This window comes from Vibrio sp. D431a, assembly GCF_030248655.1.
Lineage (GTDB): Bacteria > Pseudomonadota > Gammaproteobacteria > Enterobacterales > Vibrionaceae > Vibrio > Vibrio alginolyticus.
Map to the genome: position 1 here is coordinate 1 of NZ_JAHGAP010000001.1, position 109,373 is coordinate 109,373.

Below are 109,373 nucleotides of genomic sequence, written 5' to 3' on the forward strand. Positions count from 1 at the left end.
TGCGGTTTAAATTAAGTGGTGGTTGTTATGACTGAGCTCGTTCTTTTGCCGACTGAATCTCTTCGTACAAGTCACTTGATAAAACCTTAATCGCGGTAAGCATAGCTGCACGGAAAGGTTCCACATGGTCAGAATAAAAACTAGTACCGAAGTTAGCCATGCAACCATCTTTAGTCTGGTTAATCCATTTTGCTCGATAGTCTTTGTGCTCAATGCGCTCCCAAGCCAAAGGTTCGAAGAAAATGCCAATTTCAAGCATAAGTGACCAAGCTAAGTTAACGTCCCCGCAAAAGTCTGGAATATCGCCACTCTCGCATTCGTATCCAGTAAGTTCTGAGACTTTTTTGTTGATCTCGTCGTTTGTTAAGTGGTCGTACTCGCGGTTATACAAAGCGCCGTTCCTTATATTTTTGGGGTATTTCGTCGAAGCACTTAAAGCTTCATCAAGTTAATTGCTGAATAGGTAACTTGGAGTTCTTCTCCATCATGAACAACAGTGATCAGTTCACCGTTGTTTGGAGTGGTATTTGGTTTAACACTTACAACGGTCGCCAGTTCGTTTTCGATTTGGACTCGATCGCCGGATTGGAAGTAACCATTCGCCGAACGCATCGCCTCGCGTGATCGCAGTAAAGTATCGATCAAGCTTGATATATCTTTGTCATCATCAAATTTAAAGCCCAAAACACTTGTTTGGTCATCTTCTGACGGGCTTGATTCATTAGTGACTACTAGATGGCAACCTTCACAGCCGCTTACTTCAGAGAGCTTGTCAGAATCAACCTTCACAGCTTTAAAATCTCGGGTTGAGAGAGTTTTTGAGAGAGCATTGCCCCCTTCGGATACTACATAATGGAAAATTTTCATGCTGAGCCTTTGTCTTTGATGTCCAAATAGCGTTATGACGCCGCTACCAGAGTGATTATTTCGCTTCGTCTAATGTTTAGTTTATTGGCTTAAGAGTCTGACTCGTCTTCGTCGGGATACTCGTCTTGGTCTACATCATAACACTCGTCGCCACACTCTGGACATTTACCGTTATCTAGGTTGTCGCCGCGCCAGAAACCACAGCCGTTTGAGCATTCAACAGGGTTAAGGGTTTCGATATCTTGTTTTGTGGTAATGTCCGACTCGTGTAGTCGAGGGTCATCGTCACCATTGTAAAAATCGTACATTTTTGGTTCCTATTTAGTTTTCGAACAAAAATTCTTCAAAAGAGATGGGCTTCTTTGGGTCAAAAATACAATCGTCAAAGATACGCTTTACCATTGCTAGGCTCCAAATGTTGAAGCGGAAAGGTTTTTCACAGCCTTCCTTTGATTCAATGTAAAAATGAGTATTGCCAAAGATATTATAAACCTCAACATTAGCATTTCTAAGTAAATCGAAGGAAAATTCATGAATCTGATTTTCAGCCTCATGCATCAATGAGTTGTATTTTCCAAAGTTTTTATTGAATGAGTCTAGTGCGTACTGAGCAGACATCTTTGATTCATTTTTTTCAATACCATTCTCGAACTCCACGCTACAGATGGGTTTGTCCTGAACAACCAAAAAGCCTGAATTTGTTTGCTTTTTTGTGCACTTAAACACTGGATACGGGATTGAAAAGCCTAGATGAGTATTTAGTGTGATACTTCCAATATGATTGCTCATGATAATTAACCTTAGATATTCTTTCTATACGGCTAATTATACAGAAACCACTTGGCATTGCAACGCCAAGTGGTTAACTAAATTCAAATTTTTTATTTAGAGTTTTTTTTCAACAAAATAGTTCTCTTAAGTTTGTATCTAGCAACTCCAAAACAGGCTTGAAATCTTCTAACAAGTCTTCTGGCGATTCAATAAGCTGTCGGTATTGTTCGTCCCAATCAAGGTCGTCTGAGCTTGCAATGGCAGTCTCATTCATTCCGATTAAGGTTAGCTTGGAATATCTTTCTAGCGTTACATTCAGTTTGTTAATTCCGTAGGCGTCCAGTGTAGTGAACTCATCAAGCAACACACAAGAATGAACAATAGTTTTGCTCTCTGAGCTAACAATAACTAATGGCTTTGCGTTGTACTTGCAGACCAAAACAGCGGTGAGATCATGACAATCACCATGCCCAAAACGCATTATGGCAGATTCAGCATCAAAGTTACCAGTTTCGAATAAGGACGGAATGAGCGGCTCCAAATCTTTAATTTTAGGGATAGCATTCACTCTGAAAAACCTAAACTACTTGCGCCAAAGTGTCTTAGTTGTTGGTTTGCTTTTTTTAAGCACGTTTCCCAACTCAAACGTTTGTCTTTCTTTCGGAATTCTTGGGCTAGCTTCTTAATTTGTTTATTTTTGTCAGACTCAATCATGATAGGCTCCGGTATTCGCTCTAAAAGGCGGCGCAATAGTAATTACGCCAACCTATATTTTTAACAGGTTAAAAGTTGGTGTTGTAGAACTGTGTTTTAAGCTCTTGGGCTTTTTTCATCGCTTCTCGGTACACAGGCTCAAACTCTTCTAGCACAGAGTTGTAAGCTTTTGTATTTACACGCTTAGAGCCTGACTTTGCTTTTACGATAATTTCTAAAATGATGCTCTGACAGTACTTTGAAGGAATGATCCCTTCATCCATGTTGTAGTACATGTTGCGACAAAAGTCCCCGTCCAACCCTTTTAGGATTTCGGCAAATTCAGCGAGAATTGCTTTAACGTTTTTGTGCATCAAGGCTCTCGCTTGAGTTCGTTTCTTCTGTTTGAGTTCGTAGTCGGTTAAGCCGCCGTTTTCTTCGCGTTGCTTTTCAAGTTTAGCTTCTCTGGCAGATGCTCGGGCTTCGCTGCGAAGTCGTGATTTTTCACGGTTTTCTTCGCGTTTTTTTTCATTAGCGAGTGCTTTTGATGCTTCAATTAACTCGGTATTGTCCAGTTTTAGAATGCAGTCTGAACCTACTGAAAACTCCTCACCTTTGTCATCCTTAATGATGAAGTGGTGGACGATACTTGTTCCGCAATGGTCGCAAAAACAGTTACAAGCCTTTGGCCGCTCTCTTACTAGCGCATTCCATAAGTTTGGGTTCGCTTCGTTTACGGCTTGCGAAGGCATTGACCACATACCAACTAAACGGTAGTTGCCGCCCGTTCCCATTTTGAACTGCTTATGTCTTAAGATAAGTCTCTTTTCGATTACATCTTCTGTGTGATCAAATTGGATTTTTGCTTTACCGATAGCCTTAAGAAATGCTTTATGAGCTTTTCGAATATCACCAGAAGGTGATGATAGCGGAGTGATATCACCGTTTTTACAGTACTTAACTGTCTTGAAGATGCGGGACTCTGATTCCTCTAGTTGAAAGTAGGCACCACGAGAATTGTTTGAAGTCTTAGCAAGAATGCGAAGTTCAGTCTTGTTGCTTGTCATGATAATTTTTCCTTAACCTGTGCTGCTAAGGAAACCACTCCTTAGCAAGTGGTTGTATATTACCACAATGACTTGGCATTGCAATACCAAGTCGAAAAAAAATCAAACTAACACCAATAATGGCACCCATTATTGTCGATAAGAAACTCTGCTAATTTAGTGCGATCAAACTTCCCTCTGATAGCCATTTTGATAGGTGAGGTGGTCTCATAAGTGCTGAACCTTTTATGCTCAATCAAGGAATAATGGAGCGAGTCAGAAGCGCAGCCAGCTAAAAACCCTTGTTGATGTTCAGTTCTCGTCGAACGCTCCCCGATGTACACGACATCACGCGCTTCGCCCCATTCAAAAACAGCTTTAATTGCACTTTCTGTTACCGTTGGAAAAGACATAAGCAGAACGTCATGACTCGCCCCGTATTTGTGCACAGCTTCAATGGCATCAATGTTCTCAACCTCACAGTAAAGGTTGACGTCGTGCCCATCCATAGAGCTAAGGATACTTGTTGCTTTCACATCTACACCACGCAGCGATAGTTCATTTGCAAGAAAGCCATTCCCAGCGAATATCTCTAGGACTTTCTTACCTTGAAGCTCGGTGGCGAGCTCATCAATAAAAGCTGGAGTAGCATTTAGAAATAAGCCATGTACATGTTTTTTAGTAATCATTGAGAAGCCTTTTTGATGTCGAACCTCTGAAGAGGAGGGGGCTTTTGCGGTTATTGGTAAGTCTGTTTGCAACAGAGCCAGACAAAGCGTCTGGCTCTAAATTAATTACTCGGTTTCAAACATACTGCCGTCCATCAGAACCCAAATAACAGCGTTTGTTAACTGTGCTTCAAATTTTTCTTTATTACCCATCAGGTAATCATGCACAGACTTGCTAGGTTCGAGTTCTTCTAAGGCTCCGTCGATGATAGAAACAAGGACTTCCGCAGACCAGTTGATGATGTACTCATACGTGAGCTGTGCTAACTTTTCCGTAGAGCCGCCTGCTTGTTCTAAAAACTCTGCTTTCAAGTTGCCGTGTGGCAAGGAAGCTAACTTATTAGCATCAATACGTGAATGTAGACGGATGACATCGTGCTCCAAAAAGCCTTCACTCTGAACCAAGTCCCAATCAAGCACTTCTTCATATGCGCTATAAACGAGGTTAGTAGCCGTAAAGAAAACATGCTTGCTAAGGATGCGCATAAAGTCGACATCGATGCTCTGGTTGTTTGGTTGGTTATCTAAGGCATCTTTGTAAGGACGCACATCATCAAACTGATCCACTTTTGCCATAGCATGACGTAGTTCGTTCAGCTTAGTTTTACGAAGGTGGCTTGTCACAGCGATTGTGTAAGCATCGTAGTCTTTTGAAGAAGTAAAACGGTAGTTCATAGCCTTTTCCTTTAACATGTGCCGATTTTCTAGTTGTTCCGATTACCTAGTTCGGCTCAATAAAGTAAAAAGCGAAGTAGGGTGTTCTTGATTTAGCCCTTTTTGCCACAAGTGCAAATTGCACTTTCGGAACGGTGAGAGGGGCACCCTCACGACAGCCTTACATGATGTCTATCAATGCAGTCGATAGGGCGCATAATACCATGTTTGAGTTTGGTGTCAACAAGAGTGTGACATAATGGCAAGAACGCAGTCTGTTCGGTTATGATTTGTACTGCGAACGAATCTTTGGATCAGTGCTGTAGGCTCCAATTATATGGGCAGAGTTCGATGATTCATTCATTTTTTGGTCTGGGTGCAACCCAAGAAGGTAAGCTGCCTTGTCTAAGGTGGTATTGCCGTCCTTGGTTAACATCTCGTTGTTTTCAATGATGATCTTTCGCAACATACTGTCTAGGTGGAATAATTCTTCAGATTTGTTTTTATACCGCGCTAATTTGCCTGCTTGGCGCTCAATAAGACTCTCGGATACATCACAGTCAAAGAAGGCGATGACGTTCTCGCGGTTCCAAGCTCCTGACCGATCACCGTGACAACCATCTTCTGACCACTCAACCATGGTTTCATGCTCCAGCGATTCGGGATGTAGTTTATCCATAAGAATTTCAGCAGCTTCCAAGCGACCTTCACGTCTCCATTTTTGCGCATCAGTTTCATTTTTCATTGTTTAAGCCCTTAGTGGTGCTGGTGGTTATTGTGAATTGAGCTTTTATCAATACTGACTAATCAGTTAAAAAGCTCGATACTTACAAAATAAAGTGGCATTATAGCTAAAACAACTTCAACCCCAAAGTAATAAAAAGGTTCAACATGACCAAGCAACAAAGTGGTTACACAAAATTCCTTAGAGAGGTAGATAGAGTCCTTGCAGCTGAGTGTTACTTGGTGCCATATAGGACTGAACGGGCAAGCAGTAATCACCTCAAGATTTTTATAGATGGTGTAGATAAGCCGCTATTTGCGAGCTCGACGCCTTCTGATAAAAGAGCCCTTAAAAACTTTGAGTCTGAGCTAAGGGGTGTTTTAAGGCAACGTCGTATCGATCAGGATGAGAAAGCCAGAAGTGAAGGGGCTTCAGAGGAAGAGATTTCTAAAGTTCAGACGTCATCTTCTACATTAAAAACCAAGAAGATGAAGAATCTTATTGATGACTGTGTATCAGGGATTAAAAAGAGAATTAACACTTTACAGGACTCAGAGTGGTCTCTGGTTAAAGAGAATGGAAGTGTTGATGTTATTGGTGATTTCCGCTCTAAAGAAGCTTTGAAAAGTTATGAGCACTTTAAGTCAAAACACCCTATATCACAGGTAATGGATAAAGATGACATCCATTCGTTGATCACATTCTTAGTTACTCATCTCAACTTCCATCTACCATCAAGAGCGGAGTATTCAAATAAATTAAATCCAAAACTAGAGGTTGATGTGGAACCAAAAACACCAGTAACTAAAATTCAAATAAGTGAAGAAAATGATGGTGGAATTTCTCCGAGCAATGAGGTAATTCAAGATAAAGAAGAATCCCCAGAAGTCGTGATTAGCCCACTAACTTCTATCATGATGCTGAAAAAAGGCGCTCGCGTAGAGATGTTGCGAGATTTAGATCTGAAGCAATCTAGCTTGTTGATTGAAGACATCAACCTTGCGATGAAACGAAACAAAGAAGATGATCTTGAGCGAATCAAGAACATAATGGAACGTGGTGGGATCTCTGTTGAAGACCTTGAAGCTATCATGTCTTAGAATCAATGAAGGCGCTCAGTTGAGCGCCTTCATTCACTTACAGCTTCTGATATTCACCAGTCCAAGGTGGGATTTCAGAAACTTTTCGTTCCTTGTAGTTACCTTTCTTGCCAAGAAAATTAACAACACAATCTTTTCGAGCTGAATAAAGGTCTTTATCACCATTTAGCTCAAGCTCGTGCAAGGAGGCTCCGTTAGCGCCGTTAGGGTGGAAGTGCCCGTCAAAGCCAAAAGCGTCTGAGAATGGCTTAGATGGCTTCACAAGGTAGCCTTTGATAGATGCCTGACACGTCTTTAGAATTCCATCTTCAATAACTGCAATGCTGACCAACCATTGCGCATCTACAATTTCTTCGAATCGATCAAGCTCCGCAAGACGCCCTTTGATATCGACAACTTCTTTACCGTCGATGATTAAAATCGTGTCTTCCACCAGCAAGTTTTCGCCAGCTGCCATAGCTTTGTAAGTTATTACTTCTTCTGGTGTGCCAAGAACCTCAGGTAAATCTTTTCCGGATTGGGCTTGGACATTCAGCCCGAAACGATTGAACTCCTGAAGTTTGTTAGTGTTGGATGTGACCAGTTTCATTGATAAATCTCCGAGTCGTACTCAAGACGTTTTGATAGTGCACTTAAGATGTGGAATGTTGTCACGTCCTCAACAGTAATGCCAGCATTTGCATTCAAAATTTCTGAGTTGCCGAGTGTGATTTCAGACGATGTTAAACATAGCGTCTCCATAGCAGTAACATAACTATCGAAGCCTTTGACCATTGGTTCGTTGTCTAAAGCACACTCTCCAATCGCACAGAAGTTGATGATTTCATGCGTGTTGTTTTCATGAACCTCAACCATACATGATACCTTGCTAATTGTTCCATCTGTGTAGACGGTTACTAAATGCTTTGTCGACATACTTTAAGCCTATTGGTTATTACCTTTAGTGCTCGCACAAATAACACAAAGAGATTCATGCGAGCATTGATACGGGTTGGCACCTAAAAAGAAAAGTGCCATTTGGATTATTGTTCGAATTCAAAAGCGTCGATTGCAATTGATTGGGTGAAGTAGTCAGAAAGATCCGAAGTGACCACGTACGCCTTTGTGGTGTTTAGAAGCAATCGGCTGTTGCTTTTTGAGTTGTTCAAGATGTTTGTGCTTAGATCGATTGAAAACCAGCCAGTATCTTTACGGTTCAATGTTTTGAGAGGCTGTGGCAAGTGCATAAGGCGGTTGTGATCTAGAACCTCTTGGGTGATGCTATTAGGATTAGTAATTAGGTTTTTAAGCAATGTAGTTTCTACATTAAGTTCTTTAACCGTAAGTCCAGACGGCGTTCCTGAAATAAATACCTCTTTCGCGATTGCTTTGTTTACGGCTGTTTCATCAAGATCGCATAGATGCTTGTTTGTTGTTGTTTCGACGACGATATTGTTTTGCTTTGCAAACTTGTACTCACAAAACCCTGCTGAGCCTGTTTCAGTGATCTCTGAAGCAACAGGGAGTAGCTTTTCAATTAGCATTAAGTAAAAGCCGCGAACTTTCAGTCCTTTCTTAAGAGTTGAGCCTTGGGCTTTACACCATTCTTCGATTACTGGTGTGTTTTGAGCAAGAATAAACTGACCAAGAGATGCTGAGATGAAGTCATTGTTATTGAAATTTTTCATTGAAACTTAACCTGTGTTATGGAGGAAAACCACTTCCCTACCGACTTGGCTATAATACCACAACCACTTGGTGTTGCAACAACAACCGCAAACGAAATTGAAATTTTTCTCTCTTACTTATTGTGATGCCGAAAGTTCTTTAGCCATGAACTCAATGTCTTCTTTTGCAACGTCAATGTTTAATTTGTCGTAGTGTCCGGAAAGTACATTGAGAATAACCGTTCTTTCTGGTCGACTCATTTCTCTATCTTTTAGCAGAGCATCGCGGATTGCAAATGCTTCCTCTAGTGTGATCGTCTTATTCATTTTGACCTTTTAGTCGTGCTATTTTTTGTTCAAGGAAGGAAACTCTGTTTCGTGAATCAATAATTTTTGCTTCAGTGTCCTGAAGGTACTCCTCGCGAGTCATACCAAAAAATTCAGCGGTCGAATCAAATGCCTTTGTAATGCCTGCATGGAACTTGTTGATTTGTGATTCCATAAATCTAATGTTATCTAAGGTGGTCTTGAGCTCATCCAGATAGGATTCGTAATTTCCAGTGTAAGATGGCTTGTTTTCAGTGATCCTTGCCTTATCGCAAGCAAGTAGGGTTGCGTGAGTTACTTTGGTTGAAGTTTTAGATGAAAGAACTGCTCCGTTGCCGGAGTGTCTATTGTGACTTGATGTTTTTACAAAGCGGATCTCTTCACCTTGTAAAATCGAGCAACCACAATGGATGCACTTTGATTTGAATTTAGCGACTGGATTGTTCTTCATGATAATAAGCCTGTGTTATGGGGGAACCACTTTCCCAGATACATGACTATATTACCATAACCACTTGGCATTGCAACAACAACACATTAAACACCCCCTTCTATTTTGTTAGATAGGTTGACCTATATTCTCATAAACCCAAAATCTCGCTGGGTGTCATTCACTGTCACCAAGTTATCTATTGCTAACTTTGGTTCTCCAAATACAATGGAGCTAGTTAGTGCAACGTTTAGTGCGCTTCTATCTGCGTCTGAGTAGGATGGCGCTATTGAAATGTACTTGATATTACCTTCATTCCATCCATTAGTTTTCGACAAATATTCGTTCACGCTCTTTATAATTTGAGCCTCATTACAGAGCTGAAACCTTCGGTCAGGACGAAGTGATACCTTTGCAGAAGCAACGCCAATAAACTCTGTGTTGTTACATCGATGGATGTAATGCTTATACTCGTTGTTAATTGAATCTATATCTGAAACGGTTAAGCGGGATACATCAATTGCATCATGGCGTCTATTTGCATCCCGTTTAACAATCACAAAATCTGGGTTTGACATTGATAGCGAAATCCCCTCGGTCTGAAGGCGTTCTCTATAATGAAGCAATCCATCATGGATGTGCTTGCTGTATAGGGAAAACAAATCAAACCTAGCAGCATTTGGGATCTTAAGAAGTACAAAATCAAGGTTGTGTTCAACAGAGTAATTCCACGCACCTATAGCTAAAACAAGTTCATACCATTCTCCATTACAATTAGATAAGCTAGACTGAGGTATTTTGTGAACTGAGTTAATCTCGGCACATAGTGCCTTTAGGTATGATGAAACATCCTGAGAGCTTAGTAAGTTGGTGTTTTTGACTAGTGAACAAAACGTTTCATTTTTAAGCAAGCTAACCTTTCCGTTATGCTTTTTTGTATAGATTTTTATCGGCAAAAGAAATATTTAACCAAAAGGTAGTTATTTCTTTTTGAAAATTCAAATGATATCCCTTCTAAAGTGCTAGCGAATCCTTACGAGCAGAAGATCTGTTAGCAAATAAAAAAAGGATGAGCGAACTCATCCTTTTATCAACACCAAAATGGCGCAATGGTTTGGCGCAGTGCCGCCTCTTTATTCGGTCTTGTTTCAGAGTGTGTTGTGGAATTTGAAATCTAGATTTTTGAATTCGGTCTTAATATGTTCAACCACACTAAAACCGTAATGACCGCGCTTGTCTGTTTCTTCAGCAAGAGCTAGAGCGGCACTTTTTGCTTTTTCAAAATCTAGCAGGCTGTATGAATTTTTACTCTTATAGCCAAATCGAAGCGAAAGAAGTCCATAGCCAGAATTATCAATGTGAATCTCTTGATCCCTTTCATCCCAGTACAGTTCGTTATCAACAACAAGAAATCGTTCAGCTTCCATATCTAAAGATTCTTGAACTTCATCTCGCGAACTTAAGATAATCTCGCGGAACTTCTGTTCTGGGATCTGATCATGGCGCACAAGTTTTTTGAAGTTGGCTTGTGCCATACGGTGGGCGGCCAAAATATGCCCATGGAAAGGAGAATTAAAGGAACTCTCTAGTGCGTTTTCTCGCTGTGAATTTCGAATAAAATCACAAAGTTCGTAAATGGCGTCATTCTTGCCGGAGGGGTAGTTCTTGATTGCCTGTGTATAAAATTTGCCGTTATAGGTGAAGATTTTTTTACGATAAGTTTCATTGTTGAACTGTAGTTTTTCATTCCATTCCGCCAACAGAATAAAGTCTTCAGGTCTAGCTTCTTTGATAGACACTTTAAAAGAGTCCGCAATGAAATATTCGCGTGAGTTACGACAACGATATGGGATTGCTAGAATGGGGTATACATTATTGATGTGTAGACTAATCATAATAACCTCTGCACCAGAAAATTACTGGTCTTAACCTGTGAAGTAAAAGAGATACCACATCTCTTAAGATGTGGTTATAATACCACAAACACTTGGCATTGCAACATCAAAAAGAGAAAAGAGAATAAAAAAAACGCCCCTAAGACTAGGAGCGTTGAAGTCGCGATAATTCGCAGTGCAAGACGTGGTGCGGTTGGGACGCAATTCCACAAATGCCCGAAGGCAATTACTCAGGTTGTAGCAAGAAGCGAATGCGAACAATTGAAGCACACGCTGAAAATTCGTGGGAGGGCGGTAGGTAGCCGCTCCTTTCGAAGCCCACACGCCAAAGGGGCGTCACGAGAGTTGGTATCTCTTTGGTGCAAGCAATTAAGCATACACATAAATTTCGTGGGAGGGCGGTTGGTAGCCGCTCCTATGTTATCCCACACGTCCGAAGACGTTTACACACAGGTTTGAACCTCTGTAACGCAAGCCAACAAGGCATACGATATCAATTCGTGGGAGGGCAGTGGGTAGCTGCTCCTATGTTACCCCACACGTCCGAAGACGTTTTACAGGCTTAGGTTGTTCAGTTTCCTTGCTTGGCAAGGCATAAAAGATTCTTTAATGAGCCTGTAATTACTTAAACTTTCTTAATTTTTGATAGACAGTGAAACTCAAAGGCTCTTTGTTCTATCTGGGGTATCCCCCGTCTCGATGGTTGCCATATTAACGGCGCAAAATTTAAAAGCAAGCGTTTTTTAAAACTTTTGATAAACTAAAGTTTGTTTGTTTAAAAATTACGCCAATTAACAATCTATCGTTCTAAATTTAGTCAAAAGCTGCGAGACCGCAGCTCTTAAGCGATTTGATGAATTAAACTACAAGGATTTTTTTTAGTCGTTGTGGGTTAACAACCACCTCTGACTCTTTCCTTAAGTTAGAGAACATGTATACCTCATCAACTGAGTTCAGTATCGTCTTTAGAATAAACGGAGAAAGCCCGTCTCTCTGATTCGTCATTCGTTCTGCAAACTTCACAGCTTCGTTGTGGTCTGTAGTCCACGCAAGGTTGTGTCCATATTTTAGAGCTTGCTTTTCGCTTTCAGCAGCAACACCACGGTAAACAGTTAAAGGGAACTCAAGCTCAGCAACTGAGCTCAATAACTCATTTTCTTCTCTTAGGTAATCAAAGCATTTGAGCCAACTATCTAAATTAACATGAGGCAATTCGCTATCAATCCAAACGGTGTGTAGATGTTTAGCAGCTTCAGCCTTATCTGCCGCCCATAAAACGTGTTGTAGGTATCCTTCAAAACGGTATGGACGCTCATGGAGCTCTATGATTGAAGCATAATCACTTTCAGCAATAGCAATTTCTAGAAATTCAGCTCGTTTTTCATAAGATTTGTTGATGTGTGGAACGAAAGGGGCACACAGAAACACTTCTATGATCAGCGGGTGATGAAGCATTAAGCCTAGTGGGCCATCTTCACTTACATATGGAATTAAATCCGAGTGAAGGTCTTTGATTTGTTCGACCGCTTTGTCTGAAAGTGTAGATGCCTTGTTTTTCATTTTGATAATTCATTTAACTTGGATGCGCTTATTAAATCAAAAAAGACTTGGCATTGCAATACCAAGTCCTCTTTTATTTTTTAAGAGATGTACCCCTTAATAACCAACTAACTAAGGGGTTAGACCACGTTGATTTGTCGGTTTACCAATGTACTTTGTAATACTCTTTAATGCATTTTTTGTAAGGTTCAGGTTGTTTAGCTTGTCTTGAGGAAGGTTGTTTTGTGTAAGCTCCTCCGCCACAACTTTGCTCAAGGCTTGGTAGTATGATTTACGATCATCATCAGTAGACTTCCCGTATCCGCTTAGCTTCTTAATACTCTCTTTTACCTTTATTGCCACGCTACTTCTAATCAGAACATCGCGATTACTCATTCCCAGCTTTGCAGTCTTGTCCCTAACGGTGTTTGTAAACTTCTCCTTTATTCCATTGGGTTGCTTTGTTAATACCCCAGACTCTCTTAGGGTCAAGAAAAGCTGAGGGTACTCATTCTCAAACCGTGCGCCCTCTCTCTTGTGCTTATCAACGAGCATATCAGCGATATTAAGACTATTAACAACGCCATCTCCGAGGTTTTTGTTCAGAGACGGCGTTGTTGTTACCTCATAAGACAATAATAATTCCCCAACCTTTCGGCTGATCTGTTTTACGTACTCGTTATAAGTATCGACCTTGGCGCGATGAATTTTGTTTGGTATGGATGTTTTGATCTTATTCTCAGGCAAGTTAGCGACGAAACTAAGAATGTTGTCGAAGTTCTTTAGCTCAACCCCCTCAAACATATTGTCTGATATGTATTTAGTCCATTCATCCTTGCTCGCTAGCTTTCGCATCTTTCCAATGTGATCTGTTAACGTATCTTGGTAGATAATTTCAGGTGCAAGCTCATTAATATTTCGCTCCCTCTGTAAAAGCTTTCCAATGTTCGGTGTCTTCTTAAGGACGGTGACAACCCCAACGTATGTAATAGCTAAAGCGACGACTATTGCCGCGCCCGAGTCGATCATTTGGTTGTGATTCTCATTTGTATTTCCCATGCCGTCGTATGTCGGTACTTCATGATAAACACCGAACTTAACCGCATCCTTAGACCCCTTCAAAATAGGCTCGTCAACCCCTTTAGCCTTTGACTCCTCGCCTTTAAATTGATGATGAGCTCCAAATTTAACCGCATCTTTGTTTGACTTAACAGTAGGCTCATCATTACTTGCAGGAGTTCTATCGTCATTAAAGTCAGAAATCTTGTTCTGCTCTGGCTTTTTGCTCATTACGAACTCTTTCGGCGCATACTCCTTAATGATTGAGTCAGTCATAGACACACACATCAAATCGACCGCTTCCATTTTTGCGAACATCTCATTCTGGGTAAGAGGGGTCTCTTTGTGTGGGTTGTCGGTCGATGTTTTAATCAACCGCTCTCTGAATGTTGGTTCGTGCCTATCCGGACTTGTGACCTTTTCTTTGGCACTGGGTACTTCGACCGCTCCGTCGTCATCTATGGAAATGGCAAACTTCTTTTGGTCACTGCTTGTTAATTTATCGATCCCTTTCTTTGCCACTTCAGAAATCTCTTTGTCGACATCACCACCACTTAAGAATGGTCTAGCTAGTGCACTAAGTGCCATTGGCACCCCGAGAGACATCGCAGCATTTAGAACAAAGGGCATACCATCTGCCGTATCTAGGTGTTCTTTAAATTTGCTGTCATTGTTTCCGTATTTCTTTGTTGAACGATGTAGCTGGAAAATATCGTAAAGAGCTTCTGTAAGCTCCTCTTTTGTAATCTTTCTACTCACTGTTGGTGGGATTAATAGAGTTTTACCAATTCAATGGCTTTCTGGATTCGGTTTAAAACCTCTTTTTGTCCTTCGTTGTCGCAAGCGTTGTCCTTTGCAACCATCGATAAACTTCTAAGGTAACACCTTTTCTCAAGCCATTTGTTTGGTGATATGGCTCCTTCTAGCTGAAGCTTATCTACTTCATCCTCAGCATCAACTATTAAACTTAAAGTATGTTCGCGCATTTTATTTATATTTTATGATATGTGTCGACTTGAACAAAATTTACTAGTTGGTGTATTATTGTGGTATGGAAACTATAGAGTTAATTGAAATTTTGGGAGGCAACAAATGATCTACATTGTATCAATCTTATTGTTGATCTGCCTGCATCAAGCTTTGGTGTGGTTAGCAAGCAAACTTTCCGCTTCTTCTGTTAAAATGGGAAGAGAAAGCGCGAAACGTTCTTGGAAACTACTTTCAGTTACTGTGATGCCGATTTTGTACATTCCCTCGTCATTCTTTTTGATCGAGATGTCTATGCCTAGCAACTACAGTTGGGCTTCGTTGGTCGGTTCTTTGCTTGGGTTTGCTTTCTTAGTAATGCATACCAAAGTAGATATTACAGAATACTCTTTCGAAAACGAAAACTTAGCGGCAATGTTGGAAAAGTACAAACATCGAAACGCTTAGTTAATCAAATGAATTCTCTCAGGGTCAGACGAAAGTCTGACCTTTTTTTTTGCAGCTGCACGTGAAGTTACAGCAGAAGTGGAGTGCTGTAGATCCAGCGAGAAGCCGCTATAGCTGGTGGACGAAGAAATAAAGGCTGTGCAAAGAAGCGTTTAGGTGGGTTTCGCAAACAAAAGCGATGAGGTTTATGGTTTTGTCGAAGAGTGAAACAAAAAAAGGGAAGCGCTAGCTTCCCTTTTTAGATTGCTGGGCTCTAGTCCCAGTATGCCTTGAAGGTAATTTCGAATTTGCTTTTCTCAACCTTTACTGAATAAGGATTACTGCTTTTCAGTCTTACAGTAATAGCGGCTTCGTGCTTTCTCAGCCATTCATCTTGCTTATTCTCGCTAACATTGAACTGAACGTTTAGATGACCACCCGATAGGATATAGGTAGTAATTTCCTCACCAGTGTTGATGTTATTGGTGCCATAGTCAGCACGGATCTTCATCTTTTCAATGTCACGGATGCTAGAAGCAATTTTTGAAGGTTCGAAGTAGTTCCATCGTTCTTCGCTAGCTGCCAAGTAACCAAGGATTTGATTAGGGGACATAGGGATAACAGGTGCCATTCTCCCACTACCACGGCTACGGTTGGTGAATGATTTAACGAATTCGAAATAACCTTTTCCTTCAGCCATCTCAGTGGCTTTTAGGTCTTGCATTTGTTTAGAAATAACTTGCTCGTGCTCGTCCCAGATTTTAAGTAGGGAATCGCGAGGTGATGCTTTGACCTCATCATAAGAAATAGTCTTCACGTTGTGACGAACGTCCAGCTTTACTGCTAGAGTCCATGCACAATCGACAAACACTTTATCATCGAAATTTGCCAAGATTTCTTCTAGAGTAATTGAAGGGTTTACTGACCCGTTTACAATTGGCTTTTTAAGAAATTCTGCTTTCATTTTAGAACCTTACCTGTTTTGATGAACATTGCCGAGAAACCACCCCCAGCCGATAAGTAGTATATTACCATAACCACTTGGTATTGCAACACCAAACACACATATCTATTTTGTTTTTATTGACAACAAGTCTCGCCGCAGTAATACTCCCAACTAGGCACGGGCACCTGAGCGCAGCCAAGCAATGCTTGTCAAACGCCCTTAAACCAAGATGAAGACACTTTTTGTGACTTTCTTGTTTGCTGCACAACTTGAAAATAGAATCACAGAGAGTAACCATGTCTCGCTATATTTTCACGCCAAAAGGCATCTCAAATCTAAAAAAATCAGTTCACCAAACAGTAAATCTAATAGATAATTTTTATTGGGTTTCTCGTTTCGCAAGCATCTCTGCGTACGAAGGGAATCCACCGTCAAACACCACTGTAGATCTAATCTTTCAAGACCAACAGAATATCCGTTTCAAGCCAAAGCCAACACTATTGCTGAATCTTGTTTCTAAGGTTTTTGGCTACCGTGATTTCACGGAGATGAATACCGTGTCTAAGTCACAAGCTCCTTCAGATTATTTGTGTGTGGGGGATTCAGATTATGCACCACATTTGGCTGGCATCTTCTGTGAGCTAATGAGTGAATTCTTTAGACTGAATGAACAAACGAGCTGCACAGCTAAAATCATCTGTAAGCTGGTGGTTAATGCTTGGGAGTTGAATAAAGACCTCTACGGGAATGGCGGGTTTCATTTAGGACTTACAGCAGAGAAGGGCTCTAAGAGTTATTTTAAGGACTTAGAAATTCTTTACAGAGATGGGGAGTGGTTGTTCTCAACTTCACTTCTTGGTGCGGTCGAGAGAATAAAAGATGACACGCTTGATGGTTCACTTCTCCCTGTTCTCGCATTCTATGAACATAACTTTCCCGAGACGAAGTCAGATTTAAATGAACTTCATATGCTTCATTTGATGATAGGAGAAGACCTAGATAATATACGCGCTAATGCTGCATCTGTGGTTGCATACTCAAGGCTTACAACTGATGGTACAGGTGTTTATCTGTTGCCACATCATCATTCAATCAGAGAGTTACTGGTGAGCTCACGAAAGCATCTAATTTCGCCCTTGCTAAAAGGTGTAAATAGTAAGCATTCTTCAATTTTGCTCGCGTATCTTTCACAACTACAACCATTGCACCGTTCAAAGCACGAAATGGCTGCATGGTTTTTAAATCCTCATACAGTCACTGAACGAGTACAGATGTTTAAGATGGAGCAGGTGTCCAAAATTAAGTTTTCTGATGGTTCATTTAGTTACGCTAGGGGATAACTGAGCTGGTAAGCAAAAACCTTGCTCGAAAGTACGGGCAAGGTCTTTTGGTGCGGTAGTTTAGACAGCGAGATTAAGAGTGAGTTGTGCGTCGCTTATGTGGTTGGCATTTCTACTTTTTTAATTTTTTCGTGCTTTCTTCAGTGACTGCTTAAAACTATTGAATTGATATTTGATGGTGTAAGTATCTCCAAGACAACCGATATGAATTACACCTTCAAGCTGTTCTAATAGTTTTGCAAAGGCTCTTTCCATGACCTTCATGCGAACTCGCGTTCGAGTCGAGTCTTCGGTAATCACCAAATCAATTCCTTTCTGAAGCTGCTGTCGACAGTAGTCGGAAAGATTCATCTTTTTTTTACCGTTAATGGCTACAACACCTTGGCACTGGTCTACAATCGCTCTTGCTTCGAGGAGTTGCTTATCCTCGTTGATAAGAGCGTCATTTCTTGCATTAAGTTTGATTTCAGCTTCTTTGAGTGCTGAAAGAGCTTTTTGGTATTCAGCAAATTCAGATGTCTGTGATAAGAGTTTTTGAACGCGATCAAGTCCCTCTTTCATATCCTTGTTTGCTTCTGGTAAAAGTCCGATTAACTTCAGTGGTTCGCTAAGGAATGAATCAACAAAACCCTTAAATGTATTACGTTCCATCTCAATTAAAGAGTCGCGTTGTGACAATGCTTCTTTTATTCTGTCATCGTCAAATTTCTTCTCAATGAAACATTCAACCATGGCGTTAATAAAATCAGTCCCATTGGCGTTGTTAGATTTGGTTAGAGTTTTAATGAGGTCTCTGTATTCTTTTACTTTGTATGGAGTTGAGTATTTAGGTGCAGTTGAGTCTGTGCTAAAAGAGATCTGGATTAAAGCCTCATCAACACCAAGATACTCAAAGGAAAGACCAAGGGTAGAGGTTTCGTTGTTTTTGCTAATTGCATTGAAAGGTTTCCAAAGCATAAGGCAATCAGTTTTGATTGCTTTGTGGGCATTTTGAAACTCAGTCGCTTTCTGCTCTTGCTTTCCGTCACTGACAAATAGTTTGTGGGTAGAGTAGAGTCGAGAAGAAATAAGCCCAGTGTAGTGTTTGAGCTTTTTCATTGGAGTGTCAGGCTTCATGGAATCTCCTTTAGGAAATCAAGGTAGTTATTACGTGTTCGACTTCTTTGCCGTCGGAATTTTCATAGATGTAGCCAGATTGAATGAACAAACCAAGCTCATTAATTTCTAAAGATAATTGAGTTGCATCACTGATGGCGGCTTCATGCTCTTCCGATTCAAATTCGCCTTCAAAGTTGTCAATTGCATTTTCCAATGCAATCCGGTGGACGATCTCACCTAAAGTTTTAGACAGAATTGCTCCTTTGCCGCAATTTATTGTAGTTTCAATTTTGGTTTTTAGACCCAAAGGAATATTTGCTTCTAGCGCTTTTAAGTTCAATCTTACATCTCCAAATGATGATTATTTGTTTAGCGCGTACTTCTAACGAACAAGCGCTTGATCATGAGACATATAATACCACAACAACTTGGCATTGCAATACCAAGTTCCATTAATTAAAGATAAAAAAAGCCGCTTTGTAAGCGACCTTTTAAGTAGTTAGTGGATTCGTTTATGTTGCACTAGTGGTGTTTTTGAAGAAATTTCTGATAATTTTCTTTGAATTGTTTTTCAAGGAGTTCAGAATTTACTCGTTGGCAGTCGCTGATCATGCGCTTAATTGCGCAGCTTAAAAAGCGAGATGTTGCTTCAATGGTTCGTCTTTGTCCGTATTCAATAAAAATTGGCTCTCTTGAGACTGGCTTCTCTAGCAAGGATTGCTTGACAGCAGGGAGTTGTACTCGCAAGTATTTATCCATTGTAGAGTGATAACCTCTAATGATCTCTTTGTCATGGTAGTAGTCTGAATTAAACACACCTTTACCGGAATCTTGGTCTAGCTTACCGTTTAAGATAAGTTTGAGAATCTTTTCATCATCCCCGCTAAAAAATTCAGAAAGAAAACCATAAAAGCTTGGAGTTCTTGATAGGTTATGTAGCACTGCATTGCGCATCATTTCACCTTCAGCAAAGAAGGACATTCTTGGTTTTGGTAGCATCATATACCTGCTGTGTTTTACTCAATAATTCGAAAGTTGTTTTCTGGGTCGTCTATCGGGATAATGGTGGTTTTAAGCTGTACTCTAACGGCAAATTTCTTTTTACAATGCTCACAAGCAATTCCTTTGCTTTCCTGAGCAATCTCTACCACATCACCAAGCACTTTTAATGGAGCGTTGGTAACATCATATTCTGCACCTTCGCAGCGTCCTGCTTTACTCTTGATAACGTTGTTCTTTGTGCAGTGAGGGCATACTGCATTGAATATGTCAGATGAACACATTTGATTATTTCTCCAGATTACATTCTGCAAAGCAGTTTCAAGTTCATATATTAGAGTTGTATTTCTCTCATTAGCTGAGGCATGGTGCCTTGCAAAGTGCGTTTTGAGGTTTGGCGAACTGGTAACACTGACCCCAAGCCTACCAACGAGGAGCCACGGCAGAAGATTTTTCTGCTTTGAGTTGTGTGCTTTGTTCCCGTTTATAAAACCGTTCTCACGCTTCTTTGAGCGCACATATTTGCCTACCATGTTACACCAGCGGTTAAGTTCTTCGTGCTTGGGATATTTGGCAGTGTATTCTCGGCAAATTGATATTAATCCTTCAATATCCTTTACGACTGCCTCCTTGTCTGGGGAGTTCTCAATCGCATTTGTTAGTTTTTGAGTTAACGTCCACACACTCAATCTCTGTGTTAACGAAGACATTTTTCTTCCCTTTGTGTTTGGGCGGTATTTATTAGGCGGATTCGTTTGAATATCTTTTGATCTGCTCTTCGAGGTATGAGGTTAACTCTAATGGTCTCTGCTCGAAAACAGGGTTGTCATTTGATAACTTCATAAGCTCCTTAATTGCTGCCACTCCGTAGCCATAAACATCACCATAACTGTAGAATGCTGGAACAACAAAGCGGGGAGAAATCTTTTCACCAGTGCGAATGTAATCCCTTAGCGCTTCAATAAGCGTCCGGAGCGTTCCACCTTCTGTAAAGCCTTTCCATCTTCCTTCACGGTATACGTACACTCTCCGATCTGAGCACTTATCTAGGAACCAAATTTTTCCATGCGTATCGACCTCAAATTGCGAAGCGCCTCCATTGTGTAAGAAAAATTTCGCACCAACCGATGAAAAATTTATTAACAAGGCGTTTGCGTGTTCAACGCGTTCTTTCTTTTTGTCTTTCTTAGATTTAATCATATTTATTTCCAAAACTAAGCGCCGTTGAATATGCTTCGTGTTCGTTCGCGCTCTGTGTTAACGTCGATTTCACCCGACAAGGTTAATGCACCTTGAGCATATCCAAGTAAAAAGTTAGCTGAAACCTCGCTATGCTGTTCGTTGAGAATATTCCTTAGCATCACATAGATGTCAGGGTCGTCAGAGGTTGACTCTAAAATCTCAAATGAGCCTTTTTCTTGTTTAGCGCGGACAAGGTAATCAAGTGCGACTTCTCTGCATGGGGCATGGGGCTTTAACTCGCCCCCTTTAATCCGCATTAGGAAGTTATGAATGGTTCCTTGGTTAAAGGTTTTGTTTACGACAGCATGTACGTAGCCTAACCATCTTGCAGCCTTTGTTTCACTGAGGTTGTTATCAAAAATGATTGTGCGAAGCATCCAGAAAAGATGTTCAGTTGATGTTGGGTGTTCAGGATTTTCTTTTGGTGCTACAGATAGAACACTAGCTTTACGCGCTATTTCTATTGCAAGTTCTTTGTATTGCGCCATGAGATTACTTCATCTCAACGAGGTCGAAGTGAAGGTAGGTAGACTCGCACTCTTGTTGACGGATAACAATCGTCTCGTCATTTACGTTTGGTTGTTCCTTTTGGAACTGAAAGAATTCAGAAACAGCTTTCAAAGATTCTTCGCAGCGTCCCGATTTTTTAAAGTGGTTTGTTACATCCTCTTCGAGTTGCTTTAAGTTTTTCTCGCCAACCACTTTTACACAAATGAAATTGTAGATGTGTTGGATGAAAAAGTTTATAGGTAAAGCAGTTTCAGCCTCAACTAAGAACTCCAAGTTATATTTTGATTGCGACATAATGTAATCCTTTATTAGTTTTAGTCATTATGCCACAATAACTTGGCATTGCAACAAATACTAGGCGGCTTGATCTAGGTTATCTTCCTTAACCAAGCCCATCGGCATTATCGCAAGCAACTGATTTTTACTGATATGCTTGCCATCAGCTTTGTAATAAAGGCGGTTTTTGATGTATTCACAGCTGAGCTCCATATTACCACTATCGGTAACAAGCTCGTATGTGTTGTCCAGTAAATCTTGTTTAGGAGCCTTTGCTGCGGCAGTTATTTTTGAAACTATAGTTGCCACTTCTTCCGAAGTGATAAGTCGCATGTTGTGTTGCATTTATTGATATCCTTATTAGTTGTGTGGCATTATAGCTAAAACCAATTTAGATACCAGAAAAATCTAGACCAAGTAGCCTTCACCTGCCCAATAAGAAAAAATTACTGCACTTCCGTCATGATCGAGCTCGACCCACTCTGGTGAGAAGTAAACCTTTAGCTTACGCTCAAAGTAATTCTCAAGGCGCTGTAGTTCTTCATAATCAACAACACCTTTAGACTTGCAGTCTAAAGATCGTGTCAACATAAATCCTGCCAACATAATCCTGATTGAGATTACTTTTATCTGCTCTACGGAGCTGCCAAAAAACACTTCTTTGTTTTCGCTAATCTCTTGCTTAAGCAGACTTATTGATTGGTTAAAATCCGAGTCTCCTAACGAGACAATTAGATAACACTTCGCTTTGTCCACGGATACCTTCTTGTTAACTGCGTGCCCAAAGGCATTAAATCACAAAAGGAGCCGCCAAGACTCCTTTTATTATGTATTATGCTCAATTACCTTGGCTTTCGTCGTATGGGATGTATGACCACTTTGTGTAAAGCGGATGTAAGATCTCACCCTCGCGTTGACCTTCGCGGATAGCCATCTGAATTCGGATAGACTCTCTAGAAGAAATTGCTTTGTCGCGATGCTTGTTCTCAATAACTTCTGTCTCTTCGTTATAAAACGGGACGACAATGCGTTGCTCAAAGACCTCTAAGATTACTGGCACTCCTTCTGAGTGTAGTACTAGCTGCCCATTAACCATGCGAGCTGAAGCACTTGGTTTATGTTGGCTGCAACGCAGCGTAAGGTGGTGAGCAAAGGTATTGTCTGTGTTATTGATCTTTAAACCTTTATGTGAGAGGTGTTTAAGCAGGTCATAGAAGACAGTGTTATTGATGAGCTCTACTGCACTATTTATCTGCCACGGGCTGCCGAAGTGACCGTAAGTGTCGTCTTCTAGACCAGTTTGTGCCTTTGCACATTCTGTTAATTCTGCCTTCCAAGTAGCAATATCATGATATGCAAGGAAGTAGCCTAGCGTCTCATTGTTCGCTACTGGATTGCCACGCGTCATTTGTGCATAAAGATCACATCCACCAGCATCAGTTAAGGTGCAAAGTGCTGTTTGTTGAGACACTTCAGAGGTGGAGCCAATATGCGTCTTGATTCCAAACTCTTTCTCATCTGAGCTGCTGTAAACATTTAGAGAGATAAAGACTGTAGCTAGGTCTCCGTAATAAGTTCTCACGTCCAGTTTTAGGATAGGAAGTAAAGATGTCTTACTGAAGTAGTCTAGTTCTTCTTTGTTAGCGGAATTCATGTAGATCTCTTTGAAGCTATCTACAGGAAGTTTGTCTGCTAGTAGGTTAGGAACGACGTTAGGGTTGTTAGAGCCTAGTAATCTGGATGATAGATTGTCTAGCTTACCTGCATTGTATGAGCGGTTTGTAACTTGAGCGAATACTCCGTTGAAGTGAGATTTCAGGTCTTTGTATTCACTAGCGTTAAAGTGAGTTGTGAATAGGCGGAAAAGTTTATTGCTTGCAGACATAGTCATACCTTAAGAATCAATATTAGCTTAGCGCTGTTATACCCTTGTTATTTGCAGCATAAGCCGGATTTAAGATAGAGCTTATGTGTTTTTTACAAATGACTTTTTAATAAATAAGTGCTTGCCAAAATGGGTATGTGGCGAGGTCTTCACCTCTTGTAGGGGAGTATACGAAAGTACCTCTTTCTACACAGTCGAGCATACCATGTTTGTCTATATTGTCAAACGCGATAATTGATTAAGGCACTATTTTGTATAGAAAAACACCACTCGTTAGAGTGGTGCTGGCGGATGTTAATTCTTATTACTTTGCTCTCTGTGTCTCTTGAGTATGTTGCTTATCAAGTATTGAAAATTAACGCCCTCTATCTTACCGAGTCTAGTAAAGGCGGCATCGTCAAACCCATCTACAGCGGTCTCTACGTCACCATTTACTAATGCATTGAGCCGAGCCTTGGCTTCGTCAATGGTAGTTTTTACTTCACCGTGCTTGGCTGGGATGATGTAGTTAAAGTTTACTGCCTCAAGTTCATCGAGTGCCCGTCTAATGCTAGCTTTTGTCATTAACTCACAATCCTCAAGCTCATCTACGTCAAACAAGCGGTAAGGGTAGTGTTTTTGCTGATGGGTGTTAGGGAACGACATTTGGAAATCTGGATTGAATGCCTTAGTGAATACTTTTCCAAAATTTTCAGGGTTGCAAAGGATGTCTTGGTAAACCTCTCTTCCTTGACTGATTAGGTAGCTTATAAAGTCACAGTAAGTGTCATAGCTACTGCAAGGTTGTTTGATACCTGAATCATACAGCTTATTGAATAGTTGGCCGCCACGCGCTCTAATTGCGTTTATCTTTGATAGATCGTGATTGTATTTACGGTGAAGGAATTTTTTAACTTCAAAAGGGTTGCTGTTGTCGCCCCATTTGATTTCGTCAACAAGCTCCCAAAACTCCTCTTCACTACACTCGCAGAGTGTGGTTGTGTTGGTTTGGCTTGATGGTGACGGAATGAACTCGAAGTTTTGTTGGAAATCGATGTAATTAAATAGCTTGTCATCACTTTCTACATAGATTTTAGAAATCCCATTGAGGTAAACCGCTTTCGATTCCTTAGATGTAAGACTGTTGACAGCCGTGAATTCCGAGTCAATCAGTTCGGGTAGTAGCAACTCAAAGAGGGTGATTTCACCTGTAGTTCCCTTACCTTTGTTGAAGCCCTCGGGGTAAATATGATTCAGTGAGACACCATCGGGAAGCTCTGCGGTAATGAGCGATGTCCAAGTTCTTCTTAGTGTGACTTGGTGATGTTGTACTTCGTCGGTTGCGAAAGTACTTACTAATGGAGCTCTAAGCGAGTCAATTGCTAGTTTAAGCTCTTTGAAAGCGTACGGATGTGATGACTTAGATTTCGTTAGTGTTTTCATAACTTTCCTAATAATGCCAGTTTTACTGGTCTTAATGGCAGAAGTCTGGTTCTGTTGATTGAAGTTGAGTCCAATCTTCAACGAGGTTTAAAAAGCCGAAGGCAATAAGCTCTTCAGCTCGATGCTTTGCTTCAACCTCTGAGTGAAAAGATTCGTGATAAACCCAAAGCATACTGGAACCTTGTTCATTCAGTTTCAGGCAAACAGAATAACTTTCAGTAATGTCGTTAGCCCTTGTAGAGTCGTCCTTTGAAACAAACACTTTGTCGAACAAAGATAGCTGTTTGTGGTACATGCTAGGGGAATGTTCGCAGGGTGAAGGTGGCTTAGAGGAGAGGAACCAATAACAACTGAACCAATCGATAAAAGGTTGAAATAACCGTTTCATATAAACCTCCAAGAAAGCAAAAGAGCCGCCACTATGGACGGCTCCAGATAATCAAATGATTAAAATTGGAAAACCATCTGTGCAGATGCACCGAAGTTGTTGTCTTTTCCGTACTGACCTGCCAAATCAAGACCGAACACACCGAACGGCTTTAAGCCAATGCCAGCGGTGATTAAGTCATCTTGGTGATCTGTTAGAGAGTGAATGTAGCCAACTCTAAGTTGTGCCCAGTCCCAAGCGTTTAACTCACCACCAGCGCGTACAGATTGGGTGGAGTATTTGTACTCTTTGAAGTATTTGCGCTCATTGAGGTCTACATCCAAAGCTAGGCTGTACAAGCGGGAGTTGTATGCCAAACCTGCCTTGTATTCAGGCTCAACTTGGTATGTTGCTTTAGTGCCAAGGCTCTCGTTTGTCTCAATGTCTTGCGCGATAAGGTTCTTACCGTAGAAGCCAAAGCGAACGTTTTTGGTTAAGTTGTACGAGACACCTGCATCAATGTTGAACCCTGAAGTCTTTTCGAATTCGTTCTCGAAATCGAAGTCATCTTTATCGAAGCCTTCAACAGTGTTTTTGTAGTTGATTGTATAAAGTTGTTGGAACTTAGGTGAAATACCTACTTTTACTGGCAAGCTCTTGCTGATTTTAAACTCTTTAGCAAAGGTAAAGCCAACATCTAGTGTTGCACCAGAGACGCCGTGAGCAGTAGACATAATCTTGTCGCTTGGGTGGTCAATATCAAAGTCTGACTCGTCTACTTGTGCGATAGCAAGAGTTACTGCCTCAGCTTTTGTGAAAAAGTTTGTACTTACAAACTTGTTAGGAATTGCAATCGAGGCACCCGCTGAAATATCTACGTCGATCGTAGCATTATCAAGGTCTTTAAGTGCCTTTTGCCACTTCTCTTTGTTTGCTGGATCAGTAGGGTCTTGTTCAAATGCTTCAAATGCATCTTGGAAGGTCGTGATTTTATCGTAAATTGAATCACCATCGCGACCACGCACTCCAACAGAAGGAAGTAATAGACCAAAGTCATCTTTTGCGGTGTGTGCTGCGGCTAGCGCAGGGTTATGAAAGCTTGCCGTCATGTAATCAGCTGATGCTGCACCAACACCACCCATACCCGCAGAGCGAGCATCTGATAGTGAGGCATTTGCAGAAAGAGGCAGAAGGATGGCTGCTGTAATTAGAGTTTTTTTCATCATAAAGTCTTAATTTGTGATTCAAGAATATAATGCGAAAGCTGATATTCAAAATTACAATGAATATCACGCACCAAAAATGTGGCACTAAGACTAACACAGCATATTGGCGAAGCAATACCATTATTTTGTTTACTAGTTTCTTTTCCCGCCAACCGTGTGGCACAATAGCAAAAAAAATTACCAGAGTTACCTATGTACCATCTTCGAAAGAGAGCTACTGATATCCCTGAACGCCCAAGATTATCAGAAACACATTTTAGTTCGGGACTGAAAGGGGCTGAGCTTCCTACCGTCTTTTTACGGAACCCATCAGACTCATTAAATCTTATTGAGGATGTTTGTTATATGTACAATTCGCATAATGTAAGCGAAGAGGACATGGCGGACGAACTGTCGAAGACTAAAAGGTGGCGGGATAAGCTTATGGGTAAAAGTTTCTTTGTTGCGCTTTACAACAAGAGGAAAAAGGGAAGATACATCGCGAATGAGTCATTTGAACATGCAATTAAAGTAATCTTCTCTGCCGCAAAAGATTACCATGAAAAAGAAGTGATTGAGTGGACTCACTCTTATGATTTAAGACCGTGCCTTAGAAAGTCCCATAACGTTACACTTGATGATGGACGTAAATGCGTAATAGTTGACTTGGATTTCATTCATTTTCGATACCAGCTAAAAGAAGTGAACTCAAAGTCCCCTGAATTTTATATCGACTCAGAATCTCTAGAAAAGACTGTTCTTCGAAACATCGATAGAGAGGTTGGTGCGTTAAATACACCTTCAGAATACTCGTACGGGCTGTGGAGGGATTTGCGTAGGGCAAAATGACGCTGTAGTGGTGTTGGTAGAGAGTTTACGGCTCAATCAACAGATATTGAAGGTAATGAGCCCAAAAGGCATACTGGAGAGCATAGCTCACCTTTTGCGCATTGATTTTTAGAATAAAGGAATCCTTATGGCAGATAATTACAACAAAAAAATGAAAGAAGAAATGTTCGCTTTAAAACAACATGTTAATGACGGTGCACGTCCTGTGGTGGTAATCAACAAGGAAGTTTTTGAGGAATGCTATCTAGAGCCAAACATGCGAGCTCGATTGGTATCTCTCAACTTGTCTCCGTTGTGTGAGCCACTTACGGGTGCTGAAGATGAAGAGATCGTGTTTCGATTCACATTGGATTTTGCGGAGTTTCATGAGAGCAATAAAGTCTTTGCGGAGCCTTCTTGGCTTGATAAAAACGGACAGCCAACATTAACTGCTGAGGAAGCGGGATACAGACCTGAGAATGATCGGCTTGTATATGACCACCGCATTACATCTGGTTCTATGTTCTTTGACTTAGAGGATGAGGGAGCTTCTGAGTTGTTCAGCAAATACCAGTTGGAAATGGAAAGCGCACATGTTCAAGTAAATTACACTACTTGGCTGGAACAAAAACTCCTGTCTATGCAGTCAGCAAAACAACTAGAGATTAATTAAGATGCCGCATAACTATCGCTTAATTAAGCATAACCAAGATGAAGAAGATTCGTACGTAACAATTAGCACTGTTTACTACGACGAAGAAATGAACATTGTCAGTTGGGCAGAAACTCCTATAGCCTTGGTCGCCGACGATGTACAAGAGATGGTTGAATGCATTGAATTGTATAAAGCTGCCTTCTTAAAGCCTGTTCTGGTAGAGACTTTGCGTCCGGATGGGACAAGCACATTGATTGAGGCTCAAGAGCAATCGTTGCTTAATAGCTGATCGCGTTGCTCAGAAAGTCCAATGCGCCTTACACTATAAGTCACATATGAAAAAATGAGGGCGTAGCGCTTAGCTACGACCCTCTTGTCGTTGGAGGTTATTCCTCGCCAGAATTCTGGTTTTCTTGCAAGACTGTGTGCACGAGCGTGTGCTCAACAGCTAACTCTAAGTTTGAAGCAAACTCTGTCATGCCAGCATTAGCTAAGATAGCTACCGCCTTCTTAACCTCAGCTTCATCAGTTAAATGGCTCATCACCTCAGGGAAGCCATACAGGGATGTATCATGGTGAAATGTGTTCATCTCTGAAAGACTTTCTACCGAGTGCGCATTCATTGCCTTTTCTTCAGCGTTTTTGAAGTGTTCGTCCAAGCTTTCCGAAGGAAATGATTCATTTTCAGTAGCCAAATGAGTAACCAGCGACACAGAGTCAAGATTTAAGATTGCCTCGCTGTCATCAGGAGTTAGAAGTCCTTCTTTTTTAAGATGACCAACTCCATCAACCTCGATCGCTTGACATAAATGGTCGCGTTCTTGTTCGTTTAGTGGTTCATCACATGTAAAGCCTAGTTTGACCACAATTTTGTAATTTGACATGGTTGTTTTCTCCTAACCTGTTTTTAGAGTACTCCCAAGAGGAACCATCCCTTGGATTGAATTAGTATTTTGATGCAATAGAAGCGTTGATTTGCTCTAGGTTTTTAATGATGTAAGAAGCAGCTGATGATGGGGTTGATTCAATTCCACCAGTCAACACCTCAAATGCTTCCGCAAGAGCTTTCTTGACGTTGATGTCACTATTTTCAGACACTAGAGACCAATCAGCAGAAAGGTTTTCTTTGTTCAGCATCTCCACTTGATACAGGCGTGCCAGCGTGTTGAAGCGTTCAGCATTAATTCCTTGCAGCGTTTCAGCAACTTCAGGGGCATAGATGCTTTTGTATGAAGTAATTTCATCGTCAAGTGCAAGTAAGATTGTAAGCGTGTCTTCGTTAACGCCAAGATCTGGTACAGAACCTTCGATTGAAAGTACATTCTCAACAAGCTTGAAGTGAAGGTAGTTTTCAACGTAAGTAATAGCGCGTAGATGACATTGCTTGAAGCGCTTAAGCGTGTTCGACGCAGTTGAGATATCGGTAGTGCCAAGTTGTCTCGCGGCTTCAGTCATCATAATACCGTTTAGAACTGAGTTACGAACAATCTCGCTCGCTTTGCCTGTACGTTGGTTGCGAAGTTTTAGCAAAACATCCCACTGTTCAGCATTGATCCCAGCTAGGTTGTCTTCTACAGAACCGTTTACCATTTTCACGTAGCTGATTGCTCGTTCATGGATAGTAAGCAGGCTCGTTAACGTTTTAGATGCAGTAGATACATCTTTCACACCGATTTTCTTTGCAGCTTCAACCATCATGATGTTGTTTAGCAGGTGATCTTTGATGATTTCTAGAGATGTGCCTGTTTTTTGGTTGCGAAGTACAATCAGTTCATCAAGAAGTTCTGGAGTGATGCCGTCTAGTGCGTTTTTGTTAAGTGCCATTTTACTTTCCTCTACAGAGGAGGGGTAAACCCCCTCCATATATCTAATTTATTGTTGTTTATCGAGCTTTCTTAAGCTCAGCTGTGCGTTCCAATACTTTGTTTTGGAACTCTTCGTTGTTTCGTTCAATGTTTAGGACTTCGTTGCCGCCTTGCAGCAGCTGAAGTGCAAGTTCGCGAGGTACTGGCAGCATAACTACGTCGCCATCACCTTGTAGAAGTTCTTCCGTAATCTCAGTGTTCGCGTCAAGGCTAAGAGACTCACGGAAAGCCTTTGTTACTTGAGATACTGAGTTAGTGATTAACTTGGTCAGTTTCGCAGTTGGCTTTTGTTTACCTGTGTTACGAGGTTTACGTGTTTTCTTAGAGGCAGGTGCAGATTCAGACTTAATCTCACCTTCTTCAGCAGTAACAGCCATGGCAGCGGTTACTTTTTCCATAGAGTCGTACTCGTCCATCATTTGGCGAGCGTGAGTCGCAGAAATTTTGCCATCACGGATAAACTTCTTAGCATCTTCTGGCAGTTCGTAAAGACGTGCATAACGACTTACTTCACCTTCTGATACTTTCGCCTTAGATGCTACCTCAGCATTTGTTGCGCCTGCTTTCATTGCAAGGAAGTAAAACTTCGCTTTATCCAAAACAGAAAGAGCTAGACCGCTGTTGCCGTCAAATTGTGAGAACAACAGTTCTTTTGGTGAACCAACAACAACCACGTAAGGAATACGGAAGTTTGCCTGTGGATCTTGTTGGCGGTCGCGGAACTGCTTAATACGAGCACCCATGGTACGGTTGTGACCGTGGTGGACTTTAAGACGCAACTCGCCGTCAACAATAACTTTGAAAACTTCGATTGGCGGGATAGTGTTGTTTGGGTTGTCGTATGCATCCGCTAGGTTCATAGCGTGTTCCATATCGATACCAAACTCATGTCCGTTATCGCGAATGTTGTAACCTTCTTCGAAGATGAATAGGTCAACTTGTGCAAGACGAATGTCGTCACGCTTAACAGCTTTGTCGTTACCAGTAAGACCATCGTTAAGAGTGTTTTCGAACTTTCGCTCACCCATTGTTGTTACTTCGAAACCTTCCTTGCCAACGAATGGAAGACCAACAGACTGTACGATGTTTTCAATAGTTAAAGACATAATTAACTCCAATATTTACCTGTGTTTGTTAAGTTAAGGAACCACCCTCAACCGATGTGTGTATACTAACACAACCAGTTGGCATTGCAACACCAAATATGATTTTTTTCAAAAAAAATTGGCTTTGCTTTGCCATGTTTACTTTTTAACCCGATAAATACAAACTTTGCTTAACTATTAACCAAGAAAGCAAAAAGCCGCCACAATGGACGACTTTTTTTCTAACAGGCTTGATTAACCTACATTCTCATAGCTGGTGCAGCCTTAGCCTTAGCCTTAGCTTCTAGTTTAGGCTTGTTAAGATACTCAGCAGAAGGCTTTACAGATACCAATTTGAGCTCATTAATGGGCTTTAGTGCTACATTAACTGAACGGGTGCCGTTACCTAGTTCGCGGAATGGCCCGTCATCTATCACATCTCGTGCCACGATACCTATACTCTTATGGGCGATGAGCTTGGCTTCATTGTCATAAGTGATTGGAGAGAATTGTACACGACCATAGCTAGGGGAGTGCCTAAGAGCTTTGAAGTCATCTGGTAGCTCGACCTCAGCGATAAACCCGTCCTCGCCTGCGTAGCTAAGTGCTTGTTCAATACTGTTAGTGATGTAAACAGCTGACCCCTCTAACCCAACAGTGTGGTCTTCAAGGGCATTACTAGAGCCTCTATACCATTTCTGTGTGCGGAGTAGCTTAATATCGAAATCACCAAGAATACGATCTGTCTTGTGGTCTTCAATAGAGAAAATGCTGTCTGCGTGCGCATCTAAATCCACACCCATGCGCTCAAACTTCTTCTTATGAACTTCTTGTTTATCAGCTGGTAGTTTATTTATGACCTTGGCTAAGTCACAAATTCTAAAGTTGTCCCAATCCGTAGATCTTACGCCATCGACTTCATGATTTTCTAAGTATGTTGTTAGTGCCTTCTCTTCTTCTCCGTTCATCAGAACGTCCCAAAAAGCTTCCTGAAGCAGCTCGTAGGAATCTAGTGATGTAAAATCCATTGTCGTTTTACTTACAGCTTAGTAAAAAACGTAGATGGCTCACAATAGTAATAATAAAATCAATAGCATTTTTTTCACAAGCCTTTAGTTCTCGTGTGTCGGGCTTTACGCTTTTATTTATGTCAGACCAAAGGGTATAAAAAATCCCCAATCAGAACTAAACTAGATTGAGGATTTCAGGAGTGGTACTTTTTAAGCTTTACTCTGCTTTCGACCAAATGGATAAGTGATGATGAATAGGAGACCTGTGGAAGCAATAACGCCTTTAAATACGTATGAGGCTGGGTAGTCATGAATCATGCACCATTCTGAAATGAAATGTGATTGAGCTACAGACCCAACGATCAACATAATAAGGGTTAGTGGTGGCATGTAAGCACTAACCCTCTTTAACGATTGATTGAAGAGGTAAATATAGGTACACACCAAAGGAATTAGCGGAATTAGCCTCTCCATGTCATAACCAAGCATATCAAAGAGCGTTCCGATAACTAACGACATACCTGTAACTAGAGAGATAAAAGAGATTAACTTAATAAGAAACAAAAAAAAGGTTTATAAAAATTAGGGGTCTTTGCATTAACATCCACCAGCATCAGGCAATAATGCTTACATAAACATGTGTCTTAGCTGGTTTAATGAGTGGTTAGATAAGTTAACCAACTGATTTGTAGCGATAGTACCACAATAGAGTTTGCAGTCAATCAGTACCGAGTTCATTTAATGTGCGGTCAGACGAATTATGCCACTAATTCGATACAATACAGTTGATATGTGTAAGGTTGCTGTTATAGTTGAGAACAGCTTTTGGGTGTCAACCTAAGCTCCCTCGAAAGTTATGGTCTGAAAATACTGCATGAAGGGCGGAGTAGCCACGAACCCCTTATTCAGACCGCTCCTATGATTAGATTAATCATGATTCTGTTTAGTATAGATTTTTTATAATTGAGTTATTTCAATGATGGAGGCTTCGGTCTCCATTTTTTTTGTTTGTGATATTTTGTTATTAAATGTGTTAATAAATAACAAAGATGCATTTCAAATTCCTGTTTAAGTCGTAAGGTTTTTGTGGCATCATAGTTTCATCAATCGTTAAGCGCATATCTGTTGAGCGATTGTCTTTGCATATTACTAGCTTCGTTATAACGTCAGGCGAAGCATTGTAGCTATTTAGCTCGGTGGGTTCGCCCACCTTCTTTTCTCATCTCTCCCATACATTTCATTATGTGCCGCATCACATATTTGACTACTTCCAAAATTGTGGCATTATTACCAAAATAAAACCAACTCGTGTATCAAGATGCTATCTAGCTTGGTATAGGCGCTATTGTATCTAGATTACATGACGTACTAATGACTGTTTTGGAGTACTACCGATCATGTTTGGACTAGGTTCCGATATTCTAAAGAAACACTACCTCAAGAAAGTAACCTCTAATGGCTTAAGCCTTAAAGATGTTCCGATGGAACACAGGACAATCTCTTTATGTTCTGAAGCAGTGTATCAGAACAGCGAGGCAATGAAGTACGTACCTCACGAAATAAAGTCTGAAGTGGAAAGGAAGGCTGACTCTCTTGCAATAGTGATTGAAACAGCAAAAGCACTTGATACAGCTGAGCGTCGTAAATGCACAAAGATTGATAGTGCTGCTGGCTCAGAAAGACAGCGAGAGTTTGAGCAAAATGAGCTTAAAAAATCTTGCGAAAGAAATTTGGTGCTGGCGGATGTTAATGACAATGGAAGGGTACGAGTCAGACGCCGTTTTCGAACGCCTACTAGAAGCAGCTCTAGCATCGACTTGTTAGAGACAAAAGCGGTTCCACAAAATGTCTGTAAGATTGATTACATACGTAAGCTTTTAGATGAAAACGTCTCTGGTAGAGATAAGTTTCTTCAAGTCCAGATCAACTTAAAGAGTAAGGTTGATGAAGACAAGGACGATTTAGAGCTGAATATTATAGGTGAAGGTTTTTACGGGGCTAAAACACCAAGCCGTAGAATCGTTGTTGCGTTAGAGTGTGCACTCAGAAGTGCGGGGGTTGGGTTCTCAATCATCGATAACGGGTGGGACTCTCAGTCTCAGTTAAGGCAAGTTGAAGTCTCACTCGCCTAGAAGAGCAAACGCCGCCTAAACTGGCGGCGTTGTTATTTTGAGCTCTTAATACTCATGCAACTCATTGTTTAGATCACAGAGTTTACTGAAGAGCATTGCCATTTCATTCGAAAGATTGTCAGTGTCTTTCAAAATCTCTTCGGCACGAGAGGTCATCTCTTTCTCGCTTGTGTTCTCGCCAGATAGTTTATCGTGGATTACTTGAAGGGCAACTAGCTTGTCCTTATCGAATTTCATCTTAGGTGCATCATACACAGATGGTTTAAATTCGAGCTTGTATGCGCGATATTCACTATCAATAACAAGTAGCGCCTTAGTGTCTGGCGTTTTAACTTCACTTCTCTGTAGGTACTCAGGGAAACGAGTTAACTGGTGTGCGATGTATGCTTCTGCATAAGAGATAGCACGCTCATGACACAGCACAACACGATCGAGTGCCTGTGAGCAGTCTCTGCTTATATCTGCAAAACTGACCCCGTCCACAAGTCTTTGACGAAGCTCGTCAGAGGCAGGGCCTTTTCTTTGGTTGCGAAGCACAATCAATTTATCCCATTGGTCTAAGCTTACTGGGGCGCTCTCGCCTCCCTCTTTGAAGTGGAAGTCTTCAGTTTTGAAATGAAAGTACTCGGTCGCGTAATCCAAGGCGCGATTGTGTATTAAGATAAGACTTTTCAGTGTTTTAGATGCTGTCGTAGTGTCCTTAACGCCAAGGCGTCGAGCTGCTTCAACCACCGTGATATCTTGTGTTAGGTGATCCACTATGATTTGCAGTGACTTGCCTTTCTTCTGGTTCCTAAGCTCTATCAACTGATCTAGAAGCTTTGGAGTCAGGCTGGACAGCTGGTTTCTCTTTACTATCGTTTCGTTCATGCTCATTCAATTCGTGGGTTTCAGGAAGGTTAGTATTAGCTTATTATTATACGAAAGTGACTAATAATACAGCTTTTACTTGTTGGACAGTCTACAAAATCAGCAGTAAGGCGCATCCTTGGGCTAACATTTCTGTAGTCCACAAAAGGATAACGCCACTCAGTGTGAGTGACGTTTTGCAATGGAGCACTTTTTACAAGAAGCGGCGGTGTTTACTGAAATGGTGTTGTAAACAATTCAAGATTGATTGTTCCGATGATTATTGCATTAGATGCGCCATCGGTGAAGACTTCATAGCCTAATCTATCGGTGGGTGAGTAAATCGGCGTTTGCTTAGCTAATTCAATAAGCGATAGCGGGTCTAATTTACTTAAACTGGTCTTCATCCAGAAGTCCGATTCTCTTTCAGAGATGAAACGTACACGGACAATACGGGCGTCCTGTCTTTGCGCATCCTTCACATCTCTTGGGCTGATGTGATAGTTGTATAGAGAATCTTTGTCGTAAACATCATGACGGGATTTCTTAAGAGCTTTATCTACGTAGAGAACGATAAGGTTCTTTGTAATCTCTAAGCCACCAACGACCCAATTACGCCAAGTTTCTTTGTTATCCTCACAAATGCCATCATTTCCGATAACATTTATTGATGCATTAAAAGCATCGCAAGCCAATTTCGTGACACACTCTTCGGTGAAGTAATCTTCAATGTCATGCATGTTACGATCAACACTTAAAGATAAAAGCAGCGATTGGTTTTCTGAGTTACTACAAAACAGGGCATTAACTTCTTTTGCTAGAACATTTTGGAATTCAATATCAAAGTTAATCATTTTTTTCTGTTCCTTTCTCTAGCTCAATTAATTGTTCAATTTGATCAACGGTAAGTTTGAGACTGTTAACTTCATACAATGAATAAACACCGCACTTTGTTTCTGAACGAGCTTCGCAAGTTGGGCTCGGAGCGCCGATAAAACAGTCGCTGTTCTTCCCACCACCACAAGTTGCGGGGCTCAACTTATAGATCCCGTCGTTGTGAATCCGTTTATACATGATGTGTTCTACGGGAATTACTTCACCTGTTAAAAGGTGTTTGACCACGCTATTTTCAACAATTGCAAACTTGTCATCTTTAAGTACTTTCGCGAGATTGATCGCTAATTCTTTACTCGGCATTCTCATTGTTCAAACCTGTGTTATAACCAATAAGTTTACATGGTATTGCAACGCCACACAGCAGTCAATAGTTTTTAAAAACAATAAAGCTTTGTTTCAACAAAGATGGGTGTGTTCTCACCGATGTAAGCTCCTATTAAATTTGTGTGGAAGTACTCAAGAGCTTCATCTGAGTCCATTTGCTCTGTCAGTATATCGATGCATTTATTGGAGTCATATACAACTTGGTCATTACCTAAGTACTGACTTATACCAAGGATCGCTTCATCAAAGCCATCTGCAAACTTCAACTTTAGATCATTTTCGTATGCAAATTCTTCAATATCTTCTCTCAACATTTACTTTAATGATAAGAATATAAATAAACTATGCACAACAAGAAATGTTGATTTAACTTTGAATGATTTTCTTTGTGTAGCGCTAAGTATTAAAATTAAAGAAAAGCATGAAATCACCAAAAATGTCAGATGACATCCGCGACTTATCGTTTAAAGATTTTCTTTCTCTAGTAAACAAGCATGATGAGCACCATAGTAGTGATGCATATAAAAGAAATGCAACTCTTGAGCATTTGAATAGGGACTCGCGCATCGTAAGTGAGGGTGAATCAAAAAGCGTCATACAGAATCTAAAAAGAAATGATGTAGAGTTTCAGGTCTATGAGCACGTTTTTGATAAGACATATAACAATTATTGCAAGAGACTTCCTGACGACTCTGACTATCTAAGGGATGAGAAGGGAGGGCTCGTTTACTACACTCACGAAGAAAAAATAGCTCTACTCGGAGAAAATCGGTACGCGTACGAACACAGTGTTGTTCGAAAAGATACTGGTGAGATAGTTGCGGAAACCAGTGATGATTGGAACTGCCTACTTTATTTGGTTGCAAAGGAATACCAAGGCTTTGGTTTGGCAAATGTACTGCTGGAAAAACAGCAAGAGAGGCATCCATACAGGCATACAGGCGGCTTCACTCCTAATGGTGAAAATGGGTACAGACGATTTTACACCTCCCAGATACGCAAGGCGATGAGGGATGGCTATTATTCACGTAGTGTTCGTGAAGGTAGAATGAGCAAAGATAGATGTTTGGATATACTTAAGTCTGCTGATGTATACAACTGGATTAAGTACGACGAGACCATTCAGTCTAGTCCTGAATATAAGAAAAATGTTCTTGAGGTTTACGGGTTGACTAATTCAGACCTTGAAAAAGACCATAATTACCTAAATACAATGAAGATCAGAAGTACCTCTCCTGAGTCGTTCGCAGTTACTAAGTGCAACTACTGCAAACCAGAGAACTTGGTTTTATACGTTGATGGCGGTACTGCTATTCTGTATGACAAGAATATTTACGAGCAGGTGATTGATGACCGAGGTATAGCTATTAACAACGAGTTCTTTTTCGAGCAAGCAATCAAGGGCTACGTCCACAACGGCGGTGTTATGACCTCAGACACACCTGAAAGGATTTATGGTCTCTACGCAATAAATGAAGCGGTCGAGAAATACATGCACGTCGTGGCGTTAAACCTTTCGCTAAATGAAGAATTGATTGTAGATAGAGATCAGCTACACCTAATTAAAGAGTTACCTTTAGCGGATAAACTTGAGTTCGGTGACTACATTGGCAAAACAACCGTTAAGCTCAAAGAGCCAACTTTTGATTTAAAACCATTGGCGGCTTACGAGTCACTCGTAAGAAAAAATAGAGACAATAAGTATGGGGACAAGTTTTGTGTAATTCATGAAAGAGCATATGGGATTGCCGAGAGCCACAAAAATGAGATCAGGTTTTACGAAGCGCCTGAATTAAGTTTTGAAGAGAAGTTGCAGCAGCATAGATCGAGACCCGCGATCTCTTCACCCCCACTTAACAATGCAGTTCAAACAAGAAAGGCAAAGACTCGATTAACGTTGTAATTTTCATAACTGCTAGTAACACTAAGCATCCACAGGGCTCTCTTAACACCATAAGCGGTCTCCTGTGGATTAACTTTTTCTCACACAGACCCACTTGTTTAATTCATTTCTATTATTTATGTTTTAATTAGTGGTGCTGAAACGGCCATTTATCTCTAACCTAAAGTCCTAAAAGCCACTCAACAATGAGGTTGCTCTGTGCTGATTCAATCTAGTATTTTGGTCGCAAAACAAACAATCACAGGTACATTTAGTTTAGTTGAGACCGATTCTTACCTTATCCAAATCCCTATTATGTAAAGCTAGAGCATTTAAGTAGTCTTTTTGTGCATAAAACAATCAATATAATGAAGAAGTCAACTTCATGTTGAGTGAATGTCTTAATGTGTTGCTGCACAATTTATAGCCATACACCCAAGCTTAAAAGTGCAATACCTTTCTGTTATGATGAAAATCTTTCAGTCTTGGTGTGATTGCAACATGTGGTTTTTAATCAAAGCTTTGGCATCTTTCTTTTTAGGTCTGACGATCTTTTTGTCGCTAAGCACAGATCTGAAACCAGAAATGCTCAACTATCAAATTTTGATAGAAGCGGTTCCGTTCGGTCTAATAACTTTGGTCTTATATCTGTGCCTTACAGATAATGCGGGGTTTAATTTTGAGGCGTCGTTGTCTGATGCAAAGTCAAAGAAAAGAAATTAGTCAGAAAAAGTCAGGGAACAGCTGTTTCTGTGTGAACTGGAAAGGTTGGTAATCTAGTGTGTTTGTCTTTTAATTTTTTAATAGACGAAAAACTAAAAAAGACCGAATTAACATTCAGTCTTTATTTTTATTTTGCATCCAAGCTTTTAACAACAAATGGCATTGAGTAGTTTGCTGAAGAGCGTTGGTGAGGTCTATGGTTGCATTTTTTAATCGCTTTTTTGAAATCAACTTTGATTGGACATTGCTTGGAGTTAAGCCTTGCGACAAAAACATCATATTTCGACTCATCGAACCAATGAGAAGTAAGAATTTCATTTCGGATGAAGTCTTGTAAACCTAAACCACCAATTAAGTCTTTTTCATGATGGTATCTAGTATCCCTGATGTCATGATAAACTGTAACTCGGTTGGTTAAGAATTTCTTTTCAGCACAGCAATAACCAAAGGTTGATCCAGTATCTAGCTTTTTCAGGAGAATTACCCAACATTTTGTTTTTAATTTTTTCAAGGCTGATTCTCCTAAAATTAAAAGGTGGCGGCTGTAGAAGGAATTGAACCTTCAAAGGTAACTCACATCATTCGTTAAGGGTTTAGAGTTAAGAACTTAACGCCATGATGATCTACTTACACTTCGAAAACTATCTCTTGCTCTACCAAGATCCTGAAAACAATGTGAAAGTAAGTGGTTCTCTACTTTGCTTAATGGATCAAACTAAGCATCTCAGAGCGACAACTATCTCGACCTTCCTACAACAAGGCAGCCATATTTATTTCTAGTCTTCAATTTAGACTAGTTTTGAATTCGGTGGTTGGGGGAAGGAATCGAACCTCCCCATAGAGATACTCTCAGCATTCGTTGAGGGTTTGGAGTTTGAACTCAGCGCCATGCCGATCCACAAAAACTTAATTGAAAATTCACTGCTCCACCAGCTAAAAGAACAATTGTTTTTATGAGTGGTTCATCTTTAAAAGATGCGGCAACTATCCCGTCTCATGTCTACCACAAGCCAACCAAAATGTAGCATTATTTGGATAACCCAAACTTTTCTGCATGCTAACATGTTTAAGTACAGTGTCAACATGGATTATGAAAAAAATATAATATTGACCAACTGCTAACTCTGAAGATATGATGATCTCGCTTGGTTAGTCATGCGCTTGTCGGGCAATAAAAGCTCCATGCAGGCTTGCCACCCTCCACACGAAAGTGAATGGTTAAAATGCAGAACTACAATTAACGACCATATTGCTTAGCCGTTTTGCTATCAAACATAATTGGAGGGGGTTTGATGGCGACTCAATGGACACAGCATGGAAAACGTTAAACTACCAATAGACACATATCAGGCATTTCGCGTCCTAAGAAATGTTTATAAAAGCCACTTGAAGCAAGTTTATAAATTGGAACCATCTTTGCGCGAATTGGATGAACTTTTCTCTAAATTTGCTGGCTTCACATCATTTAACCACTTGTCATCCAGTTTACGAGAAGGTTCAGATATAGGGATTTCAGGTGAAAAGCTATTGCTTCAGAAAGTCATGTCGCTTGTTCTTGATGTTCCGCCAAAGCGGAATGTTGAGTTGTTTAAAATTGCTTATAGTGCTCACTTTGCAGCTGATCTATCCACTCCTCTCAAGCCAAGTAAACTCAATAAGAGATTTGCTTTGCTCTTTGATTGTGACTCTCAAGAAGAAATTATGCACCTCGCGTGCAATCAGGCTTTAGGTTTAGATCTTTATATAGTCTCTCTCAGGTGTAATCTCTCTATTCTGCGTGATAATTATGACCACATTGGTTTTTCATTGGTCTATGCTATCTTGGACAGGATGACTTACCAGATACCACCAGAAACCTTGTTAACCAAGGCATTTATGCGTGAGTTCGTAAGTGAGATTACTATTAACTCATTCTCTTCTGATCAACTTCTATCCAGACTAAAAAGCATGTCGACTGTCTCTGATTTCACGACCTCAATAAAAGAGTGGATTGAGAATGTAGGTGTTGGGATTAAGCTTTCGGATGAGAAGGTAGTGTTTGTGACACCTGAATGTTCCTTTGTTCATACTCGCGTTACTCGTATGCGATGGGCTGTATCACTTAAGCTTAAGTTGGAGTTCGATAATGAGGTATTGGAATCTCGCATAAACAGACAAGCCGAACTGGTTAACTCTGGTGCTCAAACATCGGTGTGTCGTAGCACATCGGAAGGAGAATTTCTGTTCTCCGCGTATGTTTACTAGAGCTATTTCCAGTTTAAGATTTGCTCAAAAAAAAGCCCTTATCTAGCTTAATGATAGGGCTTGTTTCATGAGTAAGATTCTGATTAATAAAGCGTTTATTAGAGGGATTCCCCCTGTTACATCAACCACTTCAAACATATAACATCCTTATCAATAATACAGATTAACAATGAGCGTTTATACTTAGTATGCTCTCATTAGAAAAGGATGATCTAGTGGTTAAATGGCACGAATCAATTAAACTGAAAATAGCCTTGCCGATCTTTTGCGTCTCAATTTTGATAGCTTTAGTCTTCTTCCTTTTCTCCGCATCTATATCAATATCCAACGCTTTTCACGTCGAGTCACTTAACTCTGAAAAAGCTCTTGCTCGAATCAATACAACCATAGAGCGAGAGTTGCGCCACCTTGGGAATTACACTAATGATTGGGCTTACTGGGATGATACTTATGATTATTTAGGTAATGGGTCGGAGAGTTTTGAAGAGTCAAACCTAAGCGCTGAAACACTGAAGTTCGCCAAACTAGATTTTATGATCTTCATGAATATTAGTGGTGAGGTCGTTTGGGCAATGCACTCAGTGCCCAGCAGCGAAGGGGCGTTTATTGAAGGTCTGCCCACTAGTGAAGATCGATGGGATGGGGCGTTTATCAAGGCACTTAGTGAATCGGGTGATGGCTTGGATGGGTTTACATTAACAAGCTTCGGGCTAGCTTATTTTTCTGCACGGTCTGTTTACACAAGTCAAAGAGAAGGACTGGCAAATGGTTGGGTGATTACAGGTAGATATTACAACTCCAAGAGGGAAGAGTTACTTAGAGAGCAGACTCAACAACACATCGTTTTTGCTCCTCAGAATTTGAGTGTAACTTTGGGAGAGCTTGATAACTCGGAGCATGAGGGGAGGTCAGGGATCTTTGCATTGCATGTAGTAGAGGGTATCACGATTTACGATTACTCTGGCAAGAAACTGGGAACGCTCAAAGTGTCTATTTTTAGGCATGAATATCTGGATGCTGTTTACTTGCTGTCTTTTGCATTTTGTGGGTTGCTAATAATTGCCTTTGCGTGTTCTTTTGTTGCTTATAGAAGAGTATTGAGCGTCGTGGTGACACCATTGAAGGAGCTCATTTCATCGATGGAAAGGTTGGATTGTTACTTTGGGGCGGAGCCTTCAATTGAAAGAGGAGGGAGGGATGAAATCTCTCTTTTATACCAAAAGTATAGAGCTCTAACGGGAAACCTCATAAACATTCAGAACGAGTTAAAAGAAAGGTCGGATGATTTAGAGGTTAAAGCTCAAGTCGATCCACTCACAGGCTTAAGTAATAGGAGGCACTTAGGTTATATCTTGTCGGACGCAAATCGAAATGGCTTTTTGAAGATTCATGGGCACAAGTTGCTTATTATGCTCGACATAGACCACTTTAAGCAGATAAATGATACATGGGGACACCTATCAGGGGATATGGTTTTGAAAGAGCTAGCGTTGAGGCTAAGGAGAGTTGTTAGAAAAGAAGACCATGTCGTGCGAGTAGGGGGTGAGGAGTTTTTGATAGCCTCCACTTGTTCAAGTTCAGACATATGCTTAAGCCTAATAGAAAGAGTTATGTGCAGCGTTAGGTCTTCACCTTTTAAAATAGCGGATAATCACTCAGTGGATGTGACGATATCAATAGGTTTTACAATCATGCCAATAGCAGATAACGATGAGTTTAATCTCGCCTTGGGGGTCGCAGATAAAGCGCTGTACGAAGCGAAAGGAAGTGGTAGGGACTGTTGGGTTGGTTACGGAATGCAAGAGAGCGCGGATTATTCATACACGCTCTATGGAAATGTAGATGAGTTGGTGACTTCGAATTTACTATATCGAACTACCTCAACGGCGCGTTAGCACAATGGCTCTTCCTCGATAAGCCCAACCACTTTGATTACTGACTTGATGGTCTCAGGTGCGATATGGGTAATGTCCTCTTCAAAGTTTGCACGAGACTGCAAAAACTCATTGTCATCGCTGGAATAAAGCACGCACTCAAGCTCTCCGTAGATATTGTTCATGAGAAGCACATCCGTGTTTTCAGACTCAATTATACGAAAATCCTTGATACCAGAAGGTTTGTAGTTTTCGAGGTTTAGGATACTAGAGGCATTATCAATGAGCCTAACTGCATCTTCGTCAGGCATAGTTTCAAGAAGATTTATTTCAGGATTTTGAATGAAGAGGGATGAAGCTACTGCCTCGCTATAAATGGTCATTCGGAGTACTAGATTTCTTTCGTCGTCATGACCCAGTCTAAAAAGAACTTCTCCAAAATTGTCATGATTTACTGAACGGCACCATATTACTTTTTGCATTGTTATACCACTTTCCTGATTGCTTGAATCTGCCATTTTGGGCAGTCTTTGTTTTGATTGAGGGCTCCGCAATAAGCAGCTTTTATCCTACTGTTTTTCTCGCGTTCAGCCACAACATCCAATCTAAACCTTAAGTCTTTGGAGTTTTGCTCCAGTCGCAATTTGACCAATCTTATAAGAATTCCGCTCGGCAGAATAAGCGTCAGAATTTTCCAAATTGGATTTGTGAGGCTAGGGATCAGAGTAAATGAAGTTTTCATACCAAAATTTTCGCAAAAAAAAGCGACCCTGAGACAAAGGGTCGCGCTAAGACGGCAATGCCGTAATAAACAGTTGGCTAGGTTTTGACCTTGGGTTTTTAATCCAAGATCTCAAAGGATGTTTTGAATTGAGAGCTCAATATCCTTTGTCACTTCCCGAATAGAAGTAGAAGGTTTGGAGTTCCTGTTCCGAATCAAACCTTTAGTAATAATGCTACCAGAATTAATGTTTATGGCAAGGAATTTATTTGTCTTTTTTAACTTTTAATTAAATGTGGCACAAAGCGTTCATTTTCATGTGTAGGAATCGTCCCTTCAAACTCTCGTACTGAAATGCCTTCGCAGGTCATATCGAGGTTTCCTTTGATGTTTGTAGGTGCCATCCATGTACAAACAATAGCTTTGGTGTTGTTGTTGACTGAGCAGGGTGGAGTGAATTTTTGGTACAACCAACCACTATTAACAAAATCGCCAGAGGACAACTCAGTTATAACACCACATTTAACTTGTGATATATTTGCGCTTTGACGACCTATCAAAGGTTTTTGAATCCAATTTTCTGAATCACTCGGCTTTGTTACGTAGGAAGGCAAAATGTATTTAAAGGCGTCACGATGTTCCTCAATAAACATGGCGACTTCAGCGTTCTCATTTTGTTTGATTTCACTAAGGTATGTAAGCCAAGCGAAAATCCCCTTATTTGATAAAAAGTATCGCCACGCAGGTTCAAGAAATGTCACTCGATCTACCCATAACTTCCATTCTTTAATTGGGTTGGAGCTTTGGCTGTAAAAATCTTCTACCATATATTCCCAAGGGTAAAGAGAATAGATGGCGTCGACAATTGTGTCGTTTATTGTGAATAGGGGATTTTGAAGATCACCAAAGTCGTAGTCTAGAGCTGATAAAGAGTCAAACAGGGCGATATGCGTGGCCTCTTCATTAAATGCATGAAATACTGTCTCGGCTGAAATGCTGTCTTCGGTAAAATTTACATCGCATAATACAGCGATTCTCTTGTCCACTCCGTTAACTACACTCGGTATAGCCTTTACTAATGTCTCGTGATGCTCGTTGTGTTGATTGTTTGGTAAGCCTAGCTTCTTGCATAGGTGGTGCTGAAGTACTACTGAGTCATAGTACGTAACTGGACTATCCATATTAGCTTCATAAACGCCTGTAACCATTTCACTATCAGCATCATATGCGAAGTCAAAACGTCCAGAGATTGCTTTATGCTTCTGCTTAAATGTATAAATCGCGTAGTCAATAAATTCTGGATAGCTATCTACAAATTCACTGCTAAAAAATGTTCTGATGTGCTCTCTATTGTCGTCAGAAAAGAGAATACTCAGCGAACCTAACATTGCTTTGTAAACCATTTCAGACACATGTTTTAGATGGCTCACCTCTTCCTTTGAAAACTCATAAAATGGAGTCTTTCCCGCTTCATTCTCTGGGAAAGGGAACTCTTCTGTAAGGGATGTAAGGTTCGACTGTTCCCCCATCATCATATGAATTGTTGATGTTTTGGGACATTCGGACTCTAACTCATCAAAGTCAGGTGTTACATGGTGAAGTTGCTTTCTCATTATTTGTTCCAATAAAAAGCCCTCTAGAATGAGGGCTTTGGATGATAAAGTTAGCCGCCGAATCCTCGACTGCGACTTCCGCCCCAGCTACTTCCGCTGCTACGGCTTCTTGAGCTGCTACCCCATTTAGAGGTGCTTCTTCGGTTGCTGTTTGAAAACGCCTTTCTTTTCGGTTTTGGCATCTTCTTAGCAGGTTTCGGTTTCGGTTTTGCCTTAACTTTAACTACAGGTTTAGTGTAATTCGAGTAGTTAGCTTTATTCCCTGTATCGTTAATCTTATCGAATGGGTGTTGGGCTGTTTTACCACTGTCACGCTGCTTACCTAACCCTGAGTTAAAAGGTTCCTTCTTGGGATTTGGTGTCTTACCATCCTTTAAAGCTTGGGTTTGTAATTCCTTTTGCTTCTCGTGAATCGCTGCTGCACGTTCTGATGCTGTTTTTTTCGAATGATCAACCTTTGTGTCTTTAGGTTTGTGATCGAACTTCGAATACTTTTCAGACGGAGCTCTTCGTACACGTTCGTTGTAGTAGGCTCGCTCGTAACGACGCTTAGATGTTGAATAGTCATCATAATCGTCATAGATAACAACAGGGAATCGTGGCTGATAGTAAGCTCCCACACCGTAGTGATAGGGGTTTCCTCTGTAACAACCTTCACCAACCAAGTTACCAAACATATCTCGATGACAGTGTTGGCGGTATCGGCGGTTCGAATCTAAGATAGCATCAGCTAATCGAGCTCCAGTGTAACCAGCTAGGATACCTACGCCGACAGGTACTACATATTCTGAGAAGGAACTTTCGTTTGTCGGATTTTGGCTAACAATCTTAAGGACTTTCTCGCCGTTCTCATAAGAGTAATAAGCATCTTGTACGCTTGGGTCTCCCTGTTTAAGGGTGCGAACTAAATCTCTTAGCTCTTCACCTTCACGATTCATTCTTGCAAGTTCGGCTTTTACAGCTGCCTGTATTTCCTCTTGGCTCGGGCTTTTTTCGACATAGACAACCTTGGTTTCAGGCGTCCCATCATTGTCCGAGCACCCTGCGACCAAGGTTGCCCCTGCCACCATTAGTGCTACATTCTTTTTCATGAGCAGTGCCTTAGTAAGTGATGGACGCCGCTAGAAGGATACCTACTACAAGCGAGATACCTGCAAGTGTAATGCCCATTGCTTCCTGACCGTCGTTGATTCGTTCAACTTTTTTAGGGAAGGCAATGCTTACGAGAATAAATGCGATCACTTGAGTGACAATTGAAGCTACGCCCCAAAAGACAAAGTCCAATAGACTCAGTGCGTTTAGTTGTGCTGCTGCGATAGGAAGTACAACACCAACAAGAGCACCTGCGAGGCTGATTGCTGCTGCTTTGTTATTCTTGCGAATAAGCGTTTTTTCGCAGTACGGCGTTACTCGGCTATAGATTGCATAGAACAAGCCTAGCATGATCAATGAAATGGCAAAGTAAACCATTGAAAGACCGAAAGACAGTAAAGTTTCTGTGAATGAGTAGTCTGTGCCGAAAATAACTTGCTTAAGAGTAATGTTCATTTTGATACCTTATTGTTGTTGGTTGTAGGCTTTAAATTCTGAGTTTTTAATTTTCATTCCGACCGCAACCCAGATATTTAAGTCGTCGTACGAAAGAATCTCGCCAGTGTCTTCGTCCAAAGTAACTTTGCACTCAGCGTTGACAATCAATAGCTCTTCGAAGTTTTCTCCGATAGGTCGATTGAAGATTGCGTAGGTGTGATCAAGAGGTTTAATTTCATTAGAGCCGATTTCGACAACTTCCAAGCCACCATAAACCTCATTGGTTTCTCGACGGTACTTGTTGCCCTTGTATTCAAACTCCAAGTCGTTCTCGATAACCATTTTCCACTGGGCAGCTTGCTCATCATCCGGTTGGTCGGCACCAATGTCGTGAACTAGTTGGAACACAACATTTGTGGCTTCGTTGCCAGCCTTGTCCTCTCCGAAATATTCAATTTCAACAAAGTAGTCATCATCAGTGTAAACACGAAAGACGTTGTCGCGGTCTTCTGATTTTTGCGCAATACCCACAACTACTTTATTTTCCTTACCCGAGTGATAGGTCAATTGATCACCAAAGATATCTTCCACGTCACTAGAGATAGTGATTTGACTATCAAGTGCGATGCCTTTAGTTGGGGTTTTGTTTACCTCAGCAAGAAGAGTTGTGGGTGCGGTTTCCTGCTCTTGTGTTTTTTTGCCAAACTTATTTTTAAACCAATTGAACATGTTGATTACTTTCCTTTGAATTGGTTGGTGATTTCCAATGCCGACACTTCATGCGAGGCGACATAGAACAAATGCATCCCCGCTGAGATACTCATTTCTTTTGGAGGGTTCATAACAAGATTGTTACCTATTGGGTCGTCTTCTTGTGATACGCCAATGACTGTTATGTCGAGGTCAAATTTGCACGCGGTATACAGTTCCATGAATGTCGTTTCTTTAAATTCATCGGAGAGCTTGAGCGTAAATTGTGTAGCGCTGACTTGAGGATCTACAAGGGCTTCTGCACAAGAACTACTACCAGCAAAAAGAGCAGATCGTGAAAGCATATGTTCGCGAAAAATGTTGACCACCTCAATTTTCCCACCGATATTAGCCAATAGACTTTGGATATAAATATCTGTTGAGTAAACGACAATGTGTGGTCGCTTATCGACTGGTGTTCCGAGGTTGTTCATGTAGTTGTTTAGGGCTACACAAATAAGGTGGTTCTGCGCATTGTCGCCTGTGTTAACAATGATGCTTTTTGCTTTACCAATCGCAAGACGCCCATATTCTTCTTGATTGAGCAGGTTTTCTAGTCTCACATAATCAGTGAATTTGAGGTCACTAATTGGGTGCTCAAGTTCTTTGTCAGCAGAAACGAGTGCAATATGCTGTTTTTGGTTGTTCTCACGGATTAGAGAAATGATTGATTCAGTTTGATTAGGGAGCCAGCCAAACAATAAAATGTGATTTTCTACTTGTCTCAATTTGATATCTCCGTTTAGGACGATTTCTTTTAAGCTTTGGTAAGAATTGCCCATCTTCACCAAAACAGAGCTAAAGAAAAGCAAACCAAAGGGGACAAGAATGAAAGCAACTACCATCTTGCCAACGTCGGTAGATGGCGAGAAATCACCATAACCAACAGTACTGATCGTTATTACGCTGTAATAGATGAAATCGAGTGGCTTTGACGTAATGTCTTCACCAGCCAAATAGAGCATCAACCACGTAATGCCGACTATCAAGGAAAAGGTGGCGAAAAGATTGCGCCACCTTAGTTCAATCACCGCTCTACGAAGTTTGTATCCAGCCTTCGAGAGTATGAAATGCATCGTTGTTTACGCCCAAGGGTCATCTTCAGTTTCTGATGAAAAATGCTCGGCAATTTCATCTTCTAGACTTGTGCTTTTTACTTGATTGCGCTTTTTACGCTCATCAATCTTCGCTGCACGAATCTCTTGGTTTCTTTTGGCACGAGCAAGGGCGCTGTTGTCTGAGTCCATGTCGTTCAGACTATCTGTCAGAGACGATGTTTGCTCATGAAGAGAAAGAAGCTTTTCGCGATCTTCCATAGACTTGATCTCACGCTCAGCCATTTCGATGCCTTTGGTTTTCTCATCGATAGTTCGCTCTAGCTCCTGAACGACCGCTTGAGAGCGCTCAAAATCTTCGATCTGAGGCATGTATTCAACATCTAACTCTTTCAGCTTGTTTTTAATCTTCATGGCTAACGCCACTGCACGCTGTGCTTTTTCGTCATCGCCAGATTCAACAGCTTCGGAGTGCTGTACTTTAAGAGCATCGCGGTTAGTTTCTAGCTCAGCACGTCGTTCGTGGTACTCTTTAAGCTCTGTGTCTTTAACGCTTAATGTAGCTCGTTGCTCGATCAACTCGTCTTCTGCTTTTGAGATGGTCTTTTTGTTCTCGACAATCTCTTGTTTTAAAAGGTCAATTTGGTGTTCATCTTGCAAAGATTCGTTTGCATTACCGACAATTGACTTTGCCAGTAGTGTTACGTTTCGGCGGAGTGATCGTAGCATTATTGTTCACCTTTCTCTTTTTTCGCATTATTGAAGATAGTGATTGCCTCTGACATCTCATCAATGAACAAAACAGCATTGTCTGCTAGTGTGTTTAGTTCAAGTAGAAGACTCTCTTTTGTAGAGCTAGCAGATAGCTGACCAAGGATGACATACCAGTCTTTGCCACGAATTGTTTCTAGAGCAAAACTAGATAGCTCATAACGCTTGGTGTTTCGAAGAATCAGGCTGTTAATAAAGTTTGACTCTTCTTGATCTCCAGCTTCAAAAAGTGCTGACTGAACCGTCATATACTTGTCGTTGATGAAAAGAACAATTTCAACTTCATTGTGGTCATGAAGCGTCAGGATAGCGGAGTCATTGCTAACAACTTTAACTGATGTATTGTGTCCAGAAAGGAATTCTTTTAGCTTTTCAGCATTCCATACATTTGACATATTTTCTCCAAAGATAGATGGATTGTTTTCGATAGTTATAGTGCCACATGATATTTTTATTTCAAACTTTTTTTGCAAGTTTAGGAATAAATAACACACAATATGTGGCACTTAAGCTAATTTTGGTTCTGAGTCTAATCAGATGCTAGTGATTTTACCGCAGAGAGGATTTCAGTTAGCTTTACGTCCAAGCCAAACTTAGACAAATCCTCAAACGTATGCAGGTAAGTTTTGCCATCGTAGTTGTCAAGAATGTTAAGGTTTTCATCAACCTCTAATTCATGGTAATCGTAGGAACCTTCTCCATCATTCAGATGGACAGAGCAACAGGTGATCTTCTTTGAATAAAAATTGTAAGTGATACCGACAGTGATATCTCGGAAGCGTTCGTCGTCGAGAGAACACATAAAAGTATCGTGGTAAAAATCAAATGACTCACCATCACTCCCACCTAGGCACCATCCAAGTTTTTCCGCCGAAAGATGCATTCTAGCTAACGAGATCTCCGCAATTTGCTCTTCGGTCAGCATATGAGGATCAATGTCACTCACGCTAACCTTTAGGTCTTTAAGCTCAAATCCCCAATTCTTCCCTAAACAATGCATCTTCTCTGCGGCTGAATCGGGGTGTTGTGAGGCTGAATAAAATAGAATCTTATCGCCACCATTGGACTCTAATACCGCGCAGTAAATATTGGAATCTAGCAAATCGCTATCTTTTAGCATCTCGTGAAAGCCCACTCGATACTTGATGTCATCAATAGGCTTGCTTTTATGCTTGTTGACGATTTCAGTCCAGTTCGGGGCTTCTAGCATTCTAGAAATTACCTTATCCATCTCATCGTTGCTAAGAGGAACGTTTGTGATATCCAAAATGCTCTGGCGGACAACTTTTCTGAAAGACTCCAAGTTCGCATTGCCTTTAATAGCTTCGTATAGTGGTTTATTACGCATCTTGCTTACCTTTGCTAACTTAAAGATTTATCAGTTAAAATTTTTACCAACGTGACAACAAAGCATCTCAGAGAGTTTTTGGTATTTAGCCCGTCGTTTTTGTCTTCTTTGAAAGCGGTGTAATAAATCCCACCTTGTGATTTCAGTGTCTGATCTGTAGACCAAATGCCTAAATCATCATGGTAATTGAGAGAGATTTTGTTTTTGATAGCAAGCTGCATTGTTAAGTTCCAGTCGGAACAGTAATGAACTTCAATCCCTGAATTTCGCTCCAGTTGTGACTTTGTGAATTCGCCACTTAGAAACATTAATTCCTTGTTTAGTTCACTATCCGTCATGCCTTCAATTGCATCAAAGAGTTTTCTTCTGTTGTGCGGTTGAATGGTGTTAACCATGACGCGAACCTCTCTGTTTATTAATTAAGTTAAGCTCTCGTTCGAACTTATGCTTCACCTTACCTCGTGCAGGAGTCATGTGTGGCGGAGGGCACTTACACACAGTTAAACGATACCAGTAATCATGTGGAAGGTAGCGTTGATGAGTAGGGAGTTTATTCCCAATCACTCGAAAGCCTTTAGTCAATTCTGAACCAAAGTAAACTTGTTTAACCTTAGTCTCTAACTCGTTAATGTTTAAAGCATAAGGGTGCTCAACCGAAACTTCTTTTGTTCTATGGTTTACATTAATTTCCATTGGGACGTGTTCAACAACTTTGTCCCTTTCTGTTGCGAAGTAGATGGGTTTCAAGATGGATTCTAGAGAGCCACCAATACAATGTTCAGCTCCCCCATCTTCTCGAACAACATATGAACCAAAGTCAGCGATACTAAGGAGTGTGTCTGCTAGGTTAGTGTGCATAAGGTCGAATCCTGTTATTTATTGGAGTGCAATTTACATTTAGATGAGTCGATGGCGATGGAAGTTCTAACGCAGCCAGTCACCATTAAGGCAACGTCAACATCGGTCTTATCGGTAGGGTAGGGTATTTCACCGTTGTCACACATCTCGTGCCATTCGCGATCCGTTGACGCCCAATTGTTTCGATATAATGTCAAAGGTTCTTCATATGCTGGGTAATCAACATACAAAGAATTTTTGTCTACCTGAATCTCAATAATTTCAGCTTCATCTTTGGACACTCCATTGCATTCACATGTACTGAGTGCGAAATCTAATGCAGTATCAAGATCGTTCGTAAGACAGGAGTCTTTCCTTAATCCTGTCTTAAGGATTGAAAGCGCAGACTCATAGTCGGTTCCGTGATAAAGCGTGATAGTTTCTGTCATATTGAATGAGAGGGACAAGCCCCCCTTCCTTAGAATGAAATTAAGAAAACGGGTAGAACTCAAGAGAGGCGATATTATCAATTTCCTTTTTCGAACCATTCTTTAGTTCATCAAAGAAGTTAAAGGTGCGAACCTCAGAAACAGTGCTTTTATCTTTGAGAATGATTCGGAACATAACATGCTCATACTTAAAATCGATTTGCTCTACGTGAATATCAACGTTTTCGTCGAACGCCACCTTCAAAGAAGAAATGATATGTTCTTTGATTGCTTTCTCTGCATTCTCATTAATCTGTTTAATTGTGCTCATTAGAAGTACCTGTGTTTGGCTAAGAGACCACCCCTTACCGACAAAGCTATAATACCACAATGAACTGGCATTGCAACACCAAGTGGATAACTAAATTCAAATTTAATGAACGATTTTATAGAGCTTTGAAAAATGAAAAGAGCTCTACACGAGTAGAGCTCTTTGGTGTCAGGCTTTAACTTCTTCTGCTACGAAATACGAATATTTTTCGTAATCAACATTCTGATTTTCGTATAGATACTCTTCATCGACATGGTCAAGGATCTCGAAATGTCTGAGCTTGTAAACTGCTTGGCAATAACCCGAAATAATAAAGACCTTGTCACCAAGTTTGTAGTTGTCGTCAAATTGCTTACTTAAACGAACAATGCAAAAGTTTGGACTGTCTACTTTTCGTAGTTCAGCAGAACGGTTCTTTGCGTATCTTGGTGCAAAGAATGACGGGGTTGGGACAGTATGACTTGGTTGAAGATCGGCAGAGACCAATTTGTACGATTCTTCTAGATTCTGTTGGATTTTTTGACAAAAAACATCATCAAAAGGGTTAACCAGTCCATCTTCTAAGTACGCCAAATTCAGCTTATCATCCAAAGAGATGTCAAGGTATGGCTTTTCCTTTGTGCCATCACCCTTACCAACGATAGTTTGGATTGCATCTGAAAGGGATGGTGAGACAAATGTAGAGTTAATAAGATGCTTGGTGGTTAAATAAAACACACCATCTTTCTCAAGAACATTTAGGGCGTTTGTTGATTTACTTTTAACTATTAAGTATTGCATTTCGAGTCCTGTGCTATTTTTTGAGGAACCAATCTCAAATCTGTCGCTATTATACATTAACCACTTGGCATTGCAACACCAAGTGGTTAATTTTCTATATTTTTGTTTAAAATCGGAGGATTAAGACATCATCCAACATCGCACCATCCTGATACAGAGGAACTTCAACTTCCGAGTTACCTAGTTCAGAATGAGATTTTGTTGAGATAACATCATAAATAAGAGATTCCGCTTCCGAAGTATCGATAGAAATTTCTTTGCTCACTACTCGAAGGAATACTTCTGATCCCGCGTCAGTGTTTTGAAGTGTGAACACATCAGAATTATGAACAGTTGTGAACGAGATAATTTCGTAATCATCAGCATCTACGTCCTGAGAAAAGTCGCTCTCTTCAACGCTATCAATCGCCCTCTCCAAGTGCATCAGAAGGTTTGTAATGTACAATTGCTGACAGTCGCTTTCAACAAGACCTTTTGATGGCATGGATGCAGTAATTAATGAACTCAGTGAGTTAAGTGAATCTTCAGCGTTAGCCTTGAAGTTTAGCGCTGAGTTTAGGTGAAAAGTAGCCATATTTGCGTTCCGTGTTAAGTTTTAAGATAACACCTGCGGTGAAAATACACCGCAGGTTGAGTGTCGTATCAGGAGTGTCCAAGGATTACTACTAATTCTTTATCTGAGCTATCTTCGGAAAAGCAAATGACAGGGTGGCGGCTACCATCATCCCATAAATACATAAAACAGTCATCGACAGGAGTATCGCAAATAGGTTCGTTGTGAGCGTTGATTTCCTTTAACACTTCAGATGTCGAGATTGCGTCGGCTTCATTGGACTCATCTTCAAGTTGAGCGTTGATTTCCACAATTGGATTTGAAATTGCAGTAAGGTCAACGCTATCGGCAAAGAGGATGTCACCGCACGGGGTTACAAACTTGATTCGTTCGGCTTTCTGGGCTTCTAGATTTGCTTTAAACTCAGAAACCTTCATTGGTTCAACGTCAAAATTAACATTATTCATTTTATTTTCTTAACCTGTGTTTATTGTTCAGGGAAACCATCTCCCTGACTTCGAGACCTATAATACCACAACAACTTGGCATTGCAATACCAATAATGAGATTTTTTAGAGGTTAAAGATAAACGTCGCATTAGAGTTTAAGTCGAATATTAACTCGATAACAGCCAGAGGGATACCTCGCCACGCGAGGTATCGTTTGTTGAGATGACAACTATGTTTTCATCCTAAAACTAGGGCAGTGCTCAAGTGATATTTCACAAGCTCCAAATGCCTCCCAACCCTCTCTGCGTAGCTTTTCAGCAAGGAATGGATTCTCGCACACATCTATCTCGATTGACGAAAACACTCCGCCTGAACGTAATAACGCGTACTTCAGGAATTCTGAAAAAACACCTTGCTTCTGAACTTCCTCATCAAAGGATATTCTGGCGAACACTAGGGATGGCTTATACGGGTTCCATTTGCAATAAACAAAACCCGATTTCCCCTCAAGTTTTTTGCTAAAAGGAAGGCTTGCATCAGGGTCGAACGCAAGTTGCCAAATATTAGTCTAAACCTGATCATTTAAGTAAATGATTACAATCAACAAATATCTATCAATTGGCGATACCGCTGAAATGCTCGGGGTTTCGGTGCCAACAATCAGACGCTGGCAAAGGTCGGGCAAGATCAAAGAATCTCACAGAACGGCGGGGAATCACCGCCGTTTCTGCATTTCTGAGATAAGAAATTTACTCGGGATAAACTTCGAAAGAAAAGTCATTGGCTACGCGAGAGTTTCGAGTTTTGACCAAAAGTCCGATTTGATAACTCAGGCAGAGTATCTGAAATCACTTGGTTGTGATGAAGTGATTACCGATCTTGGCTCAGGAATGAACTGCAAAAAGCGAGGGTTGCACAAACTTTTGAAGCTGATTATCTCAGGTCAAGTTGAAAAGCTGGTTCTGACCCACGTAGATAGGCTGTTGAGATTTGGTCATGAACTAGTCTTTAAGCTGTGCCAATGGTTCAATGTTGATGTAAACATCGTCAATGCGAAAGAGGATGAGTCATTTGAGGTCGAATTGACCAAGGACGTGATCACCTTAATGACAGTATTTAGTGCCAGATTATATGGTAAGCGCAGTCATAAAAACCGTTTAAAAAGAACTGGATAAATCCTTAGTACTGTGTAAACATACAACTCATGACCAAAATGACTCAAACCATTGAAACCAGACTTCCAAGGGACGTGTCGGACAAGTTCGATTCAGTTCTTAAGGAATACGCTGCGCATTATTCTAAGGCGTTGCGCGTTTTGGTATCTCGTAAAAATAAAGGCATTGCAGTCAACAAGTCGGACTTTTTGAAAGAGTTTGGACTTACTGGTCGCCAGTTTAACGCTATCAAGCGCGAAGTTGATGGTCTTTTTGATAGCCAAAAATCAAACTATCAACGCTACATTCTTGAAGCGCATAGAAAGAATGAAATCCGCTCAAAACGCTTGGCTGAACTACCTCTAGCATTTGCCAAAGCTCACGAAATCGCAGATCCAGAACAACGCAAACAGGCATTGTTCAAGTTGCGTAATGAGCAAAAAGGTTGCCACGACCGCATCACTAAAACAAGCCATAAAATCGAACGTTGGTTAAGGTTGCTTGATGACGGTCAAATCAGTGTTTGTTTTGGTTCGCGTAAGCTGTTCAATGCGCAGTACAACCTTGAGGCGAACGGATTTTGCGATCATGCTACATGGCGTGAGGCTTTTGTGGCACAACGCGACTCTGAGTTTTTTACTTTGGGCTCAAAAGACGAAGTAAACGGCAATCAGACCTGTACTATCACTCGCTCAGGCGGTGATTTATTCAATATTCGACTGCGACTACCAAATGCGATGGTGAGTGGCAAAAACACTCATATCGAGTTGAACCACATTCCTTTCAACTACCGCACTAAAAAGTTACTCAAAGCGATTGAGTCCAACGATATTCGATCCGAGCTAAAGAAAGGTTGGAAGGGCAATAAAGGACTTATCGAGCGTCACCAGCGTAATCTAGAAACAAAACAACAGCATTCTGAGTCTGTTCTTGCCGCAATGGTTAAACGCGGCGATAAGCCAAAAGATATTGATAATGCTCGTTTATCCTATGATAAATCATTAGAGAAATTCTCCAAGTTCACCGAGAGCAATGCTCTTTGTGACTTTGGACAAGCTCTCTCATGCCGTTTTAAGCGAGACCATAAAGGTTGGCGTGTCATTCTTTCGATTGATACGGAAATTGACGTGGAACCTATAACAGAACGTAAAAACGGTGCGATTGGTATTGATTTGAATGAGCATCACCTCGCGGTAGCTGAGATCGACAGTCGAGGTAATAAAACTCAAACGTTCGATCTGTATTTCCGCGACAAGTCCTACGGTGATGGAAGTAATCAAGTTAAGACTGGGCTTGGTGAAGCAATTGCCAAAGTTACCCGTTTAGCTCAAGAAACTGGCAAGCCGATTGTTATTGAGAATCTGGACTTTAAAGCCAAAAAATCTGAACTCAAATCAGGTCGAGAGAAGCAATACAACAAGATGGTATCGAGTTTGGTTACTGCCAAATTCCTTAGCATTATCAAGCTGCGTTGTGCTGAAAAAGGGATTGAGTTAATCCCAATCAATGCAGCATACACAAGCTTTATCGGGAAATTGAAGTATAACAACGAAGTGAACTTCAACGTCCATCAAGCTGCTGCAATCGTTATTGCCCGTCGGGGAATCGGTTTTAGCAACCGCAAGTTACCTAAATTACCGATGTGCCTAGTGCGCTCTGAGCAAATGCCATTCCCTGTACCGAAGGATTCAGGGAATGGTGACGCATTTGCTTATATTAAGAGAGTTCACAAGGCGTTTGGTAAATGGTTTGAGCAAATGTTGTCGGTGAGTGCCCCGTCCAAACGGGCGTTGGTGCAACCCGACTACTGCGCTGAAATCCCGTTCTAGGGATTTATACAAACACAGCCCAAAAGCGCGTTCGTGGGCGAAATTATTGTGCATGATCAGATTTGAATATGTGCTTAGGAGCGGTTATGGGATTCGATCAACAGATCGAATTGCTCTTTTAGTTCAGTTAGGAGGTCTGTTGCTTCTGAGTTCACGGCTTTATCTACAGTCTATTTGGTTGCGGCTAATAATACATCAAGGTAGCGGATCAGCAAACGACTTCCTGTCGCTTCTGTCGTTCGCGAAGTGACCACCTCGCTTAAAAATCATTCGAACAGATTTATGATGGCAAGAAAAGTGAAGGGTTGCTATTGCACTACAGAAATTCTGTGGCATTATTACAAAACCTTCTGGGAAGTTAGTCCGTTCGCAATGCGTCAGGCTTTCTTTTTCTAGAGCACTGTAGGGGGTGGTGTCGAGTAGTGCTGTTCTTGCCGCCACACAAAAAACACCCATGATTTAACTGCTCGTGTGTGACTTCATTAAAGACAAAACAAACAGCTTAAAGGGTCATAGGGTTCTGGTTTTGGATAATCTTGGTAATTGGGCTAAGGCAAAAACAGAGCTTGCATACTAGGAACCACGCGACTGAGTCTTATCTAGAATAAGACGTACCTTCGGTTGTAAGCGATTTATGCAATTAGGCGGCTTTTGTGCCGCCTTTTCTATATCTGTAAAAAAACATCTCTCGCAAGACATCCACTCAGGTATTCCTTCACAAGTTCCCTTCGAGATACATACGACAAAACTCGTTTATCAAAGCTCCTGTCAAAACTGATCGTTAATCGAGCGGTTGATATTTCTCTGTGATTAAGCCATACCACTGTACATATTACCACTAACCTTACTGTTGTAAAGGTTTTAAAAAACAATTGTAGAACCACCTCAAAGTATGGATGTGACAGAGTTAACATACGACATGTTGCTGCTAATATCTTTTTATTGATAAGGGAGTTAACCAATGTCCTATACCTTTTTGACCTGTAAACGCAGCGCAGCCAGATACAAATCTCTTGAAGAGTGGTCTCGCTCGGAGCCGATGATCTATTATTTTGCTGAATCGAAAGGTTGGGTCGAAAGGTGTATTGAACAAATTAACAAACGCGACTCTAAACGTGCGACGCCAGTTTCTAACCCTTCTCCAGTCTCTACTAAAGAGAGCGTTGGTGTTGACGCCGATAAAGAGCAGCTAATACCAAAACGTATCCCTAGAGTGCGTGAGCGGGTGTTGGCCGATCAAGACAAATCTAACAAAACGGCTGAGGCTGAAACTAAGCCCCTGAAAGAACCGACTTGCACAAGCTCACCAGAAGTCGTTGATACCTCTTCTATGTCGACTTCAGACTTACCCGCTGACGTTCGAGAAGAGTCGCGTCGAAAAAGGAGAGAAAAGGCTCTGGCTAACAGGAACCACGACATCCTTCCAATCAAAAAGGTTCAATCAGTGAACCCTAATCCGTGCCGTAGGGGAACTAAATGGACTATAGAATCATGTCGTGAAGTCTATATGTCGTTTGCCTCTAAAGATGAATGGCGTAAAAAGCACCCTGTGAGCTATGAAATAGCACGACACAAAGGGTGGATCGGACTGTACGAAAGAGACGCGACTCCTTTAAGCCTGAGCTACGAGGATTGCTTGTCTGATGCAATGAGGTTTAAGACATTTAGTACTTGGAAGAGAAAAAGCAATGCCGTATACATGATGGCTAAAGAGAATCAGTGGCTTGAGGTTATTGAGGCAGCCTTTGGAGAAAGAGTTACACTTGAGAGGAAAAACTTTATTCCTTAACACGACTGGTGGATGTCCACCAGCCGTTTTTTTGTCAGATGTGTTTGTGAGGATGTTCGACCTCACGACTTCGCCTGTTGTTTAGGTTGTATTTTTCAATACCGCTAAAATATTGCTCCGACACATCCATTTCGTCTGGGCGCATTTCATCAACACAAATGCTAGGAAAATGTGAACTATCTTCAAGTAGTAACTTTGGGCAATTAATTGTAATCGAGACACTATCCTTCGAAGCATTTGCACTATCATATTGACCAGTTGCAAGTACAAGTCCTACTACCAAGAAGGCATTGTAAATCTTACTATTCATCCGCATAACCTTATGTTAAAAGATACTGAGACAACCTATCTCAGTGGTGTCATTGTACCACAAAAACCTAAGCAAACACCATAACGAGAACAACACCAAAACCTTGCTGCACAAGGCTTGAGAGTGGTATTATACCTTCGAATTTTAAACTTAAACTGAGACAAAATTAACGTGAATTTCTCTATAACCTTCACGCGCAACTTTAATGTCCTAACTAGTATTACCGTTAACAAAAACCAAGCTTTAGAAATCCTAAGAAGTCCGCATATTGGGTTAGAGTTAGACTTTATCAACGAGAGTCTGAATAATGATTTCGATGTTTTTTGTAAACGTCTTCCTTGTGGGAAAGTTATACATTGGCAGCAAAAGTAAGTGTTCTTTTAATTTAGCTGTTAATATTTTAACATTTAAGAAAACAGTAATGTTAGATAAAGAGCTTAAGTCTGAATTGGAAGAGCGCAATCGTGTTGAGACGAATGATGTTGAACTTGAACCGATAAAGAACAAAGAAGAGGGCGAGTCAGATTTAGATTCTAACCCCGTAATTGAAGAGGATAAAGAAGCGCTTCAGTCAGAAGGTGAGGTGATTAACGCCCCTGCTGTTATGGAGAAAGATAATCCAACTCTTATCTGGATAACTTATTTGATGTTCGGTTTGGGAGTGTTCACTTTAGGACTGTTTTCGCTTGCAGGTGTTATCATGGCGCACGTAAATGGTGTTGATGGCTCAAGTCTCGATAGGGATCATTGTAGATATCTTCAGCGCACATTCTGGTTTGGCGTTATGTGGACTATTGTTGCTTCATTGGTGTTCACAATTTCCCTACCTGTTGCAGTTTTGGGCGGAGCACTTGGAACCTCAGTAATGATGTTGTCTTGGAGCGTTTTCTGGGTTGTAAGTATCTGGTACTTATACCGTGTTTTGAAAGGGTATGTATTCTACGCAAAGCATAAGCACAATTACTAATTGAAAGTATGTTGTTACTATTGTCATAGTTTTGGCACTTCGTCTTAGAAGTGCCTTTTTTTATCATTTTATGTACTTAGCTACAACTTCTGCATTTTCTTGAAGTTCAACAATATCAATATCTAACTTCTTCGAGAGCACATGAATATCCGCAAGCAAATTAACAATACAGGTTTGGATATCATGCGAATGCATAGCTGTGCCATTTTCTGATGCGAATTTATCTAGCGCAGCAAGAGCACGTTTAGCGGACACATTCTCTTCATTCTTAGCCCACGTCTCGGATACATCAACAACCTTACAAAGCTCGGAATCTCGAAAGACCATGTTTTCATAAGGCGTAGGAGTTCCGTCTGGCTCCAACCCCAAGTTCAGATAGACTTTTTCCAACTCCTTGGCAGGTAAGCCTGAGATTTGCGCGTTTTGTAGTAATAAGGAATCGCGGGAAACCCATTGTGAGTGTTCCTTTGGCGCATGTTGCTTAAGTTGATTCATAACCTCGATATGAAACGGAGAGCCTTCAATCACTTTTAACGTAAGCAGTAGCCATGCATCGAAGTCGGTTTCTAGCTTGTTCGCTTCCTGTTCAATCTGGAGTTCGAATTCACCATTCTCGTTTTGAAAAATCCCCCAACCTTCGCGATACGCAATTGCTGCTGCTGTAGCTTTTAGCGGAAAGCTGACTTCAATTTGGTTCTTTTTCATGTTTTATGACCTTTGCTTTTGTTTTAGTTTCTTTTGGTAGCGATTTAGCATAATTGATTAAGTGTCTAGCGCTTTTCATCAGGATTTTCGGGCAATTGTTTTCTGGGTAATCCGTTCCTTTACAGGCGTCCCAGTTCGTGAATAATTCAGTCACGTAATCATATAGGCACGAAAGTGCATCTGAGTCACTCCACTCAACCTCGTAGTACCCTGTCGAAGCTCCATAACCGACGGTGCCTCGAAGTAACATTGGACATGACGTTAAGTTGCCACAGCATCGCTCAAGGCTTTTCCGTTCCCATTTGTAGGCTCCCTTAACTTCTGGCGAGCTTTCTTCATCGCGAGTAGTGAGAAACCGTTCAGAACCTTCCATAATGCCAAGGCGGTCGATTTGGGCGGCAGCAGCTTGAGTTAGTTTTTTGAATATTCTTGGGTTCATTTTGATTGCGGCTTGTGTAGCTTAACTTTTACATACCAATCGCTATTATTTCGAGAGTTGTGTGTGGAATACACCTCACTAAAATCGAACATTTCGACGCTACCGTTTTTTTCAGCAGCTTCTTTTATCTTTTTCTTAAGAGAGCTTCTTGTAACTTGTTGTTCACGATCGAAATATAGGTACTCGACATAACCAAATAAAGAGAGAAGACTATCAAAGATCTCTACTTCGCCACTTGCTTCAACAACAGTGTATCGCATGGTTCACCTCTGGTATTTATAAGTAGAATTTAAGTTAAACGCGCCATGAATAGACAAGAGTGTTTACGTTCCTTGTTTTGCATTGCGTCTTTAATATTGGTCATAATACCACAACAACTTGGCATTGCAACAACAATCTCCTTAATAAAAAAAGCGCCCATCTGAGCGCTTATTTCATAATTTGTAGGTCTGCGGTAAAAGTCCTGCCTCAAACATAAACTCAGGATCTACACCTGAATTCTCGACAGTTTGAGTCTGAAAATCAATGAACTCATCAACCTTCTCAAAAGTAGTTTCCTTCGAATACCCCACCAATAGGTAGTTAGGAGCAATTTCGTGTAAACCATTCTGGTTAAGTTCATCAATGTACAAGACACTCAATGTACTCTGTTCTTCTAAGCGCACTGTCTCGTGAGCTTTTTTGCCACAACAACCAGCTAAAATTAATACAACGAATAGTGATGCAAATAACTTCTTAATGAACATTGATAAAACCTTAAAGTGTGATGCACAGCACATGGAAAACATTTAGTGATAATACCACATGGCTTTGCATCAGCAAGAAGTATTCAGTTCATCTAGTCTAACTGGCGGAATAATAACCGCAGTGCCTTAGATTGATTCAAAGGACTTTAACAGACCCTCTATTTTTGAAAAGTGGCTGCTAGTTAGTCCATTGTGCTCTGAGGTAAACACTGGGTTCAGTGATTTAGGGATCGGGTGTGAATCTTCCAAAACAAGGCAGTGGCTAATCTTTTCAGACTCTATGTACTCAAAGATCTCATCTGAGCGCGAGGTTTTACACGTTCTTTCATAGGGCGTCTTATACGTGAACTCAAGAATGTCCCGATCGGCAATTAATTTGTAAAGGTAAGCTTCGCTCTCTGTGCCGACTGGGTCTGCAAGTTCACCTATGAGATCTGAAATCGTGATACCTCTTATTCGCCATTCTGAGGTGCAAATTAAACTCGCATTGTACTTAAGAGCTAACGAAGCGAGTTTCGCTAGTTTGTCAGCGCTTACAACAACTCCCAACCTTTCTAAATCACTCATACTGTTCTGGTTTGGCATTGCCATTAATTTAGTCCAACCTGAGTAATCGTCTAAAACACCATTGATGTCGACAAATATCCCGACATTTTTTTCAGTATGGGTAGGAGCAATCATTCCCATAATGCCACTCTCTATGCGAGCTTGAGCTACACGTTCCCCAACCTTTGGGGTCGGAGCTTCAATGCGTCCTAGAAAGTGCATACCCTTTGCTGCTTTTTTTCGACCTAACGGGTCTTGTCTTTTGACCTTTATTAGTTCGATATGATTCTTGCCATTGAAGTATGAACCAAAGACATCGAAAAATGCCATTTTTTATCCTTGTGAAGTGGGAGGGGGATCAGTGGATGCGTCTAACATCCACCAGCATCATTAAAGAATATCTAGACACTCTTTAAGCTCAAGGCGTCCCTTGACGTTCATCCAGAGGGTCTGTATCGACTCCTCTTCGATAACGCCTTCTAAGACGTCCTCATCAAAGTTACCTGCCTTGCAAATCTCAATTAACGTAAACACACCAATCGCATCACCAATGAATTTAAGGTTGGCTTCTCTGATATCCTCTAAGCTTGCCTGAAACAGTGACTGTTGCTTAGGAAGGATAGTGAGTTTAAAGAGATCAAAAACAGCACCTGAGACAGCATGTCGATTGTTTGAGTAGTCTTCGCACTCTAGGTGTTTAATTCCATCCTTGGTAAACCCTAAAGTATTGCTCTCTTTGTCGAACTCGAACATTTCGCTAAACGTTTCTAGTTTACCTTCGAGTGCTCTAATAAGTGCAGAGCATTTCTGCGTACCATCAGGCTCTATGATAATTTTATTGAAGCTACACATAGTAGAGCCCATGATGCTCATCATGTTTAGATCAATGTTGATTAATATAGCGTGCAACTTGTCCACGCTTGTAATGTTCCAATTTTTAATGCACTGACCAACGCTGTACCATAGAAGGTGCAGGTCTTCGTCAATTAACTTTGTTTCCATAATAACCTGTAAATTCGTTTAACTACTGTGCCATGTTTGAGGTGATTGCATCGTATATACACCCTCAAACCTGTGTGGCATTATAGCTAAATATAACACATAACCTTGCATCGTTTTACAATGAGCTTTTATTCAAAGATGACCCAACAAACAAACTACGCACCACCACCATTGGTGAAGAGTTTCCCTTTTTGCTCTCCGCTCTATGGTGATGGATATAATCTTAAGCCTGAGCAGTTAGAACGTATGAGTGACTCAGACAACCTGAACATTAAGTCGCTAAAGATCGGACAGCAAGGTATTGATGTAACATTCGATATTCTTGTCCTTGGAATTGATTCCCAACAGAATGTGAGAATGTTCATTGACTCCAAAGGACTACTGAAAGGGCATACGTGCTTAACTGACAAAGAGGCTCTTGAATGTCATTCAAAGATAACAGAATGCATAAACAACTATTCAGACACTAACGGTGTTGGTAGAAGTTGGGGAGTTGCAGCCAATGAGTCACAAGTGGGCTTTAAGCAACATTACCAGTTAAGCCATAATGAAGTTCATGCAAGGTGCGTAGAAACACCTAATGAGGCGATATACCTGTTAAGCGTCCAAGACGAAACAGCAAGGCTCTATCAAGCACAAGTGACAACTGATAAGTCCAATGTCTACTGTGGCGCTACATTCCTAACAGAGTTCGACCCATCAGGTAGCTTAATTGATAAGCGTACGATTTATAGCGCTTTCTTAGACGCAACTTTTATCCCAGTAAATCAAAGAATGATGCGATTCATCCGTGAACCATTCAAGTGTGTTTCGGATTTTGAAACCTATCTAAGTGGGTTGGGTATAGCCGCCGCTCGATTCTCGCTCAATGATGATATCTACGAAGTGTTTTTCGAAGAGGGTGGTGAGAGTTTAATGATCGTGCTCATTGAAGATGCTGAGTGGTTTAATACACCAATGGCACTAGCTGATTTTTTATCTAACAACTCAAATCCACATGCTTCTGAATTTAAGTTGGTTGGCTACAAAGCGGGTGGTGTACTCAAGAAAACAAGCGAGACTTGTGAAACTACTAGTGATGCAAGTTACGTCGAGTGCTCTTGCTGTTCTTTAAAATGGCATGATGAACCCCATAGAAAGAATGTTCTGCAAGCAATTAAGGCTTTGTCCAATAGTAAGCAAGTCACTTGCCCTAATTGTCATCAGGAAGCTTTTGTTTACGTTAGCTTTAATGATCTAGCCATTTTGGATGGAGGTTGTTGATGCTGGTGGATGTTTTACTGAATGAAGGATGTAGATAATGGGTCTCCGATTAAGTACAGGTCTTGTTGATTCTCGCGGCAGGGAGATTTTCACCAAAGACGAGATTTGTGTGATGTTAGATGACAAAGATGATACTCATGGTTCTTATTGCATCTACAAGGTTGAATTACGGGGTCTGACTTCGATGGTTGTTTATGTTCGCTCAGAGAAAGGGAGAGTGTTCCCTAGTAACGCATCTTCAGCGCCATTGCACACCATGTACGATTACAAGGATTTCTGCTGCCCATCAGTGAATCTGAAATCACTAAAGCCACTACATGAACTATTTATTACGGAAGGTGAAAGATGACGAAGTCATTATTGGCAAAGTTCTTTACGAAGCCTGTGAGAAAATGCGATTTCTCCGCCAAAACCAAAGAACAGAAGATAGAGATCATCAAAAGACCTTCTCGAATCAAGCATGAAGAGTTAATGGAGCTTGCTAAAGACGTCTCAGTGGAAGTGAGGTGCACGGTCGCATGTCATTCAGAGGATTATCAAGACATCCTAGCTATGCTGGCTTCAGATGAATCCGTCCTTGTGAGAACTTGGGTAGCATCGTTAATTAGGTACGATGCTAGCAATTCAAATGTGATAGAAAAGCTTTTAGTCGGAGCAGACACATCACTCATGCGCATTTTGGCGAGTCGTTTTGGTGGCACCTCAAGTCTAGTTCGCGACATAGCCTTAAGTCATCCAGACGATGTTGTCCGAACAATGGCACTTGAATCATTTGGTTTTTCGAAGTTTCTAATCGATCCTAGTGTATTGGAAAGTTTAATTGCTGATGAAAGTGAGTCAGTCTTGTACGCGCTCTTGAGTGTTGTTGACTCAATGATGGATCAGCAAGCAATTAGATTAATTGCAAAGTCATGTTCAAGCCCACTGGTGCGCAGACTAGCATTGGTTTACGAACTCGAAATGCCTAGCGATGAAGATAGAAACGGCTTTCATGCTCAAATGGCAAATGATGATAATTGGCTGGTTAGAATAGCGCTTGCTTACTACACGACATCGACTAAGGCTATCGCCATGCTTGCTGAGGACAGCAACTTGAACGTGAGACTTGTTGTTGCAGCAAGAGCAGGTTTCGCGGATGGTGATGTCCCGAACAGTGTGGTTGATTTGTTTTCAGGTGAGCAAGAAAAAGATATGTATAAATACTCTTTGGTGATGTCAAGGTATCACACTGACGCTGTCCAACTACTACCAGAGGTTTTTCTCAAATATATCTTTTACGGACAGCAAGGTTGATTTTTTACAAAGCCCAGCGTCTCTGCTGGGCTTTTTTTTGCTAATGAGTGGTTTTAGTTGATTGCACTTCAAGTACGGGTCTAGATGGGTGAAACTCATCACACGTTTCACAAGATGGAGATGAATAAAATGGCGTACCAACAATCGTAGCAGTCGACGCTATAATTCCTAGGCTTAATGCACTTAGTAAGTAGTAACAAGGTAATGTGGAGCCTCTTATTTCAGGATTGCCCATGAGATATGTGATGATGTGGTGTATTGATATTACTCCTATAAGGAATAATCCTAGTAAAAATAAATGATGGAGTTCTTCTGATAGGAAAAAGCCACCAGCTAAAATAGCCCAAATAATAAACAATGGGGTAGGACGTTTTATTTGTTGGAAATATTTGTTAATTCTGGTTTTTTTTACATCAGTATTGAGGTGTGGCATTTCTAATTAGCTTAAAAAATAAAAATGTTACTGTAAATAACCGAAAATTGCCCTCTTTAATGCCTGCTGATAAATCAAATCATCATGAACGAGATAAACACTCTGGTGTTTTCTGGCTAGCAAAGTAACTCTTGTTAATAGTTTGGCGCCAAAGTAAAACGTACAAAATCAACAGGTTACAATCAGCGCCAAGTTTCCAGAGGTCTGGAAACTTCACCTTTTAGTTGAAACCATTTAGGTTTGATGTGATTTAACAATAAAAAACCTGAGATGAAAAAATCCTTTAGTTTTCTAAATAATTATTAGATTGTGAATTTCATAATTCATAAAAGATTTAGGTAACTTAATATGAGAAATTATATGAAAGCACTAATATTTCAAGATGAAATTAATTTCCGACCTATCCCACTGTTTTTACATGAAGAATCGAATCTTTTAAAAGCACTTATTAGAAAGACCTTGCAAGATGCCTATTAAGCCTGTAGATTAGGAGTTATCACCTTATTAGGTAATTTATAAGAGATATAAAAATGAAAATAAAAAGCAAAAATATCCAAGAGGCGGCATTAAAAGAGAGCATCGAAATTCTGCATAAATCTAACAGAATTACCGCAAGCGGCTGTGCTATCGAAAATAAATACTTGCCTTATTTCTTAACCAAATATCCCAACACTTGTCCAATTCAAAGCGATGAGAAAACAAAGCGTTGGTCTCTACCAATCCCTGTGCAAACAAATGGTATCAGACGGGCTGAAAAAGCATTAAAGCTTATTGAAAAGAGTGTGGGTCTAAAGATGTTTGAGTTCGTCCACGCAGTTGAGAATCGAGGTGTAGTGTTTAACGAGGGATTTGCCAACGAAGGGGTTGTCAATCAAGATGGTGAAATTCTTGAGTACAAAGTAACAAAAAACTCTTTGGGCTGCGTAAACACCAACCCTGAAGCGAGCGAAATTTACTACCACCACAAGCTAACTGGCTCCCCACATAACATCGACGGTGTGTATTATGTGAATCTCGGCTCTCACAAAAGAAAGGGCGGGGCACGAGATTACAGTTATCTTTCACCTTTAAAATCGCACGAAATTGCAACGCATGAGATGATGCATGTCTTGGGGATGTTTGGGCATGTAGATGGTTTTGGGGAAGGTAATCAAAGAATATCGAAGGGGACACTAAGAGCGCTTAAGTTGCTTTACCAGAATGATGCTGGCACCCCTTATGACTCACTAAAATTTCAATAGAACTTAAATCAAGGCGACAGCTAATGCTGTCGCTTAATGCTAGATAGCTTTAGGCTCTGCAATTAATTTTCTAGGTATTTCGCTACGCATTCGTTCAAGCAATGGCGATTTAAAATAGGTTCCGTCCGAATTTATATAAGGTAAGACTATTACATCAGCGCTCCAATCAATAACACTGGCAATATCTTCCTCTGTGACAAAACAATCATTCGGGATGAACAGTGTTTTTCTTGGGCAAAACGTAGCTGAAAGATTACTTGGAGTTATAAAATAGTTTGATGGAAAGTACTCTGAGGTCTCTATGAATGCAGGGCAGGTGTTCGAACTTTTTTCGTAAGTGTTACCGATCGAGCTATAAGGTTCTGAGCGTGGACTTTTGATGATTTGGGCGTGAACCATCTGAACTATTGGATCGGATGAGTGGACTATCACATGCATACCGTTGTGTGTGATTTCTTTTGCAATGTTAGTTCCGAAGCCACCAGTGGTACAGAACATTCGACTCAATGTATCTCTAACTTTCATCATATGCTCTTTGATAGGCTTCCATTTCTCATGGGCAGACTCAGCCACCACAACGTCGGCGGACTTTAAGGCGTTTTCAATGTTTAGTCCTAATATGTCGTTTATTAACGCCTTGGTGTTTCCTGTGATGTGATCACCACCGAGTTTGTAAACCATTTCAATCTCCAAGGAGTTTGCCGCAAACCATTCGCGAACATGCATCAAGTTTTCAGCAACATAGGTAGCTAAACCGTACATGACATCACTCTGAGATTTGTTTATTACTTTTAATTTCAGTTGAGTGTCGATGTAGGTATAAATGATAGCGTGAATCACATCACTATTTAGCAAGCAGGGATCAAGTCTCATACATCCATGTTGGTCTGAAATCTCAAGAATCTTCTTTTGTTCTATACCTATTGAAAGTAGCTTGTTCTTTATTTGGCTTGATGCTTGGTTCGAGCATAACCAATAGCTACCAGAACCAGAAGAAAGTTTTTTATTATGCAGGCTTACGAGCGTATCAAGTTGTTCAATTAGACTACCAAACACAATGAAGTTGCCTTGTGGGTCTTTTGTAAGACTTTTCTCGGACTCAGTCCTGTAAGTAATTTTTTTTAGAGAATTACTTACAACTTCAGACAATGTACTGATTATTTTATGCGATCTGTTATTTTTGTGATTTCTTTTAAACATTGAGGTGAATTATTTTGCCTGAATATATTTATTCACCGCTTATAAATCAAATAATGAATGGTAGTGCTTGAGCTAGCTGGTGGCACCTCGACAAAGACTTGATGAGTTTATAAGGGAACAATAATGGACTTATAAAGTCGTGTTCGGTGACTTTCAGTTATAAGTGTAAAATAATTCCCTTATATTGAATGGATGTAGTGCTGAGGACGAATCAGTTCCACTCACTTCGAATTGCACAGTTCTAGATTAGGATTGCATTCCGTCGTTCTATTTGTTTTGAAATACGTATAAACTACCATTACTTTGCCTCACAAGCCGTCGCATTAAGCAAGGAGATCGCAATTGAACACATGGCAATTCGTAGTACCAGAAAGTGACTTAGATTCATCTAAAATGCTAATTCATGGTAACTTCATAGCAGAAAAAGCATCAGGTTATTACAATGGCAATAAGACTTCTTGGCATGTCTATGAGGTTGAATGGATAGTAGGTGAATTTGAGCGACATCAGAATTATGAATGTGATTTAGGTGCCAAGGTGATCAATAAACAAGGTTACGAGTTTAAGTCCGTTCGCTCTAATGGCTCCGTTTGCTTTGTGACCGTAAGAAAGATTGATAACACCAATAAAAACCAAGCAAAAAAGATTCTACGTGAAGAGTACGCGAAAAAAGGGCGCATTGTTTCTTGGTCAGAAAACGAAAGTAAAACCGAAGTTATTAAACATGAGCAAACCGACGTTCAATCAAGTTAATCCAACTCAAGGTTAATGCCTTTTTGTGTAGCGGTGTCGGATCGACCTTAAGATAAGTGAGTAGTTAGGTTATCACTACTCACTTGACTACGATTTAGCATTGCAACACCATGATAACACTCTTTGTCCTAAGTGGTTTTAGGTACACATAAGCACAGGTGTATTATGTTTCCTCTAAAATGTTTCCTCTAAAGACTTGGATTCAATTCTCACTCATTTTTTGGTCAAGTTCAAAGAAGCGCTCAAAGTGAACATCATTTGACTCATTCTATTCGAGCAGGCTTGCTCGGGAAAACTCTTGGCGCAAATTGGAGTCCACAAGTACGAGTAGAAGAACTTATGCACCAATCCTCAAGTTCGTTCGAGTATTGCTTTTCATAATGTATTGGATTGTCTTCACGATACGCTGCGTCAGCACAAAGTAGAAGCGGCTAAGTTAGATGTCGACGTTGCGATCTAGCGGCAATTGGAGGCTTGATCTGATTTGTACTCTTGCTTGTTGAAGGTCGAACTTGAACTCGAATGTTCGCTTAAGCAAAAGTGTAGTGAAAACATTCACAGTTGGGATTTTGAAAACCTTTCCGACTTGATTAATGAACTTACAAACGAATCTGTTTTTAAAAACAAACTAGAAAACCTGTGAACCGAAATCTAAATATTTTTAAATAATGCCACTTTTAGGTTGACTGTCACGTTTTTGTGTCGCATTATTTATGTCATCAAGAACGTGACAATTCAGGTTTCAATTATGATCTTAAAATGCTTATCAGTCATTGGTACAGAACAGATCCGCTTAACAAAAACGATTTACGAGCAAGTTATCAAGCTCGCGGGGACTAGTAAATTCTCAAAAGCTCAAGTTGTTATTGAGCGAGCGATTGCTGTAACGCAAGAGCTTATGAAGGATAAGTCAGAAGGCGTACAATTCTATGAAGTTGATGCTACTGGTGAAAAGTTCTCATGCAATTTTGTGTTTGAGATCCCTGAGATTAAAGAAATGGCAGAAGAGAGACAACGTGTCTCAAGATCGATTTATGAGGATGTGTGTGGGCTAACTGCATCAAAAACAATTAATGAAGCTCTCCCTCATTTGCAGCTAGCGCTTAATGTTTATCAATTGATTTTTGATTCAGTTGATAAAGGTTCAAAATTTTTCAGTGTTGATGCGCAAGGTAATACTTGCCAAATAAAGTTCATTTAAGGCATGAAGTATGGAAACGATAAAAGGTTTGGCGCTTGGCAGTATTGAAAATCACTATAAGAAGTTTTCTAAGGCAAAGCGTGTAGAGACACTGGACATAATGAAGGAAGGTGCTCTTAAGAAGGTTGATGGTTTTAAACTACCTACAGCAGAGAGAACCACGGCAATCACAGCTATTAACTCAGCATACGAAAAACGAAAACGTGAACTAACAAGTTTCGTTGGTGATGTTGTCAAATCGGCAACCTCTCGCGTTAAAGAGTTGCAGTCGCAAGGCTTAACGCCAGAACAACAATTAGCTCAGGCGTTAAGTGCCTTGTAGTTTAAAAGGCTCCGTTTTTGGAGCCTTTTTTTGTGTACATGAGCTAAAAACAATTAGTTTTTAAGAATGTTTAAGTACTGTAAGCCTTTTTCCGTAATTTGGTAACGGTATAGGTTGTCACATCTTTTTTGTAGTCTAATTTTTTCTGTTCGATTCATATTGTCCTTAGCCAGCTCTTTGAAGCGTGAACGGCGCAAACTGAAACTTCGTACAAAATCGATAGATTCAAGCTTCTTTAGTGAATTTGGTGCTTTTCTGTAGTCGTAATCGAGGTTCTCACTTGAAGAGCGCTGTAGCATCTTTTCTTCTGCGGTCGAAAGCTTTGTTTGGATATTAGCCGCGAAGTAACCTAAGTCCTCTAGAGAAAGTTCATCTTGAGCTGCTTTATTACAAGCTTCGAAGAATCCGCCTTTGAGTTCAATGTAGTTAGCACCTTCAATACCGAGACATGCCATGTTGTTTGAGGCAATAATTAGCTGGTAGTTTTCCGAGACATCTGGGCGTGATAACACCTTCTTCCATAAGATAATTTGTGCGGGAATACTTAGTGCCGCCTCTGGCTCGTCCAATAATACAGTTCTTTGCCCTAAAGGGATGGTTGCCTTCAAATTCTGGTCGAGTGCAGCCCTAGTACGGTTTGCGTACAAAGTATTTGAGTTCAAGAGCTCTTGTTGAACTGAAATTTCTTTCGGCAAGCTGTCGTCTGGATTTAAAAGATATTCAATAAATGGGATTAATCGGCGGTTGCATTGCTCCCCCATAGACTCTGTACTTGATTCGAGCTGTTCGATTACACCTTGAGAGTACATGTTGTCATCGATGTAACCGCGACTTAAGCCCATAGCACGCCTTGGATCGCCAAAAACAATTGGCTGACCGTCGTGAGACACGGTGTATGGGCTTTTTATTGTTTGCGCCTCTTTGCCCGAAAGAATTGTATCTTCCCAACGAAGATCCCTAATCCAACTATCCGTAACAATACTAACACCAGTATGTTCAGCGGCTAGGTATTGAGAGATGGCTTTTAGGATTGTTGATTTACCTGAGCCGTTTGGCCCTAAAATTATATTCAAGCCTTTTTTGAACTGAATTCTTCCTCCCAACCTATGAAGGGAAGGTAGGTTATTGCCATAGTAGTCTGAAAATTTTTCACTCAGGTCGAAAGTTATCTCTTCAATCATTTTCTATTGCTGCTTATTGGATTTTTCTATTGGGGATGGGCTTTAATTCAGCGTGTTCAAAGTTAAAAAGCTGCCGCTAAATATCCATCGTAATCATCACAGTATTTATCTGAACAGGACATAAACTCATGTGGATTGTATTGCCAAACAATCTTGCCACACGTAGGACAGTTCCAGCGACTTTTACCGCTAGATTGCTTCTTTCGTGATTTCCTAATGCCTACAATTCCAGCAGATGAAATCATCTTTCTTCGATTGATATCTTTTTCTTGGAAGTTCCTTCTGGCGATCTGATCGGTATGTGATTTTGGAACAGCAACCCACACATCAGAACACATATCTTTAAGTTCTTGCTCATTAAAAATCAGAGCTTTGGTATAGTCGAAGCTGTTATGATCTTCAGTCGCAAAAGCTAAGTTATTCCCATCCCAATATCCTTTACGATACACGACATATTCATCATTTTCGTCTTTGCTCTCTGGGTACTTTAGCTTAATAAGCTGACAATCAACCTTTAATATTGAAAGGTCTTCGACGTGATCTGCACTCAGAAACAATTCTTGTGTTGTGCCGTTTCGTAAAGAGCCAGAATCAACTTCCTTTTGAGCTGCATCTAGAGTAAAAACAAGTGCCTCATCGACATCGGAAACGTAACCTCGTTCACCGTGGAACATAACGTTACTCCCAACACACCCGTGGGGTGATGTTTTTAAGAATCGGTTTCTTTTCATTTTTTTCTCAAGATAAGTATCTAACAACCACAACCGCGCTCAAAGACTTCGTACCCAAACATCTGACCAAGAACAGATGTTTCAGCTGCACTCTTTGCTTCTGACTCGGAAGTGAAAGTGGCTAAATTAGGCTCTGCCATCGTGGAGTCTTCTTTATTCATTAGAGGGGTGCAACCACCGTTTTGGGTCGTTAGCATTACAAAAAAGTCGCCTTTATTCGATGAACTCATCGTTACCTCGTAGTTATAACTGATTTTGTGAGTGAGTTAGTTAGCGCACGTATAATATCTTGGCTTCCAAACTCGGGGTATGCAGCTATAGTGCCACAAATGTTCTGTTCAATAAAGTTTTGGTCATCACTTCAAATTAATTAAACTTAAAATAAACAGAGAATGGATAATAACTACACACTAGTTGACGCTATTGAAGGTCTCACAGTTGCAGATTTTGACCCATGGATGCTTGCAAACAATGCGGGGATCGGAATTACATCCGATAGGACTCTACAGTTTGTAGTGCTTGATGATAAGGATCAGGCAGTTGGAGTGGGGTTCTCAGCAGTTGATGGTGATAAATTCGAATTTGATGTTGCCGTTATGGAGGGCGTTCAGGGTGGCGGAATTGGGACAGCTATTGTTGATGCTCTCATTGAGCTTTATGAACAGGAAAATATCGATGGCAACTTAACTCTTGAAACTTATGTCGTAAACCCTGCGATGGAGCATATCTTAAAGAAAAAGGGATTCGAAGTATCAAGACTCGCTGGAGATACGGTTTATATGAAGAAATCGGACTCACTTGGGAATAAAACGAGGTTGTACCATGCTACCTCGTCTGATTATGATGAGTTCGATTTGCGTTTCACAACGGGTCAATTGGGCATTCATCTAGGCACTCTTGAGCAAGTAAGAGAAATTTCTGAAGAGCTGCTTGAAGATGAGGGTGAAGTCTTTTTGTTTGAGGTTGATATTGACACTTCAGATATATCTAAGATTGCTAGACTTACCGATCAGGGGGCATGGAGTAGCGCTTCGGCACTACATTGCGCATCAAGAATGCTGGGTGCAGAGGTAAATGTTTCGGGTGGAGAACGCGAGATGAAATCTCTCCTTTCATCAAAAGGGGTTAAAATTGTAAGGTACGAAAATGCCTTCGAGGGGAATGGGACAGAAGACTCATTTATCGTCCTTGACCTGTCCTACATCAAAGGTGCCGCAAAGCACGCATTCGATAACAGTTTCGAACTAGATAACTTCCTTGAGGAACGAGCGGAGCATCAACCAGTTTTGCCACCAGCTCCAACAAGATTTGAGAACAAGCTAAAGAGGGCAATTTCATCACAGTCGAGTAATAAGCCTGAATTGGCTAAGGTGCAACAAAGGCACGCACCGAAACCATAAACTTGCATTCGCGATGTTGTTTGTTTACCGTGAAATAAAACAACATCGTGATTTATTTATATTCGATTCACCTTTTATGGGCATTTTTGCCATTGATTGCACTTGCACTTGATTACCATGTAATTGCAATACTGTGTTTATTAGCACAGCTACAAATCCTTCCAAACATGGGTTACCTGAGTTACCTAAAAGAGCGAGCCAGTTCCGCGCAGTCTTTTCTTGACGATAAAGATTCATACTTAAACTCAAATAATTGGTTATTGCCATCAGTTATCAAAAACAAGCTTAGAGAGATGAGAGAGGCGACAGCTTCTGAAAACTCATACTCAATACGAATTGCGAAAAAGTTAGCTGAAAACAACCCATTCAATTGGGTGGGCAAATTGGTTAATACAGATGGTGCATTGAAGCACGTCGAACCTTTCTATCTAGTAGTTTTACACGTTTTTATATTTCTAGTGGGTTTGCACTTTTTGAGCATACCTTTTGAAGGCATTGTTGTTCCAGAATGGATGTTCTGGGTCATTTGTGCACTAGGTGTATTGTCTTACATTCTTGCGTCGACTAGAAAAAGATCTAACTATGACTCACTGATAATCGCTCTTTGTATTGTTGTTTCAATCAGCAGTGCAATACTTATATCGCAAGTGCTGGGTAAGTCTGAATACATCTTTGGTCTTGGGAATACTGAGGTAGCTGTAGTTATGTTTTGGTTTGCATCGCTTCTTCAATTGTTTGTAATTTCAGTCACAAAGAAAATTCCTCATATCGATTTTGTAAAATCTGTCTACAAAAACGACTACAACAAACCAATGTACAGAAGAGGGTTATCAACTTCTCTTAGTCTGTTAAACATTTTGCCAGTATCATTGAGTTTAGGCGTACTTGCATTTAACACATTCGGTAGTGTTGATGGATTACCTAAAATTGTTGTTTGTCTGGTTGCGATCGTTTCCCCAATACTAACTTCCATTGCTCTCACTTTACGCACATATACGATGAGCTTTACGGGTGGCTACACAATTGACAGGGTTGCACAAAAAACAACAATCTCTGCTGTAAAATTAAGTTTGATCTGGGCACCAATGCTAATGGTTTTAGGTTCGCTTTTATACCAGAATGCACTATCAAGGCACCTTGAGCCAATTAAAAACAGTTCATTGGACGATATATTCATAGGCTCATACCAAAGTACCATTATGATTGATTTCGAGAACAATAATGTATCTAGATTTAGAGTTTTAGATGTCAATGACATTCTAGGTGAAGGGGAAGTGGATTCATCATTAAGGGATGCTATCTCTGGTCTCGCAAGCACAATGTACAGTCATGCCAATGGGTTGCAAGATGACCTATTCAACCAAAATGCACTTCTGCTTTCAAAAGAGATTGCGTTAGCTCTAAAATCTGATGGTAAAGAACAGGAGTATTCAGACTTCCTTTTGGCGCATTTTGATAAATACGTAATCCCTTCTATGAAATCACTTGCGAGAGAAGAGGGTGGAGAGCTTTTTGAGGAGGCTATAGAGCAATATGAGCAAGCAAAAGTGGGTATTTACGCTCCATTTTCTGGCAAAGGTTTGGTCGAGATGTCGAGATATAAAGCAATTAAACTTTTATCTTTGGGCGTAGTCATTGACGCTTTTAATGATAGAGACAAAAAGCTCAACGACAAATATTTTGAACACGCAAACCCAGAAGATGTTTACTCTTTGTATGGTAAAATAGAGACAACGGTGAATGAGTTAATTAAATCAAATGGTCGTTGTAAAATTTACAACCCTATCAATTGCCTAGAGTAGTTAGGCTTTGGTTGGAATGATGGGCACCGCTATGGTGCCCATTGTTTTATCTGATGACCTTCAATAGTGCCTTAGTGCGAGCTCTTAATCTAGAAACAAGATCAAAAGTGTACTCACCAAAAAAACGACTTAATCCGATGAAAGCAGTCTTTTGGCAGTGCTTACAAGTCCCTTAGCGTTGAGGTTAGTTCTACTAGCGTCTAGAACAAAATCCAAAGCAGATTGTTTAACACTTTCAAGGCGCTCTTCTCTAGTTTTTCCGACAGGAGCAATAGTTCTTGTCACGATCTCATCATCGAACGCTACAGCAAGATGAGCAATTGCACTGTGCATAACACCATTATGTTCATAGTCTGATTCATACCCCGTTGTTGCAATAGCTACATCAGACCCGAAAATTTCACGACACCCGATTGCCATTTGCTTAGCCACTTCCGTGTCAACACAATTCGTTCGCTCAGCAAGGTCTCTATCAACTTTTAGGATACTAACCTTGCTTTCTAGGCTGTATGCGCAAATCCCGCCTAAAAAGAAATTAGAACAGCCGCTGATAGCTGTGTAGTGGGCTTGAATTCTCCCACCAGTGATACTCTCAGCTGTTGCGATCTTAATTGTTCCGTCATGGTTCATTTTTCTACTTCTCTTGCTGGTTTGTTTTTGTGGTCTCATACTCATCTTGAGCGATAAGAACGACTGTTGGAATGAGCTTTAGATCGTCAAACGCGCTACTATTCTGATTTAAACTCCTTAAATCCGTAACACCTAATTGATCAGCTGGTAGTTCAATAACAACCTCGACTTTTTTGTTATCTCGGCTCATTTTTGCTCGTTTAGTGAAATCACTTAAACAAAAAGCATACAAGCCTTTTGTTTCTCTAATTTCTGCAATAGCTGAATTCAAAGCATCTTTGTTTGCACAACTCATTTTGATTCCTTTTTTTGCTGTGGTTTTCAAAAAAATCACACTGGCATTGCAACACCAATTGTGGCATTATACCTCAAAATCAAAAACATATGAATCAAGATAATTATGACATGCAATTTTGAAACTCTTTCAAAAAACAATCACCACGGCGTTGTAGATATTGTTCTTAGGACTTTTAGTGACTTTGAGAACATTATGTGTGCAAACCAGATTCATTCAAATCGAGTCTTAAGTGTTCATGTTATCTTGGATATAAGAGGTCGACCACCTATGCCAATGTCACTTCTGTCAGGGAAAGGTGTGGTTTCCATGCAATCATACAAAATGCAGGTGGCGTGTGGTCGAGAACTGGACTGCCTTGGGAAACAAATGATCAAGGTGAGCGATGACATTTTACGCGTTTGCTTGCTTACACCTACAGTTTTCGGCATATCAATAAAAGAAGTTTACATGAGTGACGATCTGAAGTCGGGCAGCGTGGAGTATGTTCACTTCTTCTCTACTGATGGAACGGTCACTACTAGAGCACCATTAAACAAAGAGATTCTGGATTTCTAAAAGACTTATGGTTTTTTTGTTCATAACCTCCGCTGCAATAGCGCGACGGTTAAATACAGTTAATTTTCACTTAAAGGATATAAAGTATGATGAGTATTGAAGAGTTTGCAGATGCACTCAAGAACCTACCAACACCAACTTCAGCGAAACTCTCTGAAGAGATGCTGACTATAGCTAAGGAAGGCGGCTTCGTGGTCATTAGCGGTGTTAAAGACGACTTGCTATACATGAATGGTGCAGTGGTTTCAGAGACAGACGTGTACTCGGGTGAGAAAATTTACTTCGATTCCAAAGGCTTCTTGCCAACAGACGATGAATGTGAATGTGAAGAACTTGAAGCAGAACGTTTGGAGCGATTAGGTAGTGCACATCTCATCAATGCTGAATACGACCAAGATGGCTTCATCTGGAAACTGGGCACAGAGGTTAAACACATCAATCTTGTGGTCGAGAGTAAGGCGGGCTACAAGGCTCAAAATATCATTCTCGACATTAGTGATTTATGAGCAAAAGATGTGTTGATGGTTTTGTGACCTATTGAGTCTAGGTTGTAGCGGTGCTCGGCATAGAACAAGCAGTGGTTACCCATAACCTATTGATTGTTAAATGTTGACATCGCTAATTTATCAACTATTATCGCTAGTAGGCAGTTCACAGGCCAAGCCATCAGATGCTGGTAAACCGACAGGTAGTGATAAAAACCCCCTTAATTCAGACATATTCCTTTAAATCAAGGTGTCTAATTAATTTCCGCATCTGTATAGAAATTAGACTGACATCGACAAGGATAATGTTATGCCTAAAATTCTCTATGCATCGATGAGAAAGCCAACGTCGATCTCCAAATCCCTTAAATCAAGATTCGGAATTGCAAACCTTTCAGAAGCGAAAGAGGTTGTGTCGAGGTTATCTGGATACTCAGACTGGGTTCATCTGAAAAGGGAAACCCTCAAAAACTCAAACCTGTCAAACTCAGAACTGCATATAACTTCAGTCCATCTTGAGTCCATTGCCGCGCAAATCGAAAGAGAGCTTAATCTATCAAGGCGAGATTCACGATTTTTGGTAGCGACTAACTTTCCGTTTTTGCCTACTAGTGCTTGCCATCTTGCATACTATTTTAGTGAAGACGACTTAAAGTCGTATCATTTACTAGGTAATCCAGAAGCCGTCGACAAAGATATGCCAGATGATGAAGTACAACCTTACCTAGATATACGTCTTGAAATTGTTCAGGGGCTCTGGAATGAAAGACCTACCTATGAGCACGCTGCATTGTACTGGCAAATGGCAGATGTAGATAACTGCGCTAGGGCGCAGGTTCATCTTGGTATGATGATCTACACTGGGACACTTGGCATCAAAAACTACAAGGATGCCAGTGAACTCCTGCTTAAAGGTTTACCATACAGATCTAAAGTCATGTTTGCTGACTCTGTCATATCCCCTACAGGCAAAGATTTATATGAGATGCAAAAACATATCCCTAAGTCATGGTGTATGGCAGCTAAGGCTATAAGAGAGCACGCTGACTACAATAATTTTGAAAGTCATATGACTGCACTCGACGCTGTTCGTAAAGGTTTTGACTACGCCAATAGACTAGTGGGTAAGGCTGATGTAAGTGAAATTCTTGCTTCCCTACACTTAGTGGCGGCTGAACTCCTAGCTGAATTAGTTATTGTACATGGTTGGATGCCAGAAAAAGACGATGTTCTTAGTAACCCTATCGATCACCTTGTTTATGCTTCCAAATATGGTAATGAGTTTGCAGAGGGAGAAAGACTCAGATACGGCAGTTACCTTAATGCAGTTGAAAGTGGCAATGGTTTCTCACCAGAAATGAACTCTGAGCGTGTGATGCTTTACATTGTGTCTGAGATGGTAGGTTCTCACGTACCTGCTGCACGAGAGGTTGTTTTCCAGACCTTAATGAGGAACGTAAAAGAACAAACTGCTCTTTATCGTGCCCATCCACACATTTATAGCACTGCATTCGATCTTCTTTTTCGAGTACGCAAAGACATACAAGAGTGGTCTCACAACAAGACTGATTTCTTGTCGTTGATTTCAGGCAATCTATCTTACTTCCTAGAAGGCGGAGAGCACCAAGATGCAGCTGTTGATCTATGTATCGATCTGGCTGAAGAAGGTAACCCATTTGTTTTGCACGATGCCTTGATAGCTGCGAAGACTCATCGGTCTGAGACAATGGATGTAATCTTACTTGGTGAGAGAGGTGTAGCAGCCATCGATCCGCGAACCCTGAACGAAGCAGGCTTGTCACAATACCAGAAGAACAAAGAGTTTATTTTGGATTTAAAAATTGAAAGGTTTGCCTCGAACCTTGAGGAGCTTGATGATGAACAGATTGAGGAGCAATTCTTAGGCTTAAAAGAGGAAGCAGATTACCTAGCAAATGAATACGGCTTTTTGTTTCCAGCATTTAAGCTTATCTATTTCGCAAGATCTATTGAGCAACTAGAAGAAATGTTCATCGTTGCGCGGTTGTGGGTTGAGTCATTGTACAGGCTTGTGTTACGCCCTGACTTTACCCCTCATGAGCATTCAGATGTTACCGCCGTCCCAAGAATTAAAATGGAATATGGCTGCTACCTGACCTTAGAAGGTGACTACATAAATGCTAAAGAGCCATTAGAGGAAGCTGCAAAGGATTATCCTGACGCTAGAGAAGCTCTTAGTTTTGTGAAAATGTTTACCTAATCACGCTTGTTTAGATAATAAAAAAAAAGGAAGAGCTATTCTTCCTTTTTTTTGTTGTCTGGAGTTGACCTAGATGAATTTACTTCCAGTTAAGACAAAGCGCCCAAGTCATGATTGGAATCTAGCTAGCGATCTGTGTTTGGTCATATTAAGCATCTAATTTGGTCGAGGTTAGCTTGGGACGAACCTTTACTTGTCCCATCTCACCCAAATCAACATCAAAATCTTCTCCCGCCCTGTGAGCTACACTCATTAATAGCTCCGCCATTGTCTCAACAGTTACTTCGATACCCAATGAATCAAGGGCATCACACACGAAAGCTTGTAAATCTTCTTTGCTTTTAACTTTAAAAGTCATTCTTATTATTTCCCTGTACCACGTCTAATGTTTCCATAAGCAGCAATATGTCTAAAGTCAGCCAATGGCGGCACTGAAGCCTTAGACTTACACACGCCAAATCTTGAAATTGTATGCAACCATTTTAGACACCTAGCCAGTCAAGTCAAATGTTTTCAAAAACTATTGCGTTATTGATTTCGTGTCTGGTAATGTATAATCAAACAACAATTATAAACAGGAAATTTTGTTGATGAATCAATTACAAAAGCCTCTAACAAAAGAGGATTATGTAGGTAAAAAGGTGCTAGTTTTAACTGGCGCTGGTATTTCAGTTTCTGCTGGCATTCCTTGTTATTGGGGCGAAAACGGAGCTTACAAAGCGTTGGAACAAAAATATGGCGCTCCAATTGAAGATGTTCTGTCTGGTACAAACCTTAAACGAAACCCATCTCAAGTTTGGTCGTACATGAAAGAGTTGTTCGACAATTTCGACGATGTAGCACCAACCTTAGCTCACAATAAACTCGTAAAACTTGAAGAGCAGTCAGATGAATTCCATTTGGTAACGCAGAACTGTGATGGTCTACATACAACAGCTGGCAGTAAAGCAGTACACGAGGTGCACGGCACTGCACATAACGCTGTGTGCACGGTTTGTGGCGAGATTGAAGATAACTACTTGCCTCAGCTTGCAAACGTATCTATTCCACGCTGTACAGGCTGTGGTGGCCATCTTCGTCCTAACGTTGTCTTGTTCGAAGAAATGCCGAAAATGGATTACCCAAAGCTGGTGGATTTTGCAAGAAAAGCTGATTTACTGATTGTTGTGGGTACACAGGCATACTTCTCGTACATCACAGATCTACTGAATAATTTCGCAGCTACAGGCGGGAAGTCGATTTGGGTAGATGTAGAAAAGCCTGAGAATCTAGTTCTTAATTGGCAGATCTCTTTCAGTTACACAGAAGGGCTTGAGTACTATACCGAAGGTGCGGATAGTTTCTTTCAAAACATGATGCCAGAGCTATAAGTTTTTCATCCTTGGTATCGCTCGGAATGAGCTGTTTGGAGAAGTGCTAGATCGATTGTTATCTAGCACTTTTATTTTACTTTCAATAGATTTGATTAACTCAAGGTTTTTGGTGTGTAGTGGTATTCAATGTAGTGCATAGCCATATAGGGCTAAATATCTATCCACTCATCTTTAGCCAATAGTTTCCAGCCACTTGGTTTTTGTCACTTTTTTTAACCTGACAAGTTTTAGAGTACGTTATATAACGGCTTGTTCGGTGATGTTGACGATGTGGACTAAACAGGATTCACCACGCTTGTCTTCTTCCACCAGACATTTAGAGACAATCTCTTGGACATCTTTTGGCTCTAATTTTCTACTAACAGACAATTTTTCCGCTGCGATCTCTTTGTCTGCAAGTCTTTGTCTTTCTTTTTCTTTTTCAAGGTTCCAAGCGGGTAAAACAACCTTATTGATATATTGGTGTCTGAGTTCAACACTTTGCTTCTTGCTTGCAGCTAGAAACCCGAAGCACAAGTCTAAAGCATCTCTGATTCCAGAGCCTCTTTTGTTGATAAGATCTAGTGAATCATCCATAGAGACTCGCCAATACTGAGAGGATTCGTGCGACATGTAATCTGAGAAAAAGTCGATATCTTCAATGCCTTGAGGTGCCGCTCCGATCGTTCCTTTAAGTTTTAAGGATGTGATAGCTGAAATCAATTTTGAGTCAACTGGAAAGACATCGCTTTCAGCAGAGAATATATCTAAAACAAGATCTGTCCAATTACGCTCGCGGCGCAAACAACACTTAAATCGCTCGTCAACAAAAAGCTCGACACTCTCTCCATGCAAAATCTTTGTGAGGTCTAATGACGTGAAGACTGTATGAAAATCATTCTTCATCACTTATTTTTTTTCAACTCGATTAATGCAGGGACTGTAACTCCGATGTCACGGAGTGTGGCTTCATAATATGAACCCAAGTGTTTTCCGTTATCTGTAATGACCATCATTCTTTCTAAGATCGCAGGTGCCGTCTTTTCGCGGACTACCTTTAGTTCACCGTCATGTCTTGGAAGGGCATTTCTTGAGATACTATGAAGTAGCAGATCTGCGTGTGAAGCATCTAAATCGTGTTTAAATGTGATTGGTTCTGGGATTTCTAGATCGCGACTTTCGGCGACTTCTAGCACAAGAGTATTTAGTGTGCTAGTGAAGTGGTATTGTGCATAGAAGCGTTTACCAAGACTTTTGATAGCTTCTTCGATCGGTAGTGTTCTTTTTAGAAGGGCAAAGATTTGTTTGTCAGTTAGTGACTCTCGCTTTAGCGCACGAGAGATGTTCTTCTCACTCATTGTATTAGATGACCTATGATGTGGCATTATAATGACATTTTAGTGCGAATCATAATACCACAACCATTTGGCTTTGCAATTAAACCTTAATCTAACTCATTGTATTTTCGATAGCTTCTACAATAACTGAGTGGCTAAACTTCGCTGATAAGTCCTTGCAAAATTGATTTTCATACAACTTTACATTCTTAATTGATGTACCTTCGTAATCGCAGTCCCACACAATAAGAGACTCAATACTACCTTCGTTCATCTGCATGTGCTCTGAGATAAGCTTACCGCACATGGAAACCTCAAGATCGTGCTTTTCCTGCATCTCTAGCTTTTCTTCTGGAAGGCAGTCTTCATCCCTTAAGGCGACGGGTACACCGTTTATGAAGACAACAGGGTTAAACAAATCAGGCTTTCCAACAAACACACCTGAGTATCGGATGTTTGATAAACCATATAGGTGCTTAAGGTTTTCGTTATCTTCTTCGCGAGCTGGGGTTAAGACTAGCTCTTCGTAAATAACAACTTTGATTTCATCGTCTACACGTTCAATACATCCGATATTGTTAACAGCTCCTGATTCAGTCCATCTCCCATCAGAAGATTTAGCGGCTAAAATCTGCATTCCATCTTCTGATAGAGCAATTGCATCAAAACCTTTAGAAATTAGTGTTTTAATTGCATCGCGATTTGATTTGATCGTCAGGGCGTTACAGCCACCGTCATTACATGGAAAGCGAGCATTGATGACAATCTCAGTATTTGAGTCCAGTCTAATTTCTGAATACGACTTTGATTGTGCCTTTACTTCACCTGATAAGAAAACATTAGCTCCGACAGAATGAAGCTTAAAACTAAATAACATTGGGGAACCCTCTTGTTTGTGTACATTATTTTTGCAAACTCCCTAATAAGTGTCAAACGAAGTCCTGTTTTTAAAAACTATGGAATAAGGGGTTTTAACATTAATTTATAAAACCTATGCTTCAAATAAACACATGATAAAGAGCAATAAAGGTTTTATGTTGCTTGAAGCAATATTAGCGATGGGCATTGTTTCAGCCTCAGTGCTATTAAGGGCGCAGTATGAAAGCTCTGAGATGGTTAAACATGATTACAACTTACTAGGGAGAGACTTAGCTTCACTAGTCTCAGCTGTAGATAAAAGAGTCATGTTGGATGGTATAGAAAGCCCAGTAATTTGGGATTCTCAATGGAAAACAACACAATCTACGATCGATGGATTACTCAAAGAACTGGTGGCTGCGGATAACCCCGATTGTGGGGTGCTTGGGGGATGGCAACCTAAGTTAAAAGAGAATAAAGATATTAGACTAATACCTTGTGATTTAAATAAGGGATTATTGAAAGGGTTTGAGGCTGAGTCTGAGAGGGTAGGTGCAGGTAATTTACTTCAGGAATGGAGTGTTACTATTTTCTCCCCAGAGAAGCGTTTTAACGACCTTTTTCCTCATTTCGGGCGAATCCTTGAATCAGCACAACTAAACGACGTAGTGCGCATTACAGGCGCTCATGAGTACGCATACGTAGATAGAAGCACAAACAAACCGTTGACCATTGGGGAGTGTTTTAATTTGAGGAGTCGTTGTGGGATTCGAGCTACCTTCAGGTTAAATAAGTTAGGGATCGCAGAAGACTACCATTTAAGAGTGAATGGAGAGAACTCAATGCGGAACAGCTTAACTTTTTCAAGCGCAGCAAGACCTGCAAGGTGTTTTCGTTATGAGGGTTCAACGAAGGTCGATACAACTTGTGGACTTGAGTTTGACCGCTCAAGCGACTTCCTTAGCCTTCAGGGCAATGAAGCTTCGTTAGGTTCGTACAACATCGTCTCTGACAATTTAAGCATGAGTCCTGTCTTCTGCACCAATATTGATAGCGCAGGCAATCAGAGTAAAGTGCTTTGTGGAATGACAGCTGTAGAACAGTCAGGCTCTGTCTTTGCGGAGGCATACATAACGTCGGTTAAGGTTGATGGATACATTCGTATGGCAAAACAAGGCGGAAGGGGAATAGCTTTTAATGTCGACAGTGAAGGTAATGTAGATGCTTCAGGTGACTTGTCTATCCAAAAAGATCTCAAGGTATCTGGTAGCGCGACAGTTAATGATGATTTGTCCGTAGGCGCAGATGTTCGTGTTAAAGGAGGTGTTGAGGTGTCTGGTAACATCAAAGCTAAGGACATTAAAGCGAGCGGTCAAATAGAGTCAATGTTTGTTAAAGCTCAATCAACCCACACTAATGATCTATACATACGAGTTTCTAAGGTAGAGGGGCAGAAATGCACAATTGGGTCGATTGCTAGATCAGCCAATGGGCAGTTGTTATCTTGCGTGTCTGGTGTCTACAAGGCGGAGAGGGGGTTAATATCAGGCATGGTTTTCGCGTTTAATGGAAGTTGCCCGAAAGGCACGAGTAAAGTTGCTGGTATGGAGGGTCGGACGATAGTTGGTTCTGGGAGGCTTAATGACGGGACGTTAGATTACTACTACTACATGAACCGAACTGGCGGAAAACAAAGACACAAGTTAAGTTATAGCGAAATGCCGAAACATCAGCATGTTGTGCCATGGGGCGAAGCATGGGTTACAAAGCGTTGGGCACCTTATGGGTACAGGGGAGGTCGCGGTCATACAGGTAGTGCAGATTCAGACGGCGATAACTATAGATATTTAAGTAGTCCCGAGGGTGGAAGTAAGTACCACGAAAACAGAACCCCTTACCGCGTATTTAACTACTGTAAGGTTGATTAAGGTACTTTCCAGAGGTCTGGAAACACTTGGCATTTTCAGTAAATACTTTTCCGTACAGAATCCCATAGAAAATAATACGTTACATCTGAGATTTTTATCCTGAAAGTGTCAATGAATTCTGAACCGCCGATCACTTTTAACAAAGATAAACCTCCGCGAGATACAGGAGGTTTTTGTGAGTGTGAGAAGCTATATTAGACGGCAACTTGTAGTTTAAAATTACGTAAGCACTCTTGCTTAGCAGTTGTCATGTCTTCATTGTTGTCAGGCTTATCACCCCGAATTTCGATATAGCGCTCATTGATTGTCATGCCTAACTCAATAGATTTAGGGTGATGTGTTTTCTCGGTAACATAACGCCAACCTCCATTACAAAGTTCCAGTGCCTGAACAATGATAGTGATCGAATCATCGGTAAGTTCACCCACACAATCGATACTGTAGTCGTGCGAATTTTCAGGGAGTTCTCCAAGCTCTTTGACCTGTTTCTCAGTACAAGCTGAAATAATATGGCTATCAATCTTTTTGTGCTTAAGTTTGACTGTTTCTAAACACTCAGACCAAATTTCATTTTGGGTCTTGGTATCGAAATTAAGCACACGATATAAACTGAAGTAAGCATTAGTTCGAGATACTCCAAAGACATTAACAGAAGCCGAAAGCGCCTCTCGAATATTGAGGTTGTAACCATTGAAATTGTCAATTGAGAAGTCAAAGAAGCAAATAAGCCCGTTAGGTTGAATAACAAATTTAGACATTAAGGTGACCTAGCATTCTTGAATATTAGTTTTAACCAATACTAACATGTGTGAGTTAAGTGTCAATTTTGCCTATTCAAGTTTAGACAAGCCGCCCATGGGTAGATACGAATTGGAAACGCGCCCACGCAGTATGCAAGTCCTGTTTGTTAAAGTTGCCTCACCTCATTGTGAGATTATCCAAACAATAAAAACCCTTTCGCCACTTATTGAGTACGGAAACAAGAAACCAATTTCACAAGAGCGGCACATGCTCGTGAATGATTTGTGCAGTAGTCTTTGCAGTAAAGTTATAATGCCACAACATCCGTTTGAGTTCTATTACATTCTAATTACTAATTGTCCATAGGAAGACTAACATCCACCAGCACCAATGAAGCTACAACAACATTGATGCCAATCAGTCATTGTGGCACTATTACAAAACAACCAATTCAACAAGATGCATTTCATGAACGATAATGATCCGAGTCTAGATATAATACAAGGCGTAGAAAAAGTGAACGTCATTTCAACATCGGTGTGGGTAAAGCGCACGAACAAAAATACCTTTGTGATCTACGCAAAGCACAACCACCCAAGGTTCACTGAATTCCCTTTTGCAGTAGTGAAAATTAACCCTGACTATTTCTCAGCGCGAACTACCAAAGAGATTGTGACAAAACTTGCCATTATTGCAGGTGTAAAGGAATCACTTGAAATACATGGTGAAACACTGAACATAAACTCCGACGCTAAAGACCCTTCTGTGACGAAAGTTTGGATAGAGTCAGGTATGTTTGGAGAAAAGCACATTATGGTGTCGGTAGAAGAGAACGACACTCCTTTCAGAGCAATTACACTTAACTACAACTATGGATACACTAGTAACGCAGGGATACGAATGAATGCGGAAGAGATGGCATCCTACCTTGGTTACGATAACGTAGAATTCTTTTCTTCAAATAGAACTCTAGATGAAATGAAACAAATCATTGAAGACGACTATGAAGCGAATGCTGAATCTTGAAAGGGCGGAAGATAAATGACTCAAAGCAAAATTGATGAGCTAAACATAAACAAGGTTCAATCACTAGAGGTTGTCTCAACAACTTTATGGCTACATAGGACAAACAGCAAAACACTCGTAATATATGTAAAACACAATGACTCAAACTATGACCCTTTCCCTTTTGGTCTTGTGAAGATAGATTCAAGATACATATCACCAGAGACTTCTAAAGCGATTGCCTATGAAATTGCAAAAATGGCAGGTTCGTTCGATAGCATCCCTTACATTGGTGAAGAGTTGGCAGGGTGTGAAGGGACTATTGAGCCACTTAGGGAGGACGTGTGGGTTGAGGGTGGTATCTTTGGAGAGTATCACGTCATGATTAAAATTGAGGGTGTCGAGACGCCATTTAGAGCGGCTATGCTTGAATACGATTACGCGTACACCAGTAACGCTGAAGTAAAGAAAAATGCAAAGAAAGTGGCTTGTCTTTTTGGTGCTAAAGAAGATGTAGATGTTAGGAGTCACTTTACATTAACGGATCATGTTCAGAATCTATATCAAGAAGATTTTGCTACAAGTTAAGGCGATCGGTAGACCTTAAAAGGCGTTCAAATTAAACAAAGAACTCTGTCATGGTGCGATAGGTATATTAAGCCAATCGTCAGTAAATTTAGTTGGGTATTTGATGCTGGTGGATGTCCTAAGCTCCCACACTCAAATTAACCAAATAATCAAAAATTAATGTGGGGAATGTGACCATCAAAAAAGGGCTCTTGCAAATTTGTTGCAGTCTCAAGCTGATAATGAAGATTGGGATTAATTTTCTCAATTTGGCATTGCAACACCAAGTTGATGTGTTATAATCAATTTTATGGAAGAGGTGGTCTCTTCCATTTTTTTGCACAGGTAACGGTAACATTATGAAAAATTACGAAGATTTATGTGGTCAAATCTTTTCTAACTTTGTTCAACTAAAACAAACTCTAGATCAAGATAAATTCTTTGCCCCTGTCATTCAGGTAGTTCCGGTGATCAGCGATCGACCTTGGATTTATGACGCCGTTAAGCAACAGGTAATCACTTACACATCAGCTAACCACACATATTATGGACTTGGTGTAGGCGTTCTTCTGGCACATGCTGAAGACCTCTCTAGAATTTTATCGAGAGTAAACACGTTTCTTGAAAACTTTACAGACGTGCAAGGATTAACAAAGCTTAGCGAAATACATACAAGATCACTGGCAATGCGTGTTGCGGGTATCTTGAAGAATGGTAATTTTAATAAGACAAACTTGATGTACGGCGAATTGACAGAGGATGAGTCAAAGACTGATTTTGCAACCTGTCCTTGTTACATTGAAGAGTATGATTTACTTAAAATCGAGCAAGATGGTGGCGATGTCATCACACCGAGTCTTCTAATTCAGGGAATGTCAGATATGTTCCAGCTACTTGGCGAACTCTTCAACCTTGAAGGTGAGTTTTTTCAATTAGTTCAAAGCATTCACACTTCATCGGGTTTTGTAGGTGTTGTTGTGAATGAGCTAGGTAAGATTGAGCAAATGGTCGGCCAACTATCTCTTTCTGTTAAAGAAGATATGACAACCATCAGCCGCAAGATTTAGGGAGAACGAAATGCTAAACAAACAAGGTGTATGCATTCATTGTTACCGAGAGTTCGATCTTGAGTGGGAGCTTGAGACATTTGGAGAGAATGGTTTAAAGGAAGGATCTCGTTGTCCTTCCGATGATTGCCCAAGCAACGAAGAATAATAAGTTTGAGAGGCATACGTTCCATGGCGCGTATGCCTTTTCTGATCAAGAAGGCTTAGTTACTTTGAACTGAGGGGCGTCACATCACCAGCTAACAACACTTCATGTTCAGAGATTGTCCATGCTTGCCACTTGGACTGGATATCAAGAAACATCTGAGGTTCGACAGAGAATAGTACAGCAAGCTTACAAAGCAATACTGGGCAAAATGGCACTTTCGAATTCAAGCATTCTTCAATTTTAGTTTTATCTTCGTGAATCAGGTAAGAGAGCACAGTACTACAAAGACCATGTTTTTGAAGATAATCTTCCTTGATTACGTCCCCCAGCCTCCTTGGCGGGGTATTCAGCATTTGCAGAGTTTTATTATTCAAGTCTTCCGCATACCGACTTAGCATTGCAGATACAATCCTTTGACCAAGTGGAGGCAAGTTAGCAAATTCAACTCTTTGCTGGAAATTCTCGAATCCTTCTTTAGTCCCCTCAGAGGCAACCAAGATTAACTTGTGAAAGAAGGGCGGAGCTAAATGCTTAACTCCGCTAAAATCTATGAGAATGTGATGACCAGCATGAAAATCAGCAAGAAACACATCGAGCAATTTGGTTGCTGACTTATGAGAGATTGGGTTTTGACCAATACTTTGAGTGACCGAATATCTTAAAACCTTGGTCATGATTAAGATGCCTTAATGATACCAAGTGGGGCTACAATGCCAGTAACAGAAATCCAACGGTACGAATAAGCCATCTTTGAACCCTCAGTACACATAATTTGTAGTTTACTTGTTACCTTAGTGGTCTCAATATCACACAACATAAACTCACTAAATTTCTTTTCAAGATCGGCTTTGCTGACCCCTTTGTTCATGATGTGATAGTTTAAGTCTTCACGTGTGTTTTTACGCCAACATATAGCTGAATTGGCACCTGTGATTGTTTTCTTTAGTGAAGACATAAACAAGTCGAATTCGCGAGCTTTTACAACGTCGATTTTTTGTAGATCAGTAAAAATAACGCTGGCTAATTCTGTGAGTTCTTCAAGCAGTGAATCATCAATTTTTTGAGATTTACTGATGTGCTTACCAATAGTATTGAAAGCATATCGGATACCAGAAATTGCGTTGCCGCTTACAGATTTACCTTTCATTGTGTTGTTACCTTACCTGCGTTTTTAAACCTTAGCTATAGTACCACAATCAGATTAAAAGGCAATATTCTGAAGTTTCTCTATCTATTTGTATTCTAACAACAACCAGTTTCCTCCTTGGTTTATTCTAGTGTGGTAATGCAACTTGCCGTTGTTTGTGAACCAATCATGGAGACGCTCTTCCATAAATCCATTAGCGAGATGTTGAGGTTTGTAAGGTAAAGCGGGTGGTTCGCTCTTTTGCTGTTCCGAATAAAGCGTCCACAGGCGGTGAGGAGACTTTGTTCCTATGTTTGGAGTTTCGAATATTAGCCCATTCTCACGTTTTTCTGCTTTGGGCATCCAGATTAGTTTTTGCTTCATGTTACCTTCTTATTTTGAGTGTTTTGAAATTGAAAACTTTGTCTCTTTAAACCGCTGGTCATTGGCTGAAAAAATTGGCTCTTCTCGAATCAACCAAAGCAAGCTAAAGCACCAGAGCTAATGTTAGTTCAACGTTAGGGGGTAAAACTTGCTGGGTCATTGCTCTCATCATTCACTGTTAGTTCTTTCATAATAGGGGTCATCCAAAGCACTTTTCCATTATGACGAACACATAAAGATGGGTATCCATTGTCGTTCAGTAACACTGTGCCAATGTCGTCCTCTTTTGCGCATTTTACTTCACCAAATCTACCAATACCGATTGTTTGCATTTTTATTGTGTTCAAAGGTAGGACTAGTTTTTGGTCGCTCACAGCTGAACTTGCTTCTGAATTGGCATCTAAATTCGCCTCAGAGCACCCAAGTAGAAACGTGACAGCAATGGTGATTAACAAATGAGTTGTCTTATTCATGATTTTTCCAATGTTAGTTTTTAAATAAATTTCAGCCAAAGACCACTGTTATAACAGCAATCTCATCCACCACCGCCCCTATTAACTGGTTCATTTTTTCAGGTTCAGCCGATTGGATTATTCGGATGAGATCTTTAGCAATAGCAATATTTAGTTGCTTCTCAGCATGTTACCTTCTTATTTTGAGTATTTTGAAATTGAAAACTTAGTCTCTTTCGGCTCGAATCCGAGCTCCGCAATCATATCAAGAAATGAAGGCAACTGAGTGAAAGGGTGAAGTACTAACCGACCACGACAAAAATTATCAAGAACTAATAGACCATCCCCAGTATGAATGCCGCCTCCTCTTAGAACTACATAATCAGCGGCAGAGTCCTTTAAAACTCCATATTGGAATTTAACATTGTTCGGTTTCCAGCGAGGTGAACCAAACTTTCTTAAAGGTTTACTACTGGTTTTTAAAGTAAATGAGAGGCTTCTGAGATCATATCCCCGCTCGAACAACTCCTCCACAAAGCAAGGAGAGTATTTGCTTTCATCAATCGCACTCTGCCATCTAACACCAAAAAAGAAGTTTAAAACAGAGGCTAGTTTGTCTATATCGACGTCGACATTAGAACCAACTAGAAGGAACATTCCTTTACCGTGCTTATTTGAGCCGTGGTATTTTATTGATACTTCGTTGTCTCTACATGACAAATGACTCTTATGTAATGGTAATTCTCTTAATAGATTTAATGATTTCGGCAGTCCTGCTGATATGTGTTCAGGAAAAAGGTTTAGTAAGAAATTGTCTGAAACACGTTGGTTAAAAAGGGGAGTGCACTTCATGATGAGCTCCAGTATTAGTTGCCGTAAGTTTGTTACTTTGACAGGGTGTTCACATATAGCCATAATGCCACATACAAACAATTAATTGCTAATATTTTATGCTCAACACCCAACAATCAAAGCCATCACAAATACGTGTAGGTTTAGAGTCAGAAAAGTATATTAAAAAGTTAAGTTCCAACGATTTAGGGTTAGGTGAGATTAAGCTCGAAATCATGTCAACACTTATCAAACTGAGTGATTCAGATGGATTCTCATTTCCTTCATATAGGCACGTAGCGACGCTAACAGGACTAAAACGTTCAACTGTCATCAGGAATATGAATGAACTTGTGCTGAATGGCTGGGTTATCAAGAAAACTGTAAAATCAGAATGTGGTAGGTTGGATTTAAACAACCTTTACCAACTTAATTTGAAGAAAATTGAAAAAATCCACACTTAGCCATTGTGCCACATTGGGATTTCAAATATAGTTTCAAACGTGAAGGCAAGAGTTAGTTACTCCTGATGAGCGCTTCGGCGCTGAAATATTATTTAGTTGGCTCGTTCAAAGCCAACTTTCCAACACTATCTCGCTATCCTTCACTCAAATTTATCAAAAGCCGCTTAATGCGGCTTTTTTTGTACAAACTTCACAGAAGAGTTCAACGAAAGATGTGGAGTCGCACTTTTGATGCTCGTAAAAAAAAACGGCAACGAGATACAGCTGACAGAGTTAGGTTCACTAGTTATTTCTTTACTGAAAAAAGCACTAAAGAACTCTCAACATAAAGGTGAGCAAGAGCTTTGGCGAAGTAAAAAGCTGAACAAGACACCTACGAGCTTTAAGGCTACGTCATCAGTGTCTTGTGAGATTCTAATCAATAACAGCTAAGAAATGTCTTTAACGACGAAATCAAGTAGGAAACTAGAAATGACAGAGACAATTTGCGAAACAAGGCATAACGAACTTGAGTCTAGAATTCTAAACAAGATTCTTGCCTCAAATGGATACTTGAAAATACCAAATACCCATGACTGTGTTGAAGGCATTGAGTTTTCGAATGAGCTAATGACAGTTATCCAAAACTTCATGTACTTCGGTTTTATGCCATCGATTGAGTCACAAAAGGCTTTGTCATCTCTAAGTCTGGATGAGCTCGTTGCATGGTGGTCAGATATAGAGCCTGTATTGGATGAACTTAAAGGTAGCTTTGCTACTGCAAGCGATCTAATCGTGTATAAGAACTTCCCTAAAGAGGTTCTTGCCATGGATGAAGCTGATTACTGGTTAAGGCAGACGCTAATTTACCTAGGTGTGGCAGTTGAGGATCTTCGTGAAGAAGAAGAGTCTAGAGCTCCATTACTTAAGGGCGAGAAATTTATCGTCTTGCAACCAGCAACACAGGATGAACCGTTAAATCTCTTAAAGAAGTTACTAGCTCAAACATCTAAATGGAATCTGGCACAAAAAGCTGAGGCTGAATTCTTTTATAAAAGTTTGCCTGTAGAGGTAGATCTCTCAAGTGTTAGTTTTAGAGAGAATGCCATGAGCTTAGCAATGATATCTCACAAGGCTGGTGGAATACCGCAATTCAAGAATGCTTTGGATGTTATCCGTTTTGCTGCAAGTTTATCTGATCTTAGTATTCGCGTGTCTGCTAGCACCCGTTTTCCTAGTTTTTCTAGAAAAGAACGACGAATGTTTCTTACGCAACTAGATGGTTGCGGAGACCTTCATCTCGCAGCGGCAAATAATCAAGCGTTATTTAAGCGCTTTATCTCCAAACTTCACCCACATGAAGGGAAAGTTACCTGTCCGAATGTAGTTGATGTACACAATAAGCTTTACTCGGGAATTGGTCTTAAAAGTAAACATGCAATCTTTCACAGTTCTTTAAAAAATAAAGACATTGGAATGCTTGATGATCTGCAAAAGTCACCAGTAGACTTCATGCGAAAACTTACCTCTTTGTACGGACAGTTCGGGTTACTTGCATTTGAGAGATTTGCGGTAGTTTTAAACGAGCTGAAAACTATGCACTTGTTGGAGATAAAGGCATACATTAAGACCCATAACGAAAGGCTCAAAACTCTAGCATTCCCGCGAGCTTCTTGGGCTACACCTCAAGTAAATGAACTGAGTGGAGGTCGCCCTGAATTCAATCGGGTGCATATTGCTTATCTAGTGACAGAGATAGATAAAGTGTTATTGTCTAGGTTAAAGGCTAAGTTTCCTGAAGGAGTTTCTGTTCAAGAGGGTCTCGAAAGACTGTATTTGCCAACAAATGACCTTGATTTAGCGCCTTACGGTAGGGGGACGGTCTTTCAGCTTGAGGAAAACACTAACTTTATCCGTACAAGTACATTTTGGGAGTTAGATTCTGGGAGAGGTTGGTTCGATAACGGTTGGGCGTTCTTTGATGATAATTTTAATGCCGTCTCCGCAGTAGATTGGGACTCATTTCAGTCTCAGAGCCTTCACGCAGGGGATAAATACCTTAAACCATCACGTGAAGTAGGTGGGTTGTTCTCTGGAGATGTCTCCCTTTCTGAATCTGGAAGTCAGGTAATAGATTTAGATTTGAAGAAGTTAGAGTCCAATGGTGTTAGGTACGCTGCTTGGTCTGTACTATGTTACTCGCACATCCCATTTAAAGACGCAAAGCGCGTTTATGCTGCAATGCAGCTCCTTGATGAACACGAAGAAGGTTCAATATTAGAACCTTCCCGTTGTAAATTCATGTTCGATATGAAGTCGAGCTCATTGTCGAACATTCCTTGCGTTGTTGACATAAAGAAAAGGGAGGTTATTTATTTTGATGCGAACTACCGCCTACCTGTAAGTGGCGTTTTAAATGCGATACCAGCATTAGAGAAGTTGCTAGAGCCGACCCTTGAATACATTCGCACAAAGCCGACTCTCTCTGATCTCTTTGAGGTTGTTGGGTCTGGTTTTGATGGACTGGGTTCAACACCAGCGACAATAGCAATGTCAGACAATGACTCAGCACTAAAAAACTGTCGTGCGTTTGTGTTCGAACACAACAACAAAGAAAGCTCTTTCACCAGACTAACTTTGCAAGATTTGTTGGACTAGTGGCAAGGAAAATAGTTTCCAAAGGTCTGGAAACAATGGGCACCATCATGGTGCCTTTTTTTTGTCTTATTGTTTTTTCTTAAAATACATAAGCCTGTAAAGGTTAACTCGGTCGCGGCACTACTTTTGTGTGTGTGAGAGTATTGTTGAGATTCAATACTGCATGGATTGTGGTAGTATTACGGAAGAAAAACTCAATAGGCGAAGAAATGACATTAAAGACCAACTCATCCCGAGCGAAATTTAAAATATCGCTTGATACTGGTTTAAAGGACTATTACAACCATTTTAAGAAAGCAAAAGATGACGACACCTTAGATATAATGTACGAGGGTTTAAATAAACAACTCGCCGCAACAGACTGGGATGAGTCGACAAAGAATCGAGTCTCAAATGATATCTATATTGCATACGGGAAGCGCCAAGAAGATTTCGATGGGATTGGTGGTGATTCTATGAACGTTCAGAGCAAACGAGTGGAAGCAATAGAGAAAGAATCTCCTTCAATGAGCGCAGAAGACAAGCTCGGCGCAGCTTTAAGAGCACTACACCAATCTTAAGATATTAACCCAGCATTATGTTTTGAAGGAGCGCGTGTCTAACTCGTGCTCTTTAAATGACAAAATTTCATACGATATTAAAATATAAAAAAGACAGTAATCAACACCTACCATATCCTGATAAATTACTTTGAATGCAAGCATTCCGACTGCTTATTTATTCGTATCGGTAAAAACTAAAAATCATCACTCTGTGTGAAATTTATTGTAGTAACAGGAGAATGATGTGCTAGTCACTTTTTTGATAGGTGTTCCATGCTCTGGAAAGTCAACGTATAGAAACCAGATGTTTGGAAAGAAGACATTCATCATCTCTCGTGATGATCTTAGGGACAAAATTGTTTCTGAAATGCGTCAAGCCGAGTTTGATGTTTCTTATGAAGATTTTTTTGCCAAACCAGAGGAAGGTGAAGAGTTTTCATCAAGACTTTACGAAGTCGTCAACGGCGAATGGAGTCTTGTGGCAGAAATGAACAAGCGTCTGAAAATCCGCTTCCAAGACCAAATTGAGCTAGCGAAAGAATTAGCCAAGTTTGGCTATGAAATTGTCATAGACTTACTCAATCATACATTGGCCGAGCGTAAGGTGTTTATTCAGACTTTCCAAGAATTGGACTCATCAGTTGAGTTCAATGCAGTGGTGTTTGATTTTGAGCAAAACAGAGAGAAGATCAAGGTTCTTAATGAAAGAAGAGCTCAACAAGGTAAAGCTATCCCATACTTCGTAATTGAGAAGTTTATGAGAGACCTTGAGGTTCCAAGTTTTCCATCAGAACCGTTCAGCAAAATAACCCATGTAGATGGCTTACAAGGCGTGAATTTGTAATCAAAAAAAAGACCTCGTTCTAATTATAACTTTTTAGAGTTGAGGTCTTTATTAATCAAGAGAAGTTAGCACGTTGGTTTGTTAATGCTAGAGATTTACAGACAAAGATTCTAAGCAATTGGGGCTAAGCATGGCGATGACTTTAAGCAAGGCATCTTTCTCACAGTTGTATTTGTCATATGCACAAATCCGTACGCCTCCGTTGCTGAATCGTTTAGATATAACCGATGGTAACTGTTGGTATGTCATCTCAGACGCATCGGGCAAAAACACACTCGAAGTTTTTGACTTGTTGTCCATAAATTCGAACATTGAAGAAAGATAAGAAGCGCCTTTGAATACGTCGTATTTATACTTACCATCTTCTCCGACGCTTGTAATAGCATGAAAATTGGGAAGAGTTATTCCACAAATCGAGTGATCGAAAGCGAAAGTCATGTCACTCACCTCATCATCCTTGCCGTGCAGAATGAAGTGACCTTCTTTATAAAATTCATAGATCTGTGAAATGGTGAGGTGAACCTCGTTAACCTTAATGGATTCCAACATACCTAACTCCAAAAGACGTTTAAGTTGTGATAATACTACAATCGGATGCAAATTCACATATTTAGGAAAGGAGCTTTCTTTTATAGTCAATAGCGCGAGCAATATCAGCCTCTGAGTGCGAAAAGTCGCGATTGATTGAAAGGTAAAAGTCCACAGCTTCGAGTTCAGTTTGAAAGGTGTAAGTTTTAAATAAGATTCCTGAAGTCCTCATTAAGGGCAAATCAGCGACCACTTCCTTTAACGAAACAAAGCTAGATAAATCGTGGTCAATTGGAATTAGAAAATCTGCATCTGAAAAAAGTTTAAGTAGAGCAGTCGTTCTCTGTAGTCCGTCTAAGATCTTGTAAGAGCCAAGTTCACCAACTCTGAAAAAGGTTATTTCGGGCTTGTAGCCTAAGAGTACGTTTAGAATGAACATCTGCTGTTTTTTGATTGACCACTTATCATTCTCTCTCTGAAATGCAGGTATGGCGTTAAGTATGATCTCGCTAGCTTTTTTAATGCAGCTCACACCAGAGACTGCTGAAAAGTCATCGAGCTCCTTTTGTTTTGGTTTATCAACTTTATGCAAGTACGAAGATAGGAGTCCGTCGAGGGGCACGTTGCATAGACCATGGTTCTTTTTAAATGCACTCTTCGAGATGCTTTTAGATAAGAGTGCCATTTCATCTGACAGAAAACGATGATTAAGTTTATTATTCAGCATAGTCACCACGCTTCAAATCGTCTGGCATTTCAATCCACTTTCCTCCCATTACACTAAGCGCTTGCAATTCAGTGTCTGGGTTGAAAAACTCTGTTCCATCAGGAAATCCGCAAAAGACTAACCAGCACGATTTATCATGAGGCATCTCTAAGCGCTTTCCGTCAAACTTTGTCCAAACTCTAGCTTCAGTCACAATACGGCGATCGCAATCAGATCTAATCATGTTTTCACAAAGGACAACATCACCAGATGAAATCCCGAATTCTTTCATTTCTTGGTTTACTATTAAAGCTTGTGCAAAGTATGGTACACCAATCTTTCTTGCCGCAGCATTAGCATCAAACATAGACACCTCGTTGTTCTTATTTTTTAATCTAAAATCCCAAAGAAAGGAGGGGCTTATCAAGAGGTTAAGATAAGTTTTTTCACCTTTTTCACCTTAACTGTACATAATAGTTGTTTTGATAACATGAGAAAGAGTCTCAAATAAACTTAATAGCAATAGATTTGAACGAATTTTATACTAAATGTATATTTCAACATTTAACACCAAAACAACTTGTGGCATTATAGCAACATTAAGATAGGAGAAAACCATGATTTTAAATCTAACCCCCTCACAAGCAAAAGTGCTCTTTTTGCTACTTGGAGAGCTTCGCGAAAACTATGCATGTGGTGGTTGTGACGATTTCACAATCCCGTCAGGACTTTTTAATGAAGATGAGCTTGAGTTTCTACGTTCGGAAATCAATGAATACAATAAGAAGAACGATCCGGATGCGGGACAAATTGAAACCCTTAATGAAGGTGACATTGTTAGTAATCACGAAATGCTATCCCCACTGCTAGCAAAAATGGCTGCATTTGTTCCGGCTAACTTTGAAAGATAGTGTTAAAGATAAGCTTCTGTGTGAGTAAAAGTTTGAGTGAATGCCACCGTTTACACCAATCTTTTACTCAGAAAAAAAGGCTCCATGTCGGAGCCTTTTGTTAAGCTTTAATCTTAAATGAGATATTATTTGAACTCTTTCTTTCCAAGAGTGGTTCCGTTGTGATTTTGGAAAATATTTCTATCAAACCAAATTGCGCAGAAATTTCCTTTGCTTCATTTAAAGTTAGCGCTTCAGGGAAATTTTTATCAACTGCATTTCCGAATCCCGTAACTATTTCGGAATGTACTTTTTCAAGATTTACAGTGGACATAAAAAGACTTGAGGTTGCTTTACACAGTTCTGCTTTGGACTTTTCACAAAATCTTCTAAAACGCTCTTGCGAGTTTGGGATTCGACTTGGTTCGATAACTCTTGCATGTTGCAGATCACCGTTAGCAGGGATGTGAGCAAAGTCATATCTCAACTCATCTTGAATTAAAGAAACTCCTTCTAGCAAGGTGTAACTATCTGAATAAACTTTAGACATCTTTTCTCTAATTATATAAATTCACAGAGAAAAAATCAGAAAAGAACCAAACTCAGTTGTTGATCTAAGCTTGGTTTCCTTCATATGAATGCATAAAACTTAGAAAGACCCATTACCTTCGATGTTAGACCTTGTCGCGTTCATAAGCTCTAGAGCCGTTGGTTGGATTATCTTCGCCCTAAATCTAATTACTCTTTTTACGTACGTTATAAGGAGCTCTCTTGCAAATTCACGCCTGTTTGGTGCAGCGTGCATCTTCCGTAATGTTACAGTCAGGTCACTACTGGATAATAAGTCGATGATCTCTTTACCTTCTGACTTGTTGATTAAAAATTCACTACATAGCCTGCTGTATTCATTGTTAAGAATCTCTAACATCTCTTCAGCATCTTCCTTCAATAACTTGCCGAGCGTAAATTTGGAGACTTTCTGACCAACTGTCCCAAAAATAATCGAACCAGCAACACCACCAACTGCCGCACCAAAAGGGGGCGGTAAAGGGATGAAATTCCCCCATATTGCACCTTGCGTGAACCCATATGAACCAGCAACAACACTTGAGCTAGTTACACTTATATTTTTCAGGAGTTGGCGTGCTGACACCTCTTTTTTAAAAAATCGATAAGCATCTGCACTTGATAGGACAGTGGTAGTTACAATCCCTGAAACTATATTCCCACGTAACATTTTACTTACGTTGTTTGCCGCTGCTGCCCCGTAAATACCAGAACCTCCTCTGAATGCATTAGCAATTTTTGAAGTTAGATCACTTCCCAATTGCGTCACAACCCAATCAGTAGTGTTTCTCAAGCCATGCTCAATTCCAGTACGACTTAGTTGAGATGTAGCAACGCTTGATATAAATGAAATACCAAAGGTTTTGAGCCCTGTCATAGATGCTGTTTTTAGAGCGACATCCCACTCATCACCATCCCAGACAGATAAAGCGAGTGATATTGCAACCGACAGCCCCATTGCTGTAGTCGAGTGTATTGCTCCGGTTTTTGCGTCAAATATTACTGATATCTAAGTTACCAGCTTTAGCGATATTTTTGGCTTGTTCGTAAGTGTAACTACCTTTCCTAATTATGTTTTTAGCTTCGTTAATGTCATCAATTCCAGCAACTTGCCCCTTACGAATCCTGATCTCCATAGCTTTTAAGGCTGCTTCATAACAATCACTTGGGACTTCAATCTGCATTGGATTTCCAAAACGATCAAAATAAATGAATTGACCATCCTTGAAGCAAGTTGCAACGCATTTTGAACCATTACTCCAATACTTCGTTTGTATCTCTTGATTGTTGACCAATCTATCGGCACCAAACTTGGCATTGTCATCGCCAATGATCTTGGCTGACTCGCCAGATAATATATCATGCATGTGATTGGCATCTTCAGCTGCAAAGCCATGACCCATAGAACCATGATATTTCACTTTTCTTGCCCACTCTTCAGAGGACATAAAAATATTTACTTGAGAACCTGTGAGCATGGCTACAGGTGTCTTAGAGTCTTGAGTTGATTGGAATAACTCTCTCGAATGAGCGGCAGTGCGGTTTTTTGAATCTTCATTCTTAAGCAGTAGGATTTGAAGGAGAGCAAACTGGAGGGCAATCAGTGCGTCATTTTTAGAATCTGAAGTGTTATTCTTCATGGAGGTTCTCTCAATTATATTTTGCTCATGTTATCAGTTGCATGAATATCCAAAAATAAGGGAAATCCCCTAGAGCTTCACATTGGTGTAGGTCTACAAATAAACCTCAATTGTTTTCAAAAACACAATTTGACTCTGCAAGAGCTCTGAGAGATAATTGAGTCAGGTTGCCGCTCCCGCCTCCAAGCCCATTTGGTAAAGTCGTTGATAGAGCAATATTATTCATTAAATTTAACACTTTAAATGTGCCTAGCGCATATTGAACTCGGGCTGTTTCAAACTTGCGCAATTAATGAGGTCATTTATGTCAGATTTCTGCTATTTGCCAAACGGCAAGCCATTGAGCAACTTAAAGTATGAAGCTAAAACTGCGTATCGCAATGGCTTGCACAAAAGCCATTCGAATGCTCTAAATAGCCTAACGAAGAAAAAATTTGGTCAATCTTTTAACAAGTTAAGACCAAAGCTACGTGCTGCTTCTCCATTTTATTACGGTAATGACTTAGTTCTTCCATATGCTTTTCATGGCTTTAGCCTAGCGATAATACTAAAAGAAACAGGCTACACGTTTAGTGATTTTCAATCTCTGCCTTATGAGCCTAATTTCGAGTTAACCCCAAGTGCCATTAACCATTCCATGCTCCGTCCTATTGGATGGGATTCAGACCTTGAGATGTTTGAGGGTTGGGCTTTTGAAGTGGGGGTTAACGGTGAAGCCGTCGCACTAATGCCATCGAAAGACGGAAGGCACATGGAGTTCCATGTTTTGGACTTTCTTAACGAGAATGACTTTGAAGCCCCTGTTTGGAAAGGGTCTCTTGCCAGTAAACTATATCCATTGACCGCAGTAGCGATTTTCGCTGAAAACTTTGATGACATCAAAACGGCAGTTAAAGAAACAGACTATGTTTCTATTAATGAAATCCCTCTATCAAGCATCATTTTCGAACAGCACAAGCTTTATCGAGCTGAGCTGAATAAGATTATTGACAATTCAGAGCGTATCCTTGAAACACTTGGCGCTGAGAACTCGAAAGAAAATGCACAAATCTTAGTCTCATCCATAGAGCAAATCTATGACGTTTTGACGCTTTCGGCAAATGAAGGTCAAAAAAATCCAATTATATGTTCGTTCTGTTTCGGGCAGTACGTGAGGTTAAATGATCTACCCAAGTCACTTTTGGTAGCCATGTTAAAAATGACTGCTTTAGAATGGGCTCTATCTGAAATAAGAGCTCATAATGCAGCATCCCTCGATATCTTCACCTTCTCGTATGAAAACAATGAGGCAAACGGGATTTCATTAATGGCGCTTACAGAGCAGGAAGCCGTTTCTGAGTATTTCGCTCGACTATCAGTAGCATTAAGCAAGCTTGATATCACACAGCTCGTAGTGATTAACAGCTCTAAATCAATACGAAATTAACTTAACCACCAAAAATAAAGCTCAGTGCATTCCTGAGCTTTATAATTTTTCGTAAATGGTATTTAAAGTGGGAAAATTCAGTAAAACTACAACTTAAGATAAAGAAGACTCAGGCTGTTAATGGCCTACGAATAGCAGAGCTTATTGAGTTGTATACAAACAACACAGCCGCATTTCTGCGGCTTGATATCAACTGACTAAGAACAATGGTTCATCATGATGCTAATGACATTTGCTCTTCTAATTCAGGTAAAATAAATTGCTTAATCAATTTTGTTTTAAAATGGAAGGAAATTGCTTTACCACCACATTCTGTGTAAGTTTCGTTAAGCATCTGTCTCAATTTTGGGCGGTAACCCCAGTTCTTCTCTAGATCGTTGTCAATTAACTTTGATAACTTTGCTAGACTTTGAGCAATGGTTACTCGACTGCCTTTTTTGCCAGAGTCGATTTCATTTTCTTTATTAAACGAGAATGGGATTTCCACCAAATCAAGTTTCAGTTCTTCAAGACGTAAATGCGATGGCAGCATCTCAAAGATAATCTGTTCACGAACATAGCTAGATGGACTATAGTTCCCGCGACACGCAAGGATGGCTAGTTCTTTAATTTTTTCTTTAGCTTTCTTTTCACTGCCACATTTTAATACATAGGCTTTGTATAGTTCAGGGTGCAACGTTAATTTTGAAGTAAAGTCACCATCACGGTAAGGGATAGATTTATTGCGAACACTGGTGATTGTCGTTTTATTCGTCATAATAATAGTTCCTTACTATTACTGAGATTTTCTCGCCTATTGACTAATGAAGATAAATCTCACTATTTGTTTTTATTTTGATTATTTTTTTATTGATTGATTAGTATGCTATATGCATATAGTGATTAAATATATCATTCTCATTTATTCCAAAATGTTGCACTTCATAAAACACTATCCCTGTGCAACTTGTTAACTATAGTACCACAATCAGTTTTATAGTAAACACATTAAGAGCAAAAAGGACCCTATTTTTTTGGCATTTTGGTGGTATTATAACCAAATTTTAGTGATCTGCGACGCAAACTTAATGTAGGGTTAGCTAAAGTAATAGTAATAATGCCCCATACAGAATTTGTAAGACTTTAAAATTGAGAGCTTTTTATTCATCACTCCAGTTAAGAATCTTTAAAAATCCATGTTAATCGAACGGTGTTTTGTTTGTAAAAAGTCTTAATCATTCAAAAACTAGAAAAGTTAAATGAAACAAATTTAATTTGGTTTTTATTTAATGCTCAATTGACATAATACTGATTTATTAAAGCTAAACCTTAAATTATGTAGCATTCAGATTGAAAAGAGATAGCTCTTCAATAGAGCTTAATGAAGGGAGAGCTTGCCGCCCATAGCATTGACTGTATAGCTACGCAGTTTGCAAGATCTGTAAATGAACAGCACTATAGTAGCAAGATTGTGACAACGTTCATTTAAGCCTTTTGCCATTTGTTTAGTGTTGCGAGGACTGTAACTGCCGCGCAAAACATCAAGAATGGCACTACTCGATTGAATAGGGTGTATTCTCAAAAATATCGTAAAAAGGAACACTCCCTGATAGCTAAGTAAAACAACTCAGCACATCTTGAGTAATAGTACCACGAAGAATAAATCAAACAAGCAAACACTGGCATGTGCTTTAAATTTTTTTCTAAGTGGTTAATATTTGAACTTGCATATGGGAGAAAATTAAAGAGAGGAGGGCGAATTGCCCATAATCATACAAGCACCCCGTTGTAAAACGGGTTATGGAGCTAAGCATGATTACGCAGTATAGACACCTCTAACGGGAACTGCCTCACCCATATGTGAGATTATCCAAGTCCCGTTAGCCTTACATCGTTTGTTTTTATGCCTCGTTACGTAACGCAAGGGTTAGATCCCGCCGCCAAGAACGATACTACTCGGAAGAGGCATTGCGCAACGCTGTAATTCGAACTCTAAGCCACCCAGTATAGCCTTAAATTAGAGCACTGTATGTTTGTACAGATTTATTATTAATGCCGTTCTGATGGTTCTGGGGGGGCATTTTGATGATCACTACATTAAAGTAACAACCCAAATGTTTGATGAGCCGCCCATACTGAAAATGCTTTAGCACCAAATGCCGCATCTTCAGTACGCAGTCTGAACATCCCATTGCATTTTGCCTCACCCGTTTGTGAGATTATCCAAAGCCTACAACGTCCTTTCATCGCTTCATTACGGAACTAACTAAATATAAAGTTAGTAATCACAATGTAAGAGCGACACCTGCTTACGAAAGTGATTGTTTTTGTACGTCGTCCAAGGCTAAACAACCTGATGACTGTGGCATTATAACTAAAACAGATTGCGTGTAAAGAGAAATATGGTGATTTTAAATGAAGGGGGAACGTTCGGGTGAAGTACCGCCCATAGACCCTAAGACTACGTAGTTTGTACTTCCAACACTCAAAATGCCTCACCCATACGTGAGCTTATCCAAGTTGAGTGTGCCTTCCGTCGTTTATTTGGCATCATAATGTTTTGAGAAAGCGGTATCACAACAATGTACTTTACAGCAAGAACGACACTACTCGTTATAAAGTGATGCAGGAATATACAATGAATATGAATCATCGCATTTAGCTATAATACCACATACTTATCATTGTGACACAATGTTATTTTGAAAAACCTTTGATGGACGCATCCACAATTTGAGGACTTTCTTCCAAGTTAATGGATCTTTTGTGTCTTTAGGTTGACTTGCTATTACTAGCCTAATGCTAATGAATGCAGGAAGCCAACTAAATGCCAAACCAAGCAATGTCAGTTCTGGCTGCATTACCGAAAGCGTTATACTAAGCGCAAGGTAAAGTGCCGTATAAATGCACATTCGGTGGAATACGGATTTTGGGGTCATTTTTCTGGTCGTCGTATAAAAAATCCCACTATGATTTAAACTTAGTGGGATGAAAAATGTGGTAACTTTCGCCTAGTGTATGCTCAGTAGTTTTCACACATCTTGTCTAATGTGGCGGTACAATTTTCTAAGAATTCGTTTAGAAAATCTTGAACAGCTGGAACGTCCGTTTGTTGCTCTAGAATATCTTCAAGGTTGATCTTTACGTCGGTGAACTCGGAGTTGTGAAATCGAAGTTCATTAAGAGTTTTAATGTAGGCACTTAAAACATCTGCCGCTTTCACGATTTTTTTATAATCCGCATCAACTTCCTTTTGAATAATCAAACCTTCATATGACTTTCTCAAATCATCAGGTAGTGAGTTAAAACATTCAATCTCGGCAGCGTTCTCAATTTTCTTAAATGCCTCTGAGAACTCTTTTGACATGTATTTAATCTTGGTTGAAATGTCTTGCGTTTTTGTTTCTGCAACCTCATGAAAGATAGCTAATGTCGCAGCTCTGTCGGGACATAAATTAGAGCCATAACGCACGTTCATAATGGTTGTCAAAAGGTGTGAGATAACAGCCACCTGATGAGAATGCTCACTAATGTTCTCTTCTTGGAATGTGTGCATTAATGACCATCTTTTAATCAAGCCCATTCGATTAAACCAAGCTATGAAAGTTGATTGTTTGTTCTTCTTTTTACTGAAAAGCCTCAGATCATTCTTGTTCATGTTACTTTCTTTGGTAAGTAACTTAGCCAACATTTTTCCTAGTTTCCATTTTCCTTCAGCTGACATTCTTTATCTCCTATGTCGAAACTGGCAATAGTGCCACAAAACACAAAACCTGCACCAAAGACCAATACTTGATGAAAGTCACTTTTGTGGCATAATAACATAAGTTTTATAAACAGTGGTTTTATTATGATTTTCAAATTAACTCGCAAGCATGTTTCAGCTGACAATACACTAGGTGAAAGTCACATTGGCAAGTGGGCTTTTGGTTGTCCAAATATGTCATCATCACCTGTTGTAATGATGGGGTGTAACGGTAAAGAAGATGCTAAAGCAATAGCACTTCTCTTAGGTTTAATGGATCATGCGAGAGAGTATAAAGGAGTCTGAGGTGCTAATTGACACATTACCCAATACATTTACTGAGACTGATGAAACAACGCTAATCGATATATTGACAAACAATGCGCTTAAAAAGTCAATCTACACACTTGAAGGACAACCCGTTGATATTAAAGGTTTTAATAAAGACACCAACGAGTTGGATTGCATTTATAAATACATTGATTTCTTTGCTTTTGGCGATGAGTTAATGCCAGAAGTAAATATGAGCGTTCCCGTCTGTGATGTTAGTAAAGAGCATTATCTACCACCATCAAACCAAAGTGGTTACAACGAATTCAGAGCAGGGTGCAGTGCTTATCTTGTTTCAGATGTCACCGACCAAGAAATTCAACTCGAACTGAAAGCCAATCCTAATTTTATCTTTGGATCAGACCAAGTAGTGGTTTTTAACGAGCAAGTAAAGTTACCAATTCTGTTTTGTATGGAAAAGGTACGTCCATACTCTGCTATGGTGAATAAATGCCTGATATTAAGTGATAACTTAGAGATGCTCTTAAAACTTTCTTACGACAACTCTGACTTCCTAACTGAAGAAGCAAGAAAGATGGATCTATATTTTAGCTCTCCGGAGTTCAAGTTAGAACTGGAACAATTGATTGATGACGCAAGGACTGAAACGAAGAGGCTCCGTGAGTATAAGACTACAAGTAGGTATGCGGAATTAGCGCGGAATTGCAAAGAGTATCTTTCGGTCGAAAAGAATGTTTCTATACATTCTTCTTTCTGCGAGAGTGCTGGCTTTTGTGATGAGGATGAATTCCATCTATTTATCGAGGCTGCATGTTCTGGACTAGAGCCTAATGAAGATCTTGAGGCTGACTTCAGGACTTTTGTCACCATTTCAGAAGGTTTGAGTTTTACATCGGTGCATGGGCAAGGTTCATTCTGGTATGTCTCTCTACCAGAATAAACCGTAAATCAGATAGTTAGCAATCAAGAAGGATCTTCATATGGCGTTCCATGAAAAGTGAAATGTTGGGTGTGACGTGTTCAATGTACTGATAATTCTCACTACTAATCTTGAATTCAGATTTTTCGTCGCCCAACGAAATTGTCTTAATCGCAACGCCATTACGTCTGTACAAGGCTCTTAGAATTTCTAATTGTTCAGGCTCAGTGATGTAAATGGTTTGCTCACCGCCTTTAGAAAGACAATTGCGAACAATTCCATCAACCCAATCGGCAAGTTCACTTTCCTTGATAAAGTGTTCAGTTGAATTAGAAATGACAATATTTATCAGTGCTACTACTTCTGGCATAGATTTTTGCACCAGAAAAAGTGCTTCTTTTAAGGTTTCTTCGTAATAATGTCCGATCTTATAGCTTTTGTCCTGATGGATGAAGCCACAGTGAGAGACCTCTACGGACTTGCCTAGATGCTTACATTTGGAGTACTTAATTTCTTTTGTCCCACGGTGCAGTCTTAGCAATGAAATCAACTGGCAATGTGTGGTTATTCGGATAACTTCTGGTTTTGTTTCAAGGATCTTCTTTATCCAATCATCAATTTTCATTGAAGGCACAAAGTCAGCTGGATTATCAGTAATTTCAATTTCAGGGCAGTACATTTTGATTCCAAACTTGGTGTATTTGAGAATGAGGCTACACTAATAAAAACACCTAATCAATAGTTTTAAAAAACACCCACCAGCATCATAGGATTTTTATGAAAATTGAATTTAAAACCAACATACCAACTCACGGCACAGCGACGCTTTTATCTTTTCCAGAGGCTGGAGAGTTCAGTGAAATCGAATCTATGTCGTTCGATGCATCTCCAAGCAAGCTTAAAAAGCTTAGTGAACAACTCCAAAGTTTTGCGGATAAAGTTAAACAAGCAGAATCGGAGTGGACTAATGAGGACGATGAATCGATACAAATGTTCAAGAATGGGTTTTGTGATGGTTTTCTTATTGGGAAGTCTTTTTTTGTCACTGCTTATCACTGGAGAAATATTTACCTCTACTCCGGTAATAAAGCAATTAGGCTTACACATGAAGCCTTACTTGAATTCATTAAGGAGTTAGGTAAATCATAAATAACCAGTACTGAGGTGTTGACATTGAGCTCAACTGTGGCATTATTGCTTCCGTTGGGCATGACCTAGTCCAGATAACCCGCCACGTGGCAAAGCGATAGCGTAGGTCTTAATTTGATTCACTGTTGTACATATATCTTTTCTTTATGGTCAGTGGAGAGTGGCGCTTAAATACTGACGATGATCTATAAAGGAAATTTAATATGTCCATGTCATACCGTCCACGTCTTACATCTCAACAAATCGAGCAGTTTAAATCTGACATCCGTTTTCTTAACAAGAAAATTGCTGTTTCAGTACTTAGTAACAACTCAGGAAAGTATGGGACAGTTAAGTCTCAAAATGCTTTTGCTAGAGAACTTAGTTTTACTAGCATGTCTGAGCTAATGTCGAAAAAGGTTTTTGAAGAGCATCATTGTGATTTTTCTTTAACGAATTCGCTTAATGTTCAGCAGATTTATAATGTTTATTCTTCCCTGTCATTAAACGGTAACAGCAAGAACTATACAAAACTGTCAGTTGGCATGGTTCAAGATGCTGTGGCTGATTTAGAAAGTACGACTGTGCATTCTGAGGAGCCCTTTATCGGCATTTTGGAGTTATTCGAAGTAATTAACGCTGATAAAAACAGCACTCATGAGTATAAAGAAGGGGACAGTTACCCAAATTCTTTTGTTGTGGATGCTAAAACTGAATTTTTCGATAAGCTACGTAGTTTTGATCACTTCCGAGTTTATATCGGTAAAGAGTACAAGTGTTATACCGTTGAAGAGTTTAAGCATATCTATGACGGCACTAAGTGTTTTCGAGTAGTCAGAGGTCGTTGGTACGAGAACGGACTTTCCCTTGGTGACCAATAAGTTAACCATATAGGGAGGTTATGCCTCCCTATTTTTCGAACGATTGAGAGTAATTTTAATGAACAAGCGTATTGCCAATTCAAGACCTTTTCACTGGGTTATGGTGCTTGGGTTTTATGGAGCACAGAGCCTTCGATTAACAGTTGCTATTATGCTGCTT

135 protein-coding genes (1 of these 135 running past the window's edge) are annotated in these 109,373 nt (G+C 40.3%); 44 read left to right on the top strand and 91 right to left on the bottom strand.

The features are described 5' to 3' along the window. Positions 1-25: 25 nt before the first annotated feature. The 9 genes from KJB35_RS00005 to KJB35_RS00045 form a co-directional block, all read right to left on the bottom strand. A complete protein-coding gene (locus KJB35_RS00005; RefSeq protein WP_285468796.1) occupies positions 26-391 on the bottom strand; it encodes a hypothetical protein in 366 nt (121 codons plus the stop codon). Positions 392-432: 41 nt separating this feature from the next. Then, the gene (locus tag KJB35_RS00010; RefSeq protein WP_285468797.1) at positions 433-867 is read right to left on the bottom strand and encodes a hypothetical protein; all 435 of its coding nucleotides are present in this window, start codon (positions 865-867) and stop codon (positions 433-435) included. Between the two features lie 89 nt (positions 868-956). After that, positions 957-1,175 (bottom strand): hypothetical protein, encoded by a 219-nt coding sequence (locus KJB35_RS00015; protein ID WP_285468798.1) that lies wholly within the window; start codon positions 1,173-1,175, stop codon positions 957-959. Positions 1,176-1,188: 13 nt separating this feature from the next. Further along, on the bottom strand, positions 1,189-1,656 hold the full coding sequence (locus tag KJB35_RS00020; RefSeq protein WP_285468799.1) for a hypothetical protein: 468 nt from the start codon (positions 1,654-1,656) through the stop codon (positions 1,189-1,191). Between the two features lie 109 nt (positions 1,657-1,765). Continuing rightward, positions 1,766-2,206, bottom strand: a complete 441-nt coding sequence (locus tag KJB35_RS00025; RefSeq protein ID WP_285468800.1) for a hypothetical protein — start codon at positions 2,204-2,206, stop codon at positions 1,766-1,768. A 214-nt stretch (positions 2,207-2,420) separates the two neighbouring features. Then, positions 2,421-3,398, bottom strand: coding sequence for a hypothetical protein (locus KJB35_RS00030; RefSeq protein WP_285468801.1), 978 nt, complete (start codon positions 3,396-3,398; stop codon positions 2,421-2,423). A gap of 107 nt (positions 3,399-3,505) precedes the next feature. Beyond that, positions 3,506-4,066 (bottom strand): hypothetical protein, encoded by a 561-nt coding sequence (locus tag KJB35_RS00035; RefSeq protein WP_285468802.1) that lies wholly within the window; start codon positions 4,064-4,066, stop codon positions 3,506-3,508. Between the two features lie 105 nt (positions 4,067-4,171). Continuing rightward, complete coding sequence (locus tag KJB35_RS00040) at positions 4,172-4,780, bottom strand: hypothetical protein (RefSeq protein WP_285468803.1); 609 nt, start codon at positions 4,778-4,780, stop codon at positions 4,172-4,174. A 262-nt stretch (positions 4,781-5,042) separates the two neighbouring features. After that, positions 5,043-5,504 carry a hypothetical protein gene (locus KJB35_RS00045; RefSeq protein WP_285468804.1) on the bottom strand — a complete coding sequence of 154 codons (462 nt, stop codon included), beginning with the start codon at positions 5,502-5,504 and terminating at the stop codon, positions 5,043-5,045. Between the two features lie 146 nt (positions 5,505-5,650). Here KJB35_RS00045 and KJB35_RS00050 point away from each other — a divergent pair, with 146 nt between their 5' ends. Then, positions 5,651-6,583, top strand: a complete 933-nt coding sequence (locus tag KJB35_RS00050; protein WP_285468805.1) for a hypothetical protein — start codon at positions 5,651-5,653, stop codon at positions 6,581-6,583. Between the two features lie 37 nt (positions 6,584-6,620). Here KJB35_RS00050 and KJB35_RS00055 read toward each other — a convergent pair whose 3' ends face one another. The 9 genes from KJB35_RS00055 to KJB35_RS00095 form a co-directional block, all read right to left on the bottom strand. After that, complete coding sequence (locus KJB35_RS00055; RefSeq protein ID WP_285468806.1) at positions 6,621-7,172, bottom strand: non-canonical purine NTP pyrophosphatase; 552 nt, start codon at positions 7,170-7,172, stop codon at positions 6,621-6,623. Beyond that, positions 7,169-7,498, bottom strand: coding sequence for a hypothetical protein (locus KJB35_RS00060; RefSeq protein ID WP_285468807.1), 330 nt, complete (start codon positions 7,496-7,498; stop codon positions 7,169-7,171). Before KJB35_RS00060 ends, KJB35_RS00055 begins: the two co-directional genes overlap by 4 nt. Positions 7,499-7,605: 107 nt before the next feature. Beyond that, positions 7,606-8,250 carry a hypothetical protein gene (locus tag KJB35_RS00065; RefSeq protein WP_285468808.1) on the bottom strand — a complete coding sequence of 215 codons (645 nt, stop codon included), beginning with the start codon at positions 8,248-8,250 and terminating at the stop codon, positions 7,606-7,608. 117 nt (positions 8,251-8,367) lie between these two features. After that, a complete protein-coding gene (locus KJB35_RS00070; protein ID WP_285468809.1) occupies positions 8,368-8,556 on the bottom strand; it encodes a hypothetical protein in 189 nt (62 codons plus the stop codon). After that, positions 8,549-9,007, bottom strand: a complete 459-nt coding sequence (locus KJB35_RS00075) for a hypothetical protein (RefSeq protein WP_285468810.1) — start codon at positions 9,005-9,007, stop codon at positions 8,549-8,551. Before KJB35_RS00075 ends, KJB35_RS00070 begins: the two co-directional genes overlap by 8 nt. 122 nt (positions 9,008-9,129) lie before the next feature. Next, positions 9,130-9,897, bottom strand: coding sequence for a Cfr10I/Bse634I family restriction endonuclease (locus tag KJB35_RS00080; protein ID WP_285468811.1), 768 nt, complete (start codon positions 9,895-9,897; stop codon positions 9,130-9,132). A 237-nt stretch (positions 9,898-10,134) separates the two neighbouring features. After that, a complete protein-coding gene (locus tag KJB35_RS00085) occupies positions 10,135-10,785 on the bottom strand; it encodes a hypothetical protein (RefSeq protein WP_285468812.1) in 651 nt (216 codons plus the stop codon). 954 nt (positions 10,786-11,739) lie between these two features. After that, positions 11,740-12,441, bottom strand: coding sequence for a hypothetical protein (locus tag KJB35_RS00090; RefSeq protein ID WP_285468813.1), 702 nt, complete (start codon positions 12,439-12,441; stop codon positions 11,740-11,742). Between the two features lie 111 nt (positions 12,442-12,552). Continuing rightward, a complete protein-coding gene (locus KJB35_RS00095) occupies positions 12,553-14,238 on the bottom strand; it encodes a hypothetical protein (protein WP_285468814.1) in 1,686 nt (561 codons plus the stop codon). A 333-nt stretch (positions 14,239-14,571) separates the two neighbouring features. On the opposite strand from KJB35_RS00095, the gene KJB35_RS00100 reads away from it, so the two are divergent. Then, the gene (locus tag KJB35_RS00100) at positions 14,572-14,913 is read left to right on the top strand and encodes a hypothetical protein (RefSeq protein ID WP_285468815.1); all 342 of its coding nucleotides are present in this window, start codon (positions 14,572-14,574) and stop codon (positions 14,911-14,913) included. Between the two features lie 253 nt (positions 14,914-15,166). Here the strand turns inward: KJB35_RS00100 and KJB35_RS00105 are convergent, their stop codons facing one another. Next, a complete protein-coding gene (locus KJB35_RS00105; protein ID WP_285468816.1) occupies positions 15,167-15,856 on the bottom strand; it encodes a hypothetical protein in 690 nt (229 codons plus the stop codon). Between the two features lie 278 nt (positions 15,857-16,134). Here KJB35_RS00105 and KJB35_RS00110 point away from each other — a divergent pair, with 278 nt between their 5' ends. Continuing rightward, the gene (locus KJB35_RS00110; protein ID WP_285468817.1) at positions 16,135-17,178 is read left to right on the top strand and encodes a hypothetical protein; all 1,044 of its coding nucleotides are present in this window, start codon (positions 16,135-16,137) and stop codon (positions 17,176-17,178) included. 120 nt (positions 17,179-17,298) lie between these two features. Here KJB35_RS00110 and KJB35_RS00115 read toward each other — a convergent pair whose 3' ends face one another. The 13 genes from KJB35_RS00115 to traF form a co-directional block, all read right to left on the bottom strand. Further along, positions 17,299-18,276, bottom strand: coding sequence for a hypothetical protein (locus KJB35_RS00115; protein ID WP_285468818.1), 978 nt, complete (start codon positions 18,274-18,276; stop codon positions 17,299-17,301). Between the two features lie 28 nt (positions 18,277-18,304). Further along, on the bottom strand, positions 18,305-18,616 hold the full coding sequence (locus KJB35_RS00120) for a hypothetical protein (RefSeq protein ID WP_285468819.1): 312 nt from the start codon (positions 18,614-18,616) through the stop codon (positions 18,305-18,307). Between the two features lie 182 nt (positions 18,617-18,798). After that, positions 18,799-19,278, bottom strand: a complete 480-nt coding sequence (locus KJB35_RS00125; protein ID WP_285468820.1) for a hypothetical protein — start codon at positions 19,276-19,278, stop codon at positions 18,799-18,801. A 14-nt stretch (positions 19,279-19,292) separates the two neighbouring features. Then, on the bottom strand, positions 19,293-19,985 hold the full coding sequence (locus KJB35_RS00130) for a hypothetical protein (protein ID WP_285468821.1): 693 nt from the start codon (positions 19,983-19,985) through the stop codon (positions 19,293-19,295). Positions 19,986-20,016: 31 nt separating this feature from the next. Then, positions 20,017-20,475 (bottom strand): hypothetical protein, encoded by a 459-nt coding sequence (locus tag KJB35_RS00135; RefSeq protein WP_285468822.1) that lies wholly within the window; start codon positions 20,473-20,475, stop codon positions 20,017-20,019. Between the two features lie 14 nt (positions 20,476-20,489). Continuing rightward, a complete protein-coding gene (locus KJB35_RS00140) occupies positions 20,490-21,005 on the bottom strand; it encodes a hypothetical protein (RefSeq protein WP_285468823.1) in 516 nt (171 codons plus the stop codon). Between the two features lie 4 nt (positions 21,006-21,009). Further along, positions 21,010-21,321 (bottom strand): hypothetical protein, encoded by a 312-nt coding sequence (locus KJB35_RS00145; protein ID WP_285468824.1) that lies wholly within the window; start codon positions 21,319-21,321, stop codon positions 21,010-21,012. 60 nt (positions 21,322-21,381) lie between these two features. Then, the gene (locus KJB35_RS00150; RefSeq protein ID WP_285468825.1) at positions 21,382-21,648 is read right to left on the bottom strand and encodes a hypothetical protein; all 267 of its coding nucleotides are present in this window, start codon (positions 21,646-21,648) and stop codon (positions 21,382-21,384) included. A gap of 63 nt (positions 21,649-21,711) precedes the next feature. Beyond that, complete coding sequence (locus KJB35_RS00155; RefSeq protein ID WP_285468826.1) at positions 21,712-22,059, bottom strand: hypothetical protein; 348 nt, start codon at positions 22,057-22,059, stop codon at positions 21,712-21,714. 82 nt (positions 22,060-22,141) lie between these two features. Then, positions 22,142-23,188, bottom strand: a complete 1,047-nt coding sequence (locus KJB35_RS00160; RefSeq protein WP_285468827.1) for a hypothetical protein — start codon at positions 23,186-23,188, stop codon at positions 22,142-22,144. 294 nt (positions 23,189-23,482) lie between these two features. Continuing rightward, entirely contained in the window at positions 23,483-24,610 is a 1,128-nt protein-coding gene (locus KJB35_RS00165) for a DUF4240 domain-containing protein (RefSeq protein ID WP_285468828.1), read from the bottom strand. Between the two features lie 31 nt (positions 24,611-24,641). After that, complete coding sequence (locus tag KJB35_RS00170; protein ID WP_285468829.1) at positions 24,642-24,998, bottom strand: hypothetical protein; 357 nt, start codon at positions 24,996-24,998, stop codon at positions 24,642-24,644. A gap of 59 nt (positions 24,999-25,057) precedes the next feature. Next, positions 25,058-26,203 carry a conjugal transfer protein TraF gene (traF, locus tag KJB35_RS00175; protein ID WP_285468830.1) on the bottom strand — a complete coding sequence of 382 codons (1,146 nt, stop codon included), beginning with the start codon at positions 26,201-26,203 and terminating at the stop codon, positions 25,058-25,060. Positions 26,204-26,548: 345 nt separating this feature from the next. On the opposite strand from traF, the gene KJB35_RS00180 reads away from it, so the two are divergent. The 3 genes from KJB35_RS00180 to KJB35_RS00190 all read left to right on the top strand — a co-directional run bounded on the left by KJB35_RS00180 (position 26,549) and on the right by KJB35_RS00190 (position 27,954). Continuing rightward, a complete protein-coding gene (locus KJB35_RS00180; RefSeq protein ID WP_285468831.1) occupies positions 26,549-27,031 on the top strand; it encodes a hypothetical protein in 483 nt (160 codons plus the stop codon). A 127-nt stretch (positions 27,032-27,158) separates the two neighbouring features. Beyond that, entirely contained in the window at positions 27,159-27,683 is a 525-nt protein-coding gene (locus KJB35_RS00185) for a hypothetical protein (protein WP_285468832.1), read from the top strand. A gap of 1 nt (position 27,684) precedes the next feature. Beyond that, complete coding sequence (locus KJB35_RS00190; RefSeq protein WP_285468833.1) at positions 27,685-27,954, top strand: hypothetical protein; 270 nt, start codon at positions 27,685-27,687, stop codon at positions 27,952-27,954. 97 nt (positions 27,955-28,051) lie between these two features. Here KJB35_RS00190 and KJB35_RS00195 read toward each other — a convergent pair whose 3' ends face one another. The 5 genes from KJB35_RS00195 to KJB35_RS00215 form a co-directional block, all read right to left on the bottom strand. Beyond that, positions 28,052-28,549: a hypothetical protein gene (locus KJB35_RS00195; RefSeq protein ID WP_285468834.1), complete on the bottom strand. Its 498-nt coding sequence runs from the start codon at positions 28,547-28,549 to the stop codon at positions 28,052-28,054. Positions 28,550-28,610: 61 nt separating this feature from the next. Continuing rightward, on the bottom strand, positions 28,611-29,489 hold the full coding sequence (locus tag KJB35_RS00200; RefSeq protein ID WP_285468835.1) for a hypothetical protein: 879 nt from the start codon (positions 29,487-29,489) through the stop codon (positions 28,611-28,613). Positions 29,490-29,547: 58 nt separating this feature from the next. After that, on the bottom strand, positions 29,548-30,636 hold the full coding sequence (locus tag KJB35_RS00205; protein WP_285468836.1) for a ParB/RepB/Spo0J family partition protein: 1,089 nt from the start codon (positions 30,634-30,636) through the stop codon (positions 29,548-29,550). Between the two features lie 239 nt (positions 30,637-30,875). After that, positions 30,876-31,643, bottom strand: coding sequence for a hypothetical protein (locus KJB35_RS00210; RefSeq protein ID WP_285468837.1), 768 nt, complete (start codon positions 31,641-31,643; stop codon positions 30,876-30,878). Between the two features lie 192 nt (positions 31,644-31,835). Continuing rightward, entirely contained in the window at positions 31,836-32,144 is a 309-nt protein-coding gene (locus KJB35_RS00215; protein ID WP_285468838.1) for a hypothetical protein, read from the bottom strand. Positions 32,145-33,022: 878 nt separating this feature from the next. Between KJB35_RS00215 and KJB35_RS00220 the strand changes: the two genes are divergently transcribed. Next, complete coding sequence (locus tag KJB35_RS00220; RefSeq protein ID WP_285468839.1) at positions 33,023-33,757, top strand: hypothetical protein; 735 nt, start codon at positions 33,023-33,025, stop codon at positions 33,755-33,757. A 45-nt stretch (positions 33,758-33,802) separates the two neighbouring features. On the opposite strand, the gene KJB35_RS00225 is transcribed toward KJB35_RS00220, so the two are convergent. From KJB35_RS00225 to KJB35_RS00240, 4 genes are all read right to left on the bottom strand, one after another. Further along, on the bottom strand, positions 33,803-34,627 hold the full coding sequence (locus tag KJB35_RS00225) for a hypothetical protein (protein ID WP_285468840.1): 825 nt from the start codon (positions 34,625-34,627) through the stop codon (positions 33,803-33,805). Positions 34,628-34,839: 212 nt separating this feature from the next. Beyond that, on the bottom strand, positions 34,840-35,460 hold the full coding sequence (locus KJB35_RS00230; protein ID WP_285468841.1) for a hypothetical protein: 621 nt from the start codon (positions 35,458-35,460) through the stop codon (positions 34,840-34,842). Next, entirely contained in the window at positions 35,453-35,809 is a 357-nt protein-coding gene (locus tag KJB35_RS00235) for a hypothetical protein (protein ID WP_285468842.1), read from the bottom strand. The genes KJB35_RS00230 and KJB35_RS00235 overlap by 8 nt, the downstream gene beginning before the upstream one ends. A 68-nt stretch (positions 35,810-35,877) precedes the next feature. Continuing rightward, the gene (locus KJB35_RS00240) at positions 35,878-36,141 is read right to left on the bottom strand and encodes a hypothetical protein (protein ID WP_285468843.1); all 264 of its coding nucleotides are present in this window, start codon (positions 36,139-36,141) and stop codon (positions 35,878-35,880) included. 107 nt (positions 36,142-36,248) lie between these two features. Here KJB35_RS00240 and KJB35_RS00245 point away from each other — a divergent pair, with 107 nt between their 5' ends. Beyond that, positions 36,249-37,730 carry a hypothetical protein gene (locus KJB35_RS00245; RefSeq protein WP_285468844.1) on the top strand — a complete coding sequence of 494 codons (1,482 nt, stop codon included), beginning with the start codon at positions 36,249-36,251 and terminating at the stop codon, positions 37,728-37,730. 829 nt (positions 37,731-38,559) lie between these two features. On the opposite strand, the gene KJB35_RS00250 is transcribed toward KJB35_RS00245, so the two are convergent. Further along, positions 38,560-38,943 carry a hypothetical protein gene (locus tag KJB35_RS00250; RefSeq protein ID WP_285468845.1) on the bottom strand — a complete coding sequence of 128 codons (384 nt, stop codon included), beginning with the start codon at positions 38,941-38,943 and terminating at the stop codon, positions 38,560-38,562. A gap of 104 nt (positions 38,944-39,047) precedes the next feature. Between KJB35_RS00250 and KJB35_RS00255 the strand changes: the two genes are divergently transcribed. The 3 genes from KJB35_RS00255 (at position 39,048) to KJB35_RS00265 (ending at position 42,571) form a co-directional block, all read left to right on the top strand. Next, entirely contained in the window at positions 39,048-39,212 is a 165-nt protein-coding gene (locus KJB35_RS00255; RefSeq protein WP_285468846.1) for a hypothetical protein, read from the top strand. A gap of 534 nt (positions 39,213-39,746) precedes the next feature. After that, on the top strand, positions 39,747-40,676 hold the full coding sequence (locus tag KJB35_RS00260) for a hypothetical protein (RefSeq protein ID WP_285468847.1): 930 nt from the start codon (positions 39,747-39,749) through the stop codon (positions 40,674-40,676). A 215-nt stretch (positions 40,677-40,891) separates the two neighbouring features. Then, positions 40,892-42,571: a diguanylate cyclase gene (locus KJB35_RS00265; protein ID WP_285468848.1), complete on the top strand. Its 1,680-nt coding sequence runs from the start codon at positions 40,892-40,894 to the stop codon at positions 42,569-42,571. Here the strand turns inward: KJB35_RS00265 and KJB35_RS00270 are convergent. The 16 genes from KJB35_RS00270 to KJB35_RS00345 form a co-directional block, all read right to left on the bottom strand. After that, complete coding sequence (locus KJB35_RS00270) at positions 42,568-43,032, bottom strand: hypothetical protein (RefSeq protein WP_285468849.1); 465 nt, start codon at positions 43,030-43,032, stop codon at positions 42,568-42,570. The two genes, KJB35_RS00265 and KJB35_RS00270, sit on opposite strands and share 4 nt — an antisense overlap. A 517-nt stretch (positions 43,033-43,549) precedes the next feature. Then, a complete protein-coding gene (locus KJB35_RS00275; RefSeq protein ID WP_285468850.1) occupies positions 43,550-44,884 on the bottom strand; it encodes a glutathionylspermidine synthase family protein in 1,335 nt (444 codons plus the stop codon). Positions 44,885-44,934: 50 nt separating this feature from the next. Next, entirely contained in the window at positions 44,935-45,975 is a 1,041-nt protein-coding gene (locus KJB35_RS00280; RefSeq protein ID WP_285468851.1) for a hypothetical protein, read from the bottom strand. Positions 45,976-45,985: 10 nt separating this feature from the next. Continuing rightward, positions 45,986-46,432: a DUF350 domain-containing protein gene (locus tag KJB35_RS00285; RefSeq protein WP_285468852.1), complete on the bottom strand. Its 447-nt coding sequence runs from the start codon at positions 46,430-46,432 to the stop codon at positions 45,986-45,988. A 9-nt stretch (positions 46,433-46,441) separates the two neighbouring features. After that, positions 46,442-47,143 (bottom strand): DUF2491 family protein, encoded by a 702-nt coding sequence (locus KJB35_RS00290; protein ID WP_285468853.1) that lies wholly within the window; start codon positions 47,141-47,143, stop codon positions 46,442-46,444. Between the two features lie 5 nt (positions 47,144-47,148). Continuing rightward, positions 47,149-48,240: a potassium channel family protein gene (locus tag KJB35_RS00295; RefSeq protein ID WP_285468854.1), complete on the bottom strand. Its 1,092-nt coding sequence runs from the start codon at positions 48,238-48,240 to the stop codon at positions 47,149-47,151. 6 nt (positions 48,241-48,246) lie between these two features. Continuing rightward, positions 48,247-48,948, bottom strand: a complete 702-nt coding sequence (locus KJB35_RS00300) for a hypothetical protein (RefSeq protein WP_285468855.1) — start codon at positions 48,946-48,948, stop codon at positions 48,247-48,249. Beyond that, the gene (locus KJB35_RS00305) at positions 48,948-49,385 is read right to left on the bottom strand and encodes a DUF2170 family protein (protein ID WP_285468856.1); all 438 of its coding nucleotides are present in this window, start codon (positions 49,383-49,385) and stop codon (positions 48,948-48,950) included. Before KJB35_RS00305 ends, KJB35_RS00300 begins: the two co-directional genes overlap by 1 nt. Before the next feature lie 134 nt (positions 49,386-49,519). Beyond that, positions 49,520-50,338 carry a hypothetical protein gene (locus tag KJB35_RS00310; protein WP_285468857.1) on the bottom strand — a complete coding sequence of 273 codons (819 nt, stop codon included), beginning with the start codon at positions 50,336-50,338 and terminating at the stop codon, positions 49,520-49,522. A 14-nt stretch (positions 50,339-50,352) separates the two neighbouring features. Then, the gene (locus KJB35_RS00315; protein ID WP_285468858.1) at positions 50,353-50,733 is read right to left on the bottom strand and encodes a hypothetical protein; all 381 of its coding nucleotides are present in this window, start codon (positions 50,731-50,733) and stop codon (positions 50,353-50,355) included. Further along, on the bottom strand, positions 50,726-51,196 hold the full coding sequence (locus tag KJB35_RS00320) for a hypothetical protein (protein ID WP_285468859.1): 471 nt from the start codon (positions 51,194-51,196) through the stop codon (positions 50,726-50,728). The genes KJB35_RS00315 and KJB35_RS00320 overlap by 8 nt, the downstream gene beginning before the upstream one ends. A gap of 14 nt (positions 51,197-51,210) precedes the next feature. Then, entirely contained in the window at positions 51,211-51,642 is a 432-nt protein-coding gene (locus KJB35_RS00325) for a hypothetical protein (RefSeq protein WP_285468860.1), read from the bottom strand. A gap of 22 nt (positions 51,643-51,664) precedes the next feature. Further along, entirely contained in the window at positions 51,665-51,934 is a 270-nt protein-coding gene (locus KJB35_RS00330) for a hypothetical protein (RefSeq protein WP_285468861.1), read from the bottom strand. 168 nt (positions 51,935-52,102) lie between these two features. Beyond that, a complete protein-coding gene (locus KJB35_RS00335) occupies positions 52,103-52,714 on the bottom strand; it encodes a hypothetical protein (RefSeq protein WP_285468862.1) in 612 nt (203 codons plus the stop codon). Between the two features lie 106 nt (positions 52,715-52,820). Then, positions 52,821-53,288, bottom strand: a complete 468-nt coding sequence (locus tag KJB35_RS00340) for a hypothetical protein (protein WP_285468863.1) — start codon at positions 53,286-53,288, stop codon at positions 52,821-52,823. Positions 53,289-53,356: 68 nt separating this feature from the next. After that, positions 53,357-53,734, bottom strand: coding sequence for a hypothetical protein (locus tag KJB35_RS00345; protein ID WP_285468864.1), 378 nt, complete (start codon positions 53,732-53,734; stop codon positions 53,357-53,359). A gap of 581 nt (positions 53,735-54,315) precedes the next feature. Between KJB35_RS00345 and KJB35_RS00350 the strand changes: the two genes are divergently transcribed. Together KJB35_RS00350 and KJB35_RS00355 are read left to right on the top strand one after the other, a co-directional pair. Then, entirely contained in the window at positions 54,316-54,891 is a 576-nt protein-coding gene (locus tag KJB35_RS00350) for an IS607 family transposase (protein WP_285469244.1), read from the top strand. Between the two features lie 29 nt (positions 54,892-54,920). Continuing rightward, positions 54,921-56,699, top strand: coding sequence for an IS200/IS605 family accessory protein TnpB-related protein (locus tag KJB35_RS00355; RefSeq protein WP_285468865.1), 1,779 nt, complete (start codon positions 54,921-54,923; stop codon positions 56,697-56,699). A gap of 195 nt (positions 56,700-56,894) precedes the next feature. Here KJB35_RS00355 and KJB35_RS00360 read toward each other — a convergent pair whose 3' ends face one another. After that, positions 56,895-57,140, bottom strand: a complete 246-nt coding sequence (locus KJB35_RS00360) for a hypothetical protein (protein WP_285468866.1) — start codon at positions 57,138-57,140, stop codon at positions 56,895-56,897. Positions 57,141-57,660: 520 nt separating this feature from the next. Between KJB35_RS00360 and KJB35_RS00365 the strand changes: the two genes are divergently transcribed. After that, positions 57,661-58,488, top strand: coding sequence for a hypothetical protein (locus KJB35_RS00365; RefSeq protein ID WP_285468867.1), 828 nt, complete (start codon positions 57,661-57,663; stop codon positions 58,486-58,488). Positions 58,489-58,522: 34 nt separating this feature from the next. Here the strand turns inward: KJB35_RS00365 and KJB35_RS00370 are convergent, their stop codons facing one another. Continuing rightward, positions 58,523-58,798: a hypothetical protein gene (locus KJB35_RS00370; protein WP_285468868.1), complete on the bottom strand. Its 276-nt coding sequence runs from the start codon at positions 58,796-58,798 to the stop codon at positions 58,523-58,525. Positions 58,799-59,219: 421 nt separating this feature from the next. Here KJB35_RS00370 and KJB35_RS00375 point away from each other — a divergent pair, with 421 nt between their 5' ends. Next, positions 59,220-59,765: a hypothetical protein gene (locus KJB35_RS00375; RefSeq protein WP_285468869.1), complete on the top strand. Its 546-nt coding sequence runs from the start codon at positions 59,220-59,222 to the stop codon at positions 59,763-59,765. 63 nt (positions 59,766-59,828) lie between these two features. Here the strand turns inward: KJB35_RS00375 and KJB35_RS00380 are convergent, their stop codons facing one another. The 6 genes from KJB35_RS00380 to KJB35_RS00405 form a co-directional block, all read right to left on the bottom strand. Beyond that, positions 59,829-60,470, bottom strand: a complete 642-nt coding sequence (locus KJB35_RS00380) for a hypothetical protein (RefSeq protein ID WP_285468870.1) — start codon at positions 60,468-60,470, stop codon at positions 59,829-59,831. After that, a complete protein-coding gene (locus KJB35_RS00385; protein ID WP_285468871.1) occupies positions 60,451-60,909 on the bottom strand; it encodes a hypothetical protein in 459 nt (152 codons plus the stop codon). The genes KJB35_RS00380 and KJB35_RS00385 overlap by 20 nt, the downstream gene beginning before the upstream one ends. Next, on the bottom strand, positions 60,906-61,169 hold the full coding sequence (locus KJB35_RS00390) for a hypothetical protein (RefSeq protein WP_285468872.1): 264 nt from the start codon (positions 61,167-61,169) through the stop codon (positions 60,906-60,908). Before KJB35_RS00390 ends, KJB35_RS00385 begins: the two co-directional genes overlap by 4 nt. Positions 61,170-61,343: 174 nt before the next feature. Next, positions 61,344-61,655: a hypothetical protein gene (locus KJB35_RS00395; protein WP_285468873.1), complete on the bottom strand. Its 312-nt coding sequence runs from the start codon at positions 61,653-61,655 to the stop codon at positions 61,344-61,346. A gap of 126 nt (positions 61,656-61,781) precedes the next feature. Continuing rightward, a complete protein-coding gene (locus KJB35_RS00400) occupies positions 61,782-62,531 on the bottom strand; it encodes an HAD domain-containing protein (RefSeq protein WP_285468874.1) in 750 nt (249 codons plus the stop codon). Positions 62,532-62,591: 60 nt separating this feature from the next. Then, the gene (locus KJB35_RS00405; RefSeq protein WP_285468875.1) at positions 62,592-63,203 is read right to left on the bottom strand and encodes a hypothetical protein; all 612 of its coding nucleotides are present in this window, start codon (positions 63,201-63,203) and stop codon (positions 62,592-62,594) included. Positions 63,204-63,341: 138 nt separating this feature from the next. Here KJB35_RS00405 and KJB35_RS00410 point away from each other — a divergent pair, with 138 nt between their 5' ends. From KJB35_RS00410 to KJB35_RS00425, 4 genes are all read left to right on the top strand, one after another. After that, complete coding sequence (locus tag KJB35_RS00410) at positions 63,342-64,466, top strand: acyl carrier protein (protein ID WP_285468876.1); 1,125 nt, start codon at positions 63,342-63,344, stop codon at positions 64,464-64,466. A 37-nt stretch (positions 64,467-64,503) separates the two neighbouring features. Continuing rightward, positions 64,504-64,815 carry a hypothetical protein gene (locus KJB35_RS00415; RefSeq protein WP_285468877.1) on the top strand — a complete coding sequence of 104 codons (312 nt, stop codon included), beginning with the start codon at positions 64,504-64,506 and terminating at the stop codon, positions 64,813-64,815. Beyond that, a complete protein-coding gene (locus KJB35_RS00420) occupies positions 64,812-65,759 on the top strand; it encodes a HEAT repeat domain-containing protein (protein ID WP_285468878.1) in 948 nt (315 codons plus the stop codon). Before KJB35_RS00415 ends, KJB35_RS00420 begins: the two co-directional genes overlap by 4 nt. Positions 65,760-66,722: 963 nt before the next feature. Next, positions 66,723-67,433 (top strand): hypothetical protein, encoded by a 711-nt coding sequence (locus tag KJB35_RS00425; protein ID WP_285468879.1) that lies wholly within the window; start codon positions 66,723-66,725, stop codon positions 67,431-67,433. A gap of 39 nt (positions 67,434-67,472) precedes the next feature. On the opposite strand, the gene KJB35_RS00430 is transcribed toward KJB35_RS00425, so the two are convergent. After that, positions 67,473-68,489 carry a hypothetical protein gene (locus KJB35_RS00430; RefSeq protein ID WP_285468880.1) on the bottom strand — a complete coding sequence of 339 codons (1,017 nt, stop codon included), beginning with the start codon at positions 68,487-68,489 and terminating at the stop codon, positions 67,473-67,475. Positions 68,490-68,975: 486 nt separating this feature from the next. Here KJB35_RS00430 and KJB35_RS00435 point away from each other — a divergent pair, with 486 nt between their 5' ends. From KJB35_RS00435 to KJB35_RS00445, 3 genes are all read left to right on the top strand, one after another. Then, entirely contained in the window at positions 68,976-69,386 is a 411-nt protein-coding gene (locus KJB35_RS00435; protein ID WP_285468881.1) for a hypothetical protein, read from the top strand. A 748-nt stretch (positions 69,387-70,134) separates the two neighbouring features. Further along, positions 70,135-70,587: a hypothetical protein gene (locus KJB35_RS00440; RefSeq protein ID WP_285468882.1), complete on the top strand. Its 453-nt coding sequence runs from the start codon at positions 70,135-70,137 to the stop codon at positions 70,585-70,587. A 10-nt stretch (positions 70,588-70,597) separates the two neighbouring features. Continuing rightward, entirely contained in the window at positions 70,598-70,909 is a 312-nt protein-coding gene (locus tag KJB35_RS00445; protein ID WP_285468883.1) for a hypothetical protein, read from the top strand. Positions 70,910-70,962: 53 nt separating this feature from the next. Here KJB35_RS00445 and KJB35_RS00450 read toward each other — a convergent pair whose 3' ends face one another. The 3 genes from KJB35_RS00450 to KJB35_RS00460 form a co-directional block, all read right to left on the bottom strand. Further along, positions 70,963-72,090 carry an AAA family ATPase gene (locus KJB35_RS00450; RefSeq protein WP_285468884.1) on the bottom strand — a complete coding sequence of 376 codons (1,128 nt, stop codon included), beginning with the start codon at positions 72,088-72,090 and terminating at the stop codon, positions 70,963-70,965. A 62-nt stretch (positions 72,091-72,152) separates the two neighbouring features. Continuing rightward, a complete protein-coding gene (locus tag KJB35_RS00455; protein WP_285468885.1) occupies positions 72,153-72,764 on the bottom strand; it encodes a hypothetical protein in 612 nt (203 codons plus the stop codon). A gap of 77 nt (positions 72,765-72,841) precedes the next feature. Continuing rightward, positions 72,842-73,051: a hypothetical protein gene (locus KJB35_RS00460; protein ID WP_285468886.1), complete on the bottom strand. Its 210-nt coding sequence runs from the start codon at positions 73,049-73,051 to the stop codon at positions 72,842-72,844. A 162-nt stretch (positions 73,052-73,213) separates the two neighbouring features. Between KJB35_RS00460 and KJB35_RS00465 the strand changes: the two genes are divergently transcribed. Both KJB35_RS00465 and KJB35_RS00470 read left to right on the top strand, forming a co-directional pair. After that, positions 73,214-74,221: a GNAT family N-acetyltransferase gene (locus KJB35_RS00465; RefSeq protein ID WP_285468887.1), complete on the top strand. Its 1,008-nt coding sequence runs from the start codon at positions 73,214-73,216 to the stop codon at positions 74,219-74,221. 47 nt (positions 74,222-74,268) lie between these two features. Next, entirely contained in the window at positions 74,269-76,023 is a 1,755-nt protein-coding gene (locus KJB35_RS00470; RefSeq protein WP_285468888.1) for a hypothetical protein, read from the top strand. A 129-nt stretch (positions 76,024-76,152) separates the two neighbouring features. Here KJB35_RS00470 and KJB35_RS00475 read toward each other — a convergent pair whose 3' ends face one another. Further along, positions 76,153-76,653 (bottom strand): CinA family protein, encoded by a 501-nt coding sequence (locus tag KJB35_RS00475; RefSeq protein WP_285468889.1) that lies wholly within the window; start codon positions 76,651-76,653, stop codon positions 76,153-76,155. A gap of 4 nt (positions 76,654-76,657) precedes the next feature. Continuing rightward, positions 76,658-76,978 (bottom strand): hypothetical protein, encoded by a 321-nt coding sequence (locus KJB35_RS00480; RefSeq protein WP_285468890.1) that lies wholly within the window; start codon positions 76,976-76,978, stop codon positions 76,658-76,660. 279 nt (positions 76,979-77,257) lie between these two features. Between KJB35_RS00480 and KJB35_RS00485 the strand changes: the two genes are divergently transcribed. The 3 genes from KJB35_RS00485 (at position 77,258) to KJB35_RS00495 (ending at position 80,230) form a co-directional block, all read left to right on the top strand. Further along, the gene (locus KJB35_RS00485) at positions 77,258-77,506 is read left to right on the top strand and encodes a hypothetical protein (RefSeq protein ID WP_285468891.1); all 249 of its coding nucleotides are present in this window, start codon (positions 77,258-77,260) and stop codon (positions 77,504-77,506) included. 86 nt (positions 77,507-77,592) lie between these two features. After that, the gene (locus tag KJB35_RS00490) at positions 77,593-78,012 is read left to right on the top strand and encodes a hypothetical protein (protein WP_285468892.1); all 420 of its coding nucleotides are present in this window, start codon (positions 77,593-77,595) and stop codon (positions 78,010-78,012) included. A 289-nt stretch (positions 78,013-78,301) separates the two neighbouring features. Continuing rightward, positions 78,302-80,230: a hypothetical protein gene (locus KJB35_RS00495; RefSeq protein ID WP_285468893.1), complete on the top strand. Its 1,929-nt coding sequence runs from the start codon at positions 78,302-78,304 to the stop codon at positions 80,228-80,230. Between the two features lie 148 nt (positions 80,231-80,378). On the opposite strand, the gene KJB35_RS00500 is transcribed toward KJB35_RS00495, so the two are convergent. Then, positions 80,379-80,588, bottom strand: coding sequence for a hypothetical protein (locus KJB35_RS00500; protein ID WP_285468894.1), 210 nt, complete (start codon positions 80,586-80,588; stop codon positions 80,379-80,381). Between the two features lie 232 nt (positions 80,589-80,820). On the opposite strand from KJB35_RS00500, the gene KJB35_RS00505 reads away from it, so the two are divergent. Then, the gene (locus tag KJB35_RS00505; RefSeq protein ID WP_285468895.1) at positions 80,821-81,600 is read left to right on the top strand and encodes a Sir2 family NAD-dependent protein deacetylase; all 780 of its coding nucleotides are present in this window, start codon (positions 80,821-80,823) and stop codon (positions 81,598-81,600) included. Between the two features lie 240 nt (positions 81,601-81,840). Here the strand turns inward: KJB35_RS00505 and KJB35_RS00510 are convergent, their stop codons facing one another. The 3 genes from KJB35_RS00510 to KJB35_RS00520 all read right to left on the bottom strand — a co-directional run bounded on the left by KJB35_RS00510 (position 81,841) and on the right by KJB35_RS00520 (position 83,796). Then, the gene (locus tag KJB35_RS00510; protein WP_285468896.1) at positions 81,841-82,488 is read right to left on the bottom strand and encodes a hypothetical protein; all 648 of its coding nucleotides are present in this window, start codon (positions 82,486-82,488) and stop codon (positions 81,841-81,843) included. Continuing rightward, positions 82,488-82,940: a hypothetical protein gene (locus tag KJB35_RS00515; protein ID WP_285468897.1), complete on the bottom strand. Its 453-nt coding sequence runs from the start codon at positions 82,938-82,940 to the stop codon at positions 82,488-82,490. The genes KJB35_RS00510 and KJB35_RS00515 overlap by 1 nt, the downstream gene beginning before the upstream one ends. Before the next feature lie 91 nt (positions 82,941-83,031). Further along, positions 83,032-83,796, bottom strand: coding sequence for a hypothetical protein (locus KJB35_RS00520; protein ID WP_285468898.1), 765 nt, complete (start codon positions 83,794-83,796; stop codon positions 83,032-83,034). A 133-nt stretch (positions 83,797-83,929) separates the two neighbouring features. On the opposite strand from KJB35_RS00520, the gene KJB35_RS00525 reads away from it, so the two are divergent. After that, entirely contained in the window at positions 83,930-85,705 is a 1,776-nt protein-coding gene (locus KJB35_RS00525) for a hypothetical protein (protein WP_285468899.1), read from the top strand. Positions 85,706-85,899: 194 nt separating this feature from the next. Here KJB35_RS00525 and KJB35_RS00530 read toward each other — a convergent pair whose 3' ends face one another. Then, positions 85,900-86,463 (bottom strand): hypothetical protein, encoded by a 564-nt coding sequence (locus KJB35_RS00530; protein ID WP_285468900.1) that lies wholly within the window; start codon positions 86,461-86,463, stop codon positions 85,900-85,902. Positions 86,464-86,914: 451 nt separating this feature from the next. Between KJB35_RS00530 and KJB35_RS00535 the strand changes: the two genes are divergently transcribed. The 4 genes from KJB35_RS00535 to KJB35_RS00550 all read left to right on the top strand — a co-directional run bounded on the left by KJB35_RS00535 (position 86,915) and on the right by KJB35_RS00550 (position 89,233). After that, positions 86,915-87,472 carry a hypothetical protein gene (locus tag KJB35_RS00535; RefSeq protein WP_285468901.1) on the top strand — a complete coding sequence of 186 codons (558 nt, stop codon included), beginning with the start codon at positions 86,915-86,917 and terminating at the stop codon, positions 87,470-87,472. Between the two features lie 15 nt (positions 87,473-87,487). After that, a complete protein-coding gene (locus tag KJB35_RS00540; RefSeq protein ID WP_285468902.1) occupies positions 87,488-88,039 on the top strand; it encodes a hypothetical protein in 552 nt (183 codons plus the stop codon). A 338-nt stretch (positions 88,040-88,377) separates the two neighbouring features. Further along, positions 88,378-89,085, top strand: coding sequence for a hypothetical protein (locus KJB35_RS00545; RefSeq protein ID WP_285468903.1), 708 nt, complete (start codon positions 88,378-88,380; stop codon positions 89,083-89,085). A gap of 10 nt (positions 89,086-89,095) precedes the next feature. Beyond that, entirely contained in the window at positions 89,096-89,233 is a 138-nt protein-coding gene (locus KJB35_RS00550; protein ID WP_285468904.1) for a hypothetical protein, read from the top strand. A 59-nt stretch (positions 89,234-89,292) separates the two neighbouring features. Here KJB35_RS00550 and KJB35_RS00555 read toward each other — a convergent pair whose 3' ends face one another. The 5 genes from KJB35_RS00555 to KJB35_RS00575 all read right to left on the bottom strand — a co-directional run bounded on the left by KJB35_RS00555 (position 89,293) and on the right by KJB35_RS00575 (position 92,047). Next, positions 89,293-89,907 (bottom strand): STAS-like domain-containing protein, encoded by a 615-nt coding sequence (locus KJB35_RS00555; protein WP_285468905.1) that lies wholly within the window; start codon positions 89,905-89,907, stop codon positions 89,293-89,295. Between the two features lie 2 nt (positions 89,908-89,909). Next, entirely contained in the window at positions 89,910-90,380 is a 471-nt protein-coding gene (locus KJB35_RS00560) for a hypothetical protein (protein WP_285468906.1), read from the bottom strand. A gap of 84 nt (positions 90,381-90,464) precedes the next feature. After that, positions 90,465-90,743 (bottom strand): hypothetical protein, encoded by a 279-nt coding sequence (locus tag KJB35_RS00565; RefSeq protein WP_285468907.1) that lies wholly within the window; start codon positions 90,741-90,743, stop codon positions 90,465-90,467. Between the two features lie 134 nt (positions 90,744-90,877). Continuing rightward, complete coding sequence (locus KJB35_RS00570; RefSeq protein ID WP_285468908.1) at positions 90,878-91,216, bottom strand: hypothetical protein; 339 nt, start codon at positions 91,214-91,216, stop codon at positions 90,878-90,880. A 177-nt stretch (positions 91,217-91,393) separates the two neighbouring features. Then, on the bottom strand, positions 91,394-92,047 hold the full coding sequence (locus KJB35_RS00575; protein ID WP_285468909.1) for a hypothetical protein: 654 nt from the start codon (positions 92,045-92,047) through the stop codon (positions 91,394-91,396). 215 nt (positions 92,048-92,262) lie between these two features. Between KJB35_RS00575 and KJB35_RS28410 the strand changes: the two genes are divergently transcribed. The 4 genes from KJB35_RS28410 to KJB35_RS00590 all read left to right on the top strand — a co-directional run bounded on the left by KJB35_RS28410 (position 92,263) and on the right by KJB35_RS00590 (position 96,513). After that, positions 92,263-92,490, top strand: a complete 228-nt coding sequence (locus KJB35_RS28410; protein ID WP_373417386.1) for a helix-turn-helix domain-containing protein — start codon at positions 92,263-92,265, stop codon at positions 92,488-92,490. A gap of 471 nt (positions 92,491-92,961) precedes the next feature. Further along, positions 92,962-95,127 (top strand): hypothetical protein, encoded by a 2,166-nt coding sequence (locus KJB35_RS00580; protein ID WP_285468910.1) that lies wholly within the window; start codon positions 92,962-92,964, stop codon positions 95,125-95,127. A gap of 209 nt (positions 95,128-95,336) precedes the next feature. After that, entirely contained in the window at positions 95,337-95,687 is a 351-nt protein-coding gene (locus KJB35_RS00585; protein WP_285468911.1) for a hypothetical protein, read from the top strand. A 226-nt stretch (positions 95,688-95,913) separates the two neighbouring features. Further along, positions 95,914-96,513 carry an AAA family ATPase gene (locus tag KJB35_RS00590; protein ID WP_285468912.1) on the top strand — a complete coding sequence of 200 codons (600 nt, stop codon included), beginning with the start codon at positions 95,914-95,916 and terminating at the stop codon, positions 96,511-96,513. A gap of 87 nt (positions 96,514-96,600) precedes the next feature. Here KJB35_RS00590 and KJB35_RS00595 read toward each other — a convergent pair whose 3' ends face one another. The 3 genes from KJB35_RS00595 to KJB35_RS00605 form a co-directional block, all read right to left on the bottom strand. After that, positions 96,601-97,062: a hypothetical protein gene (locus KJB35_RS00595; protein WP_285468913.1), complete on the bottom strand. Its 462-nt coding sequence runs from the start codon at positions 97,060-97,062 to the stop codon at positions 96,601-96,603. 61 nt (positions 97,063-97,123) lie between these two features. Continuing rightward, positions 97,124-97,768, bottom strand: coding sequence for a DUF262 domain-containing protein (locus tag KJB35_RS00600; protein ID WP_285468914.1), 645 nt, complete (start codon positions 97,766-97,768; stop codon positions 97,124-97,126). Then, positions 97,758-98,114, bottom strand: a complete 357-nt coding sequence (locus tag KJB35_RS00605) for a hypothetical protein (protein WP_285468915.1) — start codon at positions 98,112-98,114, stop codon at positions 97,758-97,760. Before KJB35_RS00605 ends, KJB35_RS00600 begins: the two co-directional genes overlap by 11 nt. Before the next feature lie 250 nt (positions 98,115-98,364). Here KJB35_RS00605 and KJB35_RS00610 point away from each other — a divergent pair, with 250 nt between their 5' ends. After that, positions 98,365-98,658, top strand: a complete 294-nt coding sequence (locus KJB35_RS00610; RefSeq protein ID WP_285468916.1) for a hypothetical protein — start codon at positions 98,365-98,367, stop codon at positions 98,656-98,658. Between the two features lie 100 nt (positions 98,659-98,758). Here KJB35_RS00610 and KJB35_RS00615 read toward each other — a convergent pair whose 3' ends face one another. The 3 genes from KJB35_RS00615 to KJB35_RS00625 form a co-directional block, all read right to left on the bottom strand. Next, positions 98,759-99,187 (bottom strand): hypothetical protein, encoded by a 429-nt coding sequence (locus KJB35_RS00615; RefSeq protein WP_285468917.1) that lies wholly within the window; start codon positions 99,185-99,187, stop codon positions 98,759-98,761. Between the two features lie 99 nt (positions 99,188-99,286). Next, positions 99,287-100,162: a hypothetical protein gene (locus tag KJB35_RS00620; RefSeq protein WP_285468918.1), complete on the bottom strand. Its 876-nt coding sequence runs from the start codon at positions 100,160-100,162 to the stop codon at positions 99,287-99,289. A 34-nt stretch (positions 100,163-100,196) separates the two neighbouring features. Next, entirely contained in the window at positions 100,197-100,844 is a 648-nt protein-coding gene (locus KJB35_RS00625) for a hypothetical protein (protein ID WP_285468919.1), read from the bottom strand. 304 nt (positions 100,845-101,148) lie between these two features. Between KJB35_RS00625 and KJB35_RS00630 the strand changes: the two genes are divergently transcribed. After that, positions 101,149-102,270: a hypothetical protein gene (locus KJB35_RS00630; protein ID WP_285468920.1), complete on the top strand. Its 1,122-nt coding sequence runs from the start codon at positions 101,149-101,151 to the stop codon at positions 102,268-102,270. A gap of 214 nt (positions 102,271-102,484) precedes the next feature. Here the strand turns inward: KJB35_RS00630 and KJB35_RS00635 are convergent, their stop codons facing one another. Then, positions 102,485-103,027: a hypothetical protein gene (locus KJB35_RS00635; protein WP_285468921.1), complete on the bottom strand. Its 543-nt coding sequence runs from the start codon at positions 103,025-103,027 to the stop codon at positions 102,485-102,487. A gap of 2,244 nt (positions 103,028-105,271) precedes the next feature. Further along, entirely contained in the window at positions 105,272-105,973 is a 702-nt protein-coding gene (gene yfbR / locus KJB35_RS00640) for a 5'-deoxynucleotidase (RefSeq protein ID WP_285468922.1), read from the bottom strand. A 126-nt stretch (positions 105,974-106,099) separates the two neighbouring features. On the opposite strand from yfbR, the gene KJB35_RS00645 reads away from it, so the two are divergent. Next, the gene (locus KJB35_RS00645; protein WP_285468923.1) at positions 106,100-106,300 is read left to right on the top strand and encodes a hypothetical protein; all 201 of its coding nucleotides are present in this window, start codon (positions 106,100-106,102) and stop codon (positions 106,298-106,300) included. A 1-nt stretch (position 106,301) separates the two neighbouring features. After that, complete coding sequence (locus tag KJB35_RS00650) at positions 106,302-107,225, top strand: hypothetical protein (protein ID WP_285468924.1); 924 nt, start codon at positions 106,302-106,304, stop codon at positions 107,223-107,225. 16 nt (positions 107,226-107,241) lie between these two features. Here the strand turns inward: KJB35_RS00650 and KJB35_RS00655 are convergent, their stop codons facing one another. Beyond that, positions 107,242-107,883 (bottom strand): hypothetical protein, encoded by a 642-nt coding sequence (locus tag KJB35_RS00655; protein ID WP_285468925.1) that lies wholly within the window; start codon positions 107,881-107,883, stop codon positions 107,242-107,244. A gap of 98 nt (positions 107,884-107,981) precedes the next feature. On the opposite strand from KJB35_RS00655, the gene KJB35_RS00660 reads away from it, so the two are divergent. The 3 genes from KJB35_RS00660 to KJB35_RS00670 form a co-directional block, all read left to right on the top strand. Further along, entirely contained in the window at positions 107,982-108,353 is a 372-nt protein-coding gene (locus KJB35_RS00660; RefSeq protein ID WP_285468926.1) for a hypothetical protein, read from the top strand. 203 nt (positions 108,354-108,556) lie between these two features. Continuing rightward, on the top strand, positions 108,557-109,213 hold the full coding sequence (locus KJB35_RS00665; RefSeq protein ID WP_285468927.1) for a hypothetical protein: 657 nt from the start codon (positions 108,557-108,559) through the stop codon (positions 109,211-109,213). 58 nt (positions 109,214-109,271) lie between these two features. After that, positions 109,272-109,373, top strand: the 5' portion of a protein-coding gene (locus KJB35_RS00670; RefSeq protein WP_285468928.1) for a hypothetical protein. It continues 174 nt past the right edge of the window; the window shows 102 of its 276 coding nt (coding positions 1-102); the start codon lies at positions 109,272-109,274; the stop codon falls past the right edge of the window.

What these genes read in the sequence shown, in the direction of transcription:
- KJB35_RS00010 (WP_285468797.1), bottom strand. Translation starts at nt 867, where the DNA reads ATGAAAATTTTCCATTATGTAGTATCCGAAGGGGGCAATGCTCTCTCA.
- KJB35_RS00015 (WP_285468798.1), bottom strand. Translation starts at nt 1,175, where the DNA reads ATGTACGATTTTTACAATGGTGACGATGACCCTCGACTACACGAGTCG.
- KJB35_RS00020 (WP_285468799.1), bottom strand. Translation starts at nt 1,656, where the DNA reads ATGAGCAATCATATTGGAAGTATCACACTAAATACTCATCTAGGCTTT.
- KJB35_RS00030 (WP_285468801.1), bottom strand. Translation starts at nt 3,398, where the DNA reads ATGACAAGCAACAAGACTGAACTTCGCATTCTTGCTAAGACTTCAAAC.
- KJB35_RS00035 (WP_285468802.1), bottom strand. Translation starts at nt 4,066, where the DNA reads ATGATTACTAAAAAACATGTACATGGCTTATTTCTAAATGCTACTCCA.
- KJB35_RS00040 (WP_285468803.1), bottom strand. Translation starts at nt 4,780, where the DNA reads ATGAACTACCGTTTTACTTCTTCAAAAGACTACGATGCTTACACAATC.
- KJB35_RS00045 (WP_285468804.1), bottom strand. Translation starts at nt 5,504, where the DNA reads ATGAAAAATGAAACTGATGCGCAAAAATGGAGACGTGAAGGTCGCTTG.
- KJB35_RS00050 (WP_285468805.1), top strand. Translation starts at nt 5,651, where the DNA reads ATGACCAAGCAACAAAGTGGTTACACAAAATTCCTTAGAGAGGTAGAT.
- KJB35_RS00055 (WP_285468806.1), bottom strand. Translation starts at nt 7,172, where the DNA reads ATGAAACTGGTCACATCCAACACTAACAAACTTCAGGAGTTCAATCGT.
- KJB35_RS00060 (WP_285468807.1), bottom strand. Translation starts at nt 7,498, where the DNA reads ATGTCGACAAAGCATTTAGTAACCGTCTACACAGATGGAACAATTAGC.
- KJB35_RS00065 (WP_285468808.1), bottom strand. Translation starts at nt 8,250, where the DNA reads ATGAAAAATTTCAATAACAATGACTTCATCTCAGCATCTCTTGGTCAG.
- KJB35_RS00070 (WP_285468809.1), bottom strand. Translation starts at nt 8,556, where the DNA reads ATGAATAAGACGATCACACTAGAGGAAGCATTTGCAATCCGCGATGCT.
- KJB35_RS00075 (WP_285468810.1), bottom strand. Translation starts at nt 9,007, where the DNA reads ATGAAGAACAATCCAGTCGCTAAATTCAAATCAAAGTGCATCCATTGT.
- KJB35_RS00090 (WP_285468813.1), bottom strand. Translation starts at nt 12,441, where the DNA reads ATGAAAAACAAGGCATCTACACTTTCAGACAAAGCGGTCGAACAAATC.
- KJB35_RS00100 (WP_285468815.1), top strand. Translation starts at nt 14,572, where the DNA reads ATGATCTACATTGTATCAATCTTATTGTTGATCTGCCTGCATCAAGCT.
- KJB35_RS00105 (WP_285468816.1), bottom strand. Translation starts at nt 15,856, where the DNA reads ATGAAAGCAGAATTTCTTAAAAAGCCAATTGTAAACGGGTCAGTAAAC.
- KJB35_RS00110 (WP_285468817.1), top strand. Translation starts at nt 16,135, where the DNA reads ATGTCTCGCTATATTTTCACGCCAAAAGGCATCTCAAATCTAAAAAAA.
- KJB35_RS00115 (WP_285468818.1), bottom strand. Translation starts at nt 18,276, where the DNA reads ATGAAAAAGCTCAAACACTACACTGGGCTTATTTCTTCTCGACTCTAC.
- KJB35_RS00125 (WP_285468820.1), bottom strand. Translation starts at nt 19,278, where the DNA reads ATGATGCTACCAAAACCAAGAATGTCCTTCTTTGCTGAAGGTGAAATG.
- KJB35_RS00130 (WP_285468821.1), bottom strand. Translation starts at nt 19,985, where the DNA reads ATGTCTTCGTTAACACAGAGATTGAGTGTGTGGACGTTAACTCAAAAA.
- KJB35_RS00135 (WP_285468822.1), bottom strand. Translation starts at nt 20,475, where the DNA reads ATGATTAAATCTAAGAAAGACAAAAAGAAAGAACGCGTTGAACACGCA.
- KJB35_RS00140 (WP_285468823.1), bottom strand. Translation starts at nt 21,005, where the DNA reads ATGGCGCAATACAAAGAACTTGCAATAGAAATAGCGCGTAAAGCTAGT.
- KJB35_RS00145 (WP_285468824.1), bottom strand. Translation starts at nt 21,321, where the DNA reads ATGTCGCAATCAAAATATAACTTGGAGTTCTTAGTTGAGGCTGAAACT.
- KJB35_RS00150 (WP_285468825.1), bottom strand. Translation starts at nt 21,648, where the DNA reads ATGCAACACAACATGCGACTTATCACTTCGGAAGAAGTGGCAACTATA.
- KJB35_RS00160 (WP_285468827.1), bottom strand. Translation starts at nt 23,188, where the DNA reads ATGTCTGCAAGCAATAAACTTTTCCGCCTATTCACAACTCACTTTAAC.
- KJB35_RS00165 (WP_285468828.1), bottom strand. Translation starts at nt 24,610, where the DNA reads ATGAAAACACTAACGAAATCTAAGTCATCACATCCGTACGCTTTCAAA.
- KJB35_RS00170 (WP_285468829.1), bottom strand. Translation starts at nt 24,998, where the DNA reads ATGAAACGGTTATTTCAACCTTTTATCGATTGGTTCAGTTGTTATTGG.
- traF (WP_285468830.1), bottom strand. Translation starts at nt 26,203, where the DNA reads ATGATGAAAAAAACTCTAATTACAGCAGCCATCCTTCTGCCTCTTTCT.
- KJB35_RS00180 (WP_285468831.1), top strand. Translation starts at nt 26,549, where the DNA reads ATGTACAATTCGCATAATGTAAGCGAAGAGGACATGGCGGACGAACTG.
- KJB35_RS00185 (WP_285468832.1), top strand. Translation starts at nt 27,159, where the DNA reads ATGGCAGATAATTACAACAAAAAAATGAAAGAAGAAATGTTCGCTTTA.
- KJB35_RS00190 (WP_285468833.1), top strand. Translation starts at nt 27,685, where the DNA reads ATGCCGCATAACTATCGCTTAATTAAGCATAACCAAGATGAAGAAGAT.
- KJB35_RS00195 (WP_285468834.1), bottom strand. Translation starts at nt 28,549, where the DNA reads ATGTCAAATTACAAAATTGTGGTCAAACTAGGCTTTACATGTGATGAA.
- KJB35_RS00200 (WP_285468835.1), bottom strand. Translation starts at nt 29,489, where the DNA reads ATGGCACTTAACAAAAACGCACTAGACGGCATCACTCCAGAACTTCTT.
- KJB35_RS00205 (WP_285468836.1), bottom strand. Translation starts at nt 30,636, where the DNA reads ATGTCTTTAACTATTGAAAACATCGTACAGTCTGTTGGTCTTCCATTC.
- KJB35_RS00210 (WP_285468837.1), bottom strand. Translation starts at nt 31,643, where the DNA reads ATGGATTTTACATCACTAGATTCCTACGAGCTGCTTCAGGAAGCTTTT.
- KJB35_RS00215 (WP_285468838.1), bottom strand. Translation starts at nt 32,144, where the DNA reads ATGTCGTTAGTTATCGGAACGCTCTTTGATATGCTTGGTTATGACATG.
- KJB35_RS00220 (WP_285468839.1), top strand. Translation starts at nt 33,023, where the DNA reads ATGTTTGGACTAGGTTCCGATATTCTAAAGAAACACTACCTCAAGAAA.
- KJB35_RS00225 (WP_285468840.1), bottom strand. Translation starts at nt 34,627, where the DNA reads ATGAACGAAACGATAGTAAAGAGAAACCAGCTGTCCAGCCTGACTCCA.
- KJB35_RS00230 (WP_285468841.1), bottom strand. Translation starts at nt 35,460, where the DNA reads ATGATTAACTTTGATATTGAATTCCAAAATGTTCTAGCAAAAGAAGTT.
- KJB35_RS00235 (WP_285468842.1), bottom strand. Translation starts at nt 35,809, where the DNA reads ATGAGAATGCCGAGTAAAGAATTAGCGATCAATCTCGCGAAAGTACTT.
- KJB35_RS00240 (WP_285468843.1), bottom strand. Translation starts at nt 36,141, where the DNA reads ATGTTGAGAGAAGATATTGAAGAATTTGCATACGAAAATGATCTAAAG.
- KJB35_RS00245 (WP_285468844.1), top strand. Translation starts at nt 36,249, where the DNA reads ATGAAATCACCAAAAATGTCAGATGACATCCGCGACTTATCGTTTAAA.
- KJB35_RS00255 (WP_285468846.1), top strand. Translation starts at nt 39,048, where the DNA reads ATGATGATCTACTTACACTTCGAAAACTATCTCTTGCTCTACCAAGAT.
- KJB35_RS00260 (WP_285468847.1), top strand. Translation starts at nt 39,747, where the DNA reads ATGGAAAACGTTAAACTACCAATAGACACATATCAGGCATTTCGCGTC.
- KJB35_RS00270 (WP_285468849.1), bottom strand. Translation starts at nt 43,032, where the DNA reads ATGCAAAAAGTAATATGGTGCCGTTCAGTAAATCATGACAATTTTGGA.
- KJB35_RS00275 (WP_285468850.1), bottom strand. Translation starts at nt 44,884, where the DNA reads ATGAGAAAGCAACTTCACCATGTAACACCTGACTTTGATGAGTTAGAG.
- KJB35_RS00280 (WP_285468851.1), bottom strand. Translation starts at nt 45,975, where the DNA reads ATGAAAAAGAATGTAGCACTAATGGTGGCAGGGGCAACCTTGGTCGCA.
- KJB35_RS00285 (WP_285468852.1), bottom strand. Translation starts at nt 46,432, where the DNA reads ATGAACATTACTCTTAAGCAAGTTATTTTCGGCACAGACTACTCATTC.
- KJB35_RS00290 (WP_285468853.1), bottom strand. Translation starts at nt 47,143, where the DNA reads ATGTTCAATTGGTTTAAAAATAAGTTTGGCAAAAAAACACAAGAGCAG.
- KJB35_RS00295 (WP_285468854.1), bottom strand. Translation starts at nt 48,240, where the DNA reads ATGCATTTCATACTCTCGAAGGCTGGATACAAACTTCGTAGAGCGGTG.
- KJB35_RS00300 (WP_285468855.1), bottom strand. Translation starts at nt 48,948, where the DNA reads ATGCTACGATCACTCCGCCGAAACGTAACACTACTGGCAAAGTCAATT.
- KJB35_RS00305 (WP_285468856.1), bottom strand. Translation starts at nt 49,385, where the DNA reads ATGTCAAATGTATGGAATGCTGAAAAGCTAAAAGAATTCCTTTCTGGA.
- KJB35_RS00310 (WP_285468857.1), bottom strand. Translation starts at nt 50,338, where the DNA reads ATGCGTAATAAACCACTATACGAAGCTATTAAAGGCAATGCGAACTTG.
- KJB35_RS00315 (WP_285468858.1), bottom strand. Translation starts at nt 50,733, where the DNA reads ATGGTTAACACCATTCAACCGCACAACAGAAGAAAACTCTTTGATGCA.
- KJB35_RS00320 (WP_285468859.1), bottom strand. Translation starts at nt 51,196, where the DNA reads ATGCACACTAACCTAGCAGACACACTCCTTAGTATCGCTGACTTTGGT.
- KJB35_RS00330 (WP_285468861.1), bottom strand. Translation starts at nt 51,934, where the DNA reads ATGAGCACAATTAAACAGATTAATGAGAATGCAGAGAAAGCAATCAAA.
- KJB35_RS00335 (WP_285468862.1), bottom strand. Translation starts at nt 52,714, where the DNA reads ATGCAATACTTAATAGTTAAAAGTAAATCAACAAACGCCCTAAATGTT.
- KJB35_RS00340 (WP_285468863.1), bottom strand. Translation starts at nt 53,288, where the DNA reads ATGGCTACTTTTCACCTAAACTCAGCGCTAAACTTCAAGGCTAACGCT.
- KJB35_RS00345 (WP_285468864.1), bottom strand. Translation starts at nt 53,734, where the DNA reads ATGAATAATGTTAATTTTGACGTTGAACCAATGAAGGTTTCTGAGTTT.
- KJB35_RS00355 (WP_285468865.1), top strand. Translation starts at nt 54,921, where the DNA reads ATGACCAAAATGACTCAAACCATTGAAACCAGACTTCCAAGGGACGTG.
- KJB35_RS00365 (WP_285468867.1), top strand. Translation starts at nt 57,661, where the DNA reads ATGTCCTATACCTTTTTGACCTGTAAACGCAGCGCAGCCAGATACAAA.
- KJB35_RS00370 (WP_285468868.1), bottom strand. Translation starts at nt 58,798, where the DNA reads ATGAATAGTAAGATTTACAATGCCTTCTTGGTAGTAGGACTTGTACTT.
- KJB35_RS00375 (WP_285468869.1), top strand. Translation starts at nt 59,220, where the DNA reads ATGTTAGATAAAGAGCTTAAGTCTGAATTGGAAGAGCGCAATCGTGTT.
- KJB35_RS00380 (WP_285468870.1), bottom strand. Translation starts at nt 60,470, where the DNA reads ATGAAAAAGAACCAAATTGAAGTCAGCTTTCCGCTAAAAGCTACAGCA.
- KJB35_RS00385 (WP_285468871.1), bottom strand. Translation starts at nt 60,909, where the DNA reads ATGAACCCAAGAATATTCAAAAAACTAACTCAAGCTGCTGCCGCCCAA.
- KJB35_RS00390 (WP_285468872.1), bottom strand. Translation starts at nt 61,169, where the DNA reads ATGCGATACACTGTTGTTGAAGCAAGTGGCGAAGTAGAGATCTTTGAT.
- KJB35_RS00395 (WP_285468873.1), bottom strand. Translation starts at nt 61,655, where the DNA reads ATGTTCATTAAGAAGTTATTTGCATCACTATTCGTTGTATTAATTTTA.
- KJB35_RS00400 (WP_285468874.1), bottom strand. Translation starts at nt 62,531, where the DNA reads ATGGCATTTTTCGATGTCTTTGGTTCATACTTCAATGGCAAGAATCAT.
- KJB35_RS00405 (WP_285468875.1), bottom strand. Translation starts at nt 63,203, where the DNA reads ATGGAAACAAAGTTAATTGACGAAGACCTGCACCTTCTATGGTACAGC.
- KJB35_RS00410 (WP_285468876.1), top strand. Translation starts at nt 63,342, where the DNA reads ATGACCCAACAAACAAACTACGCACCACCACCATTGGTGAAGAGTTTC.
- KJB35_RS00415 (WP_285468877.1), top strand. Translation starts at nt 64,504, where the DNA reads ATGGGTCTCCGATTAAGTACAGGTCTTGTTGATTCTCGCGGCAGGGAG.
- KJB35_RS00420 (WP_285468878.1), top strand. Translation starts at nt 64,812, where the DNA reads ATGACGAAGTCATTATTGGCAAAGTTCTTTACGAAGCCTGTGAGAAAA.
- KJB35_RS00425 (WP_285468879.1), top strand. Translation starts at nt 66,723, where the DNA reads ATGAAAATAAAAAGCAAAAATATCCAAGAGGCGGCATTAAAAGAGAGC.
- KJB35_RS00440 (WP_285468882.1), top strand. Translation starts at nt 70,135, where the DNA reads ATGATCTTAAAATGCTTATCAGTCATTGGTACAGAACAGATCCGCTTA.
- KJB35_RS00445 (WP_285468883.1), top strand. Translation starts at nt 70,598, where the DNA reads ATGGAAACGATAAAAGGTTTGGCGCTTGGCAGTATTGAAAATCACTAT.
- KJB35_RS00450 (WP_285468884.1), bottom strand. Translation starts at nt 72,090, where the DNA reads ATGATTGAAGAGATAACTTTCGACCTGAGTGAAAAATTTTCAGACTAC.
- KJB35_RS00455 (WP_285468885.1), bottom strand. Translation starts at nt 72,764, where the DNA reads ATGTTCCACGGTGAACGAGGTTACGTTTCCGATGTCGATGAGGCACTT.
- KJB35_RS00460 (WP_285468886.1), bottom strand. Translation starts at nt 73,051, where the DNA reads ATGAGTTCATCGAATAAAGGCGACTTTTTTGTAATGCTAACGACCCAA.
- KJB35_RS00465 (WP_285468887.1), top strand. Translation starts at nt 73,214, where the DNA reads ATGGATAATAACTACACACTAGTTGACGCTATTGAAGGTCTCACAGTT.
- KJB35_RS00475 (WP_285468889.1), bottom strand. Translation starts at nt 76,653, where the DNA reads ATGAACCATGACGGAACAATTAAGATCGCAACAGCTGAGAGTATCACT.
- KJB35_RS00485 (WP_285468891.1), top strand. Translation starts at nt 77,258, where the DNA reads ATGCAATCATACAAAATGCAGGTGGCGTGTGGTCGAGAACTGGACTGC.
- KJB35_RS00490 (WP_285468892.1), top strand. Translation starts at nt 77,593, where the DNA reads ATGATGAGTATTGAAGAGTTTGCAGATGCACTCAAGAACCTACCAACA.
- KJB35_RS00495 (WP_285468893.1), top strand. Translation starts at nt 78,302, where the DNA reads ATGCCTAAAATTCTCTATGCATCGATGAGAAAGCCAACGTCGATCTCC.
- KJB35_RS00500 (WP_285468894.1), bottom strand. Translation starts at nt 80,588, where the DNA reads ATGACTTTTAAAGTTAAAAGCAAAGAAGATTTACAAGCTTTCGTGTGT.
- KJB35_RS00505 (WP_285468895.1), top strand. Translation starts at nt 80,821, where the DNA reads ATGAATCAATTACAAAAGCCTCTAACAAAAGAGGATTATGTAGGTAAA.
- KJB35_RS00510 (WP_285468896.1), bottom strand. Translation starts at nt 82,488, where the DNA reads ATGAAGAATGATTTTCATACAGTCTTCACGTCATTAGACCTCACAAAG.
- KJB35_RS00515 (WP_285468897.1), bottom strand. Translation starts at nt 82,940, where the DNA reads ATGAGTGAGAAGAACATCTCTCGTGCGCTAAAGCGAGAGTCACTAACT.
- KJB35_RS00520 (WP_285468898.1), bottom strand. Translation starts at nt 83,796, where the DNA reads ATGTTATTTAGTTTTAAGCTTCATTCTGTCGGAGCTAATGTTTTCTTA.
- KJB35_RS00525 (WP_285468899.1), top strand. Translation starts at nt 83,930, where the DNA reads ATGATAAAGAGCAATAAAGGTTTTATGTTGCTTGAAGCAATATTAGCG.
- KJB35_RS00530 (WP_285468900.1), bottom strand. Translation starts at nt 86,463, where the DNA reads ATGTCTAAATTTGTTATTCAACCTAACGGGCTTATTTGCTTCTTTGAC.
- KJB35_RS00535 (WP_285468901.1), top strand. Translation starts at nt 86,915, where the DNA reads ATGAACGATAATGATCCGAGTCTAGATATAATACAAGGCGTAGAAAAA.
- KJB35_RS00540 (WP_285468902.1), top strand. Translation starts at nt 87,488, where the DNA reads ATGACTCAAAGCAAAATTGATGAGCTAAACATAAACAAGGTTCAATCA.
- KJB35_RS00545 (WP_285468903.1), top strand. Translation starts at nt 88,378, where the DNA reads ATGAAAAATTACGAAGATTTATGTGGTCAAATCTTTTCTAACTTTGTT.
- KJB35_RS00550 (WP_285468904.1), top strand. Translation starts at nt 89,096, where the DNA reads ATGCTAAACAAACAAGGTGTATGCATTCATTGTTACCGAGAGTTCGAT.
- KJB35_RS00555 (WP_285468905.1), bottom strand. Translation starts at nt 89,907, where the DNA reads ATGACCAAGGTTTTAAGATATTCGGTCACTCAAAGTATTGGTCAAAAC.
- KJB35_RS00560 (WP_285468906.1), bottom strand. Translation starts at nt 90,380, where the DNA reads ATGAAAGGTAAATCTGTAAGCGGCAACGCAATTTCTGGTATCCGATAT.
- KJB35_RS00565 (WP_285468907.1), bottom strand. Translation starts at nt 90,743, where the DNA reads ATGAAGCAAAAACTAATCTGGATGCCCAAAGCAGAAAAACGTGAGAAT.
- KJB35_RS00570 (WP_285468908.1), bottom strand. Translation starts at nt 91,216, where the DNA reads ATGAATAAGACAACTCATTTGTTAATCACCATTGCTGTCACGTTTCTA.
- KJB35_RS00575 (WP_285468909.1), bottom strand. Translation starts at nt 92,047, where the DNA reads ATGAAGTGCACTCCCCTTTTTAACCAACGTGTTTCAGACAATTTCTTA.
- KJB35_RS28410 (WP_373417386.1), top strand. Translation starts at nt 92,263, where the DNA reads ATGTCAACACTTATCAAACTGAGTGATTCAGATGGATTCTCATTTCCT.
- KJB35_RS00580 (WP_285468910.1), top strand. Translation starts at nt 92,962, where the DNA reads ATGACAGAGACAATTTGCGAAACAAGGCATAACGAACTTGAGTCTAGA.
- KJB35_RS00585 (WP_285468911.1), top strand. Translation starts at nt 95,337, where the DNA reads ATGACATTAAAGACCAACTCATCCCGAGCGAAATTTAAAATATCGCTT.
- KJB35_RS00595 (WP_285468913.1), bottom strand. Translation starts at nt 97,062, where the DNA reads ATGTTGGAATCCATTAAGGTTAACGAGGTTCACCTCACCATTTCACAG.
- KJB35_RS00600 (WP_285468914.1), bottom strand. Translation starts at nt 97,768, where the DNA reads ATGCTGAATAATAAACTTAATCATCGTTTTCTGTCAGATGAAATGGCA.
- KJB35_RS00605 (WP_285468915.1), bottom strand. Translation starts at nt 98,114, where the DNA reads ATGTTTGATGCTAATGCTGCGGCAAGAAAGATTGGTGTACCATACTTT.
- KJB35_RS00610 (WP_285468916.1), top strand. Translation starts at nt 98,365, where the DNA reads ATGATTTTAAATCTAACCCCCTCACAAGCAAAAGTGCTCTTTTTGCTA.
- KJB35_RS00615 (WP_285468917.1), bottom strand. Translation starts at nt 99,187, where the DNA reads ATGTCTAAAGTTTATTCAGATAGTTACACCTTGCTAGAAGGAGTTTCT.
- KJB35_RS00620 (WP_285468918.1), bottom strand. Translation starts at nt 100,162, where the DNA reads ATGGGGCTGTCGGTTGCAATATCACTCGCTTTATCTGTCTGGGATGGT.
- KJB35_RS00625 (WP_285468919.1), bottom strand. Translation starts at nt 100,844, where the DNA reads ATGAAGAATAACACTTCAGATTCTAAAAATGACGCACTGATTGCCCTC.
- KJB35_RS00630 (WP_285468920.1), top strand. Translation starts at nt 101,149, where the DNA reads ATGTCAGATTTCTGCTATTTGCCAAACGGCAAGCCATTGAGCAACTTA.
- KJB35_RS00635 (WP_285468921.1), bottom strand. Translation starts at nt 103,027, where the DNA reads ATGACGAATAAAACGACAATCACCAGTGTTCGCAATAAATCTATCCCT.
- yfbR (WP_285468922.1), bottom strand. Translation starts at nt 105,973, where the DNA reads ATGTCAGCTGAAGGAAAATGGAAACTAGGAAAAATGTTGGCTAAGTTA.
- KJB35_RS00645 (WP_285468923.1), top strand. Translation starts at nt 106,100, where the DNA reads ATGATTTTCAAATTAACTCGCAAGCATGTTTCAGCTGACAATACACTA.
- KJB35_RS00655 (WP_285468925.1), bottom strand. Translation starts at nt 107,883, where the DNA reads ATGTACTGCCCTGAAATTGAAATTACTGATAATCCAGCTGACTTTGTG.
- KJB35_RS00660 (WP_285468926.1), top strand. Translation starts at nt 107,982, where the DNA reads ATGAAAATTGAATTTAAAACCAACATACCAACTCACGGCACAGCGACG.
- KJB35_RS00665 (WP_285468927.1), top strand. Translation starts at nt 108,557, where the DNA reads ATGTCCATGTCATACCGTCCACGTCTTACATCTCAACAAATCGAGCAG.